Consider the following 115,343-nt stretch of genomic DNA (forward strand, 5'->3'; position numbering starts at 1 on the left):
GATCTCCGGGCTTCGGTGCTGCATCAGGTCGGGACGTTTTCGGCCCGAGAGGTCGGGCACTTCGGTGCGCCTTCGCTGATCACCCGCAACACCAACGACGTCCAGCAAGTGCAGATGATGGTCGTGATGAGTTGCACCATCCTCGTCATGGCGCCGATCATGTGCGTCGGCGGCATCATCATGGCTCTGCGTCAGGACCTGAATCTGTCCTGGATCCTGGGGATCAGCGTCCCGCTTCTCGTAGTCTCGATGGGTTTCCTGATTGCCCGGATGGTCCCCGGATTCAGGGTCATGCAGGGCCGCCTCGACGCCGTCAACCGTGTTCTTCGCGAACAGATCACGGGCATCCGTGTCGTCCGAGCGTTTGTACGGGAACCGTACGAGGTAGAGCGTTTCGGCGATGCCAACCGTGAGCTGACGGAGACTGCACTCGGCGTCGGCCGCCTCATGGCACTGATGTTCCCGCTCGTGATGCTGATCAGCAATGTCACCAGCGTCGCGGTCATCTGGTTCGGTGGCCATCAGATCAACGAGGGCTCGATGCAGATCGGCTCGCTCACCGCGATGCTCAGCTACATCATGCAGATCCTGATGGCCGTCATGATGGCCACTTTCATGGCGGTGATGCTGCCGCGTGCGTCGGTGTGCGCCGAACGTATCTCCGAAGTACTCGACACGGATTCGTCGGTGATCCCGCCCGAGAATCCTGTCCGAGAACTGAAGGACCCGGGAGTCGTCGAACTTCGTGGAGCTCAGTTCCAGTTCCCCGGAGCCGAGGAGCCAGTGTTGCGCGACATCACCTTCCGCGCCGAACCAGGCAAGACGACGGCGATCATCGGCGGCACCGGTTCGGGAAAGACCACTCTGCTCAACCTGATTCCGCGGTTGATCGACTCCACCTCCGGATCGGTATCGGTGGGCGGCGTCGACGTCCGCGACATCGACACGGAGCTGCTCTGTTCGGTGATCGGTCTGGTCCCGCAGAAGCCGTATCTGTTCTCCGGCACTGTCGCCACCAATCTCCGCTACGGAAACCCCGAAGCTACCGACGAATGGCTGTGGGAGTGCCTCGAGATCGCCCAAGCCGCCGACTTCGTCCGCGCCATGCCCGAAGGCCTGGACACACCGGTGGCACAAGGCGGTACGACGGTATCGGGCGGTCAGCGTCAGCGACTCGCCATCGCGAGAGCGTTGGTGCGTAAGCCGCAGATCTATCTGTTCGACGATTCCTTCTCGGCACTCGACCTCACTACTGATGCGAGGCTGCGTGCGGCGCTGCGGCCGGTCACGCAAGACGCCTGCATCGTCGTTGTCGCGCAGCGTATTTCCACCATCGTGGAAGCCGATCAGATCATCGTGCTCGACGACGGCGCCATCGTGGGGATCGGCACGCACGACGAACTCGTGGTCAGTTGTCCCACCTACGGCGAAATCGTCGCCTCTCAGCTAGCCGTACAGGACGCATCATGAGTAATCGGCCGACTTCCTCGCCTCCCATCGGCCCGCCCGGCGGCGGCGATCCCACAAAGAAGGCCATGAACTTCGGCCCTTCGCTCAAACGTCTCCTCGGTCGCTTGAGCCCCGACAAGCCGATCGTCGTCCTGATCTTCGCTTTGGTGACCGCAAGCGTCGTACTTTCCTCGATCGCTCCGAAGATCCTGGGAAACGCCACCAACCTGATCTTCGACGGCATCGTCAGCAAGCAACTCCAGCCGGGCACTACAAAGGAACAGGCTGTCGAGGGATTGCGTGCCTCGGGGCAAGGTCAGCTCGCGGACATGGTGTCCGGCATGGCCGTTGTGCCCGGAACCGGAATCGATTTCGACGCCGTCGGCAAGGTCTTGATGATCGTGCTGCTGCTGTTCGTCTGTGCGTCGCTGTTCAGTTGGTTGCAGGCGTATCTGCTCAACATCGTGGTGCAGCGGACCGTTCGCCGGTTGCGTGAGGATGTCGAGCAGAAGATTCACCGACTTCCCTTGCGGTACTTCGATACCCATGCCCGCGGTGATGTTCTCTCGCGTGTGACCAATGACATCGACAACGTCGCGCAGAGCTTGCAGCAGACGCTCAGCCAGTTGGTCATGTCGGTGATGACCGTCCTGGGCATTCTGGTGATGATGCTGTGGATCTCACCGTTGCTCGCCTTGATCGCGGTGGCAACTGTTCCGCTGTCGATCATGGTCACAGCGTTCATCGCGAAGCGTTCACAGAAGCACTTCGTGGCGCAGTGGAAGAGCACCGGCGGAATCAACGCACAGGTCGAGGAAGCGTTCAGCGGCCACGAGTTGGTCAAGGTGTTCGGCCGCCAGCAGGAGGTCGAGGAGCGCTTCCGCAAGCAGAACGAGGATCTGTACGAGTCCAGCTTCAAGGCGCAGTTCATTTCCGGTCTGGTCATGCCGGCCGTGATGTTCCTGGGCAACCTCAACTACGTCGCCATCGCAGTGGTGGGTGGCATGCGCGTCGCATCCGGAACGATGACGCTCGGCGATGTGCAAGCGTTCATCCAGTACTCGCGGCAGTTCACCCAGCCGCTCACGCAGATAGCGTCGATGACCAATCTGCTGCAGTCCGGCGTCGCTTCGGCCGAGCGGGTCTTCGCGCTGCTCGACCAAGACGAGCAGTCGGAGGACCCGAAGAGCGCGAAGTCGCCCACGGTCGACAAGGGTCGCGTCAAGTTCGAGAACGTCACCTTCAGTTACAAGCCGGAACAGCCGCTGATCGAGGACCTGTCCCTGACTGCCGAGCCGGGCCAGATGGTTGCGATCGTCGGACCCACCGGCGCAGGCAAGACCACCCTCGTCAACCTCATCCTGCGGTTCTACGAACTCAATTCGGGCCGAATCACTTTGGACGGCATCGACATCGCCGACATGACGCGAGACGATCTGCGCTCACGGATCGGCATGGTTCTGCAGGACGCATGGCTGTTCGGTGGAACCATCCGCGAGAACATCGCCTACGGCAAGCCAGGTGCCACCGACGAGGAGATTCGTCGTGCGGCCGAGATGAGCTACGTCGACAAGTTCGTGCACTCTCTGCCTGAGGGTTACGACACGGTCATCGACGAGGAAGGCAGCAACGTCAGTGCGGGCGAGAAGCAGCTCATCACTATCGCCCGCGCCTTCATCTCGCAGCCGTCCATCCTGATCCTCGACGAGGCGACCAGTTCGGTGGACACGCGCACCGAACTGCTGGTCCAGAGCGCCACCGCGGTTCTGCGCAACGACCGAACCAGCTTTGTCATCGCGCACCGTCTTTCGACAATTCGTGATGCGAACCTGATCGTGGTGATGGAGGAAGGCCGGATCGTGGAGCAGGGGAGCCATGAGGCTCTGCTCGAATCCCGCGGCGCGTATTTCCGTCTGTACAACAGCCAATTCGTGGGCGCGGAGATCTGATGCCTCAGTAGACTGGAGCAGACTTGGTCCGCTGGGTGGACCACATTCTGTGTACTGGAGGCGCTCGGCGATGCATTCGTTGCTGGGGAAAGCGCGCCTGATACTCGATTCCTTCGATGCGGATTCGGGTGCGCTGTCGCTGACCGAACTTGCGAATCGGAGTGGTGTTGCGAAGGCGACGGTGCATCGAATAGCCGGTGAACTGGTGTCTCTTGGTCTACTGGAACGGGTCGGAACCAAGTACAGGTTGGGGTTACGGCTCTTCGAACTGGGGCAGTTGGTTCCTCGTCAACGTATTCTGCGCGAGGTGTCCTTGACGTATGTGCAGGATCTTCACGCGGCGACCCGGGAGACGGTTCACCTCGCGATTCGCGACGGCCTCGATGTTCTGTACATCGACAAGATCTCCGGTCATCACGGGGTGGACCTGCCGTCGCGGGTGGCTGGCCGGCTGCCGATGTATGCCACGGCAACCGGCAAAGCGATACTCGCGTACTCACCGGATTCCGTTTTTCGAGCGGTGACAGGCAACGGATTTGTCGAGTTCACCGATCGGACGGTGAACTCGGAAGACGGGTTACGTAGGCAACTCGACGCTGTTCGTTCGCAGCAGTTGGCGGTCGAGACCGAAGAGGTTCGCCTGGGAACATCGAGTATCGCTGCCCCGATCTTCGGTGGACTTGGTGAAGCAGTTGCCGCGATCGGTGTGTCGAGTCCGCGGTATCGAATGGACACCGAGCGTTTTGCCGAACCGTTGCGCGCGGCGGCCGAAGGGATCAGCCGGAAGGTATCGGTTCTCGAACGCTCGGCATAACCGTTTTATCGACGCACGCAGAGCAGCGCGATCACGCCGAGAACCGAAGCCCCGGTCATGGAGATGGCCACGGCAAGACTGGTGTTGCCGAGAAGGCCGACGATGGGCGCAACCACAGCGGCAGCGCCGAACTGCGCAAATCCGATCAGCGCGGCTGCTGAGCCTGCGGCTTCTCCGTGACGGGACAGTGCAACCGCCGGTGCGTTGGGCATGACAAAACCCGTTGCGCAGAGCATCAGCAGGATGGGGACGGCAAACCCGACGAATCCCCACGAGTCGGTGGCGGCAACAACAACAAATGCAGCGCCGACGGCACTACTGCCCCACATTGCCCAGATCGTGATGGAATTCGGCGACCACCGGCCGAGAAGCACGACGTTGAGCTGGGACGAACCGATCAGAACGACGGCGCCGCCGGCAAAGGCAAATCCGTATGCGGTGGCGCTCAGTCCGAACTGTTCCTGCATCACGTAGGACGACGCGGCGATGTACGACCACAAAACGCCGCGGCCGAGACCGCACACGAGCACCAACACCATGAAGTGGGCATCCTTGCCGAGCGCAATGTAGTTTCGCGCGATGGCGCCGATGCCCTTGCCCGACCGATTCTCGGGTGGAAGTGTTTCCGGCAGCGATACTGCCGCGAGTGCGATCATCGCGATGCCCAGGATGAAGAGAGCGAGAAAGACTCCGCGCCACTGTGTTACGGACATCAGTGCCCCGCCGATGGAGGGGGCCAGGATGGGCGCTACGCCCATGACCAACATCAGCCGCGAAAGTACAACTGCCGCATCGTGTCCGGTGAATAGATCACGAACGATTGCCATCGCGATCACGCCTGTCGCGGCGGCGCCGAAACCTTGAAGGGTTCGCAGCGCAGTGAGGACTTCGATGGACGGAGCAAAGAAGCAGGCCAACGACGCGCCGACGTGAATTACTGTGCCCACGAGCAGGGGACGTCGACGTCCGTAGATGTCGGACAGTGGGCCGATGAGCAACTGGCCGAAAGCCAGACCCAGCAGTGTGCCCGTCAGGGTCAGCTGAACCATCGTGTCCGACGTACCGAATTCCTGCGTGATCTGTGGCAGCGCAGGAAGATACATGTCGACGGTGAACGGCCCGAGGGCGGTGAGAATTCCGAGAAGCAGTACCAATCGGATCCGTGCACCGCCCCTCGGGGCGATCACCGTTCGTTCAGTTGTGCTGTTGGTCAAGGAAACCCGAAACTACACTGTAGTAGTCGTATGGTCGTTCTTCCTGAAGATGATGCGACGCCTTGTCCATGATGTAGAGATGGCCATGGGGAATCATCCGCGCAAGCATGAGCGGGTAGTCCGGGGTGAGGAATGCGTCGTGCATGCCCCAGGCGAAGAGCGTCGGCGCCTGGATCTGGCCGAGTTCAGCTGTGAGATCCTGCCAATCGCCACGAGGTGAGTCCGCCGAGGCAGCCAGGGCCATTTCTTCGGGGTCGAGACTTTGCTCGTATCGCATCTGGAGGGTTTCGGCGGGCAACTTCGATCCGTCGAACCATTCGAGACTGGTGATCAAGGTGCGGAGTTTTTCGAGGGTGGGGCCGGTGCCGCCGTAGTAGACGTCGCGGGCGTTGCGGCCACGACGGCCATCCTCGGGGAGCGGCGCGAGTGGACCGTAGAAGACGGGCATGCTGCCCGTGATCACCAGGGAGCGAACGCGTTCCGGGTACTTTGCCGCAAGATTGAGAGCTATGGTGCCGCCCCACGAGTTGCAGACGAAGTCTGCGCGTTCGATTCCGAGTTCGTCGAGCAGGGCAACCACCTTGGCGGCGTGGAAGTCCCACATTGGGCCGGCGATGGTGCACTTGTCGGACCGACCGTATTGCAGCAGATCAACGAGAATCGCTCGTCGATCCGAGGCGAAGAGCGGTGCCACTGGCCCGAAGTCGGACCACGCAGTGCAGCCGGGGCCGCCTCCGTGCAGGAAAATCGTGGGGTCGCCCTCGCCGAGGTCGTAGTAATGGAATGTGACGCCATCTGCTTTGGCGTACAAGCTCTTCGGTTGATCAGCCATGGCTATACCTGACCTCGAGGTGAGCGGTATGGGAAGTATCGCGGTCCGGCAGGCGAACCCGGTTCGTGGCTGTGAGACTTCCGAATGCCTAGCGTGCTGGCATGAGAACAGAACTCGAGCACGCGCGTGATCGCGCGGAGGCGATGATCGGTACGCGGGAAACGCGAGAGTTGGGAACGGTGCGTCCGGCGGAGTCGGTTGCGTTTGCGGTTGCCACCGCCGAGACGGACCCCCGGTTTCTCGACCCGGAGCACCCGGCATTTGCCGTCCATCCGATGTATCTGCCTTCGCTTTTGCGAGGACCGCAAGGTGGCTCCGATCGAGAGTACCGAGCAGACGGCATGTTCCGTGACGAAGTGCCGGGCACAGACGGTATCGACGTGCGCTTGATGGCCGGCGGGCAGAGTGTGACTTTCTTGCGACCGGCCCCGCTGGGTGAGGCTGTCGTCGTAGGGCGAGTACTCGATACCGTGACGACCAAGGGCCGGGCTCCGGACGAGTTTCTGCTGCTCTCGGTCACCAAGACTTACCGGGGTGCGCAGTCCGGCGCATTCGCCGAGGTCGTCGAGAAGTTCATCGTCCGATGACCGAAACAGTAGTCGTGGGCACGCCGATCGAATCGGTGACCTTGGTCTGCGATCCGGTTCGGATCCTTCGATTCGGGGCGTCGACGCACAATTCGCACCGTATTCACTACGACGCCTCCTATGCGCAGACGGAGGGGTTGTCCGCACCGGTGGTGATGGCCCAGTTGCAGGGCACGCTGTTCTTTCGTGCCGCGTCACACTTTGCCGGTGGATACGAAGGAGTTGTGTCCGTCTCCTGGCAGAATCGTGCGCCCGCGCCCGTCGGAACCACACTCGAGGTGTCGGGTGAAGTGTCCCAAATCGACAGTGACCAACTAACTTTGGCATTGCGGGAGCATTCGGACAATGGCGTGCTGTGTGCCGTCGGAACCGCTGTGGTGGTCCGGGTCTGCTGAGCGAACCGAATCCATTGGCGTAGACCGCAATCTCACCCAAGATCTGTTTCATTCAAACGTTCAGTGTCGAGAGGACTTCACATGACTGGTGTCGAGGCGTCGGAAGCCACGTTCGCGCTGCCCGAGCGGCCACGAGCGGCCGGTCGGCAGGATTGGACGGCATGGCCGGGTTACAACGCAGCCGGCAGCGGATACCGCGGTTACTGGTACCCGGTCACGTGGTCGAACCACATCACCAAAGACCCCAAGAGCTTCACCATCTGTGGTGAAAAGCTGGCGATCATCCGCGACGCAGGCAAGGCATATGCCCTGCACGATCGGTGCCCGCACCGCGGCGTTCCGTTGTCCGAGGGCGATCAGCAGTTCCCGGGAACTGTCAGCTGCCCGTACCACGGCTGGACGTACCGGCTCACTGACGGCAAGCTGGCCGCGGTCATCACCGACGGTCCGGATTCCAAGATCTGCGGCAAGCTGAACGTCCAGACCTATGCGATCGAGGAGCGACTCGGTCTGGTGTGGGTGTACATCCCGATCGCCAACGAGCCGGCGCCGTCCATCGACGACCAGTTGCCGCGTGAGCTGGTGGAGAACAAGGGTATCGTCGGTGGTCGGATTCAGCCCCGAGAAGGCAACTGGCGCTTCGCATGTGAGAACGGTTTCGACGAGGGACATGCGAAGTACCTGCACCGCACCGCATTGTGGCGTCTGTTCAAGCCGATGCCGACGTGGAACATCACGAGCATCGTTCCGGAGGGACGCTGGATCTACCGCGTGCAGGAAGAGGTGTACTGGGAGGCGGAATTCCCGGGCGTGGGAACCTGGACGAACAAGCGGTGGTGGAAGAAGAAGCCGGACGAGACCCAGATTTCGCAGATCGGAAACGTCGGCGCCGGTCTGGACGTCAATCCTGTGATCGCAGCTCAGAACTTCCCCGGTTTTGCTTCGCTGTCCATGCCGGGTGTCCTGCGCATCGCGTACCCCAAGTTCATTCACTACGAGTTCTACGTCCCGGTGGACGAAGACAACCACAAGTACGTCGGCCTCATGGTCAACTTCGTCTCCGGCGCAGCAAAATTGGGCTTCTACGCCAAGTACCTCGGCGCGATCCGCTGGCTGTTCCACGGTCAGTTCTCGGGTCAGGATGCGTGGATGGTCGAGGTCACCGACGCACCGCCGGAGAAGCTGTACCGACCGGACGTGTCGCTGACGACGTGGCGAAATCTGGCAGAGGAAGAGTACGCCGAGAAGATCGCCGACGCGGCCAAGCACACCCCCAAGGCGCCGGTCAGGCCCACCCGAGAGCGCCGGACGCCAACGCCCCGCTCGGCCCCTGTCGCCGACGCTCAGATTCCCACCGGCACCAGCGAATAGGAGAGATACATGTTCAAGATTCTGACGGCTGTCGCTATCGGTGCCGCTGTTGCAGTGGCAGTTCCCAAGCTGTGGCAGCTGGCCGGCGAGCGCAGCAATACTCAGGTACATCAGGTCAATCCATGACCACTGCGAGGGCCGATGCTCTCGCAGGCCTAGGCGACGAGCGCCGGGAATGGGTCGAGCGAGCCTACGCCCATGTCGATCGTGCGCGATTGCGGGATCTCGCCACTTCGGTGGTCAACATTCCCAGTCCGACGGGTGACGAAGCACCGCTGGCCCGCCACATCACGGCGGTCCTGGCAGCGTCGGGCATCGAGGCCCACACAATGGATCTCGATGATCGGCAAGCGAACTCGTGGGGAAGGCTCCGCGGTGACGGGTCCGGACCGGACCTGTTGCTGTATGCGCCGATCGACACCGTCACGACCGGCGATCCGGCGGAAGACCTGCCGTGGGTGGGAAATGAGCTGCGAGCGGATCTGACGCCGCACGCCCAGTTCGACGAGAACTACGTGATCGGATTGGGTGCGTCGAACCCCAAAGGCCACGCCGTCTGCATTGTCGCGGCGGCCGAAGCAATTGCCGCAGCCGGTATTCCGCTCCGCGGTGACCTGGTGCTCGGATTCGGCGCCGGTGGTATGCCGACCAATGCCCGCCCCGGTGTCGGAAACCCCCGACGCAACACCGGCCAGGGCGTCGGCTGCTCGTTCCTCCTGGAACAGGGAGTGTGGGCGGACTGCGCGTTGATCGCCAAGCCCGGCTGGACGGTTTCCTGGGAAGAAGTGGGACTGGCCTGGTTCGAGATCACGGTGCACGGTCTGCACACCTACGTCGGCTCGCGCCACCGGTTGCCGTACCGCAACGCGATTACCGCAGCCGGCGAGGTGGTCGCCAAGTTGGAGGAATGGTTCCCGAAGTACTCGGCGGCGCATCAGGACGGTTTGGTTGCGCCTCAGGGGATCGTTGCCAACATCCGCGGCGGGTGGGAGCGAACAGCGTCGTTCACCCCCGAGCAGGTGCGCCTTACCGTTGATCTACGGCTCAGCCCGCGGACGACGCCCACCGCGGCCAAGCGCGAACTCAAAGCCGTCGTTGCGGAGATCGCACAATCGCTGGATCTGCAGATCGACATCGAACAGGTTCTTGCCATCCCCGGTGAGGGTTCCGACCCTCGAATGTGGTTGCGCCGCGCCGCAGTCCACGCGTGGGAAGCTGCCGAAGGAGAGCCGCATCAGGACTTCTTCGACGCGAGTGGAGCCACCGACGCAAACATCCTGCGCAGCCGCGGCATCCCGACGATTCGGGTGGGTATGCCCAAGGTGGTCGACGCACCGTTCGAGGTGGACTTCGCGATGGGGATGAACACTGTGGACCTGGCTGCGGCGGAGAGATTTACGAAGTATCTGATCCGAGTGGCCCTCGACACCGTCACCCGCTCGCTCGAGGAAGTAGGAATCGACTGATGGCGAAGATAGTTCTGGGTATCGGTGCCTCCCACAGCACCTTGATGAACACCCATTGGGAAGAGACGACGCACAAGGCGGAGGCCGAACGCTTCCGGGACGCGCTGTATCTGAGCCGGGAGAAGATCGCGGCGTCGAAACCCGATGTTGTCTTGATTCTCGGCTCCAACCACTTTCGCGGTTTCTGGCTGGATCTGATTCCGGCGTTCACTCTCGGCGTCGGAGAGTGCATTTCCAGTGGCGAGTCAGGAACACCCAAGGGGCCGCAACGGGTCGACGTGGAGTTCGCCAGGCACCTTGCAAACGAGCTGATCGAAGGTGGCCGGTTCGATCTTGCCTACTCGGCGCGATTGCAGATCGATCATGGTCAGTCTCACGCGATTCAGTACCTTCTCGTCGGAATCGATGTTCCGATAGTTCCGTTGGTGGTCAACGTATTCGCGCCGCCCCTCCCGACGTTCAAGCGATGTGAGGAAGTGGCGAAGGCCCTGCGGGATGCCGTTGCGTCGTATCCGGCGGATACCCGGGTCGTGGTGATCGCGTCCGGTGGATTGTCTCATCGTCTGCCCTGGCCGGACTGGCGGGATCCGCACGGTGAGGACGAGGATTTCATGGTTCAAGCCTGGCTGGACGGCCGGGAGAACTGGTCCGACTACGACGTCCGGCGACGCCAGATCATCCGCGCAGCCGATGCCGCGATCACTCCGGAGTTCGATGACCGAATTCTTGATCTGTTTGCCAGCGGCAAGGCAAGTGAGCTTGCCGAGTTCACGACGCAGCAGATCGAAGACGAGGCGGGCAACGGTGCGCAGGAGTTGCGGACCTGGCTCATGATGGCCGCGATGCTCGACTACGTTCCGGGTGAACGCCTTGCCTACGAAGCGATTCCCGAGTGGCTCACCGGTATGGGTGTCACGATTCTCGATCCAGCTGGAACAGACAGCGCAACAACATAATCTGCACCTTCAGTAAAGGAAGTTTCTCTGATGACAATCTGGAACGAACTTGCCGGGCTCGATTTCGAGTTGACGACCGTCGACGCCGGCGGTGTGCCCACGCGCTCTCTGCAGGCAGGATCCGGTGACGAGGCCGTGATCTTCCTGCACGGCACCAGCGGACACCTCGAGGCATTTGCACGCAATATTGCACCGCACGCCGAGTCTTACCGGGTTCACGCGATCGACATGCTCGGCCATGGTTACACCGGCAAGCCTGACTACCCGTACGAGATTCCGCGCTACGTCGAGCATTTGGTGAACTACCTCGACGCGGTCGGACTGGACCGTGTGCACTTGGTGGGTGAAAGCCTCGGTGGTTGGGTCGCTGCCTACCTGGCCAGCGAGCAGCCCGAACGTGTTCTGTCGCTGCAGTTGCTGGCAGCAGGCGGAACAGTCGCGAACCCGGTAGTCATGGAGCGCATCAAGACGTCGACCGCGAAGGCCGTCCAGAGTGACGACATCGAATTGACCCGCGCACGTATGCAGTTGCTCATGCATGATCCCGCCGATGCAACCGAGGAATTGGTTCAGGCTCGTCACCGGATCTACCATCAGCCTGACTTTGTCGCCAACATCCACAACCTCCTTTCCTTGCAGGAGATGGAGGTTCGCCAGCGGAACCTGCTGCGCCCGGATCGAATGGCACTCATCAAGGCGCCGACTCTTGTGGTCTGGGGTCAGGAAAATCCGTTCGGTGATGTTCCGGAAGCGAAGAAGATGGCCGAGGATATTCCGGGCGCTCAGCTCGAACTCTACTCGGAGTGCGGTCACTGGCCGCAGCACGAGCAGGCAGCGAAGTACAACCCGCTGAGCCTCGAGTTCTTGGCAAAGGCATCAGCCAGCGCGAAGGCAGCTATCTGAGAAGTTCCTGCCAAATATGCTGCTGCGTAATGGAGCCGGTCTCTCGATTGGGAGGCCGGCTTCCGCGTTTTCGAAGGTACAGTCATCGTCTTACAGCGAAGGAGTTCTCGTGAAGAAAGTACTTCTGCTGACGGCCGACGCCGACAACGGACTCGGTACCGCAATCCGTGACGCCGTCAGGGGTGAGGCGGAGGTAGTTCGATTACCTGAGCGCACCACGGGGGCGCTCCGTGCGGAGTTGCCGACATGCGACGTCGTGGTGGGGGACTGGAGTGGTGATCTGCCACTGGGCAAGGAGGAAGCAGAGCTCGGCCGGAATGTGCTCCTCGTCCAACAGCCTGGTGCCGGAACCAATTTCATCGATGCCGAAGCCTGGCGCGCCGCCGGAGTTCCGGTGGCGAATACTCCCGGTGCAAACGCGAACTCGGTTGCGGAGTGGGCAGTGCTCGCGGCAGGTGTGTTGTGCCGCTCCATGTTCTGGGCGCACAACGAGGTTACCGATGGTCGATGGCCACAGGAATCCATCCTGACGCGCGATTGCCGCGATCTGGCGCAGCGCCGGGTCGGCGTCGTAGGTGTTGGTTCGATCGGCCGCCGGTGTGCAGAATTGTTTGCCGCCTTCGGTTGCGACGTCTACGTCACCGCGCGTTCGAGACCGCGTGACACTGTGGCTGCGACGTTTGTGTCACTCGACGAGTTACTGCCTCTCGCGGATGTCCTGGTGCTGGCCGTCCCGCTTACGGAATCAACTCGGGGACTGATCAATTCCCATCGAGTTGCGCAGTTGCCCACCGGAGCGATCGTGGTCAATGTGGCGCGCGGCGCTGTCGTCGACGACGCGGCATTGGCGCGTGCCTTGCGTTCCAGGCATGTCGGCGGCGCTGCCCTCGATGTGTTCGACGTTGAACCACTACCGATTTCGAGCCCGCTCCGTGGATTCGATTCGACCCTCCTGAGCCCGCACGTCGCCGGCGGCAGCGCCGGAGCGCGTGCGTCGATCTATTCGATGACGGCGCAGAATGTCGCCAGTGCGCTGCGCTCGCAGACAATTCGGTGGACATTGTGATTCGGTGGACATTGTGATCGAGGGCCGTGTTACCGAAGTATTTCGGTCCGCACGTTCCTCCAGGTGCAGTGTTTCGCCGAGGTAAGTTCCTGTCCCCGGTCCGCACGGTGGACCCGGTTGGTTCTCGGGTGTAGGTACACACAGCTAGGTTTGCTCTCCACGACCCGCAACTGCGGCACAGATCACAAACAAAGGTGTGAGTAGATGGCCTCGCTGTCAAAGTTTGGAAGGACTGCTCTTGTTTCGGCTGCGCTGCTGCTGACCGTTGCAACCGGCGCATGCAGCCGCCCGGCGACGCAAAGCACAGCTGATTCCGCCGGAAGTGGACCACTGCGTATCGCAGTCGGAATCGATGCTTCCTACGCTCCGTTCTTCGTAGCGGATCAGGAAGGCATGTTCGACGCTGCCGGTTTGGACGTCGAACTCGTCCAGTTCGGTCGTGGTGGCGAGGCCGTCGACGCACTCTCGACCGGGCAGGTCCAGATCGCCGGTAGCTCCGATACGACAACGATCGCCCAGCTGCGTCAGAATCCGTCGTTGCGCGCGATGTACTCGTACGAGGCGTCGGGTGACTACATCAAGGTCGTGCTGCGTAACGGTGTCGACTCACCGGCTGCGATCAAGAAGATGGGCATCGTCCCGGGTCTCAGCCAGATTTCGACGGACAAGTACCTCGCTGCCAATTCCATTGCCCCCGGTTCGGTCGAGATGATCTCGGCGACCCCGACGGACATGCCCGCACTGCTCAGTCGCGGCGACATCGACGGGTTTGTCCTGTGGGAGCCGTGGCCGGCCACCGCCCTGGATCAGGGAACCGGCCACGTGGTGGCAGTAACCGGAGACTACGGCTGGTTCTATCATCATTGGGCGATCACGACGGCTCCGTGGTTGTCGGCCAACGAAGAGACAGCGCGAACCGTCGCGAAGGTGCTCGACGAGGCAACGCGCAAGGTCGAGTCGGATCCGGGCGTGGCAGCGTCCGCGACCAAGGCGGCTGTGAACGTCAGCGAGGATCAGACTATTGCCGCGGTGGACGAGATCGACTTCGCCGTGGTGAATCTCGAAGCTGCGGATGTCGAGTCGGCTCAGTCGATCGTAGATTTCTACAAGTCGATCGGTGTTCTCAGCGACCAGCCGGATCTCGAATCGGCAATGCTTCTGGATTGGTACAAGGATGGTGCACAGTGAGTATCGCAACAAGTGGTTCAACGACCAGCTCGACGAATAGCGCGGGGACAGCCGGCCCCGGCAAGAAGAACACCGGTGTTGCCATCGACGTGGTCGACCTCGGAATCAGCTTCGGCGCGGCGGAGATCGTCGCCGGAATCGACATGCACGTGCAGCCAGGTGAATTCGTCTGTCTGCTCGGTCCGAGTGGCTGCGGCAAGTCGACGCTGCTGTCGTCCATGGCCGGCTTCGTGGAACCCAGCGCCGGCGAGATCGTGTGCGACGGAGATGTCGTCGCCGGCAGTAACCGCCACGCCGGCATGGTGTTTCAGAGCTCCGAAGCGTTGTTCGAATGGATGACCGTGAGCCAGAACGTGGCCTACGGCCCCAGGATGCGTGGAGCGAACCGCAGCGAGCAGGCGAGTATCGCGGCCGAGTACCTCGCGATGGTCGGCTTGCCCCACGCGGGTGCGAAGTTCCCCTCGCAGCTGTCCGGCGGTATGCGGCAACGTGTTCAGATCGCACGAGTTCTTGCCAACCAGCCGTCGTTGGTTCTCATGGACGAGCCGTTCGGTGCGTTGGACGCTCAGACTCGTCAGGTTCTGCAGACCGAACTCGACCGTATCTGGCGGCACACCCGCTGCACCGTGGTATTCGTGACTCACGATATCGACGAGGCACTGACGTTGGCTGACCGTGTGATCGTGATGTCGGCCGGCCCGCGGGCCCGGATCAAGAGCGTCTACGAGGTCAATGCGGCTCGTCCGCGAGACCGCAACGATCCCGAGGTGATCGAGCTCTACGAGAAGCTGCGGGACGACATTCGGGCAGAGGTGGTTGCGTCGCTGCGGAACCAAGGCATTGAGGAGGATGAGCTGTGACGGCTGTAGTGACCGGTGGTTCAGCCGGTGTGAGAACAGCGAAGGTGGCGGAGACAAAAAAGCGTTCGTCGGCGCGGCGATCCAAGATTGTCAAAGCGACGCTGATGTATGCAGCCTCAGCGGCAATCGGTTTGGGCATCTGGTCGTTCCTGGCGTGGTGGTACGGGCCGACCACCATTGCATCACCGGCCGAAGTATGGTCGGCGGCACAGGAACTGTGGGAGAGCGGCGTTCTGTGGTCGTCGATCACCGCATCGGGTCAGCGAATTCTCATCGGCTGGTTCCTGGGTGTCGTGATCGGTGCTCCCGTCGGAATTCTGATGGGCCGCATTTCCATCGTGCGACAGCTCCTCGATCCGTACATCGAGTTCTTCCGGTTCATTCCGCCTATTGCGTTTGTCACTCTCGCCGTCGTCTGGTTCGGCATCGGTGAGACGTCGAAGGTTGTTCTGATCTTCTACACCTCGGTATTCATCGTCACGGTCAGCACGATTGCCGCGACTGTAGCGATCAGCGAGAACAAACTGCAGGCAGCGGCAAATCTTGGTGCCAACAAACTTCAGATCATGAAGACGGTGGTCTTGCCGTCGTCGATCCCCGGCATCGTCACGGGCGCTCGCCTGGCGATGGGCAACAGCTTCCTCACCATCGTGTCGGCGGAGATCGTCGCCGCCGACCAGGGTATCGGTTCGATGATCTGGCAGGCTCGAAACTACGGCCGGATCGACTGGACGTTCGTCGGCATCATCGTCCTGGGCATCATGGGCTTCATCTTCGACCGGATTCTCCGCATTCTGTCCTCGCGGTACCTCGCCCGTTACGGCGTCAAATAGTCAGGAGCGCAGCATGAATCACCCGCTGAGCATTGCCGAGCAGGCCGGAATTCCGGGACCGCCCGAGTTCACTGATATCGAGAGTGAGCGGCGTCGTCGCAAGACCGCTGTCATCGGCGGGTATCGGATTTTGTCGAAATTCGGTTTGGACGAGGGAATCTCGGGACATATCACCGCCCGAGACCCAGAAGATCCGGAGACTTTCTGGACTGCGCCGTTCGGGCGGCACTTCTCCCAGGTTCAGCCGGAGGAATTGCTGCATGTGGCGTCGGACGGCGCGGTCATTTCCGGAGACGGACCGCTCAACCGAGCAGCGTTTGTCATCCACAGCAAGGTTCACGAGGCTCGTCCCGACGTCATCGGAGCTGTTCACGCTCACGGTTTGAACGGTAAGGCGTTCTCCTCGCTGCACACCCGCCTCACGCCGATCACTCAGGACGCGTGCGCCTTTCACGAGGATCACTCGATCTACGAGGAGTATCACGGGGTGGCGCTGGACGAAGAGGAGGGGATTCGCATCGCGGATGCCCTCGGATCGAACAAGGCCGTGATCCTCACCAACCACGGTCATCTGACCGTCGGAACTTCCGTGGAGAGCGCAGTGTGGTGGTATGTGTCGATGGAGCGGTCGATGCAGGCGGAGTTGACGGCGCGAGCCGCCGGTGATCCGGTTGTCCTGCACGAGAAGATCGCGGCGCAGGCCTACGAAGCAGTCGGCACCGAGAAGGTGGGGTGGTTTGCGTACTCGACCATCATCCAGAAGATCGCAGCAGACGAACCCGAGGTATTCGCGCACTGAATTCTTCGCGCACTGAATTCCTGCGAGCATTGGGCCCGTCGACCGAGAGGTCGGCGGGCCCTTTTCGTGGTGTCCCGCAACTGTTACCGAGGTCTGTTGAGCGGACCGGTTTCATTTGCGTGAGTCCGTCGGCGCAATACCGTATCGAGTGTGAACAAAACGTCTTCCACGGCGACCGACAACGAGATCGGCGTCGATATTCTGATCATTGGTGCCGGCCCCGCCGGGCTGTACGGCGCGTACTACGCAGGCTTCCGCGGCCTCTCGGTTGCCGTGATCGATGCCCTTGCGGAACCGGGGGGACAGGTCAGTGCGATGTACCCGGAGAAGGCGATCCTCGACATCGCGGGATTCCCTTCGGTCAAGGGACGCAACCTCATCGAGGGTTTGATGGCGCAGGCTGCCCCGTTCGATCCGGTGTACCTTCTGGGCATGCAGGCTCGTGAGCTGTCGCATGACGACGACGGCCGGGTGCGGATCACCACCAGCACGGGCCAGGTCGTGGTGGCCGGCGCGGTTGTCATCACCGGCGGCATCGGAACCTTCACCCCGCGTCCGTTGGCGAAGGGTTCGGAGTTCATGGATCGGGGGCTGAGTTACTTCGTCCCGGATTTGTCGGCGCACACCGGGAAAGACGTTGTCATCGTCGGTGGCGGCGACAGCGCGTTCGACTGGGCCGTTCACCTGGAACCGATTGCCAAGTCCGTCACCCTGGTTCACCGGCGAGATCGTTTCCGCGCACACAAATCCACAGTCGCCAAGGTGCAGGAAAGCAGTGTCCAGGTTCTCGTCAACGCCGATGTCTCGGCGGTACGTGGAAACGGGTGGATCGGCGAGGTCGACATCACCCACAAACAAGACAAGAGCACGTCCACGCTGCCCGCTCAATCCGTCATCGCTGCATTGGGATTCACGGCCGACCTCGGTCCGATGATGGAGTGGGGAATCGAGATCGACAATCGCCACATCGCGGTGAACACACGGATGGAGACGAATGTTCCGCGTGTGTATGCCGCCGGGGACATCACGGACTATCCCGGCAAGGTCCGCTTGATCGCCGTCGGTTTCGGCGAGGCCGCGACTGCGGTGAACAACGCTGCGGCAGTGCTGGATCCGGAAGCAGAAATCTTCCCTGGACACTCCACCGAACAGGAGAGCTAGGCAATGGCATTTGTCATCGGTGAAGCATGCATCGACTACACGGACCGATCGTGCATGGAAGAATGCCCCGTGGATTGCATCTACGAGGGTGATCGCAAGCTCTACATCAACCCGAACGAATGCATCGATTGCGGCGCTTGCGAATTGGCTTGCCCGGTGGAGGCGATCACCGTCGACCGGAAAGCAGACCCGGATTTCAAGGAAGACAACAAGCGCTTCTTCCTCGAGGTCTTGCCTACCCGTAGCGAGCCCGTCGGAAATCCGGGTGGTTCGGCAAAGATCGACATCGTCGGCGTCGATACCCCGATGGTTGCGGCGTTCTGATGGCTGGCGGCCTGCAACTCGGATACGTTGATTCGTCTTTCGGGCAATTGCATTACGCGCAGCAAGGTTCGGGTGAGGCGATTCTCCTGCTTCATCAGGCGCCCCGGTCGTGGGACGAGTTCCGCGAGTTCATTCCACTCCTTGCCGACGACTTCCGCGTTGTCGCGATGGACATGCCGGGGTACGGCAACAGTGCTCCGGTGCCCGGCCCGCAGACCATCGAGACCTATGCGCGAGGCGCGTGGGAATTGCTCGACACCCTGGGCATCGATCGAGTCACGGTCATCGGTCACCACACCGGTGCGGCAGTGGCGCTCGAGATGGCGGCATCACGCCCCGAGAGGGTGCACGCTGCCGTGCTCTCGTCGTGCCCGTGGACCGACCGCAACTACCGCGAGGGGCACTCGGGACCCGGTGGGATCGACTGCGTCGACCGGGCCGCAGACGGTAGCCATCTCACCAGGCTGTGGGAGATGCGTCGCCCCTACTACCCCGAACCAGGCACCGCACTGCTCGACAGGTTCATCCGAGACGCGCTTGCCTACCGGGTCGATCCGGCGGAGGGGCACAAAGCCTGCGCCCGCTACGTCATGGAGGCGAGAGTCGGTTCGGTGACTGCGCCGGTTTTGCTGATCGGCGCGCAGAAGGATCCCTTCTCGATGCCTAACATTGCGCCGTTGCGTGCACACCTGACGGGTGCGGCAGTGGTGGAAACGGAGATCGTCGAATCGGGGACCGTCGCACTCGTCGAGGAGCACGCTCCGCAGATTGCATCCGCCGTCCGCATGTTTCTGGAGAATTACGCAGGTAGGCGCCCCGTGTAAACTCTGCGGGACGGGTTCACTGAGCGGACCGTGTGGCGTGCGTCTCATCGTGTCGTCACCATAGTGTCAGTCTCGAAGCACCTGCACCTAACGAGGACCCCGACCGATCTCGGTCGTTGTGGCACTCGGTCTCGGCAGGCTGTCACAGATCGTTCAGGAGGACACTCATGGCCGCTCCACAACAATCCGTCGGGTTCGGATCCGTACTACCCATCGCGTCGGAAACGACCGCTGCATCGCAGCCTGCAGGTGAACTGTCCTCGGTCCTGGGCAAGGCTCGAATGATCTTGGACGCTTTCGACACCGACCACAGTGACCTGTCTCTGACGGAGCTCACCCGGCGCAGTGGGGTCGCGAAAGCGACGGTTCACCGGTTGGCCGGCGAGCTGGTCGAGTGGGGATTGCTCGAGCGCGCGGGTACCAAGTACCGGCTCGGCCTGCGATTGTTCGAGCTGGGCCAATTGGTGCCGCGTCAGCGGATTCTGCGCGACGCGGCGCTGCCGTACATGGAGGACCTACTGCTGGCGACGCAGGAGACGGTTCACTTTGCGGTTCGTGACGGCATCGACGTCCTCTACATCGAGAAGATCATCGGACACCGCGGGCTCAATCAGCAGTCGCGGGTGGCCGGTCGGCTCCCGCTGTACTGCACCGCCACCGGCAAGATCATCCTTGCCTTCTCCCCGCAATCGGTCTTCGACGAGGTAGTCGAGCAGGGTTTCACCGCCTTGACCAGTCGAACGACGATGTCCGTCAGCGTGCTGCGCCAGCAAACCGAGCGGATGCGTAAGGAACAACTCGCGGTGGAGGTCGAGGAGACACGGCTCGGGTACATGAGCGTTGCAGTGCCGGTGTTCAGCGGCCCGCGCACTCTGGCCGGCGCGTTGTCTGTGACAGCGCCGACGGCTCGCCTCAACGTCAGCCGCATCACCGGGGCCCTGCGCACTGCCGGCGCCGGAATCACCCGAAAACTTCATGCCATGAAGTGCACACATTCGCCGAGCGACCCGCTGGCTCTGCGCACGATCTGCAGTCCGGTGATGTGTTCGTTCAACGGTTGCGGCAAGTAGCGAGGCGCGGTCTATCGCCGGGCGCGGAACACGCTCTTCTCGCAGTCCCAGGTGTGTGGGCCGACGCCTCTCTCACGTAGCACTGCTTTCTGTACCTTGCCGGTTTCGGTGAGTGGCAACGTGTCCACGACGTCGATGTACCGGGGAAGTGCAAAGTACGGCAGCTGTTGCTGGGAGAACTCCAGAATCGAAATGGGGTCGAAAGATACTCCGGGGCGCAGTATTACAGTTGCCATGACGTCGTCCTCGGCCAGATCCGACGGTACCGGGAAGACAGCAACCTGACCGACCGACGGATGCAACGCCAGAACGGTTTCCACTTCGGCCCCGGAAATATTTTCACCGCGGCGCCGAATCACGTCTTTGATGCGATCGACAAATCGGAACCAGCCGTCTGCTTCCCGAATCACCCTGTCACCGGTCTGTATCCAACTCTCCGTCGCCGGAATCTCCTCGCCCAGATAGCCCAGTGAACAGGCGCCGGGGATCGTGCTGCGGACCACCAGTTCGCCGGGCTCCCCGTCTGCGGCCGCAGTACCGTCGTTGACGACTGCGGCGTCGTAGCCACTCATCACCCGCCCCATGTACCCGGCCCGCCGATCTCCCGGAAGTGTGCCTATCGCGAGATTGGTTTCGGTACTTCCGAATCCGTCCACGAGTTCTACACCGAATCTCTGGGCAAACGGTTCGATCAGATGAGCCGGCGTTGCGGGGGCAAGTGCCACGTGGACGCTGTGCTGTCGGTCTTGCGGCGATGGGTCCGCGTTCATCAACATGGCCACCATCGCACCCAGCAGGTAGTCGACAGTTGCGCCGATCTCGCGAACTTCGCGCCAATGATTGCGGACCGAAAAGCGTTGTCCCAGGAAAAAAGTAGACCCGGCCCAAAGGGACTGAACAAAGGCATTGAGAGCATTGGTGTGAAACAGCGGCAGGCAGTTGTACAGCACATCGTCCCCGGTGAGCCCGAGTGAGGCGCCGACGCCTTTGCCCCACTGCAGGAACTGCGCGTGCGGGCATCGGACGCCTCGGGGCAGACCGGTGGTGCCGGAGGTGAAGAGTATCGCGGCCAGGTCGAGCGGATCGAGGGTCTCGGGCTCACAGCCCGGATGCGAACCGGCAGTGGGGACGCACTGTTCACCCATGACCCACACGGTGCCGTCGAATCCGGCTACAGCGCCTGAGTATTCGGGTGAAACCAGGATCCGTTGTACACCAGCCTGTTCGAGTGCGCCGGCAACACTGTCGGCTCGGAGGGCCGTATTGAGTGGGACGACAACCGCACCGATCCACGCGCATCCGAGAACAAGGTCTGCCAGTTCGATCCTGTTGCCGGACAGTGCCGCCACGCGCTCCCCACGGCCGACACCGTGATTACGGAGATCCGCCCCCATCGACGCTGCACGATCCCGCAATTCGCGGTAGGTGACCGTGATCCCGTCGACGACGAGCGCCGGGTGCTCCGGACGCTCCAAAGCTCGCCTCCGGATCAAATCCGGAAGCGAGCGCGGAATGGCATGTGCGTCGTGGGGCATGGGTAATTGTATCCCTCAGGGTACGACGACGGCCCGGCCGGCAACCTTGCCCTCACCCATCAACTGCAGTGCCGTTGCGATGTCATCCAGCGGAAACTCCTGCACTGCAACGGAAATCTTGCCTTCGATGAGCAGCCGGATCATTTCAGGTGCCAGTTCGGCTTGCCGGGCAGTCTTGCGAATCATGTTGACGGGCAGGATCCGGACATCGCTGAGCAACCAGTTCGGCAAGTCCAGGGTGAGGCTCTTACCCAAGGTATATCCGATCAGGGCAGCCCGGCCACCGGGGACAACACTCGCCAGAAGGTGCGGCAAGCCGTCGCCGCCAAGCGTGTCGATCACGGCGTCGACGGAAGGCTCGGATCCCACCACTCCGGCAAGTTCGTCGCCTTGCCCGACGACGGGACGCACACCCTCCGGCAGCAAGGCAGCCTGATCTTCGCGCGGTACAACACCGATTACCTCGGACGCTCCGGCAAGCAGAGCGAACTGTGCTGCCATCGATCCGACAGCGCCGGATGCTCCGGCGACAACAACTCGTTCGCCGGGAGCGACGGCTGCAATGTCGTTGACGGCAACATAGCCGGTTGTGCTGGGCAGGAAGAAGGTTGCGGCGACGGCCGGCGACAGTGCGGGATCAAAGGGTGTGAACGCCTTGTCTGCCGCTACCAGATACTCAGCCCAGCAACCGTTCTTGAACAGGCCGACTCCGCCGCCTCGGACCAGAAGGCGGGTGCCAGGCTCATAGGTGTCGGATTCGATTACCGTCGCCGCTCCGTCTGTTCCACCGATATGTGGCAGGTTCGGCTTGACTCCGAAGTTTCCGCTCGCGACGGTGATGTCGAGATGGCCGAGCGCGGCAGCGTCGATGCGCACGAGCGTCTGACCGGATTCACGTGTGGGAATGTCGATGTCGTCGATGACCGGTGAAGTGCCGAACTGATGGAGTCGGGCCGCGCGCATTGTGTCTCCTAGTAGCGATCTGTGAATGGATGTACTGAATATGAGTGCGGTCAGGACAGGATCGACTGGTCGCGAAGTCCGGCGATCAGTTCGTCGCTGTATCCGAGCACCGACTCGAGGACGTCGTCGGTGTCCGCGCCCAGCACCGGCGCAGCGCGTCGGATCGAGCCGGGTTCGGAGTTCCGGCGAACGGGGATGCCTTCGTGGAGGAATGTTCCGGCGAGGGGATGTTCCTGTGCCGAATAGAAACTGCGTGCCCGAAGATGTGGATCGCTCTCGACCAGGTCGCGTCCGTCCTGGACGGTGCCGGCCGCGATACCCGCCGATTGCAAGCGTTCCATGACGGTTTCGGGTGACAGAGTCCTGGTCCAGTCGGCGATGGCGTCGTCGATACGTTCGTGATCGGCTTGGCGGCTTTCTGCACTCGCGAAGTCAGGATTGCCGATCCATTTCTCTGCTTCGATGATGCGGCACAATGCATTCCATTCCGTGGTATCGCGAACGGCAATCGAGCACCACCGGTCGCTGCCGAGGCACGGGTACACGCCGTGTGGTGCCAGTTCGTGATGGCTGTTGCCGATCGGATCGGGGGACTGTGACCGGGCGGCTCGGAGAACGCTGGTACCCATGTGCGCTGCCATGGCTTCGAGTTGTGACAGGTCTACGTGCTGTCCCCGGCCGGTCCGGTCGCGGTAGTCGAGGGCTGCCAGCATCGCGACGCCGGCTTGCAGTCCGGCGACGATGTCGCCATGGCCGTAGATGACTCCGACAACATCATCGGCGTTCCAGCCGGTCAGTGCGGTCAAACCGGTACTTGCCGAAACGATGTCGGCATACGACACCCAGTCCTTGCGAGGACCGGTGTGACCCATCCCGGACATCGACACGTAGATGATGTCCGGTTTGAGCTCCCGGAGTTGTTCGTAGCCGAGCCCCATCTTGTCCATGACCGACGAGCTGAAATTCTCGACCACGACGTCGGAGTTCCTGATCAGGTCGCGCAGTACCGAAAGGCCCTCTGCGGATCGGGTATCGAGTGTGATGCTGCGCTTGTTGCGGTTGACGTCGTTGAAGTACCCGCTGGTGTTCGGATTGTCGTGCGGTCCTCGCGAGAGATGCATGAACGGTGCAAAGCGAGTCGGGTCCGGGCGTCCGATCGATTCGACCTTGATGACATCGGCACCGTGGTCGGCAAGGATTCTGGTGCCGTACGGGCCCGCCAACACCCACGTGAGATCCAGGACGCGGACACCTTCGAGGCTGGGCGTGCTGCCACCGCTGAACTCGTGGGTTTCGTTCACTGCCACAGGCGAGGTGGCCTTCAAGAGTTCCTGATGCTGGCCCAACCGGGCAGCCTCGAGCGTTCCGATGCGCCGGCCTTCGGGGAAAGCGAAGCCGAACCCGAGATCGCGGTAGGTACCGTGATCTCCGGTCACGTCGGTGAAGAAGTCCCGGTCGTTGAGTTGCGGGTTACGCAGCAGTTCTTCGGGCCGGTCGACCGCTGCCCACGGCAACTTGCGTGACTGCGCGCTGACCGCGAATTCTTCCTTCGGCCACTTCGCGATGAAGGCGGACAGAACGTCGAAAATGTGTTCCTGATGCGTCTTTCGGTAGACCGCGTCGGACCACTCCGGTTGATCGAGATCGTCCTGAGCATCGTTGTCGATCAGCCAGGCCAACATGCCGTCCCACATGCGGGGGCTACCGCCGAGGCCGCCACCGACATAACCGTCGGCGGCCTGGAACAGTCCGTGCGGAACGAGCGGATGTACCCGGCCCGGACGCGGTGGTACGCGGTCCTCGTGAATGTAGGCAAGAGTGCCCGCTTCCAGCGCGGCGGCAACACATTCCTGAGCGCTGATCTCCAGCAACGGGTTGTGGCCCTTGGATCGCGAACGCAGTCCGAGAAGCACGCCGATTGCGGCATTGATTCCGGCGAGCTGCTCAGCCTGGAGTTCGGGGAGCAGCAGTGGAGGGTGCTCGGGATCGCCGACCTGGGCCATCATCCCGCCGAGTGCCGCGACGGTCAGATTTGTTGCCTTCCAGTCACTTCGCGGTCCGGTTGTGCCGAAGGGTGTCACTCGTACGTGAACGAGAGATCCTCGGTTGTCGCGTAGAGCGCCGGTCGCGCTGCCGTCGAGCAGGACGTCGGCACTGCGCAGCAGTGCTTCGAAAGCGAGGCGATCGTTGCTGTCGTCGATATCGAGGACAACGGACTTCTTGCCCGCATGCCAATGCAAGTACGAATCACCCTGGGACTCGGTGCGACTGGGGTCACCGGTGGGTGGTTCTACCAGAATGACCTCGAAACCCAGCCCGACCAGGATGCGCCCGGCGAATCGCGCAAACGGACTGGAAATCTCTACGACCCGTACCGGGGGATGCACCACAACTACTCCGTTTCAATCGAAAGATATCGCCGAACCGACTGGAGTCGAACGTAGTTCTGCGGGCCGGTGGGCGACATGATTTCGGTCTGCCCACCGGACCCGTTCTCACTCTCCGCTCAGGCGGCGTTCTGCTCGAACCATCCCGAGAGGAGGACAGCGGACGGATCGATGTCCGCGGAGATCTTGCCCTGCTCGCGGAAGAATGCAACAAGTTCGTTTGCGCGCTCCACGTCGTCCTCGGTGAATCCGCGTCCACCGAAATCGATTTGGGTCACCCGGTCTGCGGCCTCGGCCGGGTCCATCTGGATAGACGCGGCAATTGCGGTTGCAGCCCGATCCGGATCCGAGTTCACGATTGCCGACGCTTCCGAGATCACCTTGAACACCTTGCCTGCGGTTTCTTCGTTCGCGGACAACCAGTTGTCCGAAGCGATGATCCATTGGGCGTACTTGGCGCCGAAGTCGCCGGTCGTGGCAACAACGCGCCCGCCGGTATTGACACTCTGCGTCACCCAGGGGTCGAAGGACAGGAAGCCGTCGATGTCACCGCGCGCCAGCAATGCAGGCTGTTCGGGCGGGCTTGTGCTCACGAGTGTGACCGTCGTGGGGTCGATGCCGAGACTGGCCAGGTACTGGTTCGTGAAGTAGAGGCCGATGCCGGGGAAGACGCCCATGGTCTTGATCGACTTCGGCTCGACGCCATTCCTCAGTACAACCTGGAAGTATCGGTCGGATTCCTGAAATACGCCCAGCGCCCGCAGGCTCGGATTGGCGGCCATGACGGACAGTGCCGTCGAGTCGGCATTGCCGGAGAGTTCCGAAGTTCCGGCTACGACGTTCTGGGCGCCTGCTGCCCCGCCTTCGGTCTGGATGACCTGGACGTCGAGGCCGGCGGCCTCGAACATGCCCTCGTGGTCGGCCAGGAAAATCGGGGCGTACGACGGGTCTACACCTACCGCGATCCGTACCAGGCCACCACTTTCGGCGGAGTTGTCGGTAGCGGGGCGGGTGCATCCGCTGACGGCGATCGTCAGGGCGGCGAGAGAAGCGACTGCGCCCACCCATTTCTTCTGAAATTTGTTGAGCATGATGGCCTCTCGGTAAATGGGAGCTGTCAGCGTCCCGTGAAGGTGGGGGACCGCTTGTCGAGGAATGACTGAAGTCCCTCAGCAGCGTCGTCCGTCTTGATCAGGTCGAGCACTGCCTCGAATTCGAGATCCAGCGCTTGATCGAGCGGCAACGACATGCCCTCGTCGACAATGCGTTTGATCATTCCGATGGTGGCAGTGGGTTTCGTCGCGAGTTCGCGTGCGAGGTCAGCGCAATGCGCATCGAGGTCGGCGTCCGCAACGACGGTGTCGACCAGGCCGATATCGAGTGCATGCTCGGCGCTGAGGCGCTTGCCTTCGATCATGAGCACTTTGGCTCGGTGAGCCCCGATGAGGCGTGGAAGTCGCTGGCTGCCACCGGCACCCGGAAAAAGCCCAAGTCCGATCTCGGGGAAGCCGATGGTCGCCGACTGCGCCATGATGCGGAAGTCGCAGGCCAACGTCAGTTCTGCTCCGCCGCCGAGTGCGTGCCCGTTGATCTTCGCGACGACAGGTTTGGGAGCCGACTCGAGGATCCGCTGTACGTCGACCCACGGGCGCATCGCGCGCTGAGTTTCTTCCGTCAGCTCGCGCATCACGGTGATGTCCGCACCGGCGACGAAGAACCGTCCAGTGCCCGTCACGACAATGACGCGGACGGTCTGGTCCGACGCGAGTACCGGCAGTATCTCCAGAAGCTCGGCGATCATGCTGGGGTTGAATGCGTTGGCTGGAGGTTTGTCGATAGTCACGGTGGCAATCGAGTCTGTGACGTCGACGGTGACGAAGTTGTAGGTCTGGCCGGTCTGTCTCGTCAAGTGAGCTCCTGTCAGCGGGTTGGCGGGGTAAACCGGTCGAGCCGGGGGATGTGTAGTGGGAAGTATGGTGGGGACCCTCACGCGGCGGTACCGCTCGGGTTCGGTCAGTAGACCAATGCGGATGCTGATCGCGTAGGAACTTTCTTCGCTGTGATCACGGCGATATTTGCTCCTGTGACAGGATTGAGCCCGTGACTTCTGCAGTACCGACACCGCCCGCGCCCTCCGTCGACAAGCGTCCCGAGTCGATTTTCACGATAGGGACCAGGCTCGAGGACCGGCTCGGACGAACCGGAACCATCCACACACCGCACGGCGATATCGCGACGCCGTCGTTCGTGGCTGTCGGAACCAAGGCCACGGTCAAGGCCGTGCTGCCCGAGTCCATGAAGGAACTCGGTGCGCAGTCGTTGCTCGCCAATGCGTACCACCTGTACTTGCAGCCGGGACCCGACATCGTCGACGAGGCCGGCGGGCTGGGCAAGTTCATGAACTGGGACGGGCCCACCTTCACCGACAGCGGTGGCTTCCAAGTCATGTCGCTTGGTGTCGGGTTCAAGAAGGTGCTCGCGATGGAGGCCGTCGGTGTGCAGTCCGACGACGTCATCGCGAAGGGCAAGGAGCGTCTCGCGACAGTCGACGACGAGGGCGTGACGTTCAAATCGCACCTCGACGGCAGTAAGCATCGCTTCACCCCCGAGGTGTCGATGCAGATCCAGCATCAGCTCGGCGCCGACATCATGTTCGCGTTCGACGAGCTCACAACGCTGCTCAACACCCGCGGCTACCAGGAGCGATCGGTCGAGCGCACGCAGGCGTGGGCGATCCGCTGTATCAATGAACACGAGAAGCTCACCGCCGAACGCGCTGACAAGCCCTATCAGGCTCTCTTCGGCGTGATCCAAGGCGCGCAGTACGAAGATCTGCGACGTCAAGCCTGCCGCGGACTCGAGTCGATCGAAGGCGAGAACGGATACGGCTTCGACGGCTACGGCATCGGCGGCGCCCTCGAGAAGCAGAACCTCGGAACGATCGTGCGTTGGTGTAACGAGGAACTACCCGAGAACAAGCCGCGTCATATGCTCGGCATCAGTGAACCGGACGACTTCTTCGTCGCAATCGAGAACGGTGCGGACACCTTCGACTGCGTCAACCCGTCGCGTGTTGCTCGCAATGCTGCGATTTACGTCCGCTCCGGCAGGTTCAACATCAACACCAGCCGATTCCGTCGTGACTTCACGCCTATCGACGACGAGTGCGACTGCTACACGTGCGCCAATTACACCCGCGCGTACATCCATCACCTGTTCAAGGCGAAGGAAATGCTCGCGTCGACGCTCTGCACCATCCACAACGAGCGATTCACCGTGAAGTTGGTCGACGATATCCGAGCCAGCATCGAAGGTGGGTATTTCCACGACTTCAAGGCAGACATGCTCGGAAAGTTCTACGCGGCGAAGACGCCTGCACCTCAGGCGTAGGTCGGTTCGCGCTTCTTCACGTATGCGATGACGCGGTAGGTGATCGGCATGACCAGAACCTCGACAAGCGTCTTCCACAGGAAGCCGACCAGCACGTAGTTGATGAAGTCTTCCCATGTGCTGATGCCGATGACACCGGCCGCGATGGAACAGAAGATGAGGGTATCGGCGAATTCGCCGACGACGGTCGAGCCGATCAGCCGCGCCCACAGATGCTTCTCCTGCATGCGCTTTTTCATCATGACCAGAACCAGTGAGTTCAGTAGCTGTCCGACGAGGTAGGCGGCCAAGCCCGCGACCAATAGCCGGGGAATGACACCGACCACGGTTTCGAGGGCGGCCTGGTTCTCGTAGAACTCTGCCGACGGGAGTTGCACTGCAATCCAGAAGCACGCAGCGGCAAGAATCAGTGCGCCGAAGCCCAGGTAGATCGCGCGTCGGGTCGCTTTGAAGCCGTAGACCTCGCTGAGCACGTCACCGAGGACGTAGGCGAGCGGGAACAAGAAGAATCCACCATCGGTGATGATGGGCAGAATCTGCAAGGGACCGAGCGAGAAGTCGGAATCCGCAAAGAAGGCGACCCCCTTGGTTGCCGCCACGTTCGAGATCAGCAGCGTTGCGGTGAAGAGCGCGACGATCGTCGGGTAATAACCCCGGCTGACGTGCGCAAATTTGGTTTCGTGGGTCGATTCGTCTTGCTGATCCTGAGCTGTCACGTCCGTCATCCAAGCACCACAAGGCGCTCGGATGCGAGTTGGCGACCGTCCAGTTGCGCAGAACACACCGAAGGCCCTGCGGTTTCACGTGGAACCGCAGGGCCTTCGGTGATGCAAACGAACTGATCAGGCAGCTACATGACCGCCGGTCAGCACGCGGTATGCGTAGGTGCTGGCGATCAGTGCGACGGGCGCCGTCACCAGAAGACCGATTCCACACAGCAGCGCGCCGATGATGTTGATACCGATCAGAGCGAGCGCCAGCAGGACCAATGTTCCGACGTTCGACGAGGTCAACGCGTAACTCGATTTGATACCCGAAATCGCATCCTGATTCTTGTCCACGATGAAGGTCAGCGTGTAGTAGAGCAGGAACGCCGCGATGATGCCGGGAATGATGCAGAGAGCCAAACCGACGTAAGTTGCCACTGCTACCAGGAAACCGCCGAGAACAACTGCGCCGATGTTGGTGAATTGGAAGAAGGTGCCGAAAGCCGGCTTGATTCCATCCAATTCGCTCAACGCTCCACGAAGGAATGCGGCTTGGATGATGTAGCCGACGATAGCGGTGACCAATCCACCCACAATGGACAGCGCGCTGAACTCTGTGTTGGTGTAGTCGAAGCCGTTGAAAGCGCCCTGGATCAGTCCGGCGATCAAGAACGCGATGATCGAGATTCCGATCCAAACCAATGCGTTGTCTTTGAACTTGTTCCAGCCGTAGGTAATTGCGGCGCCCACGGAAAGCTGCGGTCCACCGAATCCTGCGCCGTAGTCATTGGCGGGCGGCGGTGGGAAGTTGCCGCCTCCGGGAGGTGGCGGGTATCCACCGGGCGGTGGGTAGTTGCCACCGGGAGGGGGATAGCTTCCCCCCTGCGGCGGTGGCGGATATCCACCTGGCGGCGGGTAATTGCCACCTTGAGGAGGTGGGGGGTATCCACCGGGCGGCGGGTAGCTTCCGCCCTGCGGAGGCCCCGCCGGCGGGGGATAGCTCCCAGGAGGAGGCGTTCCCTGCTGGCCGTAGGGATCCTGGGGCGGGAATTGCTTTCCGTCCTCGGGATTCTGGTTGGGGTCGTGCCCACCGGTTGTCATATGCGCACCTAACCCTTGACTACCTGAGTTCCACCAGCGAGCTCGTCATGCTTGCCCTGCTTGGTGGGGCTGTTGTTGATGGTGACCGCGATGACGATGTACGCAACGAGCGAGAGAAGTCCTCCGATGATCGGAATGATCGACAAGAGGTTGAATGCGTTGCGAATTGCGGACTGCTGCGGAGTGGGAAGGCCCGCGCCTCCCGGGGCCTTCACCGACAGCCCAAGGAGCTTCTTGCCTGGGGTCCAACCTTGTGTGACCTCGAACCCAACGAAATATGCGAATGTCAGAAGGGCAGTCAGCAGGCCTGTTATCCAGTATCCCGAGTCGACGAAGATGATCAGGAGCCCGACCACTAGGCCGAGAATGATGTAGTCGATAAGGCGAGCGCCGAATCGAATACCCAGTCCACCGGCTTCGGCGCCAGAGGGCAGCCGGTTTCCTCCGCCGTACGCACCTTGGTCGTTGAACTGCGGAGGCGGCGGGAAGTTTCCGCCCTGGGGCGGCGGCGGGTATCCACCGGGAGGCGGGTAGTTGCCACCCTGAGGGGGCGGGAAGTTTCCGCCCTGCGGGGGCGGGTAGCTTCCGCCTTGCGGGGGGCCTGCGGGAGGGGGGTAACTTCCGGGAGGAGGTGTTCCCTGCTGGCCATATGGATCCTGGGGTGGGAATTGCTTCCCGCCTTCTGGATTCTGGTTGGGGTCGTACCCACCGGTTGTCATGTGTTCCCCTCAGTCGTAAATATCGCGCTCGAGTGTGACAGTGGATATGACCCTACTGGGATCAAAGAGCGATGTGGATGACATCTGCTCACTTGGATTCGGAGGTCACCTGTGGTTTAGGCTGCGTTGTATGACGAGTTCCGGGGGCAACAACGACGATTCTTCGAGCGATTACCAGGCAAAACCTGGGTACGGAGAATTTCCGAGCCTGCCTCCTGAGGGGTACGGCGTGTCCCCGTCCGAAACGCAGTCTTCACCTGAAGTTCCCGGATATACCACTCCCAACGAGCAGTACCCGGGTTATCCACCGCCGTCGTACAACCCGCCCGGTAATAACCCCCAGCCGGGCGGAATCGGTGAACCGAACCCGTACCTGCCGCCGCAGAATTTCGGACCGCAAAATCAGTATCAGCAGAATCAATATCAGCAATCCGGACAATACGGACAAGCTCAATACGGACAGCCTCAGTACGGCCAACCTCCGAACCCGTACGGTCAACCGAATCAATTCGCGGGTGGGTACGCACCGCCGATGCAGCCAGTCGGCACCAATGGTCTCGCAATTGCATCGCTGGTTGTATCGCTTGCGGGTGGTTGCTTCTACAGTCTCGGCGGAATCGTCGGAATCATTCTGGGAATTGTCGCGCTCAATCAGATCAAGCAGACAGGTCAACAGGGGCGAGGGCTTGCGATAGCCGGAATTGCGGTCGGCGCGGCCTTCTTGGCAATTTTTGCCGTGATTCTCGTGGTCGCACTCATAGCGAGTGCATCGTCGTCGTACTGAAGTGTCGTCGTGCTGAAGTGGCGAGCGCTCACACGGGAGTGACGACGGACGACGCAGGAAGTGGCTTGCCGAAGTAATAGCCCTGGCCCATGTCGCAGCCGGCCCGCAAGACGTTGGCTGCGTGTTCCGCGGTTTCGACGCCCTCTGCGATCGAATCAAGCCCTAGCTTCCGAGCGATGTCGGCGATGGACTCCATGACCATGAAGGCACGGTCTCCAGCACGACCCGCTGCGCTGACGGCCCAGGTCAAGGATTGGTCGATCTTGAGAATATCGAGCGGCAATTCCGACAATGCGGAGAAAGACGCGAAGCCCGCCCCGAAATCATCCAGCGCGATTCGAATTCCCTCGTTGTGCAAGACGTGAAGAGTCTCGGCGGCATGCCGGCCTACGACGCCGAGCTCGGTGACTTCCACGATTATTCTGCTCAGTGGCGTTTGTGAACTGTCGAGGGCTCCGAGGATCTCGTGAGCGGCGTGCGGGGTAGCGAGTTGGCGAGGCGAAAAGTTGACCGCGACCATCATGTGCTCAGGCCACGACGCTGTTTGGGCACAAATCATTTCCAGAGCTTGTAGCCCGATGGGAATGATGAGCCCAGAGGATTCGGCGGAGCGCATGAAATCTTGAGGTTCGATCAACCCTCGCAGCGGATGGCGCCAACGCAAAAGAGCTTCATAGCTGATAATTGCTGACGAGTTCAGATTGACCTGGGGTTGATACAACACCTCGAATTGATGGTCGTCGAGTGCCTCGCGAAGCTCGCGGACCATGCGTATTCCTTTTCGTCCTGAGTCGCCCGTGCCGCACGTGCGTGTCAGCGTGGATGCTGCAAGTGGGTACTGTGGTCGGATTCCAGGTTCAGATCCCCGGGCGTGGTTTTGCAGGAACAACTCGCCCTGAATTTCCTTCGCCAGTCTCGACCGTACTTCACTATTCGAGAATTGCCAACGAATAGCTATTGCGGACGGCTTTGTCATATCGGACAATCGTAGTTTTGTTCCGACGAGGCACCGATTGATACGTCACTTACTTCGCCGGGAAAATCCACGGGGTCCGGGGGATCTTGCGAGAGTCGAATCGATCCGCCAATTGGGGTGGTGTGACAACCTCGCCGGGTTCGGCGAGACCGATGCTCGACGCGATCATCGTCAGAACCTGCTCGGTACTGCGTCCGGCCTCGAGTTGATCTGCCAGAGTCACTGCGCCGTCGCGCTTCGCGAGTCGCTTGCCTTCACTGTTCAAGGCAAGAGGAACGTGGGCGTACGACGGTGGTTCGATGTCGAGCAGCCGGGCAAGGTATGCCTGACGTGGAGCCGAGGTCAGGAGGTCGTCGCCGCGAACCACCTGGTCGATGTTCTGTGCACCGTCGTCGACGACAACGGCAAGGTTGTAAGCGGGCACCCCGTCTCCGCGGAGCAGGACGACGTCGTCGACTGGTCCCGTCACCTCGCCGAACAGTTCGTCATGGACGGTGAACGAGTCGATGCCGGCCCGTAGCCTCAGCGCGGGAGATCGGCCACTTGCCGATTTCTCGGCGCGTTCGGCCTCCGAAAGGTTCCGACACGTGCCGGGGTAGGCGCCGTCTGGAGCATGGGGCGCTGACGGTGCCTGCAGGATCTCCTTGCGTGTGCAGAAGCAGGGATAGGTCAGGTCACGCTCGCGCAATTGGTCGATAGCCTTGTGGTACAAGGGAAGACGGTGTGACTGCAATACGACTGGGCCGTCCCACGTGAGGCCGAGCCTGCGCAGATCGTCGAGTTGTCGTTCCATCGCGCCGGGGCGGACACGGTCGAGATCCTCTACCCGAATGAGGAAGTCGCGCCCGCTGGTGCGGGCGAAAAGCCAAGCCAAGAGGGCGGTTCGGAGGTTTCCCAGATGGAGATCGCCAGACGGGCTCGGCGCGAAGCGTCCAACTCCTTCCACGTCAGCTGGCGAGCCCGACGGAGGCGAGCGGGTTCTCGGCGTCGTGCAGGGTGAGGCGGATCTGGGTTTCCAAAGCGTGATCGAGGTACTGCGGCGGATACATGGCGGGGCTTCCGAGTGCGTCGAGTGCCAATCCATTGACGGTTGAAAGCAGAAGTGCCGCTCTGGTTTCCGCTTCCGGAGTTCCGATGCCGATCAGAACTGTCGAGATGCCGGTGCGGATTGTGAACAGGGTTGTCCGGCGAATTTCGGAGAGTGACTCACTGGTTGCGGCGCGCACGGCAAACGCGGCGAGCACATGCGCCTCACGCGTGCGTTGCTCGTCGAGGGGCAGGAGTTGCGAGAGCGCCTGGAACAGGGCGGTATGCGGGTCTGCGTCGGCGGACGATTCGGCCAGTCGCGTCAACAATCGATCGACGAGTGTTCGCAGTGCGAATGCGAACATCTCGTCCTTGGTCGAGAAATGATGTTGCACTGCGCCGATCGAGACACCCGCCCGTTTTGCGACCTCGCGAACGCTGGCATTTTCCAGTCCGGATTCCGCGGCGACATCGAACAATGCCGCCGCAAGCAGGTCTGGACTCGTGGAGGATTTTCGGCGTTCCGGCATACCGCGACATTACATGCGTATGGAAGTAATGCCCACGTCAGGGGTGCTTTTTCACGCCTTCCGGCCGAGGAAGGCAAGGAGTTTCGTCGCTTTGTCAGCGTTGTCCGGAACCTGTATTTCCGGGCCGCACACACCGCTCATGCGGATCGACTCGCCCAGGCCCGCGGCGATCTCCGACACCCACTCCACGTCCGCGTCTCGCATCGTCGTATCGGTGCCGGTTGCGGCCGCGAGGTCCCAACCGTGGATGACCAGATCGAAACACAAGAACCCCTCGACCGTGGCCCCGAGGTTGGTCCTGCCGAAGTGTCCGTCGTATTCCAGGGTGGACTTTGCCGGATCGTCCAGAATTTCCTGCATCGAATTGCGGACGGCCGCCCAGGCTGCCGACGGGTCGTCGTCGACCGACGGACCGGGTGCCAATTCCAGGCCGACTACCTTGACCATGTCTCGTTCGCTGTCGAGCACGTGTCTCACCACGTCGCGGGCGGTCCAGCCCTCGCAGGGGGAATCGTCGTCCCAGCGGTCGGCGGGTACGGCGTCGATCCGGGCCGTGAATCCGGCAGCCAGATCCCGATAACGCTGGGCGGGGGAGATCTCTGTTGAAGTCATGACAACAATCCTTCACCGCCACAGCGCATCGTGATTGATTATTTCGGACATTCACTCGATCTCCGGGGCTTCCGCCCAGATGTCCATCGGTACGACCCCGGCACTCTTGCCCTCGTCGTCGAGAAGTCGGCCCACCCTCTTCATCGATCGCAGCACCACTGACCTGTTCAGCACCACCAGGCCCGGTGCCTCTTGTGCGAGTTGTACTTCGGTAATGGGAGTTTCGCGAAGGGAGTGTGCGGCGATCGCGAGCAGTGTGTTGGCGCGTCCACCGGATATCCGCATGCACACCCGCGTTCCCGGCACTCGCTCCACCAGGGCACGAATCGTCGACCGGTCCGTGGGATCGACATATCCCCACACCCAGGTCACGAGGGGCCAGCCGGACAGTGGCAGAGACACGTCGCAGCGGAACACGATCTGGTTGCGCGACGTCAATTCGGCAAGTCGCCGCCTGACCGTACTTTCGCTGAGGCCGGTACCGACCGTGAGCTCGGCAATCGAGGATCGACCGTCCTCACCCAGTTTCAATATCAATTGGCGGTCGACAGCGTCGAACGTCTTCCCGTGATGGCGCTGATCCGTCGGCGCGTATTTGTATCGCACAGGCCGGTCTGTCATCGTCGCTCGCTGCGCGGCATCGAGTACCTGCAATTTCCAGTCGTCTCCGATCGCGAAGACCTCGGTGACGAGGTGTGCACGCGAACTGACGATCCCGGGTACCGACGCGAGCGACCGAAGCAGGAAGCGCGACAGGAAAGCCATGTCTCTGACCTCGACGAGAAGTGTCAAGTCGCCTGGGCCGCTTGTGTGTTCGACGCTCAGTACGTGCGGCCAGCGGGCAAGTCGTTCTGCAATCGTCAACGCGTTCGAAGTCGTGCAGTCGACTTCGACGAAAGCCAGACACGACTCCGGACGGCCATGGCCGGTTGCCCTGGCAGAGACCCAGGCGGTGCCGGAATCCTGTAACCGCTGCCAGCGGCGAGCTACGGTAACCGGATCCACTTTGAGCGCGTCGCCAACCGTGCGCCACGACGCTCGCGGGTCGAGTTGCAGGCAATTGATCAGGGCGAGGTCGACGTCGTCCAGTACGGCGGAATCCTGCGTTTCTTCGATCATGGTGCAAGTATCGTGCATCTTCACTGTGTCTGGGATCACTTCACTCATGCTCGAAGGGCAGAACGCGGTGGCGAGTGCCCACCGCGTTCATGCTGTGAAGGGAGAAACCAGATGTCATCGACCACGTTGCCCGCTGTTCCGACAGAGAGAAGCCTCGAGTGGGTGCAACGCCTCATCGGAATCGATACGACGAGTGCCGTGAGCAATCGACCGTTGATCGATCTCATTGCGGCGGAATTACGTCGCCATGGGGTCGAGCCGGTACTTGTTGCCGATGACGAGGGAACGAAGCTCAACTTGTTGGCAACGTTCACTCCTCCTGACGGAAGTACTGCCGGCGGTGTGATGTTCTCCGGCCATACAGACGTAGTGCCGGTTGACGATCAAGACTGGAGTAGCGAGCCTTTCACGCCCGACGTTCGCGACGGAAGCCTGTACGGACGTGGCACGTGCGACATGAAGTCGTTCATCGGGATCGTCGTCGCTGCGATCCCCGAGATCGTTGCTCGGCCGCTGGCGAAGCCGATTCACTTTGCATTCTCCTACGACGAGGAAGTCGGCTGCATCGGTGCGGCCGGGTTGGTCGAGGAGGTTGTTTCCCGGAACCTGCGCCCTGATGTGTGCGTCGTCGGAGAGCCGTCGGAGATGCGGGTCATTCGCGCACACAAGTCGATGAACGTCATACGTGTTGATCTGCATGGTGTTTCGGCGCACTCGTCGCTTACTCCGCAAGGAGTCAACGCGATCGAATACGGCGCGGAGTTGATTCGATTCGTCAGAAGCGCGGCCGACGAGCTCCGTGCGTCCGGCCCGTACGACGACGCATTCGACGTGGCCTGGACGACGTGTTCGGTCAATCTCGTATCCGGCGGGATCGCAGTGAACACTGTCCCCGAGGATTGCTCCATCACTTTCGAATTCAGGAGCATCAGCTCAGCTGGCGCCGCAGATTTGCTCGAACGCTTTGCCGCCGAGGCGAATCGGATCGAAAACCTGATGCAGGAAGAAAACCCGTCAGCCTCCGTGACGATGCACGTGTCGGCCTCGGTTCCTCCCCTGGAGACGGATGCGAATGCTTCGGCGGCCGCACTGGTCGAACAATGGGGTGGTCGGGCCTCGGACGAAAAGGTCGCGTACGCCACCGAGGCCGGGATGTTCGCGACTATCGGTATCCCCACTGTCGTGTGTGGGCCGGGAAGCATCACTCAGGCGCATGCACCTGACGAGTACGTGACACTTGACCAATTGGCACAGTGCGAGCAGTTCGTTCGGAACGTCATCGCTCACGCCCGCGCCTGACCCACCCTGACCCCCTAAGGAAAACCATGTCCACGGCAACTACGCCAACCTCCGGAACAGTCACCCCGGAACGCCTGGCCGCTGCTCGCAAGGCGGTGATCAGCAGTTCGCTCGGCGCCGCGCTCGAATGGTTCGACGTCATCGTCTACGCATCATTCGCAGTGGTGATCGCCCATAATTTCTTTCCCGGCGGCGACAACACGCTCGGTTTGATACTGACGTTCGCGACGTTTGCGATCTCGTACGTCATCCGGCCGCTTGGCGGGATGGTTCTCGGTAGCTACGCCGATCGTCGCGGGCGCAAGAACGCCTTGACGTTGACGATGATGCTGATGATGATCGGCACGCTCATCATGGCCGTGGCGCCGACGACCTCGATGATCGGACCGTGGGCCGGCGTCGTCATCCTTGTCTCGCGTCTCATTCAAGGATTCTCCGCCGGCGGTGAATTCGGTACTGCTACAACCTTCCTCGTGGAGACTGCGCCACACAAGAAGGCGTTCTACTCTTCCTGGCAAGTTGCCAGCCAGGGTGCCTCGGTTTTCCTGGCATCGCTGTTCGGATACGTGCTCAACACCCACCTTTCGCATGAAGCGCTCTACTCGTGGGGCTGGCGCGTTCCGTTCTTCTTCGGCATCATCGTCGGGCCGGTCGGACTCTACATCCGTGCCAAGCTTGACGAAACGGACGATTTCAAGACGAGCGTCCCGGAAAAGGCTCCGCTGAAGACGACGCTGACCAGGCATCTCGGCCGGGTGCTGACCGGGGCCGCCGTAGTGGGCGTCGCGACGATCTCGATCTATCTCATCTTGTACATGCCGACGTTTGCCGTGAAGAACCTCGGAGTATCCGCCTCGGCCGGCTATCTCGGCGGCATCGTCGCCGGACTGGTCACCTTGTTCACCGTGCCGTTGATCGGTCATCTAGCAGACCGGGTCGGACCGGCGAGAGTTATGACCTGGGCCGCCGTTGCGGCAATCGTCTTGGCCTGGCCGCTTTTCAAATTGATGGTCGATCACCCGTCGACTCTGACCCTCGTCCTGGTTGTTTCGGTCCTGGGTGTCATCATGGCGTTTGCCTTCGGTCCCTTGCCCGCCCTGATGAGTTCGCTGTTCCCGGCAGAGATCCGGGCTACCGGAATGTCATTGTCGTACAACCTCGGAGTGACTTTGCTCGGCGGAATCGCGCCGTTGGTCTTGACCTGGTTGATCAGTACAACAGGCTCGCTCGACGCCCCGAGTTACTACTACATGACCGTCGCAGTTCTTTCCCTCGGTGGGCTGTGGTCGGCAAGGACGCTTTTCAGCCAGAAGTGACGGCGGGGGAGCGCGGTCGGGATTACGCGACCGCGTCTCCCTCCGCCAGCGCGACAACGGTATCCGACCCGTGCCAGTCGGGGGCTTGGGTGCGGAGTAGAGCCGCCGGGGTCAGCGACGAGATCCGGCGGCATTCACGGGTCAAGTGGGCCTGATCGCTGAATCCGCAGTGCGCTGCGGATTCAGCGAGTCCCAGCGCGGGTCGACTGCGAGCGAGCGCCATGAAGCGCTGGAGGCGCAGGATCGAGCGCAGCGTTGCCGGGCCGTATCCGAAGGCGTCGTTGCATCGACGTTGGAGTTGGCGCGAAGTCAGTGCCGCCGCGTCGGCGAGAGAGCTGACATTCCACGAATGTTCGGACAGTGCGGTGCGAACGTGGTTGATCACCGGATCGTGACGGAAACTCGAACTTACCCAACTCCGAACAGCGCTTTCGAGGATGGAGACCTGTTCGTGGTCTTCGGAATTTTCCAAGCGGTTCAACAGTATTCGTTCCGTGCGTGCGTCGGTTACATCGCTGAGATCGGCGCGAGAATCCCGAAGCTCGGACGCCGAGGTTCGCAACATCGGCGATGCCGATCCAGGGCGGAATCGAACACCCACGGAGCGTGTTCCGGGCGGAAGAGTGAATGACCATGCAGCGGTTTCGGGGCCACAGACGCGTATGCCGACGCCGCGTATCCACAGCACGTCCATGCAAGCATCGGGCACGAGGAGGTGTTCTCCTTCTGCGCACGCCGTCCAGCCACACACCAGGATGTCGGAGAGATCCGGGGCGACCGATTGTGGTGTGTACCAACCCATGACAAGAGCTTATCGAGCGGCACCGACACGAAGGCGACTTCAGTCGACCGGGCCGAAGCGGTATCCGAATCCCCTGATGGTTTTGATGTACTTCGGTTTCGCGGGATCGGATTCGAGTTTGGACCGCAGGCTGAGAATGGTTGCATCGACTACACGCGTCCTTTCGTGGTCGGAACCCCACACGTTTCGGATCAGGTGATCACGTGAGTACACGCGCCCAGGCTCGGTCGACAGCTCCAGGAGCACCCGCCATTCTGTCCGGCTGAGGACCAGCAGCTTTCCGCCCATCGTCGCCGTCATCGCACGTCGATCGAGGAGCAGGTCACCGTGACGTTGGTGTTTGCCGGGGGCGGGATGTGCGGTTTCACGAAGGATTGCGGTGACCCGAAGATCGAGCGCGTGAGAATCGATCGGGTTCAGCACAAAGTCCGAGACAGCGCGATGTGGTGCTTCGTCGATGTCCTCGTAGGTATCCACCAGCATCATGATCGGCATCGAACTGCGCAAGCGGATCTGCCGTGCGATCTCGTAGCCGTCGATGTCCGGCAACAGGAGATCGATCACGGCGATATCGAAACTGTCGGTGTCCAGGTCATCGAGTAGGCGGCGCCCGGTGCGGACGAGCTGTATCTGGTGCCCGAAATGTATTAATTCGGTACCAAGCGTCTGGACAAGCTCCGAACGATCGGTAGCTGCAAGTATCAAGCTCACGTGAAATCCTCCCCCCGAAGGTGTTACTAGTCGTAACAGCTTGCATTGTGGCAGATCATCGACCGCGGGACCAGACATAGGGCGGCCGATCGGAAGTCGAGGGGACCGGGGGCGTTCGTCGCTAGACTTCTTTCATGGGCACTCTGTTCGCGTTGACGCTGCCAGGCTTGCTCGTGCTGCTGGTCCTGTTCGCTTTCGCCGAGACTCTCTGGAACCGGCTCACCGGCGGCCGGGCACTGCCGTGGACTCGGGGACGTACGACTCGTCCGGTCTCGGCCGCGGGCTTCGAAGAGGTTGCTGCCCTGTTTCAGGGGTCCAAGCATCATGAATTCGAACAGCGTCAGAGCGCATTGATGCATCGTGAGGACGGAACGGACGGTGACCCGCCGTGGGTGTCTGTCGATCCGGAAGCTAACAAGGTCGTTCTCCGTCGACGGAGTTGACAGTCGCGAACAGTCGTCTGGCTCAGGCCCAGTGGCCGGGGCGGGTCAGTGAATCGGGCAGCGTGGTAGCCGAATCGCCGATCGCCGCGTTGATCTGGAACTGAGTGAGAAAGATACTGCCGCGGAGTTTTGTGCCGCGAATGTCGGTGCCGCGTAAGTCTGCACCGATCAGATCGGCTCGATCGAGTTCGCAGTCGCGGAGGTCTGCACCGATCAGGTAACTCCCGCGAAAGTTGGCCCCACGTAGATCGGAACCACGAAATTTGGCGCCGATGAGGTCTGCGCCGCGGTGGTCGAGTTTTCGACCCTTCTTGGTTGAGATCGGTGAGCGCACAAGGTTACTCGTCTGCAAGAGCAGTGTGTTGACTGCCGCTCGGTGTGCTGAGACGTCGACGGTTTGAATCTGCGAAGGTGTGCCGTTGGTCAGGCTTTCCGTCTCTGCGAGTGCAGCGTCGAGTTCCTTTCGTATCGAGTGGGTTTGCTTCAGCGAGCGGGCTTCGGCGAGATACCAGAGCAGTTCGTGCAACTGGCGTATGACAGGGAAGGTTTCGAACATGTCTGACGCGGTCTCCGGGGCATCACGCCAGCTGACGCCGTCGTAGGTCTGCTGTGAAACCTTCTGTCCCGCACCGAAACAGTCGTAGACGGTGCAACCGGTGAAGCCCTTCTTTCGCAATCCGGTGTGAATGCCGCAACGGAAATCCTGCTGCAGGTTCTTGCAGGGGTCGCCGGCATTCTTGTTGGTCGCGAAGTCGGAGGACTTGGAAAAGGGGAGTGCGACGCAGCACAGACCGAAGCAACTGCTGCAATCTGCGAGCAGATTGGTCTGGCCGGCAATCACGCGTACTCCCGATGGTTGGGTTGGACGGAAAGTCTGTCCTCGGGTTTGTGAGTCTGTCAAACGAAATTGCGTGGTTCGGCAGCAAGAAGTCCAGCGGCTCCGAGGTCGTATCCCGCGCAATTGCGGGGTACCAATCCGGCAGACGTGATTCTGGACCACGCTCGTGAAGTAGGTCGAAAATCGGGTGGACGGCCCAGCTCGCTGCAACCAATCGTCGTGCGGTACCCGGCGGCAGAACCAGTGCGCCGACGAAGACCACAAATGTTGCGGCCACTGCACTCCATTCGCGAGTGGGAATGGAAACGTCGATCGTGCGCCCAATCGCCACCTAGCCCATCTGCGACCTGGCGAAAATCACTCCCCATCCAGATCGAGGAGCGATACCCCCCGTGCCGTGAGCCGGAAGCGCAGCGGTCTCTTCGTAACCGTCTCAATGATCCCGGCATCGTCCAGGCGCTGAAGTCGCGGGCGGGCGAACTGGCTGGATCGACCCACCACCTCGACCAGGGTGTTCAACTTGATGGCGCGGTTCGCCTCGAAGCAGTGGGCCTGACCCAGGGTGAACAGGACTGCGCCGATGTGGTTGCTATCAACCGGCGGCGTCGACTCGCGATCGAGTCCCAAGTTCAGCGGAAATTCCTCATCCTCCACCAGAACGCGGATACGCGCCTCGAGTGTGTCGATCTTATGCCGCCTCTCGGAGAGGTCGAGCAGCAGTCGATGTTGCGCCTCGGCGATGATCTCCAGCATATCGATCAGGTAGGGCGTCAGATCTCCGCGGTTCAATGGATTCTCCGCGTCAGAGAATGCTTTGTAGTAACGATCCTTGTTGTCGGCGACGGTCGCCGACAATGCCAGGCTCGCATACGGAGCCAACACCTGTCGAAGGTCCAGCGCGAGAAGGTAGCGTCCGGTTCGGCCGTTGCCGTCGTAGAACGGGTGCGTGTACTCGAAGATGAAGTGCGCGACCACTGCCCTGATCAGTCGTGGAATCGAGTCGTCGCCCCCCTGGCTCAGCATGAGGGTCAGCGCGTCGTCGATCGCTGACTCGGGTACCACACCGGTGTGCACGACCTTGATTCCTGACGTGATCGATACTGGCCCTTGCCGGAACCGCTTCCCATCGGGGGCGTCCTCGTCGCGAATCTCGCCCCGAGTTACCGCGTCGTAGACGTCTCGGATGTCGTCGAGCGTCTGCGGACTCTCGGCCTGGTCGTTGCCGATATTGAGATAGAGCCGCACCATCTCGGCGAACCGCTTGTTCGCGAGGGGTTGCTCCGCCCACACCATCTCGATTGCCTCGCTGATCTCCTTCCGGGTTGAGCGGACCTGTTCGATCTCGTTCGTTGCCTGGATCTCGTCGATCACCATGCGATGCAGGTAGTGGGTGCGCGCGAGGGCCGGCAGCCCGTTCCACTCAGCCCGGATCTTCGGCTCGAAGCTCATGATCCGTTCGATCAGCGCTGCGACTTCGGGTGTCATCAGTGCGAACGTCGAGTGTTCGCCGATCAGTAGGTCCCAGTGGACGGCGGCGGGAGAATCGCGTCGCGCTCGCTCCTCAGCATCGGCACCAGCACGATCTCGTTGGTGAAAGATCGATTTCAACGTCCTGTACGCCATCTGGTCTCTCCCTGTATCCACGCTATATTGCCGCCTTGCTTTCCATGCCTATCTTATCCAGAATGGGATCTGGATAAATAAGACTTGCGGCGCGGGTGTCATTTCATGACCAACGCGGGCTGCAGGAGCAGATGTGGCCATAGCTTCCCGAATCGGGTTCGGGCCATCGGCGGGCCACTCGAAATCACGCAGCAGCATTCCGATTCGGCGCGCTGCGGGATCGAAACCACCACGAGTCGGCAGACCGTCTGAGCTCGCAGAACATCGAGCTGAACCGAGACCCTGTTGCATTACTCGTTGCATGAGGACAGAAAAGAACCCCTGTGAACCGCTTCTCAGCAGTTCACAGGGGTTCCTTTGGCGGAGGATAGGGGATTTGAACCCCTGAGGGCGTTAACCCAACCCGCGTTCCAGGCGAGCGCCATAGGCCACTAGGCGAATCCTCCGTGGAGCAGCATACCCAATTGCGGGCGCGAAGCGTTAAACGGGTACCTGACCTGCGAAGAACCGGTGGAACTCGAGGTTTGCATCTCGGCCCCGGTAGGTGGTGTGCAGCGGCCGGAGAAAGCCGTCTACACTGTTCATTGGATCCCGCGCGGCGCGCATCCTGTGAACTCCCCCAGGGCCGGAAGGCAGCAAGGGTCAACGGGCTCTGCCGGGTGCGCGGGGTCCTCTATTTTTTCACATACCCGACCCCGCCTCGTCGGTGAAAGGCCGCTCCGGATGCCTATCCAAACCCAGATCGGGTTGATGAGCCATGAAGAACTCACCTCCGAGCATGAGAGCCAGAGCGCGAAGTACACGCAGCTCCAGGCGCAGAAGCTCGCACTCGATCTGACCCGCGGTAAGCCTTCCCCGGAACAACTCGACCTTTCCGCAGAGCTGCTGACGCTGCCCGGCGACGGTGATTTCCGTGACGGAAGCGGCACCGACTGCCGTAACTACGGCGGACTCACCGGTCTGCCGGAACTGCGCGCCATCTTCGGTGAGCTGCTGGATATCCCCGTTGCGAACCTTCTCGCCGGAAACAACGCGAGCCTCGAGATCATGCACGACAACGTGGTGTTCTCACTGCTGCACGGCACTCCGGATTCGGCCCGGCCGTGGGCACAGGAAGAGAAGATCAAGTTTCTCTGCCCCGCACCGGGCTACGACCGCCACTTCGCGATCACCGAGTCCCTCGGCATCGAGATGATCGCGGTGCCGATGAACCACGACGGCCCGGATGTCGTCAAGATCGCCGAACTTGTTGCGTCAGATCCGCAGATCAAGGGCATGTGGGCGGTTCCGGTTTACGCGAACCCCACGGGTGCCGTGTACTCCGAAGAAATTGTCCGTACGCTCGCGTCGATGCCGACGGCCGCGCCCGACTTCCGCCTGTACTGGGACAACGCGTACGCCGTACATCCGCTTGTCGGCGAGACTGCGCCTTCCTACGACATTCTCTCGATGGCAGCGGAGGCCGGACACCCCAACCGTCCGCTCGTGTTCGCGTCGACGTCCAAGATCACTTTCGCCGGCGCTGGTGTGAGCTTCTTCGGTAGCTCGGCGGAAAACCTTGCCTGGTACCAGAAGTTCCTGGGCAAGAAGAGCATCGGACCGGACAAGGTCAATCAGCTTCGCCACCTGCGTTTCTTCGGCAATGCCGACGGCGTTCGTGCGCACATGGAGAAGCATCGCGCGTTCCTCGCGCCCAAGTTCGAGCTCGTACTGCGGATCCTCGAGGATCGTCTCGGTGCATCGAAGGTCGCGTCTTGGACCGAGCCGAAGGGCGGATACTTCATCAGCCTCGACGTGGTCGACGGCACGGCCAAGCGGGTCATCGAACTGGCGAAGAACGCGGGTATCGCGCTCACCGCTGCCGGGTCGGCTTTCCCGTACAGCACGGATCCGGATGACCGGAACATCCGGTTGGCCCCGAGCTTCCCGTCCAAGGCTGAACTCGAAGTTGCCATGGACGGCGTGGCTACGTGTGTTCTGCTCGCAGCTACCGAATCGCGTCTCTCCGAGATCTGAGTTCTCGAAGCGGCGTGCCCGGTCGGTACTTTTCGGTCTTGTCTTGTACCGTTCGGAGCATCAATTCCCGACATAGGGTGTGAATCCCGGAGGTTGTAGTGACGGGCGCGATCAACGCTTCGGATGGGCCTTCTTTCGAGGCGCACACCGCGAACTCGGAGTCGGTCGTCGAAGCTGACATACCGCGACGCACCCTCCGTGTCGGTGTTCTCGGATTCTCTGTACTCGGTGTTCTGGCAGTCGCGTCCGTGCTGATGGTACTTTTCGCCGTGCCGATGAATACGCGGTACTGGGGCATCTTCGAAAATTTCCTCGATCTCGACGTCTACCGCCACGGCGGCAGCGTTGTGGTTCAGGGCCTTCCGTTGTACGACGGGCCAGTCCTGGAAGGGATGATGTTCACATACACCCCGTTTGCGGCTTTGCTGTTCACGGTGTGGGCGGTGCTCTCGTTCAAACAGGCGATTGTCGTGTGGACGGGTTTGAACATCGCTGCGCTGTTCGCAGTGATCGTGTTGTGCTGGAAGTACCTCGGTTATCGGCTCGACGTGAAGGCGTACGCCGTCAGTGCGTTGGCCACCACGATCTTTCTGTTCATGGAACCGATACGTACGACGCTCTGGCTCGGGCAGATCAACATCTTCCTGCTGCTCTTGATCGTGTGGGACCTCGGTCGGGACGAGAAGAGTCGGCTCCGAGGAATCGGGGCAGGCATCGCCGCCGGCGTGAAGCTCACTCCGGCCTTCTTCTGGGCGTACCTCTTCATCACTCGTCAATGGCGTGCGTTGGTGACGGCCGTCGTGACGTTCGCTGCGACCGTTGCGATCGGCTTCGTCGTGATCTACAACGATGCGTACAAGTACTGGACCGGCACTCTTGTCGACAGCGAACGCGTCGGACCGACGGACGCTCCGAGCAACCAGTCCGTGTCCGGTCTGATCGCTCAGCTCACTCACACTCCGACGCCGTCGCGGGTCCTGGTCCTAGTCTTCAGTGCGCTGGCGGTATGCCTCGGACTCGGTGCCGCGTGGATTGCTCACCGGCACGGCCAGAAATTGCTCGGCCTCACCATGACGGGGTTGACTGCGACCACTGTCTCGCCGTTCTCGTGGGGCCATCACTGGGTGTGGTTCGTCCCGCTGGTCGTCCTCGCCGCGCACTACGCGATGGTGTCGAAGAAGCGCTGGGCGTGGGTGGCGCCGTTCGTTTTCCTGCTCCCGGTCTTGAACTGGTCTCACACCTGGTGGGACCCGTCGGTCATTCCGGGTACGGATCGCTTCATCGGAATGGGCCTGTTCATGTTCGTGCCGCCCGAGTATCTGCGGATTCCGACCGTCGGCGTCTACCTCTGGGTCTTCACGCTTGCCGCGGTCTCGACGGTGGTTCTGTTCGGCTGGAAGAAGTGGAAGATTCCGGCCCCGGATGCGTCGGCGCCGGTCACAACTGCCGCCTGACGTGGCAGTATCGGACTCATGGCACTTCAACTGAACCTTGTCGGTGACCCCGAAGCTGATGCTCTCCTCGCCGAGGACCCGTTGGCGTTGTTGATCGGAATGCTTCTCGATCAACAGGTTCCGATGGAAACGGCCTTCCTCGGTCCGAAGAAGCTGGCGGATCGGCTCAGCGGTATCGACGTCAGGCGTATCGCCGACATGGACACCGACGAGTTCATCGCCGTCTGTGCCGAGCCTCCGGCTGTGCACCGATTCCCCAAGTCGATGGGCGAGCGTATCCAGCTCATGTGCCAGTTCATCGTCGAGAACTACGACGGCGACACCGGCGCGATCTGGACTTCGGGAAATCCCGACGGCAAGGAAGTGCTGAAGCGGCTCAAAGCCCTACCCGGTTACGGGGATCAGAAAGCCCGGATCTTCCTGGCGTTGCTCGGAAAACAGATCGGCGTCGAGCCGAAAGGTTGGCGCCAAGCGGCCGGCGACTACGGGCTCGAAGGTTCGAGGCGCTCGATTGCAGACGTGGTCGACGAACAGTCTTTGCTCGAGGTCCGCGAGTTCAAGAAGGCCGCAAAGGCAGCAGCGAAGGCCGACAAGAAGTAAGCCGCTTTCAGGATTTCCGGGACCCGCTCGCACGCACTACTTTCATCAGGTCTCCTGCGGGACCCTCGAGCTGACGCGGGGGACGCCACACTGCGCGCAGGGATCGGTCGAGTTCCAAGCCTTCGACGGCTACCACCCGAAGTTCTCCCTGCTTCACCTGGTCCTCGACGGCCAGCGTGCTCAGTACCGCCGGGCCGACGCCACCGAGCACGCTGGTTCGAATCGCGGCCGAACTACCCAGTTCCAACAACGGTGCACCGCGCTCGTATTCGTGTAACGCCAGGTCGAGAGTCGTTCTGGTTCCCGATCCGGGCTCGCGCACCAGCAGCGGCGTCGCTGCCAGTTCGGCGACGGTCAGCGGCTTTCGTCGACGCGCCCATGGATGATCCGGATGAACGACCACGACCAGCGAGTCACGCGCGACGGTGACGCTGGACAGGCTCTTCGGAACGGTCGGTGACTCGACGAATCCGAGGTCGCACATTCCCACCTCGACAGCCTCGAGGACGCGGGTCGAGTTGTAGACCTGAAGGTGGACGGTGACACCAGGATGTAGTGACCGAAAGATACCGAGCCAGGCCGGAATCAGATGTTCGGCGACGGTCATGCTGGCACACACGGTCAATTCCGCGGATCGTTCGGTCCGCATCCCTTCGGCGACGTCGAGAAGCTGCCTCGAGTTGGCGAGGACGCGGCGCGCCCAGTGGACGATGACGGTCCCCTGCGGAGTCAAAGCCGCCCCCGTCGACCTTCGGTGTATGAGTGGCATCCCGAGCTGCCGCTCGAGGGCTTTGACGGCGCGGCTGGCATTCGGCTGCGCAATGTTTGCTGAACGGCTTGCCGCACTGAGACTTCCGTGATCATCGATGCCGATGAGTAGCTCGAGAGTGGTGAGGTCGGGCCACCGTCTGGTCATGCAAACAGGCTATACCGAACTTCACGTTCATATCGATTTGATATGCCGTGATGGTAGAAATGGCCCTACCGGAGCGATGGTGGCTCAAGGACGCTGGATGAGTGAACCGTGATGTGAAGTCCGTGGCCGAGAAACCCGCAGTCGCACCTTCGTCAGAAGTACGACGGTGGTCCAGTGTGGCTGCATTGGTGCCCGGAGTTGCGTTGTGCGCCTTGGGGGCCACGGTCGCGCTGATAGCCGGTCAGTTCACCTCCGCCGTGAGTCCGTTGCTGATTGCGATCGTGGCGGGTGCGGTGTTGGCGAATACCGTCTCTTTGCCGGCGAAATTCCAACCTGGCCTGGCATTCTCGGCGAAACGGCTACTTCGGGTGGGTATCGCTCTGCTCGGGCTGCAATTGATGTTCTCCGACATCGTCGGTTTGGGCTGGGGAGTGATCGCCGTTGTGGTGGCGATTGTGTTCCTCGGTATCGCCGGGACCATGTATGCCGGAAAACTTCTCGGATTGAGTTGGTCGCAGAGAATTCTGATTGCCTGCGGCTTCTCGATCTGTGGCGCTGCCGCCGTGGCTGCTGCGGACGGTGTGGTGAATGCGCGAGAGGAAGAGTTGCTCACCGCTGTTGCGTTGGTGGTGATCTTCGGAACTCTGATGATTCCGACAATCCCACTGTTGGCCAACGCTTTCGGTATGAACGAGGTCGGTGCAGGCATGTGGGCCGGTGGGTCGATCCACGAAGTGGCGCAAGTGGTGGCTGCCGGCAGCGCTCTCGGCGCCACCGCGTTGGGTGTCGCGACCGTGGCGAAACTTGCGCGCGTGTTGATGTTGGCGCCGGTCATGGCGTTTCTGAGTATCCGGCAACGCAGGATGGTCGACAGCACTGCCGCCAAGCGTCCCCCGCTGATTCCGTTGTTCGTCGTGGCATTCATCGGCTGCATGGGCTTGCGCTCCACGGGCATCTTGCCGGATGAGCTTCTGGGGCTGGCGAAGACGGTGCAGACGGCGCTGTTGGCGGCCGCGATGTTCGCACTCGGGCTGGGGGTGCGGTTGAGCGTCATTCGTGGAGTTGGCGCCCGGCCATTCGTGCTGGCCGCGATTTCCACTGTGTGGGTGGCAACGATCGCCTACGTCGGAGTCGTGCTGGTCAGCTGATCGAGCGCTGAGTCCGCCACGCGCTCGGGCTCATCGAGAACTGAGTGCGAAACCAGCGCGAGAAACTACCCTGCGTCGAAAACCCGAGGTGCACAGCCACTTCGGTCAACGAATAGCGAGGGTTGGCGACAAATCGTTCCGCGAGGGAGCTTCGAACCGAATTGAGAACGGCCGTGAACGTATCTCCGGATTCGGCGAGATGACGGTGCAGTGTCCGCCGGTCGAATCCGAGACTGCGTGCCACCTGCTCGACAGAGCAGCGGCCGGTCGGAAGCAGAACTTCGATCAATTCCTTGGTGCGGCTGAGGGTATCGGAGGTTTCCGAGGCGGGAAGCGAGTCGAGGAACTGGCGAGCGTACGGCCGGAGTAACTCGTCGGAAAGTTGGTTAGCCGCATCCAGGTCGGCGGCGAAGAAAACGATACCGGTGAACTCGTGATCGAATTCCACCGTCTCGCCGAGGATTCGCCGATGCGTGCTCGTGTCTTTCGGGGCATTGTGCGTGAATCCCACGCTGACCGGTTGCCATCGAGAACCCAGGAAACTCCGCAGGATCTGCAGTGTCGCGCCGACTGCGAGTTCGACGCTCTGTCTGGTGTCGACCGGTTCGCCGACCTCGAGCGAGATTCGCAGGGTGGCGAGTCCGTTGACCTCGTTCAATCGAATGCGTAATGACTCGTTGTACGTGTGCTCGTATCGCATCAATACGTCGAGCGCGCTCCTGACGTCTGGTTCTTCCCTGATGACCAAGCTGAGGGGACCGAGATTGGACAGTCGACGCAGGCCGGCGAGTAGAAGCCCGAAGTCTTCGTGTCCGGACTCCGCTGCCGATCGCTCCAGGAGCGATGCGATGGAGGCGGCCGGTACCCATTGGTCGGGGTTCGCCAGGCTTGCCGGGCTCAGGCCGACACTTCTCATGAGGGCCACAGCGTCCACGTCCACTGTTCGGCACAGGTCGACGTATCGGTTCAGTGACGCGTAGCGGGCGAGTGGCTTCATGGGGCCCCCTTTACTCGATGTCCCGAAATGTTGTGTTGTGTGTCTCGTCAAGTTAAGCATGTGAGCCGGATCTCACATAGTTTTGTTCACATCAGTTCGGCACGACCACGAAGCCGAGCACCGACTTCTGGAAGTTGTTGCGTACGAATACAGCTCGACCGTAATCGAGTCGAGCCCGCCCACAGAATTGGAGAGCATTGATGGCAAACGCCATTCGGTTCCACGAGATCGGCACACCGTCCGTCATGCGTTGGGAAGAGATCGAGGTAGGACGACCGGGCGCCGGAGAGGTTCGGGTTCGTCATGAAGCGGTGGGGTTGAACTTCGCCGACACCTACTTTCGAAGTGGCCTCTATCCTGCGCAATTGCCTGCCGGGATGGGCGTCGAGGGCGCCGGTGTGGTCGAAGAGATCGGCGAGGGAGTAGTCGATTTTGCAGTGGGGGACCGTGTGACCTACACCGGCAGTCCGCTGGGTGCGTACGCCACCGAGCGGATCATGGCGTCGTCCGACCTGATCGCGCTACCCGACGGCATCGCCTTCGACACCGCGGCCGCCATGACCATGCGAGGACTGACTGCCGCCTACCTTCTGCGTCGCATCTACCCGTTGAAAGCGGGAGACACCGTGTTGCTACATGCTGCGGCGGGCGGGGTTGGACTGATCTTCACCCAGTGGGCAAAACTGTTGGGAATCAAAGTGATCGGAACGGTGTCGAGCGACGAGAAGGCGAGCGTTGCCCGAGCTCACGGTTGCGATGAAGTCGTCATCTACACCCGCGAGGACGTCGTCGCGCGTGTCAAGGAGATCACCGGGGGCGTCGGCGTGCCGGTTGTCTACGACAGTATCGGGCAATCCACGTTCGACATCTCTCTCGATTGCCTTGCCAGGCGGGGGCTGCTGGTGTGCTTCGGAACGGCGTCCGGACCGACTCCGCCGATTCAGGCAATGCAGTTGGCAGTCAAGGGATCACTCTTCCTCACACGTCCGGCTCTCGCCGATTACATCGCGGATCCCGAAGAACGTGCCGAACTGGCGGGCGAACTGTTCTCACACGTCGAGTCCGGGCGAATCAAGATCGAGATCAACCAGCGGTACCCCCTCGAAGATGCGGTGCGTGCGCACCACGACATGGAGTCCGGTCGCAGTATCGGTTCCTCCGTCTTCTCCGTCTGAACCGAAACAGCACTTCCCAGAGGAATTGTCATGACCAACACCGCAACGCTCACAGAAAACCTTCCCTCGTCGAGGAATACGATCCGCGTCGAGAAATTGACCTGTTCGATCGGGGCAGAGTTGTCCGGGGTGGATCTCGGCGAGGTCGCGCGAGATGATGCACTCTTCGCCGAAATCAAGGCATTGTTGCTCGAACACAAGGTTCTGTTCTTTCGCGACCAGACCTTCTCCAAAGCCGAGCACGTAGAACTTGCCCAGCGATTCGGTGAACTCGAGGATCATCCGGCTCTGGGCAGCGACCCCGACCACCCGGGCCTGGTCCGCATCTACAAGGATCTGGACAGCCCGCCGGAGCATTTCGAGAATGCATATCACTGCGACGCCACCTGGCGCGTTAACCCGCCCATGGGATGTGTATTGCGTTGTGTGGAAACACCTCCTGTCGGCGGCGACACGATTTGGGTGAACATGGCACTCGCCTACGAAAATCTGCCGGCGCGGGTCAAGGAGCAGATCAAGGATCTGCGTGCCAGGCACAGTATCGAGTCGACCTTCGGCGCTCGGATGCCGATCGAACAGCGGCACCAGCTGAAGGAACGCTTTCCCGACGCCGAACATCCCGTGGTACGAACACATCCGGAGACCGGCGAGAAGATTCTCTTCGTCAATTCGTTCGCCACACACCTCGTGAACTATCACACGCCCGAGAACGTCCGCTATGGAATCGATTACGCCCCCGGCGCCGGGAATCTGCTCACTTACCTGGCGAGCCAGGCTCAGATTCCCGAGTACCAGGTTCGGTGGCGTTGGACCGAAAACAGCGTCGCGATCTGGGACAACCGATCGACACAGCATTACGCGGTGCAGGACTACTGGCCCGCGGTTCGAAAGATGGAGCGCGCCGGAATCATCGGCGACGCACCGTTCTGATCTCTCTTCCCAGCCCCGAAGATAAATTCATTCACTCGATCGGAGTCACGCTATGCATTTCCACGACGATTCACTGTTCCCCGAAACCCAGGACAAGCTTGTCATCACCGTTGCTCCCTACGGACCGGAGTGGGAGCCGGACGATTTTGCAGAAGACCTCCCTCTGTCGATGGACGAGCACGTCCAGCAAGCCGTCGACTGTTTCAACGCCGGTGCCACAGTTCTCCACATCCACGTGCGTGAACTCGACGGCAAGGGCTCGAAGCGTCTGTCGAAGTTCAACGAGCTTCTCGGTCGCTTGCGTGAGGCCGTTCCCGAGATGATTCTGCAGGTCGGCGGGTCGATTTCGTTTGCCCCGGAGGGGGAAGGTGCCGATGCGAAGTGGTTGTCCGACGACGTGCGTCACATGCTGGCGGAATTGGAGCCGGCTCCCGATCAGGTGACGATCGCGATCAATACCAGCCAGATGAACATCATGGAACTGATGACCGACGACGACATCGCGGGTACGTCGATGCAGCGTCCGGAATTGGCCGATACGTATCGGGAAATGACTGTGCCCGCCGGTCCGGAGTGGGTGGCAGAGCACCTGCGCCGGTTGCAGGCCGCCGGAATCCAGCCGCATTTCCAGTTGTCCAGTATTCCGCAGCTCGAAACGGTGGAGCGGTTGATCCGACGCGGCATCTACACGGGTCCGGTCAACCTCACGTGGGTCGCAATCGGCGGCGGCTTCGACGGACCCAACCCGTACAACATGATGAACTTCGTCCAGCGTGTTCCCGACGGTGCGTGCCTGACGCTGGAAACGCTGATGCGTAGCGTCCTGCCGGTGAACACGATGGCCATCGCGATGGGCTTGCACGCTCGCTGCGGCAACGAGGACACCATCTGGGGCCGCAAGGGCGAGAAGATGACGTCGGTGCAGCAGATCGAGCAGTTGGTGCGCATTGCAGGCGAATTGGGCCGCGAGGTGGCTACCGCGAAGGAAGCTCGGGACATCTACCGGATCGGCGAGACGTATGCCGACACCGACGAGACGTTGGCGAAGCTGGGTTACGCGCCCAACCGCCGGATCGGCCAGCTGGGATTCACGCAGCACGCCTGAGTTCACACCCTCTCGTACAACAGTTCCGGGGGTACGAACCGCGACGGTTCGTACCCCCGAATCCCCCCGTCTACCTCGAGTACTTCCTAGGAGAGTCATGGGACTGCAAGCTCCCGCCACGCCACGTGTGGACACCGCGCTCGGAATCGGCGGACGACGAAAGTTATACCCGTGGATCGTTTTCGCCCTGGCTTTCGGTCTTCTGCTCTCGGACTACATGTCGAGGCAGGTGCTCAGTGCAGTCTTCCCGATCCTGAAAGCGGACTGGGATCTCTCCGATTCGCACCTCGCCTCCCTGAGCAGCGTGGTGGCATTGATGGTCGGGCTGTTGACGTTCCCGTTGTCGCTGCTCGCGGACCGCTGGGGCCGCGTCAAGAGCTTGATCTTGATGGCGGTGTTGTGGAGTGTCGCGACGTTGCTGTGCGCAATCGCTCAGACCTACGAACAGATGTTGGGCGCCCGGTTCCTGGTCGGTGTCGGTGAAGCGGCGTACGGCAGCGTGGGTATCGCCGTGGTCCTCAGTGTGTTTGCGCCCCGCGTGCACGCAGCTCTTGCAGGTGCCTTCATGGCCGGTGGATCGTTCGGTTCGGTCATCGGTGTGGCAATCGGTGGGTTCATCGCAGTCCAGTTCAGTTGGCGGTGGTCTTTTGCCGCCATGGCAATCTTCGGTCTGATTCTGGTCGCGCTCTTCCGTGCCCTCGTCACCGAGAAGAAGCTCACCGCTTACGCCGTCGAGGCCGCGCCGGATGCCGCCGGGGAAGCGGTGAGACACGACGGTTTTCGTGCGCCGGTGTCCTCGCTGTTCACCAATCCAGCCGTGTTGTTCGCCTACATCGGTGGTGGTCTCCAGATGTTCACCGCCGCAGTACTTCTGGCGTGGTTGCCGAGCTTCTTCAATCGTTACTACGATCTGGCCCCGGACAAGGCCGGCGTCACGGCTTCCGTGTTCGTCCTCCTGGTCGGAAGCGGGATGGTGGTCTGCGGTTTCATCACAGATAGATTCAGCCGCGACGATTCGGCGCGAAAATGGACCACCGCCATCGTCTACTGCGCCATCTCGTTGGTGACGCTGAGCATCGGGCTCCGGTTGGGCACGGGGACAGCACAACTCGTGTTGCTCGGTATCGGTGCATTCTTCTCCGCCGGTTCGTCGGGGCCGACGGCAGCGATGGTCGCGAACCTTACCCATCACTCGATTCGAGCGTCGGCCATGGGAACGCTCACCGTCGCCAACAACCTTCTCGGGCTGGCGCTCGGTCCCTTCGTTGTCGGCATCCTCGCCGATCACCTGGGTCTTCTCGGCGCTCTACAGCTTTCGCCCTTCGTCTATGTCGTCGCGGCCCTCGCGTTGGTAGCCGGCAAGCGTGCCTATCCCGCCGGGATGAGGCGGCTGGCGACGTTGCAGAATCGGCCCGAGATCCCCGGCGCCACTGAAGTAACAGACGTTCGGAGCTCATGATGAATGAATCAACTACGGTAGTAATGGTTCCCGGTCTGCGGGATCATGTCGAAGATCATTGGCAGACTCACCTCGCGCGCAGGCTCGACAACGTTCTGACGGTTCCTCCCCTCGAGACCGACAAGCTCAGCCGCGATGCGCGGGTTGCGGCATTGAACGAGGTGCTGACAAGTGTCTGCGGGCCGGTGGTCCTGGTCGGGCACAGCGCCGGAGTCATGACAGTTGCTCACTGGGCGAGAGCGCATCATCGAGAGGTTGCGGGCGCACTTCTGGTCACGCCGGCGGATCTCGAACTTCCGCTGCCCGAGTCCTATCCGTCTCTCGAAGATCTCGACCGTCACGGGTGGCTACCGATACCGCGTCAGCGTCTGCCGTTTCCAAGCACGGTCGCGGCGAGTCGGAACGATCCGCTCGCCGGGTATCGCCGAGTTGTGGGTCTGGCTGAAGGATGGGGGAGTCGGTTGCTGGATCTGGGTGAGGTCGGACATCTCAATCCGGCGTCCGGATACGGGTATTGGCCGCGGGCGGAATCGTTGGTGCGGGAACTGCTCGAGTCGGTGTCGCGCGCTGCCTCGTCTCATGCCACGGATTCCGATGCGCAGGAGGAACACAGTCATGCTTGATCTTGCTGCTCTGCTGGAAGACTCGGCCCGGCGGTACCCGGAACGGGATGCGCTGGTTCTCGGGGAAGCGAGGCTGACGTATGCGCAGTTCGACGCCTACGCGAATCGCATCGCCCATGTGCTCGTCTCGCGGGGTGTCGAGCCAGGTGACAAGGTGGCGTTGTCCTGCCCGAACGTTCTCGAGTTCCCGATCGTCTACTACGGCATTCTCAAGGCCGGCGGCGTCGTCGTTCCTCTGAACATTCTGCTCAAAGGGCGCGAAATCGCCTATCACCTGGCTGATTCGGAAGCAAAGCTGTACTTCTGTTTCGAGGGAAGTCCCGAATTGCCGATCGCTGAGTACGCCATCGCCGGGTTCGAGCAGAGCGAGACCTGTTCGGCCCTGATCGTGATCAGCGCCGAGTCGGGTGCACCGTCGTCGAGCCTCGGAGTCGAGACTCTAGGCGAAGCACTGGCATCCGTGTCCGGCACGGAAACGCCTGCAGCCGCGGTTGTTCGTGAACCGACGGACACCGCGGTCATTCTCTACACCAGCGGCACGACCGGAAAGCCCAAGGGCGCTGAACTCACTCACTGCAACATGGTCTTGAATGCACTGTCGACCAACCGGTTGTTCGAGAGCGTTCCGTCCATGCATGAGCGTTATCTCCTGACTTTGCCGTTGTTCCACTCGTTCGGCCAGACAGTGACCATGAATGCGGGAATCTGCGTCGGTGCCACCTTGGTGTTGATGCCGCGCTTCGATGCGACCGCGGCACTCGAGATCATGGAACGCGAAAAGATCTCGGTCTTCGCGGGCGTCCCGACCATGTATTGGGGACTGCTCGGCGTGCTGGAGGAGGTAGTGAAATCCGGGGTGGATATCGAGACCGTCGCACAGAACATGCGGTGCGCGATCTCCGGTGGTGCAGCGCTTCCCGTCGAAATCTTGACACAGTTCAGGGAACGCTTCGGTGTTCAGATCCTCGAAGGGTACGGGTTGTCCGAGACCTCTCCGCTGGCCTTGTTCAGTGACCCGGAGAGCGACCCCCGGCCCGGTTCGATCGGCGTGCCGATCTGGGGCGTCGAAGCGCGGCTTGTCGACGACTCTTGGCACACGATCGCCGGCCCCGATGAAGTGGGTGAGTTGGCCATTCGCGGGCACAACGTCATGAAGGGCTATTTCAACCGACCAGAGGCGACGGCGGAAGCCATGCGCGACGGTTGGTTTCGCACCGGGGATTTGGCACGGGTCGATACCGACGGAAATTACTACATCGTCGATCGCGCGAAGGACATGATCGTGCGGGGCGGATTCAACGTCTACCCACGCGAAATCGAAGAGGTTCTGCTCACTCACCCAGCCGTCTCACTCGTCGCCGTCGTCGGGGTGCCGGACTCGAGCCTCGGCGAAGAAGTTGTCGCGTTCGTGATCCGAGAGCCGAGTGAAGAGATCTCCGAATCGGATCTCGTGGAATGGTCGCGGGAACAGATGGCCGCCTACAAATATCCGCGTCGCATCGAGTTCGTGCCGTCGCTGCCGATGACGGCAACCGGAAAGATTCTCAAACGTGAACTGAATCAAGCATTTTCGATGGTCTGAGGAGATCGATGACTGACGTTCGAGCAAATGAAGCATTTCCCGTCACCCAGGCCATGAAGGATTCGGGTGGCTGGAATCCGTTGTGGGACGGCCTTTCGGAGCTGGATCCCGAGTGGACCGAGCTGTACATGAAGACAGCAATGCAGCCCTGGAACAGTGGGGTGCTGTCACCTCAGGTGATCCAGTTGCTGTGCATAGCCGTCGATGCGGTGAGCACACACATGTACGCACCCGGCGTACGACGCCATATTCGCGCCGCGCTCGACATGGGAGTGACCCCGAAGGAGATTCTCGAGGTGCTGAAACTGACCACCGTCGTCGGGATTCATTCCTGCAATGTCGGCGTTCCGATCCTGATGGAGGAAATCGCGAACCGGTGAGGGCGGTCAGTCCCGCTCGCGGTTCTCCCGTTCCTCACGCTGACGCTGGAGGAACGGGCTCGGGTTCTGTCCGCCGATCGGACCGTGGCCGAGTACTCCGTGCTCGTAGGCCGACTCCGCGTGCAGGGCAACGTCGATTCCGCGGGCCTCGTCTTCACGCGAAATGCGGAAGCCGAAGGTCTTGTCGATGAGCTTTCCGAGACCGTAGGTCACACCGAAGGCATAGAGCGCGACCACGACGACGCCGACGAACTGCTTGCCCAACTGCGCGAATCCACCGCCGAAGAACAAACCTTCCGGACCGCCCGTCATCACGGCCGTCGCGAGGAGTCCGATCAGCAACGAGCCGACGATTCCGCCGACGAGGTGCACGCCGACGACGTCGAGGGAGTCGTCGTAGCCGAGCTTGTGCTTCCATCCCACGGCGTACGAGCAGACGATGCCGGCGATCAGACCGATGACGAGCGCACCGAACATGTTCACCGTTCCGCACGACGGGGTGATCGCGACCAGACCGGCGACGACGCCCGAAGCTGCGCCGAACGTCGTGGGGTGTCCGTCACGATTCTGCTCGACGAACAGCCAGCCGAGTAGTCCGGTGCAACCGGCGACGAGTGTGTTGAGGAAGATCTGCGAGGCCATACCGTCGGCCGCAAGGGCCGAGCCGGCGTTGAATCCGAACCAACCGAACCAGAGCAGGCCTACGCCGAGCAGGACGAACGGCAGATTGTGCGGACGCATCGACTCGGCCTTGAAACCCATCCGCTGGCCGAGGACCAGTGCCAATGCCAGACCCGACGCTCCGGACACGATTTCGACCACGAGGCCACCGGCGTAGTCGAGTGCGCCCATCTGGGCGAGCCATCCCTGCGGATTCCACACCCAGTGAGCGACGGGGACATAGACGAGCAAGGACCAGATGGGGACGAAGATCATCCAGGCGGAGAACTTCGCGCGGTCGGCGATCGCACCACTGATGAGCGCTGCAGTAAGAATTGCGAACGTCAATTGGAAGGTTGCGAACAACACTTCCGGGACATTCCCGTGCACCGTCGACGGGTCGATGCCCGCCATGCCGATGTGCTCGAGTCCGCCGATGATGCCACCGTGATCGTCGCCGAACACGAGGCTGTAGCCCACGAACAACCACGCAACCGTGACGAGTGCGATCGAGACGAAACTCATCATGATCATGTTGAGTACGCCCGTCGAGCGGACCATGCCGCCGTAGAACAGTGCGAGTCCTGGCGTCATCAGAAGTACGAGTGCAGTACTGACGAGCAACCAGGCAGTTGCTCCGGCATCGATGGTGGCGGGCACAGTTTTCTCCTCACGCACGCGGACCAGCCCGCGTGCACGGAACCCACGATGAGTGCGTGCGGTTTCCTCCGCACTGCGATTGTGTTGCGAACATGTTTCGGGAGAAGTCGGCGTTGCACCCGCACCGGACCACCTGTCGTGGGTCGCCGGTAGTCTTTGCGCGTGGCCCTGTACCGGAAGTATCGACCCGCGTCCTTCGCCGAGGTGGTGGGGCAGGAGCATGTCACCGCACCGCTCAGCACGGCCCTCGACACCGGACGCATCAACCATGCCTACCTGTTTTCCGGCCCGCGCGGCTGCGGAAAGACGTCGTCGGCGCGAATCCTGGCGCGTTCGCTGAACTGTGAGCAGGGACCGACGTCGACGCCGTGCGACGTGTGCGACTCGTGCGTTTCGCTGGGCCCGGGCGGCACAGGCAACCTGGATGTGACGGAACTCGACGCCGCAAGTCACGGTGGCGTCGACGACACCCGAGAACTCCGAGACAAGGCGTTCCACGCACCCGCTGCTTCTCGCTACCGCGTCTTCATCATCGACGAGGCACATATGGTGACGGCGGCGGGTTTCAATGCGTTGCTCAAGATCGTCGAAGAGCCGCCGGAACACCTCATCTTCATCTTTGCGACGACGGAACCGGAAAAGGTTCTCCCGACCATCCGTTCGCGTACACACCATTACCCGTTCCGCCTGTTGGCGCCGTCGACCATGCGCGGACTCCTGGAAAAGATCTGCGCCCAGGAGGGCGTACCGGTCGAGCCTGCGGTGTATCCACTGGTCATCAAGGCCGGCGGCGGTTCCCCTCGTGACTCGTTGAGTGTCCTCGATCAGCTGCTCGCGGGCGCAGGAGAAGAAGGTGTCACGTATCCGCGCGCGCTCTCTCTTCTCGGAGTCACCGACGTCGCGCTCATCGACGAAGCAGTAGACGCCCTGTCTGCCAGTGACGGGGCCGCGTTGTTCGGCACTGTCGATCGCGTGATGGACGCCGGTCACGATCCACGCCGATTCGCGCTCGATCTTCTCGAGCGCCTGCGTGATCTCATCTTGATGCAGGCTGTTTCCGACGCCAGCGAACGAGGATTGGTCGACGCTCCGGAAGCGGAGCTGGTCACGATGCGTGAGCAGATTCAACGAGTCGGCCCGGCCACGCTCACCCGCTTCGCCGAGACTGTCCATGCCGGACTCAGCGAAATGCGTGGGGCGACGGCGCCGCGGCTGCTGCTCGAAGTGATGTGCGCGCGAATGCTGCTGCCGTCGGCATCCGACACCGAGTCAGCTGTATTGCAGCGGCTGGAGCGCCTGGAACAAGGTATTCCGGCTGCCGGAGTCGCGGCTGCCCCTCGCGCGGCAGCAACGCCGGCACCGACCGTGCCGCCGCTCGAACCGGAGATTGCTTCCAAGTTCCAACGGCCCTCTCAACGCAAGGCCGAGCCTGAGGTGCGGCCGGAACCAGCCGCGCCTGCTCCAGCTGCGGCGCCGCCGGTTGTGGAGGCTCCTGTCGTCGAACCTCCGGTAGCGGCAGTTCCCGTCGTCGAGACTCCCACTGTCGAGATCGTGGAACCGCCGGTTGCCGAAGCTCCGGTGGTTGAAGCTCCTGTGGTTGAACCACCGGTTACTGCTCCTGTCGAGGCGGAAGAGCTGATCGGGCTTGCCGAGCCGGAACCCGACTACGAGCCCGAGCCCGAGTTCGACGAGCCGGCGGTTGCCGAAGCTGCGCCGGTCTCGGCAGGCCCCACAGTCGAGACTCTCCGTGAATCGTGGAACACCTTGCGCAACAAGGTCGGTGAACGAAACAAGGTTCTTCCGGCCATGCTGTCCGCTGCGACGGTTCACGACGTGCGTGGACATGTCGTTGTCATCGCTCACGGCTCACCGGTCCTGGGTGCTCGTGTGACGCAACCGCACAACGCGGCGGTCATTTGCGAGGTCCTTGCCGAAATGTTCGGTGGCACTTGGCAAGTCGAGTATCAAGAAGGTGCGCCTACAGCGCCGACAGTATCGAGCGCAACCAAGGCGACAGAAGCTCCGAGCCGCCCTGCCGCTGCGCCCCGCTTCTCGCGGCCCAGTCAGGAGCGCGCAGCGCAGCAGCCCAAGGCCCCACAACCCCAGCGCGGAGATTCGGACGACATTCCGCCGCCCGAGGCCCCCGACTATCCGGAAGACCCTGGACCGGCGCCTGCTCCTGAGGTCGACTACGAGGCAACTCCTCCGCCTGCAACGCCGGAGGACGAGGACGAGATGTTTGCGGAGGCGGCTGAGCCCGCTGATCCGACTGCCAGACGTGATCCCGAGGATGTTGCAAAGGAACTCCTCAAGGACGTCCTCGGAGCTCGCCGCCTCGAAAGCTGAGTTGCCGAGTCGGTCCGTGTGCGTGAAACAGCTGTCGGAATCCAGCTGCACCACTGTGTGATCGAATTGTTATAAGTGCCGTTCCCTTTGTGCGCGCGCGTCTCGAAAGCGCACCGGCTCGGCCTCGCAAAGCTGAATTGTATGTGGCTGGTTTGCTGGCACATTCGTTCGCTCAGTTCCGGTGTAACGAAACGTCGATTCGGACGATGGTCGCCGAAGAATATCTGGAAGTTCTCGTTGTCTGATGGGCATTCGAGTGCTGCTGTTAAATTTCGGTGTGTCACGAATGTTCAGATTGATAGTTGTCGGATGTTTGTTTTGCGGGGATCGACCAATTTGGGACATTCGGCGAATTGGCCACATATTCGGCATTGCGGCATTTCGGTGCAAATTCAACTGAATATTTGCCGATCTCGAGTAAATGGCGGCCGTGAAACCGGGATCCGGTACGGATGTCCAAGCAGGAGCATGACCGGTTGCGAAGCAAATAAGTAACTCCGAGTTACAGCTAACTCTCGATTGCTGTCAAATTGCTGAAACACGTTCATTGCGCCGAACGACCTTTGTTATTTGTTTATGCCTTGAGGTGAATCTGCGTTTTACACACCGATGAGGGCGTGGTTAGTCTTCGGTCGATTGAGTCTCCCGTGGATGCGCGCGAAAATAGGAAGTGTAAGATGACTGAAGATTCAACTAATCCTGCGATTGCGATAGTCGGGATGAGCATGTGGTCCCCCGGTGCACATGATCTGCAAGGATTTTGGGAGAACGTCCTCGCGCGTCGGATGCAATTCCGAAAGTTTCCGGAGTCACGGATGTCCCTCGACGACTACTGGAGCGCGAGCCCTGACGACGTCGACAAGACATACGCCGATCGCGGCGCGTTCATGGATGGTTTCGAATTCGACTGGGTCGGTCGCCGGATACCGGAGCGGACCTTCAAGTCGACAGATCTCACACACTGGTTGGCTCTGGAAACAGCACTCGGGGCTTTGACCGACGCGGGCTACAGCCGAGGATCGGTACCCACTGGACGCAGCGCCGCAATCGTCGGCAACTCCCTCACCGGTGAAGAATCCCGGATGTGGTCGATGCGTTTGCGTTGGCCTTACGTCAAGCGCGCACTCGCTGTGGCAGCCGAAGCGCGCCAGTTGGACAGTTCCGTCGCCGATGCTCTCGCCGAGACGATGGAAGAGGTCTACAAGGGCCCATTGGTGGAGCCGAGTGAAGACACTCTCGCCGGCATGTTGTCGAATACGATTGCCGGCCGGATCTGCAATTATCTCGACTTCAACGGCGGCGGGTACGTCGTGGACGGTGCGTGCGCGTCCGGAATGCTCGCGGTGGCGACTGCAGCCGAAAAGCTGGCGTCCGGCGCGGCCGACTTCGTCTTGGCAGGGGGAGTCGACGTCAGCTTGGATCCTTTGGAACTGGTGGGATTCGCCCGTTTGGGTGCACTGACCCGTGGCGACATGAACGTGTACGACGCAAGCCGAAGCGGATTCATCCCGGGTGAAGGTTGCGGATTCGTGGCCTTGAAACGACTCGAGGACGCCAGGGCGGACGGCGACTACGTGTACGCGACGATTCGCGGCTGGGGCATCTCCACCGATGGCAAGGGTGGAATCACCAAGCCCCGCGCCGAAACTCAGGCCGAGATGATCCGTCGCGCATACTCGCGAGCGGGATTCGCGGCCAGCGAGGTTGCCTTCGTCGAAGGACACGGAACTGGTACTCCCGTCGGAGACCCCGTCGAACTGGCCGGCGTCCAGCAGGCCGCTCAGACGGACGGGCCCGTCGAGGCTCGTAGCATCGGCATGACGTCACTGAAGTCGTTGATCGGGCACACGAAGGCGGCGTCGGGCATCCTTGCGCTGATCAAGGCGACCATGGCCGTCAATCAACGAATCCTTCCGCCGCTCGCCGGTTGCACCGACCCGAACCCGGCGTTCGGAACCGAAGCACCGGCACTCTTTCCGCTCGTCAACGGTGAGATCAGAGATCCGTCCGAGAAGATGCGTGCCGGTGCGCAAGCCATGGGTTTCGGCGGTATCAACTGCCACGTCGCGATCGAATCGGCTGATGCACCATCCAGCAAGCTGACACCCTCGCAAGACGTCCGCACGATGATGGCGTCGTATCAGGACACCGAGGTTTTCGTACTTTCTGCAGATTCCGCGGTGGACTTGGCGACCCGAGCGCGGGATGTTGCAGATCTGGCGGTTCCGTTGAGTGTTGCCGAGCTGCTGGACTTTTCGGCGAAGCTCTCTCGCGTGATCTCGCCGACCGCGCCCTTCCGTGCTGCAGTGGTGGCCGGACGTCCCGCGCAGTTGGCCGAACGCATGCGTCAGCTTGCCGTGATCTGCGAGAACTCCGCTCCTGCATCCGGCCAGGTGAAGGTCGTGAGCAACGAGATCTCGATCTCGAACGCCGTCCACCATGACATCGGATTCCTGTTCCCGGGACAGGGATCCCAACAACTCGAGATGGCGCGCGTGCTGATCGAGCGCTTCGAGTGGGCACGCGAACTGGCGACCCAGGCGGACGGCTGGTTGGAGGGAGTTGGAGCGGAGGCGATCACGCCTCGAATTCTGCGGAACCCGGTCAAGAGCGCTGACGCTGCGGAATTGGCGAAGTGGAAGCGGGATCTCGCCCAGACGCAGTTCACCCAGCCTGCCGTCGCTTTGGCTTCGCTGCTCTGGTTCGAGTACCTCCGCCGATTGGGTGTCACACCCAGTGCTGTCGCCGGCCACAGTCTCGGCGAGTTGACCGCGCTCTACGCGGCAGGAGCTTACGACCAGAAGACGCTGATCACCTTGGCTGCGGCGAAGGGTGCGGCCATGGCTGTCAGTGGTGGTGGAAACGGCGCGATGGCGAGCCTGACCTGCGACCGATCGACGGCTGAGGCGATCATCGCGGAAACAAAGGGTTACGCGACCGTCGCGAATCTGAATACGCCTACACAGACCGTGGTTTCGGGCACCAAAGACGCGGTCGACGATGTGGTTGCCATCGCGAAGACGCGCGGAGTGTCGGCTCAGGCGCTTGCCGTGTCGAATGCTTTCCACTCCGAGATGATGAACGAGGCCGAGCGGGAGCTGAAGTCCACTGTGCCCGTTGACGAGCAAGTCGATTCGCTGACTTGCCCCGTGTATTCCTGCGTCGAAGGGAAACGCGTACAGACGCCACTGGCACTTCGCGAATTGGTCACCAAACAGGTTGTCTCACCGGTCGACTGGGTCAAGACGGTAAGTGGAATCTCGCAGGACGTGGACCTGCTCGTCGAGGTCGGACCCGGCCGTGTGCTGACCGGGCTCACCAAGGCGATCAATGGGACCGACGGCGTGCGCTGCTTCCCCGTTGCGTCCAAGTCCGGACGCGACGAGGACTTCAATGTCGCACTGGCCGCGATGTACGTCCACGGCGCTCAGGTCCGATGGAACGAACTTTTCGACGGCCGGTTCGTGCGCGAATTCGTTCCTGCCGATCAGAAGGTGTTCATCGAGAACCTGGCCGAGGCGAAGCTGACGGTTACCTCTGCTCCCGAACCGCTCGCACTTGGTACGTCCGGCGGGGATCCGGCTGCGGCGCTGGCCGATTACCTGAGCCGACGCGGGACCTTCCTCGTCGACGTGATTCGTGCTGATGTAGGCAGTGGAGCGACTTCTCCGTCTTCTCCATCTGCTCCGACTTCGCGGGCAGTCACCAACGGCCACGAATCCGTGGCAGCGAAAGCTCCTTCGCCGGTTTCGGCTCCGGTAGTCGAAGAGCCGGCTGACGCGGGCGCTGGGTCCGTGGAAAGTGAGCTGATCAGGATCCTCGCCGATACGACGGGATTCCCCGCCGAGTCGATCACGACGGATCTGCGTCTGCTCGATGATATGAATCTCGACTCGATCAGTGCGGCAGAGGCTATTTCGAAGGTTGCGCATCAGTTCGAGGTTGTCGACCTCGACCCTGCCGAGTTGGCCAATGCCACGATCGGAGAAGCAGCATCGCTGATCCTTGCGGCATCACCGAATCCCGGTTCTGCCGTTCCAGCAGCGAGTTCGGTGCAGTCGGACGTGTCGCGAATACTGCTCGAGGTAATCGCGGAGGACACCGGATTTCCGGTGGAGTCTCTCGATGTGGATCTCCACCTGCTCGACGACCTGAACATGGACTCGATCAAGGCTGCCGATGCGATAGCAACTGTGGCAACGCGATTGGGTGTTCAGGGTGATCTGGATCCGGCCGAACTCGTCAACGTCAGCCTGGGTGAACTCATCGAAGTGCTCGATCGATCCGCGAAAGAGAAGTCGGGGCAGCAGCAGCCGGTTGCGCGGGCGCTGCCGGTGAAGGCAAAGGGTCTATCAGCCGACAGCTTCACCTGGGTTCGCGATTACACCCTGGAAAAGGTTCGGAGCGAGACAGCGTTGCACGGAGTCCGAGACCTCACGGACACGACGTTTGTCGTCATCGGTGACGACGCCGGTTTGGTCGGAAGGTTGGAATCCGAACTGCGAGGGCGTGGTGCTCAGGTCGACATTCGCACATTCTCCGACGGCGCTCCTGCGAATGCACAGCACGTGGTTGCCGTAATGCCGCGTGTGACCGATGATTCCGTCACCGAAATCGGCTTGCGCCGTGGGATCGAACACATGCACAAGATGGTTCCGGCGCAGCAAAGTGGAGGCGCACGAACCACATTGGCAGTGATTCAGTTCACCGATGTCGAGTTGGGCAATCCGGCGCCGGTACCGAGTGCGGCGGCTTTTGCCGCTTCGGTGCATCACGAGCGCCCCGAACTGGATGTCCGCGTCATAGGATTCGACGGCTCGACTGCGGACGCGGTGGTGGCAACCACCGTCGTCTCCGAGTTGGATTCGGTTGCACCCTATGTGTTCGCGACTTACGACACCGAGATGGGACGCACGGCACTGCAACCGCGGGTTCTCGCCTCGAGCGACTACACCGTCCGCGAGAGCGGGTTGGGGAGTTCGGATGTAGTGGTCGTGACCGGTGGCGCGAAAGGCATCATGGCGCAATGCGCTCTGGCTCTCGGCCGAAAGACAGGCGCCGAACTAGTGCTGATCGGAAGCTCTCAGCGACAAGCGGGTGACGAAATCGCTTCCACTCTTGCGGACTTCACGTCTGCCGGTTTGAGCGCTCACTACTATCGCTGCAACGTCACGGATGCTGCGGCGGTGGCCGGCGTCGTCGCCCAGATCGAGGTCGAGGTTGGGCCGATCACCGGGTTTGTCCACGGCGCGGGGGCGAATGTTCCGCGGCGGTTCGAGAGAGTCGACAGCGCTGCGGCTTTCAAGGAGGTTGCACCTAAGGTCCTGGGCGCAGCCAACTTCGTCGAAGCGCTCGCTGATCGCGACTTGAAGCTGTTCGTGGGCTTCTCCTCCATCATCGGATTCACAGGTATGCCCGGAAACAGCTGGTATGCATACGGAAACGAGCTTCTCGACGAAATGGTGATGCGGTATGCCGCCGGGCACCCGAAGACTCGGACGTTCTCGCTCGCGTACAGCGTGTGGGGAGAGACCGGAATGGGCGCCCGCATGGGCAGTGTCAACCACCTCGCGAAGATGGGTGTCATGCCGATTTCCACGGCTGCGGGAGTGGATCATTTCCTTCGCCTGGTCGACAGCGGACCCGAGGCGAGTCGTATCGTCGTGACCAGTCGACTCGGCGGTCTCGACACCTGGGCGCCGGCAGCACCGGCTCTGCCGGCGGTGTCGCGCTACATCGACCAAGTGGTGACATTCGAGCCGCAGGTAGAACTGGTGACCCGGACGACGTTGTCCACCTCGGCGGATCCCTTTGTCCTCGATCATGTCTGGAAGGGATCGGCGCTGCTTCCGACGGTGTTCGGGCTCGAGGCGATGTCGCAGGCGGCGGCCTATGTCACCGGACGCGTGACTCTGGGCCGCGTCCGCATCGACGACATCAAGCTGGATCGACCGATCGTCGTCGACACGGTCGAGGGCACCAGAGTCGAGATCAAGGCAAGCGTCGTGGAGCAGGATCGTGATGCTGCAGGAACGCGGGTGCATGTCACGATCGGCACCGAACGGACCGGGTACGGACGGCCCCATTTCTCGGCCGACTTCATCTTCGGGCTGGACGAAACACTGCCGGAGTTCGAGAAGGAGTTGCCGCGACCGGTGCTCGACATCGATCCGTTGGACGATCTCTACTCGTGGTTGCTGTTCCAGGAGGGCGATTTCCGCCGACTCGAAGAGATCTCGAGCCTCGATTCCGAGCACATTCTCTTCAGCGCTATTTCGCGAGCCGACCGTAAGCAGCACCTCCTCGGTGATCCCTACTTCCTCGATTCCCTGCTCCAATCGGGTCAGATCATGGTTCCGCGGGAGATCTGCCTTCCGGTCAACATTGCGCGAATCGACATGTACGACGGACGATTCGAGGCTCGTTCGTTCACCGCGTACGCCTACGACAAGGTGCAGACAGAGACCCACATGCAAGCCGACGTGGCGGTGGTGAAGGACGGACGAGTGGTGATGCAGCTCGAGGGATATCGCTCCCAGATTCTCTCCCACGACGAAAGCCGTCCTACGGCTGAGGAAATCGCGGATCCGACTGCGCGCGACGCACAGATCATTCTCGACAAGCTCGCGCAACACAGCCGGGCGTTGGGAGTGAAGAGCCCGCGGGTTGTGGTCGCGCATACCCCGGGGATTCACGAGTTGACCAAGTCGGAACGCCACGAGCAGGAGAAACCGATCGCCGAGGCGGCCGTGAACATTCATCTCGATGAGGATGTGGTGATCAAATGAGTAATGCCTTTGCCATCGAATGGCAGGAAACCGGAAAGCCCGTCGTCGTCGGTGATATTCCGCCCTCTGTGGATGTCTCGCTCTCGCACGACGGCAGCAAGTCACTCAGTTCGGCCGGCGACTGGCCTCAGGGGTGTGACATCGAACCGATTCGCTCCCGAACCGCCGTGCAGTGGAAGGCGCTTCTGGGTTCGGCGCGGATTCCGCTGCTGGACGAGTTGATCGCAGGCGGCGAATCACTCGATCGTGCGGGAACCAGGCTGTGGGCGGCGGCCGAGGCGATCCGAAAGGCCACGGGGCAGATGTCGGTTTCTCTGGCGATGGGCGCCAGGGAGGACGACGCAGTGACCTTCCGCGGCGGCGCAGAGGGAAGCGTGGTGGTTCTGACTTTTCCAGCTCTGTTGACGGACAACGAGGAGCGGATTCTCGCGTTTGTGACTCATGAGGAGGATGCGGAGGAACCGGCGCAGGACCCGGCACCGCAGTTCGACTCCGGACCGTTGTCGGCGAAGTCTCTCGCGCAGTTCGATCCGATGGCCTACGGCTCCGACGTGCATGTGGTGGCCCGGAGCGGCTATCCGGCGGTGTCGATCCGGTTCCCCGTCGGGTTCCGGGACGCGTGCAACGTCGGTGGATCAGTGGGGTTCGCGAGCTTCGCGCTGTGGTTGGGCGCTTTGCGAGAGAGGGGAACCGGACCGATCTCGAAGCAGATCGTGGAGGACATGGCGACGGGTCGTTGGGGCATGGTGACCAACAACTCCGAGGTGTTCATCGATGCGAACCTGTACACCGACGACATTGTCGAGGGGACGATCTGGATCACCGAGCTCACCGGTCCGGATCGGGCAACCACCAATCTGCATGTCGAATGGTGCCGGGTCGACGGCGAGACGCGCACTCACATCGGGTGGAGTGCGATGCAGACGACGTGGGTGGAAATCCTCTCCCACGGTGTGGTGGCGGCACGGCCGATGCCGCAGTACTTCCACGATTTCATCGAGCCGATGACGATTCCGACGGGGACGAAGAACATCGCTGTTCCCACCGAACCGAAGAACGTCGATCGTGGTTCCGTGATCCGCTCGGCTCCGATGGTGCCGCGCAATCCGTACCTGCTCGAATCCGAGGTGTTCTCGACGACGTTGCAGGACGGAAACGTCGTGGGCAACATCTACTTCGGCAACTATTACATCTGGCAGTCGAGGGTTCGGGACAAGTTCCTGGTCCGTTCTCAGCGTGAGGCCATGGCGGCCAGAGGCGCTCTCGGGGAACTTCGTTGTGTGCACACCAGGGTTGAGCATCTGCGCGAGGTCATGCCGTTCGACGACGTCCTGGTCACGATGTCCTTGTCTGCCCTCTACGAGAGGGGGATCGACCTCGAGTTCGAGTACTTCAAGGTCAATGAGGACGGATCACGGGAGAAGCTCGCGATCGCTCGGCACAGAACTGTCTGGACGATGCCGGGCGCTCCGGGAGAACTGGAAATCTCTCCGCCGTCGAAACTTCCACAGTCGCTGATCGATTCGGTGCTGGAGGCGATCGACGGAAAGTAGGCGGGGGATTTTCCGAGATCGAAGTGGAGAGACGGGTTGCGTTTTCCTTGCGGGAGAACGCAACCCGTTTCGATGGGGAGGGGAATGTATGGGTATCGGGGTTTCCAGAAGATCGGTTCTGAAAGGGTCGGTAGTCGGCACAGCGGCTGTTGCTTTGGGTGCAAAGGCAGGTGCTGCTCCGGCGGGGAGTGTGGATATCGAGTCTCCGTTGATTTTTCATTCGCCGGAGTTCGAGCCGTTCTGTGACGAACTACATTCGTTGTCAACGCTTTCCGGAAACGAGATCACACTGACAGCGCAAGTGGGGCAACATGCCTTTCATCGGGATTTTCCCTCGTCCCCAGCACTGTCGTACCGCAGCGGAGAGATCGGTGGCGGTTATCTGGGCCCTACCGTCGAGGCGCATTCCGGCGAGCCGATCATGTTGACGTTCGAGAACGATCTGACCGGACATCCGTTGGCAGCGGACATGGATATGACGCTGCATGGAATGCAGGCAGACTTTCGCGCTAACCCGCCGACGTCGTTGCACTTGCACGGAGGAGTCACTTCACCTGAGAGCGACGGCCATCCGGAGCTGCTGGTGATGCCGGGACAGGCTGCGATGCATCACTTTTTGCACGGTCAGGAAGCCGCCCACCTCTGGTATCACGATCACGCGATGGGCATCACCCGGCTCAACGTCTACGCCGGTCTGATCGGCAACTATCTGATCAGGGATGAATTCGACACCGGCAAACTGGGAAATTCGTTGGGGTTGCCGGCCGAGGAATTCGAGATCCCGTTGATCCTGCAGGAGAAGATCTTCACGCCGACAGGCGCCCAGAACGGCCGATCCACCATCTTGATCCCGGAAGGATCGTGGGAAGGCGGCGCGGTGGGCGACGTCGGCTTGGTCAACGGCAAGGTGTGGCCGGAACTGGCTGTGGCTCGGGGCCTTTACCGCTTCCGCATCGTCAATGCGTCGTCGGCAAGTGTGTGGAATCTTCACTTCTCGAACATGATGCCGTTCTGGGTCATCGGCAACGACGCCGGAATGCTCGACGCGCCCGTCGCGGTCAATGCCTTCCGCTGCGCACCGGGGGAGCGGTACGACCTCCTCGTCGATTTCACCGGACTGTCGGAGGGTTCGACGGTGGAGCTTCGCAACGACGAGGCGCCCCCGCTACCCGCCGCTGTCATCGGTGAAGTGACGATGCCGCTGTTCTGCCGGTTCCGCGGTGACGCCAGGCGCGGATTCACCGGTGGTGTTCCGTCGCAACTGCGCGGTGGGCGCCGGCAACGTGACGTTCTCGCCCCGTTGGAGCAGCCGACGGTAATTCGCACGGTGACGGTGAGCCAGCAACTGGAACTGCGGAATCCACCGGCTCAGATGACGCTGAACAACCTGACGTTCAGCACCACGGACGTCGAGAGGCCGCGGCAAGGCACCGTCGAGCAGTGGAACATCGTCAACACCACGCCGGACCCGCATCCGATACACCTGCACCTGGTGAATTTCCGGATTCTCGGCAGAACACCGATGCGGACGCTGGAGTACTTGATCCGACATCCGCAGCCGGTGATCGGCAACAAGTGGACTCCGTCGCCCGAAGGGTTCGAGGCGGGGCCGATGATCGCGCCGGCGCCGTGGGAAGCGGGAATGAAGGACACCGTCAGGGTGGACGGCGGCACCGTCACCCGGATCATCGTGCGATTCCCCACCGCGGATGAGCTGGGTTTCGATCCCGACGCGATGTTCGATCGTCTTCCGAGCGGTGGGATGACGGGCAGTGGGATGACGGGCGGTGGGATGACGGGCGGTGGGATGACGGGCGGCGGGCGCCACGATATGGCTGATTCTGGTCGACTCCAGGGATATGTGTGGCATTGCCATCTACTCGATCACGAAGATCACGACATGATGTTGCCGTATCGCATCGTGCCGTGAGTGCTTCCGGGGGCGCACCCGAAATGAACCGAAGCGGGCAGGCGTTCGCGCACCTGATCACCTCGGTCACCTAGCAGGATCGCTTCGGTCCTTCCCATGAATTTGGAACACGTTCTACAGTGAAAGGGCTGAGGTCTGTACCTCGGCCATGCGCCACCACCGAAGGTGGCGCGGACGATCTGCAGACCGGTTCGACGAATTACACGGAAGGAACACCTCACAGTGACCACAGAGGCATTCATTTATGAAGCCATCCGTACCCCGCGAGGCCGCGGCAAGAAGACCGGGTCGTTGCACTCGGTCAAGCCGATCTCGCTGGTCACGGGTCTGATCCAGGAACTGCGCGTGCGCTTTCCCGACCTCGACGAGGACCGGATCTCCGACCTCATCCTGGGCGTCGTCACCCCCGTTGGCGATCAGGGAATGGACATCGCCCGCGTTGCAGTCAACGATGCGGGACTGCCCGACACCGTCGGCGGCGTTCAGCTCAACCGTTTTTGCGCTTCCGGCCTCGAGGCCGTGAACATGGCTGCTCAGAAGGTTCGGTCCGGCTGGGACGAACTGGTGATCGCCGGTGGCGTCGAGTCGATGTCCCGCGTTCCGATGGGATCCGACGGTGGACCGTGGGCACTCGACCCCGCCACCAACTACGACAACTACTTCGTGCCGCAGGGCGTCGGCGCAGACCTCATCGCCACCATCGAGGGCTTCTCGCGTGACGACGTCGACGCATACGCCGTGCGCTCGCAGGACCTCGCCGCCAAGGCGTGGACCGGCGGATACTTCGCCAAGTCGGTAGTGCCGGTCAAGGACATCAACGGCATCACCATCCTCGACAACGACGAGCACATGCGTCCGGGCACCACGGCAGAGAACCTCGCCGGCTTGGCTCCCGCGTTCGGTGTGATCGGTGAAATCGGCGGATTCGACGCCGTGTCGCTGCAGAAGTACCACTGGGTCGAGAAGATCAACCACGTTCACCACGGCGGCAACAGCTCGGGAATCGTCGACGGCGCTGCCCTCGTGCTCGTCGGTAGCGAGCAGGCCGGCAAGGACATGGGTCTGACGCCGCGCGCTCGCGTCGTCGCCACCGCCACCAGCGGCGCCGACTCCACCATCATGCTCACCGGCCCGACGCCGGCGTCGAAGAAGGTTCTGGCAGCTGCCGGCCTGACGGTCGACGACATCGACCTCTTCGAGATCAACGAGGCATTCGCTTCCGTCGTCCTGAAGTTCCAGAAGGACCTGAACATCCCGGACGAGAAGCTCAACGTCAACGGTGGCGCGATCGCCATGGGTCACCCGCTCGGTGCAACCGGCGCGATGATCACCGGAACGATGGTCGACGAGCTCGAGCGTCGTGGCGGCAAGCGCGCCCTCATCACCCTGTGCATCGGCGGCGGTATGGGCGTTGCCACCATCATCGAGCGCGTCTGACGCGGCGTCCGTCCTTCCAACGAGGCTTACCAGGAGTCAAGCAAAGTGACTGATCAGAACATCATCAACTGGGACCAGGACGCCGACGGCATCGTCGTGCTCACCATCAACGATCCCAACCAGGGCGCAAACACCATGAACGACGCGTACATCGCGTCGATGAAGGCCACCGTCGACCGTCTGGTCGCCGAGAAGGACTCCGTCACCGGTGCCGTCATCACTTCCGGCAAGAAGACCTTCTTCGCCGGTGGCGACCTCAAGAACATGATCAAGGTCGGCCCCGAGCAGGCCGAGGAGATCTACAACCACAGCGTCGAGATCAAGGCAGACCTGCGTCGTCTCGAAACTCTCGGCAAGCCGGTCGTCGCCGCCATCAACGGTGCGGCGCTCGGCGGTGGCCTCGAGATCGCTCTCGCGACCCACCACCGCATCGCGGCAGACGTCAAGGGCATCAAGATCGGCCTGCCCGAGGTCACCCTCGGCCTGCTGCCCGGCGGCGGCGGCGTCGTGCGTACCGTGCGGATGCTCGGCCTGCAGAACGCGCTCATGGGCGTCCTGCTCCAGGGGCAGCAGCGTGGACCCGTTCAGGCCAAGGAAGTCGGCCTCATCGACGAGGTCGTCGGCTCGGTAGAGGAGCTGGTTCCGGCTGCGAAGGCATGGATCAAGGCCAACCCCGAAGGCGGCGTTCAGCCGTGGGATGTCAAGGGCTACAAGATCCCTGGCGGAACTCCGTCCACTCCGGCATTCGCTGCCAACCTTCCGGCGTTCCCCGCGAACCTGCGTAAGCAGCTCAAGGGCGCTCCGATGCCGGCTCCGCGCGCCATCATGGCCGCAGCCGTCGAGGGTTCGCAGGTCGACATCGACAACGCGCTGCTCATCGAGGCTCGCTACTTCACCTCGCTGGTGACCGGCCGCGTCGCGAAGAACATGATCCAGGCGTTCTTCTTCGACCTGCAGTCGATCAACGGCGGCGGTTCACGTCCGGCAGGCATCGAGAAGTCCACCATCAAGAAGGTCGGCGTCCTCGGCGCAGGCATGATGGGCGCGGGCATCGCGTACGTCTCCGCGAAGGCCGGCTTCGACGTCGTCCTCAAGGACGTCAGCATCGAGGCTGCCAACAAGGGCAAGGCGTACGCCGAAGGCATTGAGGCCAAGGCGCTCTCGCGCGGCAAGACCACGCAGGAGAAGTCCGACGCACTCCTCGCCAAGATCACCCCGACGGCTGACCCGGCAGATTTCGCCGGCGTCGACTTCGTCATCGAAGCAGTCTTCGAGAGCCAGGAACTCAAGCACAAGGTGTTCCAGGAGATCGAGGACATCGTCGATCCCAAGGCGCTGCTGGGCTCGAACACCTCGACGCTGCCCATCACGGGTCTCGCCACCGGCGTGAAGCGTCAGGAAGACTTCATCGGCATCCACTTCTTCTCGCCCGTCGACAAGATGCCGCTGGTGGAGATCATCCGCGGTGAGAAGACCTCCGACGAGACTCTGGCTCGCGTGTTCGACTACGTCCAGGCGATCCGCAAGACGCCGATCGTGGTCAACGACTCGCGTGGCTTCTTCACCTCGCGTGTCATCGGAACCTTCATCAACGAGGCCATCGGCATGCTCGCCGAGGGTGTCGAGCCCGCCACCATCGAGCAGGCCGGTATGCAGGCCGGTTACCCGGCTGCGCCGCTTCAGCTTTCGGATGAGCTCAACCTCACCCTCATGCAGAAGATCCGCAAGGAATCTGCCGACGCCGCCAAGGCCGAGGGCAAGGAACTGCCGGCAGATCCGGCCGGCGAGGTCATCAACACCCTCGTCGAGAAGTTCGATCGTAAGGGCAAGCTCGGTGGAGCCGGCTTCTACGATTACGCCGAGGGCAAGCGCACCGGCCTGTGGTCCGGACTCCGCGAGAACTTCAACTCCGGAACCTCCGATGCTCCGATCCAGGACCTCATCGACCGCATGCTGTTCATCGAGGCGATCGAGACGCAGAAGTGCTTCGACGAGAACGTCCTGATCACCACGGCGGACGCCAACATCGGCTCCATCATGGGTATCGGATTCCCGGCCTGGACCGGTGGCGTTCACCAGTTCATCGTCGGTTACGAGGGCGGCACGGCCGGCTTCGTCGCTCGCGCAAAGGAACTCGCTGCGCAGTACGGCCCGCGGTTCACCCCGCCGGCTTCGCTAGGGGCATAGCCCCCGTGCGCCTTTTTGGTAGTTACGGCTACCAAAAAGGCGCACAGGGGTTTATCCCCAGCTTGTGAGTTATCCACAGACGAACTCCGACAGCGAATTTCACGTCAGTCCTGTCGGAGTTCGGCCTGACGCTTGGTGCCATGACTACGTCTCATGGTGGAAGCGAGTTTCTCCGGATTCTCGATGCGCAATCCGGTCTGGTACGGCAACAGCAACTCTCGTCATTCGGATACAACCGAGGGATGCTGCGGAACTTTCTGGACCGCGGCGAATGGCAGCGCGTTCTACAAGGCGTGTATGCAGTGACCGCTGGCCCGCTCACCAGAGAAATGATCTTGAACGCCGCTTGGCTTTATGGTGGCCCGCAAGCGATTCTGAGCCACGACACTGCAGCTGAGGAATGGGGAATGCGTCGCATCGACGCAGACAAGCCAGTCCATGTCACCGTGCCCTACGGCAAGTCGGCTCGCTGTCAGTCCGCGACAATCCGCCGAGTTCCAGCGCGAACGTCGGGTGCACTTGTCAGAGTGGGTGGCGTGGTTCACCCCGGGGTAGTCGTCCACCGATCCCGAGCCCACCGATACATCGGCGTGCCGTCAGTCATACCTCGAACGTCGCGGGCGGATACCGCGATTGATCTTGCGACCGCCGAATCCACAGCGCGAAGCGCCTACGTTTCACTCATCACCACAGTGACAAATGCGCGAATTCCGTTGAACGATGTGCGTCGTCGGATTGACGAACGAACACCACATCGATTCAAGGGTGCGCTTTCCGATGCGGTACGCCTCCTGGCAGACGGGGTGCAGTCAACGCTCGAATACCACTATGCGGTCGACGTGGAGCAGGCGCACGGGTTGCCGTCGGCCAGACGCCAGTCTCCGGTCCGCGTCGACGGCCGCACGCTGTACGAGGATTGCGACTACAGCGAATTCGGTGTGCCGCTGATCGTGCGTCTCGACGGTCGGTGGGCGCATTCCATGGCCGAGGTGGCATTTCGTGATCGCCGCCGTGACAATGCGGCAGAGCTGGCAGGTCGTCCGCGGTTGGTCTACGGATTCGACGAGGTGGTGAAGACCCCGTGCCAGGTTGCGCACGAGGTGGAGACGGTCTTGCGGCGGGGAGGTTGGGTGAGGACGCAGTCGGGTGCCTGCGGCACCTGTGCGCCTTTTTGGTAGTGCCGACTACCAAAAAGGCGCACAGGGGCTTTGCCCCTAGGCCTTCCACCACGGGCGAAGCGGCACATGCGCCTCACCCTTGGGGCCTAGCTTGACGGCCAGAACCTGGTGCAGCTGAACGACATTGCGCTCGAACCCGAGTCGTGAGCCGGCCATGTACAGGCCCCAGACGCGGGCGGTTCCTTCGCCGACCTCGGCGACGCACGCGTCCCAGTTGTCGACGAGATTCTGGCACCATCCGGCGAGCGTCAGTGCGTAATGCTCGCGAAGGTTCTCTTCGTGACGCACCTCGAGGCCGACGTTCTGGATTTCGGAGATGATGCGACCCGAACCGGTGAGCTCCCCGTCGGGGAAGACGTACCGGTCGATGAATCCGCCTGCCTTGGCGCTGCTTCGGTTGTCCGGACGGGTGATGCAGTGGTTGAGCAGACGCCCACCCTCACGCAGCTTGCCCTTGAGGAACTCGAAGTACGCCGGGTAGTTTCCGACGCCGATGTGCTCGGTCAGGCCGATGGAGGACACTGCGTCGAATCCGGTCTCGGCCACGTCGCGGTAGTCGGAGAAACGGACCTGGGCGAGATCGGCGAGGCCCTCGTCCTCGATGGCCTTCTGTGCCCAATCCGCTTGCTCGCGTGAGAGAGTCACGCCGATCACCTTGACGCCGCGCCTGGCCGCGTAGCGGACCATCGAGCCCCAGCCACAGCCGATGTCGAGAAGTCGATCACCCTTCTGGAGTCCGAGCTTCTCGAACACCAGGCGGTACTTGTTCTCCTGGGCTTCTTCGAGCGTCTGTTCCGCATTGTCGTAAGCGGCACAGGTGTACGTCATGGACGGGCCGAGGACGTACTCGTAGAAGGTGTTGGAGACGTCGTAGTGGTGATGGATGACTTCGGCGTCACGAGTCTTGGAGTGACGCAGTCCTTCTGCGACGCGACGCCAGCGAGGGAGATGTTCCTGGGGCGGCGGGGCGATGGGCCGCAACAGATCCCAGCCCAGGGAGCGCGTGATGCTGGCGAGCGTCAGTGCGGACGGGCGCTCGAGGTGGAGTTCGTCACCCATGATGCGCAGGATCTCGTACGGATCACCGGGGTGGACGCCCTCGGCTTCGAGATCGCCGGAGACGTACGCGCGGGCCATGCCGAGGTCACCGGGAGCTGTTGCGAGATAAGTGGTTCCGCGAGTCGACTTGAGGTGCAGTCCGTAGTCGGCATCTTCGGGGCCGGCGGTGCTGCCGTCGTACGCGGTGAATCGAAGCGGCAGCATGCCGTCGGAAAGCGTCTCGAGAATCTCGGCAATAGAGAGCTTGTCCTGGCTTTTGGAGTCTTTGAACGTGGTCATTTACGTTGCACCGCCTTAGAGAATAGATCCAATAAACGGGATTTCGGGTCGTAGCGTTCCTTGAGTCCGATGTACCGGTCGCCGCCGTAGTACAGCTCCTCGAAGTCTTCCTTCGAGTAGTAGGAGTCGGAGTAGAGCGATTTGTGTCCGTCGAAATCGCTGACCTTTTCTTCGATCAGTCGATTTGCTGCCCCCTCGCGCTCACCGGGAACGATCGGCACCGAAGACCAGAAGCCGATGTTGACGTAGGTGCGCTTGGGTTCGAGGGGGTAGAGGGGCCACGGCCGTGATGCAGAAGCGGCGGCAGGGCTTGGCTCGCGAAGACGCAACGGGCACAACCACAGTGGTTCGATCGGGATTTCCTCGAGGAACCACGAGACGAAGTCCGCGGTTCGTTCGATGGGTACCTCGACGTCCTGGACGACGCGTTCGCGCGGGGGCTTGCCCTTGCGCTTTTCGAGGCGATCTCCGATGTCGTACTTGTGGTCGAGGGCGATCAGCTTCCAGTAGAAGCTGCTGCGCAGGTACTGCTTGGGCCAGAAGCGCCGGATCTTCGGGTTCTGTGCACCGAAAGCTCGTGAGCACCAGAACCAGTCGGTGTCCCAGCGCCACAGGTAGTCGCGAATGGTCAAGCGATCCGTCTTGGGCTGGGTGAGTGACGAATGCTGGATCGACCGGTAGAAGATGTCTTGGTCGGTGTAATCGCTGACTGGGCCTTCCTCGTCGGTTTGCACGCCGAGTGTGAGGTAGCTCTCGGAATCGGTGAAGACCACCCCGTCGAGATAGTCGACGGCGATCCCGTCGTACTCGCGTTCGGTGACGATGCGATCCATCGTTTCTTCGAGTTTCTTCAACGAATCGAAGCGCACGTGGCGCAAGGCGACGTACTTCTTGACGGGTTCGAGTGCGATCTTCAATCGCGTCGAATAGCCAAGGGTGCCGTAGGAATTGGGGAAACCGAAGAACAGTTCGGCGTGTTCGCCGTCCGGTGTTGCGGTGATGATCTCGCCGCTTCCGGTCAGTACGTCGATTTCGAGTACCGACTCGTGCGGCAGGCCGTTGCGGAACGAGGTGGACTCGATGCCCAGGCCGGTCACCGCACCGCCCAGGGTGATGGTCTTGAGTTGAGGCACGACCAGGGGCGCCAGCCCGTAGGGCAGCGTCGCGTCGACGAGGTCCTCGTACGTGCACATGCCGGCGACGTCGGCTGTGCGCGCCTGCGCATCGACGGCGATGACACCTGCCAGACCGCTGACGTCGAGGCCGGGGGCCGACGTCTTGGCGCGAGCGCGGAACAGATTGGATGTCTTCTTTGCCAGGCGTACAGAAGCATCGGCGGGAATGGCGCGGTATGACGCGAGTAGGCGTTCGACGCCTTCTCTGTGCTGCTCGAACCCCATTTCACGCGCAGCATCGGAACCCGGGCCTTGCTTTGTCCGGATTCGATCTAACTTCTGAACTACCCCATTGAACGAGAGAGTCACACCCTGACGCTATCGGTAGTTGCGTGTGCAAGCTATCCGGAGGGGTATTAATGCCCGAATTTGATCGAGTTGTTGCAATCGAACTCGGTAAATGCTCCGAGTGGTGAACCAGCTCACACGGAATGGGTAGATGGTCGAGATACCCGGGCGCAGCAGGCAGTATGGAAAGGAATATCTGCGCAGTTCGAGGTGCGGATTCGGGTAGTCATTCGCGGTATCGAGCCGCGTTGGTCGAGCAAGGAGACGTAGGGCATATGGGTCAGGTCAATGCAATGAGTTCGACAGTCGTCACAGCAGCACCCGACAAGGTGCTCGCGGCGCTCTCGGACTACGAGACGGTTCGCCCGCGAATCCTGTCCGAGCAGTACCTCGACTACAAGGTCGTCGAAGGTGGCCAGGGTGACGGAACCGTCGCGCAGTGGACGCTCAAGGCGACGGAAAAGCGCTCGCGCAACGTCAAGGCGACAGTGACGGTCGACGGCAACGTCATCACCGAGAAGGACGCGAACTCCAGCCTCGTCACCACCTGGACCGTTGCCCCCAACGGCACCGGAACGACGGTGACGACGCTCACCCAGTGGCAGGGTGCCACCGGTATCGGCGGCTTCTTCGAGCGCACGTTCGCTCCGAAGGGTCTGCAGCGCATCCAGGCCCAGGTCCTGGACAACCTCAAGCGCGAACTCGTCTAACCGATCCTGCATCACCGAGATGGCGTCGTACCTTCACCGGTACGGCGCCTTCTTTCACGGGCCGGTAATGATCCGTCCGAATTCGGTGAGTGCGGGGTTTCCGCTTTCCCAGTAATCGCTGTGAACTCCGAACCCAGGCTCCCCGGGAGATCCGGTGAATACCTGCGCGCCGAATTCCGGATCCGACGGGTCGAACCCGTGGACTCCGAGGATCTTGGGGATCAATTGGACCGGATCCCAGAAGGCCGTCGTCGAATGAACATGGTGAGCCACCTCGTCCGAGTCGACGCCGTCCAGGCTCAGTTCGTTCACGCGCTCGGCATCGACGCCGGGGCTTGCGACAAAAACCAGTTCATCGACGTCGAGAGAAGCGCCACGGGTAGTCGCGGCACCGACGACGGTGCTGCCGTAGGAATGACCGATCACCACGTTGTGCGAAGGCGGGCCGTCATGCGAGGCTCGTAACCCGTCCTGGAAGCTGTCGAGCCTCGGCGCTGCGGAGTTGGCGTACCGATCCGAGGCTGCGTCGGGAATGCCTGGGGGAGCGTCGTATCCGGACCACAGGATCACTGATGTGGCTTCCGTTGGCGCCGCCCTGACCGCCGCGTCGTACATGGCCTTGGTTCGTTGCAGGTCTCCGCCGACGCCCGACAGCCCGGAGCCGGTTCCGGGAACCAGTGTTGCGACGTTGCCGGCGGCATCGGGATTACCGACTGCCACGACGGCATGCCCATCCGTGACCGAGAGAAGGAACGTGTCCGGTCGAAGTTCGCCGCGCACGGCCGTGTATCCGGCAGCTACCGTTCGATCCGGTAACTGCTCGAGCGCAGAGAGGTACCGCCGGTTGTAGTAGTCCCGGTCCAGAGCGGGAAGGCCGTCCCGGCTACCGATGGACGGATCCCACCTCGCCAACGCGTCTTTCTCGTTGGGCGTGAGCGATTCCCAGAGTCGGTGTAGCTCCGTTGGTGTCCCGGGGAGTGTCGACCTCCCGTCGAGGATGTCGAGGACAGTGCGGTCGAGGCGATCAGGCTGATTGCCAAGGAGTGATCCGATCTCTCGGAATGCCGCACCCAGAGCAGTCGCGGCCCGGTTGTCTTCGTCGTCGAGTGCCGTCAATGCAGTGGAGATCTTCTGCTGAAAAACCTGTGCAGCCGTGTCGTTTTCGGAATCTTGCATGGCGTCGGCCAGATTCCACGGCTGCTTCGTCTCAGGTGCCGATACCGCTCCACTGTCTGACACCGTCAAGCCGTGTTCGAGAGTCGCCTCCTCGACCAGGTCCAGAACTGATTTTCGCGCCGCACCGATCGTATTGGACGCTCCGGCATACAGATCCGCAACTACGCGAACTGCAATCGACAGCCGCGACGAGGAAAGCGAGATGCCAGACCACTGCACTGCGGCTGCGCTCGACGCTTGTCCCTGCCAGAATTCGCGGACGGCGTCGATGCTGCGTCCGGCGTCATTGCCGAGGACTTCGATCTGCCGGTCGATGTCGATCAGTTCCGAAGCGCTTGTGCGCAATTTCTCCGGTGACCACGTTCGAAGCTGAGAGACGGTGGGCCGCATCAGTAGGCTCCGCGCAGTTCGGACACCACTTCGCCCTCGGCAGCGTCGTACAGACGTGCTGCGGCAGCGGTTCCCGACGCCATGAGTCCCAACTGCGTAGCCAGGTGCCGGTACGCGTCGGCGATGACGCCTGCATTCCCAGTCGACACAGCCGTGACAGCGGACGAATTCAGGGCCGCCGCGGCTTCGAAAATCGGTCCGGCGGAACCGATCCCCGAGATCTGATCCGCAATTCGAGACAGATCAGCTGAAAGTTGCTGCAGAGCAGCGAAATCTACCTGAAGTATCGGCCCCATGGCAGAACCGTATCCAGGTGAGCGGGCTACCTCGGCGGTGCCGACATACCTGTGGACAAGTGGAATTTCTCCACAGAAGACAGGTCAGGGGGTTGTGAGGAAGGCGGTGACTCCGCTGGTGACGGCGGACGCATATTCCTGCTGACCGTCCGGGCTCGTCATGCGCGCTGCCTCGTCGGCATTTCGCATGTTGCCGAGTTCGACCAGAATCGACGGCCGCTGCGACAGATTGAGTCCCGTCAGATCGGCGCGTGGTGCCAGCCCGTCGTCACCGATGTAGGTCGACGGGGTGAGTCCGGCTGTGACGAGTGAGTCGCGCATGGTTTCGGCAAAGGTGACGGACGGGCCGGCCTGCACCGCGTTCAGCGGGGGCGCGGAGTAGCAGACGTGGAAGCCCTCGGCTCCGGCTGCTGCGCCGTCCGCGTGAATGCTCACCACTACGTCGGCGCCGGAGGAATTGGCAGCTTCGGCGCGTGCGTCGACGCAAGATCCGACGCTGATGTCGTCCGGTCGACTCAGGACCACTGTGGCGCCTTGGCCTTCGAGTTCGCTCTTGACCAGGCTCGCGACTTCCCAGTTGAAGGTGTGCTCGGGGAACCCGGCATCGGTGTTGGTGCCGGTGGTCTGGCAGTTCTTGGTGCCGCCGCGGCCCGTGGGGACCTGGGTGTTGATGCTGTCGTCGTTCGCCCCGCTGTGCCCGGGATCGAGGAAGACGACCTTGCCGGTGAGCGCAGCGGGGACGTCAGCGGCGACAGTGCTCAGCGGAGACACCTCGACCGAAGTCGTGGCCTCGGCAGTCTCGGTCGGAATCGTGCACGCAGCGCTCAGAAGCCCGGCCCCGACCATGGCGATCAGGGCAGTGGAGCGGAACACACGTGATGCCATGTTTGACCCTCTTGACGGTTTTACGGTGTCTGACTGGTTCCGGCGCACCCGCTCACGGTAGCGCGCACCGACTACGCTGGTGGGGATAACTCTGTAGAAAGGACCGCTCGTGCAACCAGGTGGAGCACCCGACATGTCTGCTCTGTTGGCTCAGGCTCAGCAGATGCAGCAGCAATTGATGGCGGCGCAGCAGGAAATGGCTCAGGCCGAAGTGACCGGTCAGGCCGGTGGCGGACTGGTTGTCGCCACGGTCAAGGGCACCGGCGAGGTTGTCGGTCTGCAGATCGATCCCAAGGTCGTCGACCCCGAAGATGTCGAGACGCTGCAGGATCTGGTGATCGGCGCGATCGAGGACGCTTCGCGCAAGGCACAGGAAGTCGCTGCTGAGAAGCTCGGCCCGTTGGCCGGCGGACTCGGCGGAGGCCTTCCCGGTCTCCCCGGCTTCTAGAAACGAGAACGCGTGTACGAAGGTCCGGTTCAGGATCTGATCGACGAACTCGGGAAGCTTCCCGGAGTCGGGCCGAAGAGCGCTCAACGCATCGCTTTTCACCTGCTCTCCGTGGAGCCTCCCGAGATCGACCGTTTGAAAAATGCATTGCAGCGCATCCGTGACGGCGTTCAGTTCTGCACGGTGTGCGGAACTGTCTCCGATCAGGAGAGGTGCCGCATCTGCGCCGACGCACGTCGCGATCGCACGGTGATCTGCGTCGTGGAGGAACCGAAGGACGTTCAGGCCGTCGAGCGCACCCGTGAGTTCAAGGGTCGTTATCACGTGCTCGGCGGTGCGCTCAATCCGCTCTCGGGGATCGGGCCTGACCAGTTGCGTATCCGGGAGTTGTTGGCTCGCATCGCAAATCAGGAGGACGGCGTCGACGTGTCCGAGGTCATCATCGCCACTGACCCCAACACCGAGGGTGAGGCGACAGCTACCTATCTCGTTCGCATGATGCGAGACATTCCGGGGCTGACGGTGTCTCGGTTGGCTTCGGGTCTTCCGATGGGTGGCGATCTCGAATTCGCAGACGAGTTGACGCTGGGTCGGGCATTGTCCGGCCGTCGTGAATTGTCGCGGAACGCTTGATGAGCGGCACGGAGCAAGGTCAGCAGGTGCGTCGTACGTCCGAGCAGACGCGTGCGCAGATCATCGCGTCGGCCGGGAAAGCATTCGCGACTCGGCCGTACCGCGAAATCACGCTCAAGGACATCGCCGAAGACGCAGGCGTCAGCGCGCCTCTGATCATCAAGTACTTCGGTTCCAAAGAGCAGTTGTACGACGAGTTGGTCGACTTCCGGGCAGCGGCGGTCACGGTCTTCGACGCCCCGAACGACTCGCTCGGCGAGCGCATGGTCTCGCTGTTCACCAAGCCGCTGGAGTCGTACAAGCCGCTGTCCATGAGCTTGTTGTTCATGAGCGGCGTCAGTGAAGAGAGCAACCGCAAGCTGCGCGAGAACTATTCGACGCAGATGATCGACACCCTCGCCGCTCGCCTGTCCGGCCCCGACGCGAGATTGCGCGCGGAACTGGCGATGTCGATGGTGGTCGGAGTGGCGATCATGCGCCGACGGATGATGGCCGGCCATGCCACCGGCACCCAGGACGAGGTGGTTGCGCTGTACGCACCGCTGGTGCAAAAGCTGCTCGACGGGTGAGCGGCGTCACAATTCTTGCTAGGTAAATATCCGTTCACCTAATGTAGGTGAACGGATATTTACCTAGTGAGAACAGGCGGTGTGGGGTGACGACGCTCGACCGTCCGCCGGGCACGCCTGCAGTCACCACCTCCGACGCGGGACTCGCGCAGCCGCGCTCCCGCTTCCTGTTCCCCATCGTTGTCGCCGCCGCAGTGTTCCAGGCTGTTCTGCAGACGGTCATCGTTCCACTGCTGCCGGAGTTGCCGCACTTCACCGGCGCTGGACGCACGGCCGTGTCCTGGCTGGTGACCGTCACGCTGCTGGTCGGCGCTGTCGTCACTCCCATCTTCGGTCGACTCGCCGACATGTTCGGCAAGAAGAAGATGCTTCTGGTTGCTTTCTCGATGATGACTCTCGGCTCGATGTTGTGTGCGCTGTCGTCGGACATCGCTGTACTCATCTTCGCGAGAGCGTTGCAGGGGGCCGGGTCGGCAGTCATCCCCATCGGAATCTCCATGCTGCGAGACGAATTGCCACGGAACAAGGTCAACGGCGCAGTGGCCATGATGAGTTCGACGCTCGGTGTCGGAACCGCTTTGGGCATACCGTTTTCTGCGATGATCGCGCAGTACTCGAATTGGCACGTCCTGTTCTGGGTAACCACCGCCATCGGGCTGTCCGTGACTCTTGCTGCGGTGCTGTTCATTCGAGAGTCCGAGCCGAATCCGTCGGGAAGATTCGACGGCGTCGGGGCGGTTGGTCTGAGCGCCGCGATGATTGCTCTGCTTGTGCCGATCACTCAGGGGTCGAGTTGGGGGTGGACCAGTGGAGCGGTGATCTCCATGCTGGCCGCGTCGGCGGTGCTGTTCACGCTCTGGGTAATTCAACAGCGGCGCAACGTCAATCCGCTGGTCGACGTCCGTGCTCTCGTGAAACGTGCAGTGTTGATCCCGCATCTGGCGGCTCTGCTGGTCGGGTTCGCGTTTTTCGGGAACACGCTGATCACGACACAACTGCTGCAGGGGATGAAGGGGCCGGGTGCCGGGTACGGCCTGTCGATCATCGCGGCAGCGCTCTGCCAGATTCCGGCGAGTATCGCGATGGTGCTGTTCTCGCCGGTTGCGGTGCGTATCACCGACCGCTTCGGTTCACGGACCGCGATGTTGACCGGTGCCGTGTTCCTCGCCGGCGGGTACGGGATTCACGCCGTTGCCGGTAAGCCGCTGTGGGGAGTGGTTGCAGCACTGGGTATCACAGCGGTCGGGACTGCCATCGTGTACAGCACGCTCTCGCTGCTGATTCTGGTTGCCGTACCTCGTCAGCGACTGGCGGCTGCCAACGGGGTGAACTCACTTCTGCGGACGTCCGGAAGCACGATCTGCAGTGCGACGGTGGCAACCATTCTCGCTGCATTCGTGATCAGCGGTTCGGAACATTCCACGTCGTGGACCGGATTCTCCGTCGCCTACCTGGTGTGCGCGGGCTGCGCGGTGGTCGTGTTCGCGGTGTCGATCCTGTTGCCGCAGGGACGAACCCCGAAACATCTGGATTTGCCGGATCTGGTCAGGCGACCCTGAATCCCGAGAGGAAGAGCGTGATCATCAGATCCGCGAACTCGTCGGTGGTGTACTTCTGGCGATCCGGCCAATGCGTTGTCGACCACAAGGTGTCTCGTACCGATCGATAGAAAATTTCCGGTGCCACGTCTTTGCGGAAGATTCCCTGATCGACGCCTTCGGCAATCGCTTTCATCCAATGCTCGCGGACTTGGCGGGAAGGCCCGTCGACGGATTGCAGGAGATCGTTGTCGCGAAGATAAGCCCGATCGTTCTGGTAGATCGCCGTCGGGTGCGGGTGTAGTTCGATGACGACCAGCGTCTCGCGGATCAAGCCGCGCAGGACTTCCTCGGGGTCGTTTGCCGTCTTCTCCACCTGATCGAAGCGGAGCTGAATGTCGGTGATGAAGCCGCGCATGAGCTCGGCAACTATCGCATTCTTCGACTTGAAGTAGTGGTAGAGGCTGCCCGAGAACACACCGGCGGCGTCGCCGATCTCGCGAACGGTCGTGGTGGCGACACCCTTCCTGGCAAACAGCTCGGCTGAGCTCTCCAGGATCTTCTCCCGACGATCTGGTGATGCCACTGAAATCTCCACTGGTTGTCGGTCCTGCTCAGGGCAGGGTTTCGGGGGTGCCGGGCTGCCGGCGTCGAACGTAGCGCAATCCTGCCTGATAGCTCCGGCTCGAACCAATTCGTCGGTGAGATCGCGTGTTTCCACTTCCGGATTCCTATGCTAGCTTCAAAATCAAGCGCTTGCTCAACTTTCGTTCACGGAGGATTTCAGTGCAGAGCCTGCAGACGCAGTTTCCGAATTTCATCGGCGCAGAGGCCGAACCACCCCGCGTCGCCCGCTACGCCGTCAACGAGGCGATGATCCGCAACTGGGTCGAGGCGCACGACGACCGCAACCCGATCTACGTCGACGCAGAGGCCGCCCGCAGTACCGGCCGTCGAGACGTCGTCTGTCCGCCCGCCATGATTTCGACCTGGGTGATGGCGGGCTACCGCCGCTATCGGCAGGTCCAACAACTTCGCGCAGACGGAGCCTCCGAGGATTTCGCCTATTCACGACTACTCGGGCTGTTGGACGAGGCCGGCTACACGTCCGTAGTCGCGACCAACGTCGAGCAGGAGTATTTCGCGGAGTTGAGTCCCGGAGACCACGTCGCCGCATATTTCACCATCGAAGCGATCTCACCGTTCAAACAGACGGCTCTCGGTCACGGGTGCTTCATCACCCTGTTCAAGAAGTACGTGGACCAGGACGGAAAGACGTTGGTCGAAGAGCGCTTTCGATTGCTCAGGTTCAAACCAGATGCCCAGACAGATACTCAACTCGAAGTCCAGGAGGTAATCGCATGAGCGAGACTGGCTCCCGCAACACCGCTGTTCCGAGACTGACCGTCACCGACGACAACGATTTCTTCTTCTCTGCGGCCAAAGAGGGTCGCCTCGAGATCCAACGGTGTGCGGATTGCAAGACACTGCGCCACCCACCCGCACCCGCGTGCCCGGAATGCCGCTCGTTCAGTTGGGACACAGTCGAATCCACGCGGCGATGCACGTTGCACAGCTTCACGGTCATCCATCACCCGAAGGATCCTGCTTTCGAGTACCCACTCGCCGTCGGACTCGTCGATCTCGAAGAAGGCACGCGTCTGGTTGCCGACATCGCGGGGATCGATCACGAGGAACTCGACTTCGGCTTGGAACTCGAAGTGACCTTCTCCGAGCACGCTCACGGCGAGATGCTGCCGCAACTGAGGCGACGGGGTTCGGTGCAATGACGAAACTGATTGACTGCGAAGTGGGTTCGGTCCTCCCCAGCCTCGAATTGCCGTTGGATCGAACGCTGATCGTCGCCACTGCGATCTCTTCTCAGGATTTCGAGGACGTGCATCACGATCCGGGCAAGGCCCAGGATCGCGGAACTCCCGACATCTTCATGAGCATCAACACCACCAACGGGCTCATCGACCGCTATATCACCGACTGGTCCGGCCCGGCATCACGGATCGTCAAAACATCACTACGGCTTGGTGTTCCGAACTTTCCCGGAGACACCATGACATTCACCGGCGAGGTCACCGCCACAGACGGCCGGGCGCTCACCGTGACGGTTCTCGGGAAAAACGTGCGTGGAACACACGTGACGGCCGACGTGACTCTCGAACCGGTGGAAAGGGTAATCGCATGACACGAGGATTTTCGAGGCAAGCAGCCATCGCCGGAATCGGCGCAACCGAGTTCTCCAAGAACTCCGGCCGTAGCGAATGGCAGTTGGCGTGCGAATCCGTGATCGCCGCACTCGACGACGCTCACATCGAGGCAGAAGAGGTGAACGGATTTGCGCTGTTCACCATGGAGAACAATCCTGAGATTGCGGTCGCACGCGCCCTCGGGATCCCGGAATTGACGTTCTTCAGTCGAATTCCACACGGCGGCGGCGGTGCCTGCGCACCGGTTCAACAAGCAGCGCTTGCCGTCTCCAGCGGAGTTGCCGACGTTGTGGTCGTCTACCGTGCCTTCAACGAAAGATCAGGTCACCGATTCGGCGCCGGCCCGCCACCTTTTGCGTACAACGCGTCGACGGACCAGGAGTATCGGAACTGGATCAACCCGTACGGGCTTCTGACCCCGGCGCAGCAGGAAGCCTTCCTCGCCAAGCTGTACATGCACAAGTACGGGGCAACAAGCGCCGACTTCGGCCAGATCTCGGTCCTCTCACGCAAGCATGCGGCGAACAACCCCAAGGCCTGGTTCTACGAACGCCCGATCACTATCGAGGACCATCAGAACTCACGCATGATCGCCGATCCCATCCGCCTGCTCGACTGCTGCCAGGAAAGTGACGGCGGACAGGCGCTGGTCATCGTCAGTGCGGAGCGCGCCCGCGACCTGCCGCACAAACCTGCGGTCATCAGTGGCGCTGCGCAAGGTGTAGGTCCGCAACAGATTTCGATGAGCAGCTACTACCGCGACGACATCGACAGCATGCCGGAAGTCGAACTCGTGGCGCGCCAACTGTGGGACCAGGCCGGTATCGGGCCGGACGACATCGATGCCGCAATTCTCTACGACGCTTTCACCCCGATGGTTCTGCTTCAACTCGAGGAGTACGGATTCTGCGGTCGGGGCGAGGCAAAAGACTTCATCGCCGACGGCAATCTCGAGCTGGACGGTCGCCTGCCGATCAACACCCACGGCGGTCAACTCGGTGAGGGATACATCCACGGCGTCAACGGCATTGCCGAAGGTGTTCGCCTGATCCGCGGCACCTCCACCAATCAACCGACCAAAACTCTGGACAACGTGCTCGTGACCGGCGGCTCTCCCGTCCCGCACAGTGCGCTCGTCCTCTCGGCAGATCGCTGAATCTGCCGCCTATTCGAGAAAGCAGGAACAAGATGAGCGAGCGGATCACCTACGCCAGGGCCACCCACGGCGAGGAAGAAATACAGGCTGTTGTCGACGTCTTGCGCAGCGGGCATCAAGGATTGCGCATCGGCAAGAACGTCTTCGAGATGGAAGAACGTATCGCGGCCTTGGCCGGCAAGAAGTTCGGCGTCATGTGCAACTCGGGATCCTCGGGTTTGTACTTGGCAGTCGAGCTGCTCGGACTGCCTGCCGGCAGTGAGATCATCACGTCGCCGTTGACGTTCTCCACCGACATCGCACCGATCGTGCGTGCCGGTCTGGTGCCGGTGTTCGTGGACGTGGAACCCAACACGTTCAACGTCGACGTCACCAAGATCGAAGCCATGGTCACCGCGAAGACCGGTGCCATCCTGATGCCGAACCTGGCCGGCAACTGCCCAGACTGGGACGTCATCCGTGATATCGCTGATCGCCATGGACTCAAGGTGATCGAGGATTCGTGTGACGCGATCGGCGCCACGCTCCGCGGTACTCCCACCGGGTCTCGGGCGGACATCGTCGTCACCAGTTTCTCGATGGCACACATCATCACGTGCGCGGGAACCGGTGGAATGGTGTGCGTCGACGACGAAGCCAGCCGTGACAAGGCTTTGCTGCTTCGCCGCTGGGGCCGTCGTAGCGAGCCGAACCTGTTCGGCAGTACCAAGTCCGGCCGAGTCTTCCGTGAAGAACTCGACGGCGTCGACTACGACAACGACTTCATCTTCGAGCTCATGTCGTGGAACTTCGAGCCCTCCGAACTCGGCGCAGCTTACGGCGTCGTGCAGCTCGACAAGCTGGACCAGAACTACAAGACGCGTAAGGCAACATTTGCGGCCTTCTCGGCGGCATACGGCGCCCATCCTGAATTCTTCACGACGCCGGTAGAACTCGACGGTCTCGACACGGCGTGGCTGTGTTACCCGGTGATGATCAACGAGAACGCCCCCTTCACGCGCAGCGACCTGCAGGAAGCCATCGAGGCCGACGGCATCGACACCCGAACCGTGTGGAGCGGCAACGTCACTCGTCACCCCATGATGAACAACATCGAATTTCGCCAGCCGGCCGAAGGTTTGCCGGAAGCGGACGCAGTTTTTGCCCGCGGCATGACACTCGGCATGAGCCACGGTTTGCGTGACGACGAAGTTGCTCGGATTGCGGAGAGCATCAATCGCTTCGCCGCGAAGTGGAAGTAGCATGACCGATCGCTTCGAAGGACGCCGAGCGCTTGTCACCGGTTCCAGCCGCGGAATCGGTGCAGGCGTCGCAGAGAGGCTGGCAGCGGAAGGCGCTGACGTCGCTCTCGTGGCCCGGACGCTCGGTGCACACGCAACCCTGCCGGGCAGTCTCGAAGAGACTGCGGCTCGAATTGCCAAGTACGGAAACAAAGTCGAGATAGTTGTCGCAGATCTGACGGACGAGCAGCAGCGCGACACCGTTGTGCCGCTGGCGATCGAGAAGCTTGGCGGGACTATAGACATCCTGGTGAACAACGCGGCAGCGGCGATCTATCAGCCGCTCTCGGATTACCCACTGCGGCGGCGACGGTTGATGTTCGAGGCAAATGTCCATGCACCGCTCGATCTGATGCAAGCCGTGGTGCCGGGGATGGTGGCAAACGGATACGGCTGGATCGTGAACGTGTCCAGTGGCACCGTCAAACCGTGGCATGGCCCGCCGTTCACGTGGGTCGAACCGGGAACTGCCATGACCGTGTACGGCGCGTCCAAAGCAGCGCTCAACAGGATGAGCAACGGCATGGGCGTGGAACTCTACGGCCAGGGGGTTCGCGTCAACACGGTTCAACCGCGGGCAGCGGTGCTCAGTGAGGGCGCCAGGGTCCTGGTCGGTGAGACTATCCGGCCGGATCAGGTCGAATCTATGGAAGAAATGGTGGAAGCGGTCGCAGCGCTGTGTGATTGCGACACCGAGTTCACCGCGCGCTCGAGCGTCAGCTTGGACCTGATCGACGAGTGGTCCCTGACCGTGCGTGGTCTGGACGGAACGGCATTACCGGAGAACCCGGCATTACGAACCGAGGAGTTGGCATGAAGCCCGTCATCGTGGACGCAGCACGAACGCCGTTCGGCAAGCGTGAGGGTTGGCTGTCCGGAGTCCACGCGGCGGAACTGTTGGGTTATGCGCAGAGGGGCGTGCTGGATCGGGTGGGCGTGGATCCTGACGCGGTCGACCAGGTCATCGGCGGCTGTGTGACGCCTCTCGGTGAGCAGTTCGGAAACATCGTGCGTACGTCCTGGATGCATGCGGGCCTTCCGTTGGAAGCGGGCTGCACCACGATCGACGCGCAGTGCGGAACCGCGCAGCAATCGGTGCAGTTGATTGCCGGGCAGATTGCCATCGGTGCAGTCGACGTGGGTGTGGCGTGCGGTGTGGAACTGATGTCGCGGGCACCACTCACCTACAAGGTGGGTACCGGCCTCGGAACACCACGTCCGGAGTCGTGGTCACTCGATACCGTCGACCAGTACACCGCGGCCGATCGGATTGCTGTCAAGCGCGGTTTCAGCCGCGAGGATCTCGACTCCTTCGGGCTGCGCTCGCAGCAGCGAGCCGCAGCAGCATGGGAGGCAGGACGCTTCGACTCGCACATCATCGATGTGGTCGCTCCGGGCTCTGACGCTCCGGTTCATCGGGATCAGGGTCTGCGCGAATCGAGTCTCGAAGGACTCGCGAAACTGCGGACCGTTCAAGAGGGCGGATTGCACACCGCTGGAACGTCTTCGCAGGTCTCGGACGGTGCGAGTGCCGCTCTGCTGATGTCCGAGGATCGAGCCAGGATGCTCGGGGTGCGGCCGCGGGCAAAGATATTGGCGCAGTGCGTCATCGGCGGAGACATCGAGTTCATGCTCGACGGTCCCGTGGACGCGGCAAACATCGTGCTCGGCCGCACCGGTCTGACGATCGACGACATCGACCTGTTCGAGGTCAACGAGGCATTTGCTTCGGTACCGATGTCGTTCGCGCAGGTTCACGGCGTCGATCCCGAATTGCTGAACGTCAACGGTGGTGCAATCGCGCTGGGCCACCCGGCCGGTGCAACCGGAATCAGACTGTTGGCCAATGTCATCGACGAACTGGAGCGTCGGGACAAGTCCATCGCACTGATCGCGATCTGCGCGTCCGCCGCAACAACCTGCCTGATTCTCGAACGCATCTGACAAGAACCGAAGATTGAGGAACCTGCCATGGCACTGCCCCTGCTCGAAGATCACCGTGACCTGGCGGAAGCGGTAGCCGCATTCGCGAACCGCTTCGGTGGGATCGCCGACACGCGCAGCAACGTCAAGCGGTACGCCGCCGGTGATCGGCCGGACTCGTGGGATGGATTGGTCCGTCAGGGACTGCACGCAGTGCACCTGCCGGAGCAATACGGCGGTGACGGGGCAGGTCTTGCCGAACTGGCGGTGGTAGTCGAGCAATTGGGTGATGCGCTTTACCCGGGACCGTACGTTCCGACGGTCATCGCCAGTGGGATCCTCGCAAAAGCTGCCGGCCCGGCTGCGGAATCAATGCTGACCGAATTGGCTGCCGGTGCAACCGGAGCAGTCTGCACCGGCGTGGGATTGCGCGCGGCTCGCAGCGATGCAGGGTGGACCGTGAGCGGTTCTGCCGACCCGGCTCTAGGTCTGCCCGGAGCCGATGTCGTTCTCGTGCAAGCGAACAGCGACGACGGCGAGTTGTGGTTCCGGCTCGAGCAGTCGTCTTCCGCTGCGGTGGAGGTCGAAGACGGAGTGGATCTGACACGCTCGATCGGGACACTGACGTTGACCGATCACAAGGTCGACGCTGGGCTGATCGTCGAGGGTCTCCAGGCGCACCGAGTCGAACTGATCGTCAACACGGTGTTGGCTGCGGAGGCGAGCGGTATCGCCGGGTGGGCGCTACGCACCGCGGTCGACTACGTGAAGTCCCGGCAGCAGTTCGGCCGTCCGGTCGGAAGCTTCCAGGCAGTTCAGCACAAGGCGGCCATGATGCTGGTCCGCTCCGAGATTGCCTGTGCCGCAGCGTGGGACGCCGCTCGGTCCGAAGAGCACGACGAGGATCAACAGAGACTTGTCTCGGCTCAAGCTGCGTTGGCCGCTTTGCCCGTCGGCATCGAGAACGCCCTCGAATGTGTCACGTTGCTCGGCGGAATCGGATTCACCTGGGAGCATGACGCGCATCTGTACTGGCGCCGGGCAATCAGTATCGCTGCGGTGGCGGGTTCCGAGGTGAAGTGGGCACACACGTTGGGAGACCGGTCTGCCGATTCGGAACGGGATTTCTCCTTTGTCGACCCGGACATGCTGCCTGAACTACGAGAGCAGGTTCGCAGGGTTCTGGACGAGGTTGCGCTGCTGCCCGACGACGGAACCACCAGCGCCAGTTGGGCGCCGGCCAAGGGGAGCGCTCGACGCGCCCGATTTGCCGACGCCAAACTGGTAGCCCCGCACTATCGGGCGCCGTACGGGCTGGGAGCAGGACCGAGAGAACAGGCCGTCATCGCACACGAATTCGCGATGCGAGGTTGGGCTCAACCGTCCACGGTGATCGGGGAATGGGTGCTGCCCACGATTCTCGAACACGGCAACGCCGAGCAGCAGGACAGGTTCGTCGAGCCTTCGCTGCGTGCCGACATCATCTGGTGCCAGCTGTTCAGTGAGCCTGGCGCGGGATCAGACCTGGCCGGCCTGAGCACGAAAGCGCGCAAGGTCGACGGTGGCTGGGTCCTGTCGGGTCAGAAAGTGTGGAACTCGGGCGCGCACGAGGCCGATTGGGGAGTATGCCTGGCGCGTTCGGACGCCGACGCTCCGAAACATCGTGGGCTGTCGTACTTCCTGGTCGACATGACCTCGAAAGGTATCGACGTACGTCCGCTGAAACAAGCCACCGGTAAGTCGGAGTTCAACGAGGTATTCCTCGACGACGTCTTCGTCCCGGACGACTGCCTGGTGGCGGAGCCGGGGCAAGGGTGGAAGCTTGCTGCGACAACGCTGTCCAACGAACGCCTGAGTATGGGCAGCACGCTGCACCACGGTTCGAGTCGGCTGTTCCGTCAGGTTATCGCCGACGCGAGCCACGACTGCCCTCGCGAAGACGCAGTGGAGGGCCTCGGCCGCAGTATCTCTCGTGAGTTGGCACTGTCCGCGATGAATCTACGCGGGGTGTCGGCGCGACTGGCGGGTCAGGAACCGGGCGCCGAGATCAGCGTGTCGAAGGTGTACAACGCCCTGGCGCAGCGTGAGGGCTCGCGGGATCTGTTGCGACTGCTCGGACCTCGTGCCGCCGTTGTCGACCCGTCGGCGAATTACGCGATAGACCACATCGGACTTCCCTCGATTCTGTTCGGCGGCGGAACCGTCGAAATTCAACTCAACGTCATCGCGCAGCGCGTACTCGGCCTGCCGCGTTCGTAGATCTTAGGAGTTTCACCATGTACTTGGATTTGTCGGAGGAGTCGAAGACTCTGCGCAAGGAATTGCGGGCGTACTTCGCGGAGATCATCAACGACGAAGACCGCCGTGCTCTCGTGGATCAGACCGAAGGCGGCCCAATCTTCGATCGCATTCTGCGCCGAATGGGTAAAGACGGTTGGCTGGGCTTGGGGTGGCCGGAGGAATTCGGCGGTCGGGGCGAGAACCCCGAAGCTCTGTACGTGTTCTACGACGAGGTGATTCGCGCCAATGCGCCGCTGTCGCTGGTCACGCTGAACACCGTCGGACCCGCTCTGATCAAGCACGGGACGCAAGCTCAGAAGGACTTCTTCCTGCGTCCGATCCTGGCGGGCGAGTTGATCTTTGCCATCGGCTACACCGAACCCAATGCGGGCACCGATCTCGCGGCCCTCGAAACACGCGCCCGCATCGAGGGTGACGAGCTTGTCATCAACGGCAACAAGATCTTCACCAGCGCCGGTGTGTTTGCCGACTGGGTCTGGCTTGCCGTTCGCACCGATCCCGACGCGCCTACGCATCAGGGCATTTCCGTGGTCCTGGTGCCGACCAATTCGCCGGGGTTCTCGGTCACCGAAATTCACACCGTGGGCGGAATCAGCACTTCGGCAACCTATTACGAAGATGTTCGGGTGCCGATCACCAATGTCGTCGGTGAGCTCAATCAAGGGTGGAAGCTCATCACCAACCAGCTCAACCACGAACGTGTTGCCCTGGCGGCACGCGGTGGTATAGCCAACGAGCTCTTCGCCGAGGTGGTCGAATGGGCAAAGACCGAACCCGCCGGTGACGGCCACGTCTACGACATCGGCTGGGTACGTGAGAAATTGGCGGAAGTCTACGCGCTGCTCAGTGCTGCCGACCTGATGAACCTACGACTGGTGGCGGACGTCGCCGCCAACACCTTGGGCGGCGGGGATTCGGCCGCGGCCAAGATCTTCGGTACCGAAGCCGTCGTCAGTGCGTACGGCATGCTGCAGGAAGTGCTGGGCGCCAAGGGCTTACTGCGCCCCGGCACTCCCGGAGCGGTACTGGAAGGGCGGGTCGAGAACCTGGGTCGACGCGCACAGAACAACACCTTCGGCGGTGGAACCAACGAAGTGATGCGTGAAATTGTCGCCGCAAAATGTCTGGGCATGGCGCTTGCTGCGCGTCGCCGGCCCGCTGCACAGAACGAAAAGAGCTGACATGGAATTCGAATTCGACGACAACTTGTCCGCCGTGCGGGATCTGAGTGAATCGATCTTCTCGGCGAAGTCCGGAGTGGACCGACTGCGGGAAGTGGAGGGCGCCGGCGGTTTCGACGCCGAACTGTGGAAGCTCCTCGCCGATTCCGACGTTCTGGGAATTCCTCTGCCAGAGGAGGTCGGGGGAGCGGGACTCGGAATGCTCGGTCTGGCAGCGGTGCTCGAACAACAGGGCCGCCGGGTCGCCCAGGTGCCGCTCTGGTCGGTGATTTCGACGGCAGCGCTGCCGATTGCCGAGTTCGGCAGTACGGAGCAGAAAGCGTCGTGGCTTCCGGGACTGCTCGACGGCTCGGTGATCGTCACCGGCGCCTTCGACACCGGTTACAACGCCGAGACGACGGTTCGCGCCGAGCCGGCGCCTGACGGTTGGGTTCTGTCAGGCCGCGTCGACTCCGTGTCTGCCGCGGAGTTCGCGGCCGCGCTGGTGGTTCCGGTGACGATGCCGGACGGCAGTGTCAGCGTCATGATCGTGCCGACGGACCGGGATGCGCTGGTGCGTACACCGCTTGCGGTGACGAACCGCGAGAGCAACAGCGCTGTGCAGTTCGACGGGGTTGCGGTTACTGCAGCTGACGCACTTCCCGCAGACGGCGCGGTGGTTCGAGATTGGACGTTGCGGCGTGCACGGGTGGCTCTTGCGGCCCTGGCTACCGGCGTCTGCGAGGAAGCGCTGGCGATGACGGCGAAATACACCTCCGAGCGAGTGCAATTCGGTCGTCCACTCTCGACCAACCAGGCAGTTGCCGTCCGGGCCGCCGACGCGTATCTCGACACCGAGAGCACAAGATTGACCACCCACCGCGCTGCCTGGCTGATGGACAGTGGAGTCGAGAGTGAAGCGGAAGCGGCTGCGCTGGTCGCCAAATGGTGGGCGTCGCGCGGCGGTTTGCGCGTGGTGCACGCGACCCAGCACATGCACGGCGGAATCGGCGCGGATGTCGACTATCCGATTCACCGCTATTTCCTGTGGGGACGGCAGATCGCCTTCACTTTGGGGAGCGCGGGGGCGATAGGCGCCGAACTCGCCGATCAGTTGGAGATCCGAGCCCAGATCGGGGCGTCGGCGTGAATATCTGAGACGACAGGTTCCAGTCACGGGCAGCGCGCCGGCAATCATCGCGCTACTCTGCCCTTCGTGAATCGCACCAGTTCGTTCATCAGGCCGTTGGTTCCGCGGGACCCGCACGAGCCGCACCGGGTGGCGACGCCGCTCGAACTGCTCACCGACCTCTGCTTCGTCGTGGCGGTCGCTCAAGCGGCCACCGGCCTGCACCACGCGATCAGCGAAGGGCACGCGGCTTCGGGCGTCGGGCACTTCGCGATGGCGTTTTTCGCGATCTGGTGGACGTGGCTGAATTTCACGTGGTTCACCTCGGCGTACGACAACGACGACGGAATCGCCCGGCTGCTGACCATATTCCAGATCCTCGGATCGCTGGTCCTTGCAGCCGGCATCGTCCGCTTCTTCAACGACGACGCCCTGCTGATCATCGTCGGCTACGTCATCATGCGAATAGCCCTGGTCATCCAATGGCTCAGGGTCTCGCGGAACGACCCCGAGCATGCGCTCACGGCGCGTCGATACGCTCTCGGAATCGTGTTGGTCCAGATCGGTTGGATCGGTTTCTACTTCGTGCCGTCCGCCGTTTACGTCCCGACGTTCCTGGTGTTGGTTCTGTGCGAATTCGCGGTACCGATCTGGTCGGAGAAGCCGGGCATGACGCCGTGGCACCCGCATCACATCGCGGAGCGGTACTCGTTGTTCTTCATCATCGTTCTGGGCGAGACGATCCTTTCGACCACCATCGCGATTCAGGACGCCGTGGACGGTGAGCATCCGGCAGCGCAGGTCACCTACGTCGTGATCGGCGGCATTCTGATTGTCTTCAGCCTGTGGTGGTTGTACTTCCAACGCAATGCAGGCGAAGTGATCGGCGGTGACAACGTCTCACCCTTCGTCTGGGGGTTCGGTCACTACTTCATCTTCGCCGCCGCTGCCGCCATCGGTGCGGGGTTGGCCTCGCGCGTCGACTTCTGGACTCATCACGGTGACGGCAGCGCGTTGGTGACGGGTGCTGCCGTCACCGTTCCGGTCGCGGTCATCCTTGCCGCCTTGTGGTTCATCCACATTCGACTACACGACTCCTCGGTACGCACCCTCGTGCCGTTCTCGGTCGCGATAGTCGTCGTGCTCGGTGGTACCTACACCGCGGTGCCCGAACTGGTCGCGGGACTGGCCTGCGCCGCGCTGTTGGCCGTGGAACTGATTCTGACCGAGGGCAAATCCGAAACCGTCTGAACCGGGTCAGCGAATCGCGAGTCGCTCCTTGCGGAGCTTGTCGACCTCGGGCAGATGCAGGGGTTCAAGCTCGTTCACACCCAAGGCGCGCATGAGCAGGAGGTCCGCGAGTTCGGGGTTGCGAGCCAAAGCGGGTCCGTGCATGTACGTCCCGATCACCGAACCCTGCACGACGCCTTCGAATCCGTCGCCGACGCCGTTTCCGACACCATGGGTGACACGTGCGAATCCAGAGGCTGAGCTACCCAGAGTTGTTCCGCCGCGATGGTTCTCGAAACCTGAGAGGGGCGCGGTGAGTCCGTCGATCAACGGCTTCGTGATGACTTCGCCGATGGAACGCTTCTCCTGCGGCGAGGTCGTGACGTCGAGCATCGAGACACCGTCGACGCGTTCGCCGCTGGAGGTTTCGTACCAGTTGCCGAGCACCTGAATGGCAGCGCAGATCGCCAGAACCGGTGCGCCGCGCTCGGCGGCACGTTGCAGGCCAGGGTATTTCGCGAGGTGACGCGTGGCGAGGCGCTGAGCGGAATCCTCGGCGCCACCCAACGTGTACACGTCGAGCGAATCGGGGACCGGATCGCTGAGGGTGATGTCCACGATTTCGGCGTCGTAGCCGCGCATCCGTAGACGCTGACGCAGGATCAGGGCATTGCCGCCGTCGCCGTAGGTGCCCATGACGTCGGGGAGTACCAGACCGATGCGAACTGTCGAGTCAGACATTGCGAGACTCCTTCGCGATGGCAGTGTTGAGGTCACGGAAGGCCGTGTAGTTCGCCAGTACCTCCACACGTCCGGGGGGGCAGGAAGCGATGGCGCGCAACGGGTCCGGGTCGAGAGTGTGCTCGACGCCCGCGTACGTGAGGCGAACTGCCAGATCTGTTCCGCGTTCACCGGCGGCCACTACCTTGACACCTTCGAAGTGCTCGAACTTCACGTCCCACAGCCAGGAGAGGTCCTCGCCGTCCGGCACCTGACCGTTCACCGCGATGACCAGACCGTCCACCGTGGGATCGATCATCGACAGCGCTTCCTGCCAGCCGGCGGGATTCTTCGCGAGCAGCATGTGAACGGAGTGCGGTCCGACCTCGACGGTGCTGTATCGACCTGCGACTTCTTGAACCGTCGATGCGGCGGCAACTGCCCCGACCGGATCTGCACCCAAAGCCGCTGCAGCCGCTACGGCCTGAGCTGCGTTGCCGCGGTTGGCTTTTCCGGGGAGGGTCAACGTCATCGGAATCTTCAGGCCGTCGGGGCCGTGGAGATTGTCGTCGTCGAGCCACCAGGTCGGCTCGGGCCGCGCGAAGTCGGAACCGGTACTGCGCCAGTGCTTTCCCTCCCACACGATGGGTTCGCCGGTGCGCGGGCAGCTGACGGAATCGCCGGCCCAACCGCCGCCGGCAGCAACCCACACGACGTTGGTGGCGTCGTATGCCACGGAGGTGACCAGTACGTCGTCGCAGTTGGCGACGATCACCGCATTCGGATGCGCGTTGACGCACGCGCGCAGTTTCCGTTCGATCATGTTGATCTCGCCGACCCGGTCGAGTTGATCGCGGCTGAGGTTGAGCAGCACGATCACTTCCGGGTTCACGGCGTCGGCTACGTGGGGGACGTGCAGTTCGTCGACCTCGAGTGCCGCCAGCGTCGCATCGGTACGCGCGGCCAGGGCGGCCACGATCCCGGCATCCATGTTGGCGCCGTCGGCCTGCGTGGCGACGTCACCGAGTGTCGCGAGCGCTGCGGCGGTCATACGCGTGGTCGTCGACTTGCCGTTGGTGCCGGTGACCACGACGGTGCGCTTGCCGCGTCCGAGCTGAGTCATGAGCGTCGGGTCGATCTTGAGGGCGATCAGCCCGCCGATCATCGAACCCTTGCCGCGACCGGCCTTCTGCGATGCCCAAGATGCTGCTGCGGCAGCTCGCATGGCGAGCTTTCCGCGCGCTGTGATCGATAGTCCAGTTCCCACGGCCCGAGTTTGGCACAGGGCGTCGTCAGACGCCGAGTCGCGCCGGTGGTGAGGCTGCAGGTGTGTCCGAGAAAACAGTGTTCGCGGGCTTACGTCTCATCTGTGCGGCGCTCGCTCCGGCGATCACGATGACCGCCCCGACCAGTGACAACGGGCTCGGATCCTCGTGCAGGAACAGCCAGGACGCGCCGATTCCCACGACTGGCACCAGCAAGGAGAGCGGCGCCACCATGCCGGCGGGATAGCGGCCCATGAGCATCGTCCAGAGCCCGGATCCGGCGATGGTGCCGAGCAGAATGATGTAGGCCAGCCCGACCAGCGACGGCCAGGCGTCGGCGCTGAATGCGGTGCCGAGTGCGTGCCAGCCGACTGTGGGGCCTTCGACCACGGCTGACAGTGCGAGCATCGGTAACGGCGGGATGACACACATCCACAACATCAAGCGCATCGGTGCAGGCTCGCCGACGGTGTTCGCCGCAGCCAAGCGGCTGCCGAGATTGCCGAACGCCCAGGACAGGCCGCCGAGGAGCGTGAGGATGACGGGCAGCAGTGCCGCGTGGTGCGAGCGGTCCCAGCCGATCAAGGACATCCCGCCAACGGCGACGGCGATACCGGAGACCTGCCAGACGCTGAGCTTCTCGCGGAGCAGGAACGCGCCGAGTAGGACGGTGAACGGTGCTGACGACTGCAGGACCAGTGATGCGAGACCCGTCGGCATCCCCGAATGCATCGCCCAGAAGAGGAAGACGAACTGGCCGAATCCGAAACCGAATCCGTAGAGCAGCAGCCAACGGAGCGGCACCTGTGGACGCGGCACGAAGATGACCACCGGAATCGCGATGATCAGAAACCGCAGCGCTGCGAAGAAGAATGGCGGGAAATGATCCAGGCCGACGCGAATGGCCAGGAAGTTCAGACCCCACAAGACGATCACGGTCAGGCCGAGGAGACGGTCGCGGGGAGTCATGCGTTAATCGTGAGCCTTACGAAGCATCAGAACAAGCGAATATAGATGCACTATCCATGTAGTTTTGCTACATGGATATTCGTCACCGTATGGATGCCACGCGCCTGCGAATCCTCCGCGAGCTCGCCGACCGAGGAACCGTCGGCGCTACTGCTCTCGCCCTCTCGATGACGCCGTCCGCCGTCTCGCAACAACTCAAGATCCTCGGACGAGAAGCGGGGGTCTCGCTCCTCGAACCGGACGGGCGCACGCTGCGCCTCACCGACGCGGGTCGAGCGCTGGTGCTTCGCGCCGACGACGTGGTGGCGGCGCTAGACCGGGCGGCGGACGAGATGGCGTCGTACCGAGGCTCGCCGCGGGGAAAGGTGCGAGTCGCGTTCTTTCCCTCCGGCGCGGCGCTCCTGCTGCCCGGTGTCCTGACGGCGCTGAAGAACTCGGACGTGGACATCGACGCCTACGACGTCGACAAACCGGCGTCCGCCGTCCCTGGGCTGTTGGCCGATCACGATGTGATCCTCACCCACCGTGACGAACGCGGAGCCGAGACGTCGTTTCCCCGGGTCAGCGTGCAACCGCTGATGCGTGAACCGATCGATCTGGTGCTGCGGCCTGATCATCCACTCGCCGGGCAGGATTCGGTCCGGCTGGAACAATTGGCCGACGAGAACTGGATAAGCGTGCGCGGCGGGTTTCCGGTCGACGACGTTCTGCTGTCGGTTGCGTCGGTAACCGGCGTCCAGCCTCGCGTCGCTCATCGGATCAACGATTTCCGCGTCATCGAAGAACTGGTGGCGGCGGGCCACGGCGTGGCTTTGATGCCGCGATACGCGATCACGCATCCCGGAGTGTCGAGGAAACCGGTGGCGGGAGTGCGCGCTGCACGAGTTTATGAATTGGCAACTCGGTTACACGCCAACCGCAGTCCGGCTATCGGAGTCGTGCTCGACGCCTTTCGTGACGTCGCGCGTGCTGTCGGTGAATGAAGGCCGTTGGTGAATGAACGGCTGTCGGTGAATGGGCAGCTGTTGGTGAATGAACACAAAACGGGAGCGACACGATTAGTGTCGCTCCCGTTTCGGTAGTGCAATCCTCACGGATTAGTGAGGGTCGCTTAGTGAGGGCCGGTATCAGGCGAGAGCCTTGGCCTTCAGTGCTGCGAATTCTTCTTCACTGATGGTGCCGGCGTCGAGAAGTGCCTTTGCATCTGCGATGGATTCGGCCGGGGACTTTCCGGCAACCTCACGGATGTAGCTGTCCTGTGCGTTCTTGACCTGCTGTGCAGCCTCGAGGGACCGCTGTGCCATTCCGTCACTGCGAACGATCAGGTAGACGAGCGAGGTGAGCAGCGGAATGAAGAACAGGAAGACGATCCAGATTGCCTTCACCCAGCCGGAGGTCTTGTGATCGCGGAACAGGTCGGTGATGATCGAGAAGAGCAGGATCAAGTACGCGATGAACGCGAAGCTGATGATGATCAGCCAGAGGAAGTCCCAAAAGGAATCCATTGTCGAGCTCCATTTCACAAGTCGGATTTGTCTGAGCTGACTATCTCACGCGCACGTGGCGTCTGCATCATCCTCGATGGGTGAATTCTTTTTGTTAACTTCGCTAACCGACTCTTTCGGGACCAATGTCATGCCGAATCGAAAACATCGACCGAAAATCTTCAGTGCTCTGAAAACGACCCTGGCCCCACCCGAAAATCGGGTGAGACCAGGGATTGTTCACGAGTCAGGAGCTGAGTGTCAGCTGGCGCGGTTTACTGCCGAGACCACAGCGCGCAGCGAGGCCGTCGTGATCGACGTGGCGATACCCACACCCCAGACGACGGTGCTCTGACCCTCCGGGCCCGTCACGGCGCACTCGACGTAGGCCGCGGCCTGGGCGTCGTCACCGGCGGACATCGCGTGCTCGGAGTAGTCGAGGACACGAACGTCGAAGTTGATGCTTCCCAGCGCGTCGACGAAGGCAGCGAGCGGGCCGTTGCCGGTTCCCGAGATCTCCTGCTCCTTGCCGTTCACCTTGACGATCGCGGTGATCGCATCGGTGCCGCCGTCCTCCTCGGACGCGGTGACCTTCTGCTTCATGCGCTCGAGCGGGGTGATGGGAGCGAGGTACTCCTCGTGGAAGACATCCCACATTTCCTTCGGCGAGACCTCGCCGCCCTCGCCGTCGGTGATCTTCTGGACCGACTGCGAGAACTCGACCTGCAGACGACGCGGCAGCACCAGACCGTGATCGGCCTTCATGATGTATGCGACGCCGCCCTTGCCGGACTGCGAGTTCACACGGATGACGGCCTCGTAGCTGCGGCCGACGTCCTTCGGGTCGATCGGCAGGTAGGGGACCTGCCAGAGAATGTCGTCGACGTCGGAGTTCTGGCTGTCGGCGTCGACCTTCATGGCGTCGAGGCCCTTGTTGATCGCGTCCTGGTGGCTGCCGGAGAACGCGGTGTAGACCAGGTCGCCGCCGTACGGATGACGCTCGTGGACGGGCAGCTGGTTGCAGTACTCGACCGTGCGACGGATCTCGTCGATGTTCGAGAAATCGATCTGCGGGTCGACGCCGCGCGTGAACATGTTCAGAGCGAGAGTGACCAGGCAGACGTTGCCGGTGCGCTCACCGTTGCCGAACAGGCAGCCTTCGATGCGGTCCGCGCCGGCCTGGTAGCCCAGCTCGGCTGCAGCGACACCCGTGCCGCGGTCGTTGTGGGGGTGCAGCGACAGGATGACCGAATCGCGGCGGGCCAGGTTGCGGTGCATCCACTCGATGGAGTCGGCATACACGTTGGGTGTCGCCATCTCGACGGTGGCGGGCAGGTTCAGGATGACCGGGTTGGCCGGCGTCGCACCCAGGGTTTCGGTGACGGCGTCACATACTTCCTTGGCGTACTCGAGCTCGGTGCCGGTGTAGGACTCGGGCGAGTATTCCCAGCGCCAGTTCGTGTCCGGGTACTTCTTCGACTCGGCGAGGACCAGTTCGGCGGCGTCGGTGGCGATCTTCTTGATCGTGTCCTTGTCGGCGCGGAACACGACGCGGCGCTGCAGAATCGAGGTGGAGTTGTAGAAGTGCACGATCGCGTTCTCGGCACCTTCACAGGCCTCGAACGTGCGCTTGATCAGCTCGGGACGCGACTGCGTCAGCACCTGGATGGTGACGTCGGACGGGATGGCGCCGTCCTCGATGATCTCGCGAACGAAATCGAAGTCCGTCTGGCTCGCGGACGGGAAGCCGACCTCGATCTCCTTGTAGCCCATACGAACCAGGAGATCGAACATACGACGCTTGCGCGCCGGGCTCATCGGATCGATCAGCGCCTGGTTGCCGTCGCGCAGGTCAACGGCACACCACTGGGGTGCTCGGTCGATGATCTTGTCCGGCCAGGTGCGGTCGGGCAGCGTGACCGTCTCGACCTCTTCGGCGAACGGGCGGTAGCGGAACGTCGGCATCGACGAGTTCTTCTGCGTGTTCCACGCAGGCTGGTCGGACGGTGCCGGCTTCGTGGGCGGGGTGATGGTGCGAGTGCCGGTGGTGAATGCGTCAGCGGGGGACATGGGTGTGATCTCCAGGATTGTGGACCCGGCCTGTTGACCTGTTGGTCAAGACCATGAGTCCGGAAGGCTTGGTCGACCGGCGCACAAAAACCCCGCGGCGGGAGGCCAGTCTGGATCAGACCCCGTCGCGGCAACCAAGAAGGAGTGCGCGCTGCATGCACAGCACTCTACTCCTGGATTTCGCGAGAAATCGGTGGGGTTCGCCCTCATGTCCAATTTGTCGCCGAATTGTGCTGCCGTTTCGGCCCCGAAAATGGTGGACTGTCGTCCATGGATCCCCGAATCGCCGTGGCGAGCACGTACCTCGACGCGCTCCGCAGTCACGATGGCAGTTCCGTACCGCTGGCTCCGGACGCGGTACGCCACGAGGTCGGGCTCAAGACCGGATTTTCGGGGAATCATTTGCGGCGCAGCCTTTCCGGAGGTCCTCAGTATCGCGTGATCCGCGACATTCGTGAGGTGGAGTGGACGGTCGACGGGGACGACCTGACGGCTGACTACCTCCTCGACGCCGGGTTGTTCGGGCGGAACCTGATGACCGTTCGGGTTACCGAGACCTTCCGGATACCCGCTGACGATCACCGCATTCACCACATCACCGCGAAGATTCGACCGGCGCGCGCCAAGCACACGTGATGCGCTCGATCCGCTGGATCGTCTGTTCACTGCTGATCGTTCTCGCTGGTCTCGGTGCTGCCGGCTCGGTGCTCGCGCTGTTCGTCCACACCCAGGTGAACGACACCGACAGTTACGTCGAGACGGTTGCCCCGTTGGCTTCCGAACCTGCTGTCCAAGCGGCTGTCGTTGATCGGCTGACCGAGGAACTGACGCAGCGGTTGGACCGGTTTCCGCAGGTGGTGACGAGACAAGCCGAGAAACTTGTTCGGGAGGCGGCTCAGTCGTTGGTCTCCAGCGACCAGTTCGCGACGCTCTGGACCGCGGCCAACCGTCAGGCGCACGCGCAACTTGCTGCGATGGTGACCGGCAGAGCCACCGATGGCATCGTTCGGTCCGACGACAGCGGAACAGTCACCTTGTCCCTCGAGCCGATCATGACAGAACTGCGGACGAACCTCCGCGATCGCGGATTCACCGTCGTCGATCGTCTTCCGACGTTCGATCCGCAGTTCGAGATCCTGCAGTCCGACGAGCTGGTGCGGGCCCAGGACCTCTCGAACACTCTCGACCGGGCAGCGGCCTGGCTGCCGTGGGTGTCGCTGGCCTGTGCGATCGCGGCCGTCGCAGTTGCGCCGAGGCGAATGCGCGCACTGTCCCTGGTCGGGCTGGCGACGGCGGTGGCGATGATCGCCCTGTTGGTGGCGCTGGCCGTCGTGCGGCGGGTCTATTTACAGAATTCAGACATACCGTCATCCGAGGCGGCAGTCGCGGTGTACGACGCGCTGGCAGTTTCGCTGGTCAGCAGTATCCGCGTGCTTCTCGCCTGCGGAGTTGCCGTCGCGGTGGCCGGTTACGTTGCCGGTGGCTCGCGTTCTGCGACGTTGATGCGAGCGCGGATCTCGCAACTGATCCCGCGCGGATCTGAGGCGAACAGCAGTACGCATCGGGAAGTCCCAGGACCACCTCGGTAAGCTCGACCTCTGGTATCTGTAAACAATTTCGACCTGGAGGTAGAAACGCGTGGCTCTCGTCGTCCAGAAGTACGGCGGATCCTCGGTGGCAACCGCCGAGCGCATCCGACGAGTCGCTGAACGGATCGTCGAGACCAAGAAGGCCGGCAATGATGTCGTCGTCGTGGTGTCAGCGATGGGCGATACCACCGATGAGCTGCTCGATCTGGCTCAGCAGGTGTGCCCTTCCCCGCCGGCCCGTGAAATGGACATGCTGCTGACCTCGGGTGAGCGCATCTCCAACTCCTTGGTAGCGATGGCAATTCACTCCCTCGGCGCCGAAGCTCGTTCGTTCTCGGGCTCACAAGCCGGAGTCATCACGACCGGCAGCCACGGAAACGCCAAGATCATCGACGTCACGCCGGGCCGTGTTCGCACTGCGCTGGACGAAGGCTCGATCGTTCTGGTCGCCGGATTCCAAGGCGTCAGCCAGGACAGCAAGGACATCACGACGCTCGGACGCGGTGGCTCGGACACCACTGCCGTGGCGTTGGCAGCTGCACTCAACGCCGACGTCTGCGAGATCTACACCGACGTCGACGGCGTTTTCTCCGCCGATCCGCGCATCGTCCCCGACGCTCACCGCCTCGAGACGGTTTCCTTCGAGGAAATGCTCGAACTCGCAGCGTGTGGTGCCAAGGTGCTCATGCTCCGGTGCGTCGAGTACGCCCGTCGTTACAACGTGCCTGTGCACGTCCGTTCGTCATACACCACCAAGCCCGGAACAATCGTGTCCGGATCGATGGAGGACATTCCTGTGGAAGAGGCCCTGATCACCGGAGTCGCGCACGATCGCGGCGAAGCCAAGATCACCGTTGTCGGATTGCCGGACACACCGGGACACGCTGCCAAGGTGTTCCGCGCAGTCTCCGATGCCGAGATCAACATCGACATGGTGCTGCAGAACATCTCCAAGGTGGAGACCAACAAGACGGACATCACCTTCACGCTTCCGACGGCCGACGGCCCCCGCGCCGTCGAGATCCTGACCAAGCGTCAGGAAGACATCGGCTTCACGCAGATCTTGTTCGACGACCACATCGGCAAGGTTTCCCTGGTCGGCGCCGGAATGCGGAGCCACCCGGGCGTCACCGCCACGTTCTGCGAGGCGCTGGCCAAGGCAGACATCAACATCGACCTCATCTCGACCTCTGAGATCCGCATCTCAGTGCTGGTCAAGGACACCGAATTGGACGACGCTGTACGTGTCATCCACGACGCTTTCGGGCTCGGTGGCGAAGAAGAAGCAGTAGTACACGCTGGAACGGGACGGTAATTTCTCATGACGACTATCGCTGTTGTCGGTGCGACCGGTCAGGTCGGCATCGTCATGCGCACTTTGCTCGAAGAGCGGAACTTCCCCGCGGACAAGGTGCGGTTCTTCGCATCTGCACGCTCCGCCGGTAAGAAGCTGCCCTTCCGCGGCGAAGAGATCATCGTCGAGGATGCGGCCGCCACATCGGATGAGGACCTGAAGGGCATCGACATCGCCCTGTTCTCAGCCGGTGCGACGCTCTCGCGCGCCCAGGCTCCGCGCTTCGCTGCTGCCGGCGCGACCGTTGTAGACAACTCTTCGGCATGGCGCAAGGATCCCGAGGTTCCCCTCGTGGTCAGCGAGGTCAACCCGCAGGACACGCAGAACCTGGTCAAGGGCATTATCGCGAACCCCAACTGCACCACCATGGCAGCGATGCCGGTGCTGAAGGTTCTGCACGACGAAGCCGGTCTGCAGCGTCTGATCGTCTCCAGCTACCAGGCCGTGTCCGGTAGCGGCATCGCCGGCGTCGAGGAACTCCTCGGCCAGGTGCGCGCCGTAGTCGGAGACGCGGAGAAGCTGGTTCACGACGGCAGTGCCGTCGACTTCCCGGCCCCGAACAACTACGTCGCCCCCATCGCGTTCAACGTCCTGCCTCTCGCAGGTTCGCTGGTCGACGACGGAAGCGGCGAGACCGACGAGGATCAGAAGCTCCGCAACGAGAGCCGCAAGATCCTCGGACTTCCCGATCTGTTGGTTTCGGGTACGTGCGTGCGCGTTCCCGTCGTGACCGGGCACTCGCTCGCGATCAACGCAGAGTTCGCCAACCCGCTCTCGGTTGCTCGCGCCAAGGAGATCCTCGCCGACGCTCCGGGCGTCGAGCTTGTCGAGGTTCCGACGCCGCTGGCCGCTGCCGGTGGCAACGCGTCGCTGGTCGGTCGTATCCGTCAGGATCCGGGTGTCCCGGAGGGACGCGGACTTGCGCTCTTCGTTTCGGGCGACAATCTGCGTAAGGGTGCCGCGCTCAACACGATTCAGATTGCCGAGCTGTTGGTCGGCTAGATCTTTCGTTCGGTACCGGCCCCGCACCTAGGTGCGGGGCCGGTGTCGTTTCGACCGGCGCTCTAGTCGAGTTCGGAAATGGCGACCAGGCCACCGAGGTACTCGGCATCCGAATACGCTTTGGCGAGTAGCACTCCGAGCTCACCGAGAGCTTCGGTGTCGCTGCCGTACGCAACAAACATGCCCGCTTCGGGATCGGTGCCGAAGCGGCCCTCCAGATGCGGTGCATCGCGGCCTACCACTGCGTGGGCGACCGACGCCCAGTCGTAACCGGAGCCTTCGAAACCCTCTACCTGCTCGAATGTCGATGCCACCTTGCCGAAATGCTGGTCGGTGAGCATCAGTGACCAGTTGCCCGAAGACGTTTCGAAAAGCTGCAGCGGTTCGATCGATGGTGATGTCATGTGAGTATTGAAGCAGATCCGACCGACAGGTTTCAGTCGGCTGCTAACGCCCGACCGATTGTGCGAGAGCCACGGCAAAACTGGAAAGTCGTTCTCGGGTATAGGTTTCGGGATCACTGACGGCCAGTCGTCCGAGCATTTCGGCGAACGACATCATGGTGTGTGCGAGGAGAACCGGATCAAGGCCTTCGAGCTTCGGCTCGAGGGCAATCCCGGCGCGGGCCAGTTCTTCGGCGCGGGCGAAGACAGCTCCGCGAGAGAGCTTCAACAAGCCGTGATACTCGCTGGGGGCGTTCTCGACAGACGTCAGAATCAGGCGCCAGCGCGTCGGGTTCTCCAGTACGGCGTCGACGAAGGCGCCAACGGTCCCGGTGTACGACGCCGCTGGGCCGAGTTCGCTCAGATCTGTCGGCATGGTTTCGAGCACCTGAGCGATGGCACGCTCGTGCTCGCGGCGCAGCAGTGCAGCGACGAGATCGGTCCTGGTATCGAAAATCGTGTAGAGGACGGGCTTGCCGACACCGGCTTCGGCAGCGACGGATTCCATGCTGAGGTTGTGCAGGCCAACGCGGCCGGTGACCTCGAATGCTGCGTCGAGGAGCTGCTCGCGACGTTGCTCCGGCGCCATGCGAGGGGCGTACTTGCGCCGCGGTGTATCCGTTGCGTCAGCTTGTGACCTGGTCATCGTGTGCATCACCTCCGGTCTCACCCTAATCTGCCTGCCACTTCTTCGTGAATAATACGCAACCGTTGTATTCATCGTCTGCAATTGTTACGGTGGCGTTGTATTCGAATGGTGCTCAGTGAGGCGCCTCTGCCGAGATCTCGAGGAGAACAACCGCTATGACAGCGTCGACCTCTTTAGTGCCGAATGATCTGCTGCTCCATCCCTCCACGTACGATCGGCCGGAGTTCGACGCGACCACGCGGAGACTGCTGGGCGCGACCGTCGACTGGTTCGAGGCGCGTGGAAAGAACCGACTCCTGGCCGACTATCACAACAAGATCTTCTACTCCGATTTCCTCGATTTCGCGGCGAAGGAAGGTCTGTTCGCCACATTTCTGACGCCCGCCCGCGACAGCGGCGGTGACTCCGACAAGCGCTGGGATACCAGCCGTATCGCCGCGCTGTCCGAGATCCTCGGCTTCTACGGACTCAACTACTGGTACCCGTGGCAGGTGACCATCCTCGGTCTCGGGCCGGTGTGGCAGAGCGACAACGAGACGGCAAGGGCGCGAGCAGCTTCCGCTTTGGCTTCCGGAGGCGTTGCGGCATTCGGACTGTCCGAGAAAGAGCATGGCGCGGACGTCTACTCCACCGACATGGTCTTGACGCCCAACGGCAGCGGCGGGTACCTGGCCAGCGGTTCGAAGTACTACATCGGAAATGGCAACTGCGCCAACACGGTCTCTGTCTTCGGTCGTGTCGACGGAGTGGAGGGCACTGATCAGTACGTCTTCTTCTACGCCGACTCGGACCATCCGGCATTCACCGTGGTGAAGAACATCGTTCCGGCGCAGATGTACGTAGCGGAGTTCTCGCTCGTCGACTATCCCGTTGCGGCAGAGGATATCCTGCATACCGGCGAGGCAGCATTCAGTGCCGCACTCAACACCGTGAACATCGGAAAATTCAACCTGTGTTTCGGCGGAATCGGTATGTCGACTCATGCCTTGTACGAGACGATCACCCACGCGCACAATCGAATTCTATTCGGCAATCCCGTCACTGCCTTCCCCCACGTGCGACGAGAATTCGTCGACGCGTACGCACGCCTGCTGGCGATGAGGCTCTTCTCGGATCGCGCGGTGGACTACTTCCGGACGGCATCTCCCGAAGACCGCCGTTACCTCTTGTTCAACCCCGTCACCAAGATGAAGGTGACAACCGAAGCGCAGAAAGTGATCGGACTGCTCTCCGACATCGCTGCGGCAAAGGGCTTCGAGAAGGACAGCTACCTCGCGGTGGCCAAGATAGATGTCGACGGGTTGCCCAAGCTCGAGGGGACCGTCGCCGTCAATCTCGCCCTGATCGCCAAGTTCATGCCGGCGTACCTCTTTGCCCCCGAGTCATTTCCGGCGATTCCGACGCGCAACGATGCAGCCGACGACGAGTTCCTGTTCCGTCAGGGTCCGGCACGGGGGTTGTCGAAAGTTCGATTCGACGACTGGCGAGCGGTGTACGCGAAGTTTGCGGATGTTCCCAACGTTGCACTGTTCGTGGAGCAGGCAGAAGCGCTCGTGACCCTTCTAGTCGAAGCTGCACCGGATGCGGCGCAGCAGGTCGACTTGGACTTCGGCCTTGCGATCACCGAACTCTTCACCCTCGTCGTCTACGGCCAGTTGATCCTCGAACAAGCCGAGATCTTGGGATTGGACGAGGAGCAGCGGAACGGTGGGGTGCTGGATCAGATCTTCGATGTCCTGGTCCGCGACTTCAGTGCTGCAGCGGTGGAGTTGTACGGAAAACCCAGCGCCAGTGAAGATCAGCAACGGTTGGCACTCGCATCTATCCGGCGCCCCACGTTCGCGGCGGAGCGATTCGAGTACGTCTGGCAGCAAGTAGTCGCCTTGTCTGGTGCCTACGAAATGAACGGTGCAGGCTCAACGAACGGGGAGGAATGAAATGTCTGAACTGACGATGAATCGACCGCGTGAGGATTACGGCTTCTTCGGCCCAGGATCACCCAGTTGGAAGATCTGGGCCGCGCCGACAGCGCTGATCGGGTTCCAGCGGTCGGTGGTGCTCGAGCACTTCGACCCCTTCTTGGCTGCCGCAGTGGCAGACATGAGCGGGATTTACAGCGATCCGGCCGGGCGACTCGACCGAACCTTGGCGTACTTCCTGACCGTCGCCACTGCCGACGGGCGGACGGCATTGGCCTTGTCCGACCACCTCATGACAGTTCATGCTCAGGCCACGGGCATTGAACCGATCACCGGAACTCGTTACAGCGCAAACAATCCGGCGTCACAGCTCTGGATCCACGTGACGGGTTGGCATTCGGTGCTCAAGTGCTACGAGATGTATGGGCCGGGCCCGCTTTCAGCTGTCGAAGAGCAGCGGTACTGGGAAGAATGCGTGATCGCTGCCGAACTACAGACATGCAAGACCTCCGACGTTCCACGCTCCCGAGACGAGGTACGTGAGTACTTCGCTGAAGTCAGGCCCAGATTGTGTACCTCCGAGCGTGCCAACCGGGCGATGCACTACTTGTTGAGAACACCGAGAGCGCAGGGGAAGACGAAGTTCGCGACATTCAGCCGATTGGTCGCGCCGGCCACTATCGCGACTTTGCCCGGCTGGATGCGAACGATGGGTGGGTTCGATCAGCCAGCGTTGTTGGACAGAGCAATTGCGCCCGCGGTGCGAACGGCAGTCCGGTTGGGTAGTTCACCGAAGAACATGACCACTGCTCTGAAAGTCATTGCGCCGATGACGGGCAAGGTGTTGGAGCGCCACCTGCGTGACGAGCAACCCCTGGACCCGAGAGTTGTCACGCCAGCGGAGATTCGGGAGCGATTCCCGCGAGCCGCCAAGGTTGCGCAGGCCGTCTGACGGGTTCGCCACGGTCTGTTGGCACCGCATCGGGGGGATCCCTTCGATGCGGTGCTTGGTCCGTGTTCTGTTGTCGCCAAAGAGGTTTGACCTCTCAGGTTTTGAAGGTGGTGTTCGCGGGCCGCGGTTGCTGTCCGGGGTCGATCGAGGGTGGTGGGATGAACCAGGGTTTGTTGTCGGCGCCTATTCGGATTTCCCATTTGCCGACGAACCCGGATTTGCGGTGCATCAGCCGGTGATGTGAACGGCACAGCAGGACCAGGTTGTTCATCACCGTCGGGCCGCCGTTCGCCCAGTGCCGGATATGGTGCGCATCCGTCCAGGCGGGCACGCATGTGCAGCCCGGGAAGGCACAGCCTCTGTCGCGGGCAATCAACGCAGTCCGTTGTTCGGCGGTGACCAACCTCTTTCCTGGTTTCGCATCCAAGGGTGCGCCGTGATCGTCGAGCAGGACGGTGGAGAGGAAGCAGTCACACCCGAGGAGTCTGGTCTGCGATACGGACAGTGGTCCGAGCCAGGGCATGTGCCCGACATCGAGATCCGATACGGCCATTCCGTCATCAGTCTTGGAGGGTGTTGCGGCGCAGTCCCGATGCTCAGCCAAATCACGCGCGTTGATGTGCACGTTCACGTGCGGACGCTGACCACCATCGGTACCGGTCTTGGCGCAGTCCAGATAGCGGCGGATCAGTTCGGTGAACCCGTCCGCGGTGCGTTTCGCCGCCGACCGGGCATCGGGCGTCCCATCCGGTGCTGGGGTTGGCATCGTCAGATTCGACAGGGCCGAGAGCAACATTTCACCGGTGAGGGCATCGAAATCGCCGCGCACCACCACTCGACCGTTCAATGTCGAGGCGATCCGGAGCTCGTTCTGGTCGATGTCTTCGGCGGGCGGGATCTCATCCGATTCGAACAACCTCTCCAACGTCGCGATCACGTTCCGCACCTTCGTGGTCGTCGCCTCAACTCCGGAAGCAGCCGCAAGCAGTAGGTCGATACAGCGAGGGAGCGCGGCGTCTGGCATGCCTTTAGGTGGTGACTCGCAGAACGCCACGATCAACACGGCATGCTCGAAGGAGCAGTCCCCGCCATCGAACCGAGCCGCCACCGCCGGAAACGGCCGCAAAGCCGCACCCAACGCGGCGATCTTCTTCCCGTCCCGAACCTGCAGCATCGTGTTGCCCGCCAACCACGAACCGGCACCGCGACTGGCAATCACCTGATCATCCGGGCGCAACGACAACTCGTCCACCACCGCCACACGCACAGCTTCGAGACGAAGAATCTCCGCACTCGCCTCGACAGCAGCAGCGCGCAACTCGGCAGCAGTCAACTGCCACAACCGTCCGCGTAACCCCACCGCAGAACCAGACACCACGTCCGACAGACAAACACTCATTGAACCCCCCGATCCCCTCTCCAAATCATACTCGAACATGCGTTCGAGTCAAGAGTGTTTTCGAATCCTCGATTCGATACCGTCAAGGAGGATCTGTAGGCCCTGAGTAAATGACTCTTCGGTTTCTCGTTCGAGATAGAAGTCGCCGCCCGGTACCGGTGGGGCCTCCCGACCCAACTGCATCGTGTGGGGGAAGTCGTCCGCGAAATCCGGTGCAGCATCGGCCAGTGCAGCAGAAGACTTTGCCCACCAATGAGATTCGGAATCTCCGATGGTCGAGGCGCTCCGGATCTCAGCTAAGGTCCGCGCGGACCCCCGGATGAAATGGAAAAGCATGCTCACCGATCTGCGGATGGTCGGAGCATCGAGACTTGTGGAGTAGAGAATGGACAGGAGTGATTCGAGTCCTGCCTGCTCGTGCGGACCTAGGACGGGGCGCGCCAACGAGACATCCAATGTCCACGGATGGCGTGTATGTAGGGCGAAGAGTGCGGCGGCCCAGTCGGAGAGTGCCATGCGCCAGTCGCCGGTGTCTGCGATCGGCGGTAGCTCGGCATGCACCCGGTCGTACATCAGGTCCAGCAGTTCGTCCTTTCCCGGTATGTAGGTGTACAACGACATCGCAGTGCGGCCGAGGTGGTCGCCGATCATGCGCATCGACAACGGTGTCGTGGGGTTGGCGTCGGCGACTTCGATCGCGGCGTCAACGACTGTGTCAATGGACAGCGCGGGCTTCGGTCCTCGGCGGCCGGAAGGCGCCTCGGGTTGACGCCACAGAAGTGAAATCGTGCGTGCGATATCGCGTCGGCCTGCCTGTTTGTTCATCTTGTCGCTTTCGTGGAGTCGCGCTATTCTTAATTACTTTACAGTGTAAAGATTTGGGAGTGGGCATGGTTGAGGCAAGATTTCATGACGGGACAACTATCGATGTCGAGGTTCTCGGGCATGGCCCTGCCGTGCTGATACCTGTGAATCCGATTTCGGCTACCGGCATCAAGGCGGACGAACTGCGCGCCTGGGGCGTTGACCCCTCGCTCGGTCGAACGTTCCTGGAAGGGTTGGCGTCGAACTTCACTGTGGTTGCCTTCGACTACGAAGGGCACCGGATGGCGTCGCCCGCGCCGGACACGCTCACTCCCGACAACATCGCGTCCGACATTCTGGCTGTGGCGAATTCGGCTGGGATCGACCAGTTCGCCTACTACGGATACTCCTGGCTGGCTCTGTGCGGATTGCAGTTGGCGCTGCGCACCGATCGTCTGACCGCACTGGTCATGGGTGGTTTCCCGCCGGTGGATGGGCCGTACAAGGCGATGCTCCAGGTTACCGAAGCTACACACCGCATGGCGAGTGAACCGCCCCAGCGCACATCACAGCCCACGGCATCATCAGACGAATTCGATTGGAACTCCATCGACATTGCGTTGACCGGAGCGCAGACCCGGCAGTTCGTGACGCTGTACCGCGCACTTGGTGAATTCGACGATCGAACGATTCAAGGGCGCATCCTTTGTCCGCGAATGTGTTTCGTCGGTTCGCGAGACGTCATCGAATACGGTGACCGATGGGGTGGGGTACGGGTCGCGCCGGCCGATCTCGACCTCGACGCCGTTCG

The 115,343-nt window shown here is 61.9% G+C and carries 102 protein-coding genes, 1 tRNA gene and 1 other RNA gene (2 of these 104 only partly in view); 66 read left to right on the forward strand and 38 right to left on the reverse strand.

The genetic code is table 11. The annotated features are described in order from the left end of the window. The 3 genes from QM609_RS06160 to QM609_RS06170 form a co-directional block, all read left to right on the forward strand. A protein-coding gene (locus QM609_RS06160) for an ABC transporter ATP-binding protein (RefSeq protein WP_003943950.1) crosses the window boundary here: on the forward strand, positions 1-1,470 show its 3' portion. It extends 264 nt beyond the left edge of the window; only the last 1,470 of its 1,734 coding nucleotides appear in the window; the start codon falls outside the window, past its left edge; the stop codon is at positions 1,468-1,470. Then, complete coding sequence (locus tag QM609_RS06165; protein ID WP_007731644.1) at positions 1,467-3,398, forward strand: ABC transporter ATP-binding protein; 1,932 nt, start codon at positions 1,467-1,469, stop codon at positions 3,396-3,398. Before QM609_RS06160 ends, QM609_RS06165 begins: the two co-directional genes overlap by 4 nt. A gap of 70 nt (positions 3,399-3,468) precedes the next feature. Further along, positions 3,469-4,212: an IclR family transcriptional regulator gene (locus QM609_RS06170; protein ID WP_007731643.1), complete on the forward strand. Its 744-nt coding sequence runs from the start codon at positions 3,469-3,471 to the stop codon at positions 4,210-4,212. A gap of 5 nt (positions 4,213-4,217) precedes the next feature. Here the strand turns inward: QM609_RS06170 and QM609_RS06175 are convergent, their stop codons facing one another. Both QM609_RS06175 and QM609_RS06180 read right to left on the reverse strand, forming a co-directional pair. Beyond that, complete coding sequence (locus QM609_RS06175; RefSeq protein ID WP_019746495.1) at positions 4,218-5,399, reverse strand: multidrug effflux MFS transporter; 1,182 nt, start codon at positions 5,397-5,399, stop codon at positions 4,218-4,220. A 7-nt stretch (positions 5,400-5,406) separates the two neighbouring features. Continuing rightward, entirely contained in the window at positions 5,407-6,258 is an 852-nt protein-coding gene (locus QM609_RS06180) for an alpha/beta fold hydrolase (RefSeq protein WP_007731641.1), read from the reverse strand. Between the two features lie 101 nt (positions 6,259-6,359). Between QM609_RS06180 and QM609_RS06185 the strand changes: the two genes are divergently transcribed. The 15 genes from QM609_RS06185 to QM609_RS06255 all read left to right on the forward strand — a co-directional run bounded on the left by QM609_RS06185 (position 6,360) and on the right by QM609_RS06255 (position 20,061). Beyond that, complete coding sequence (locus QM609_RS06185; RefSeq protein WP_007731639.1) at positions 6,360-6,845, forward strand: FAS1-like dehydratase domain-containing protein; 486 nt, start codon at positions 6,360-6,362, stop codon at positions 6,843-6,845. Continuing rightward, positions 6,842-7,240, forward strand: a complete 399-nt coding sequence (locus tag QM609_RS06190; protein WP_021332874.1) for a hotdog family protein — start codon at positions 6,842-6,844, stop codon at positions 7,238-7,240. The genes QM609_RS06185 and QM609_RS06190 overlap by 4 nt, the downstream gene beginning before the upstream one ends. An 81-nt stretch (positions 7,241-7,321) precedes the next feature. Then, positions 7,322-8,611 (forward strand): aromatic ring-hydroxylating oxygenase subunit alpha, encoded by a 1,290-nt coding sequence (locus QM609_RS06195; protein ID WP_007731634.1) that lies wholly within the window; start codon positions 7,322-7,324, stop codon positions 8,609-8,611. Positions 8,612-8,733: 122 nt separating this feature from the next. Continuing rightward, entirely contained in the window at positions 8,734-10,077 is a 1,344-nt protein-coding gene (locus QM609_RS06200) for a M20 family metallopeptidase (RefSeq protein ID WP_050655585.1), read from the forward strand. Further along, positions 10,077-11,033 carry a DODA-type extradiol aromatic ring-opening family dioxygenase gene (locus QM609_RS06205; protein WP_050655584.1) on the forward strand — a complete coding sequence of 319 codons (957 nt, stop codon included), beginning with the start codon at positions 10,077-10,079 and terminating at the stop codon, positions 11,031-11,033. The genes QM609_RS06200 and QM609_RS06205 overlap by 1 nt, the downstream gene beginning before the upstream one ends. 30 nt (positions 11,034-11,063) lie before the next feature. Further along, positions 11,064-11,936, forward strand: coding sequence for an alpha/beta fold hydrolase (locus QM609_RS06210; RefSeq protein ID WP_019746500.1), 873 nt, complete (start codon positions 11,064-11,066; stop codon positions 11,934-11,936). 109 nt (positions 11,937-12,045) lie between these two features. Next, positions 12,046-13,002: an NAD(P)-dependent oxidoreductase gene (locus QM609_RS06215; protein WP_019746501.1), complete on the forward strand. Its 957-nt coding sequence runs from the start codon at positions 12,046-12,048 to the stop codon at positions 13,000-13,002. 204 nt (positions 13,003-13,206) lie between these two features. Continuing rightward, a complete protein-coding gene (locus QM609_RS06220) occupies positions 13,207-14,190 on the forward strand; it encodes an ABC transporter substrate-binding protein (protein WP_007731624.1) in 984 nt (327 codons plus the stop codon). Then, entirely contained in the window at positions 14,187-15,050 is an 864-nt protein-coding gene (locus QM609_RS06225; protein WP_007731623.1) for an ABC transporter ATP-binding protein, read from the forward strand. The genes QM609_RS06220 and QM609_RS06225 overlap by 4 nt, the downstream gene beginning before the upstream one ends. Continuing rightward, a complete protein-coding gene (locus QM609_RS06230) occupies positions 15,047-15,883 on the forward strand; it encodes an ABC transporter permease (RefSeq protein ID WP_019746502.1) in 837 nt (278 codons plus the stop codon). Before QM609_RS06225 ends, QM609_RS06230 begins: the two co-directional genes overlap by 4 nt. Positions 15,884-15,896: 13 nt before the next feature. Continuing rightward, positions 15,897-16,682, forward strand: a complete 786-nt coding sequence (locus QM609_RS06235) for a class II aldolase/adducin family protein (RefSeq protein WP_050655583.1) — start codon at positions 15,897-15,899, stop codon at positions 16,680-16,682. Positions 16,683-16,832: 150 nt separating this feature from the next. Beyond that, entirely contained in the window at positions 16,833-17,843 is a 1,011-nt protein-coding gene (locus QM609_RS06240) for an NAD(P)/FAD-dependent oxidoreductase (protein ID WP_050655582.1), read from the forward strand. A gap of 3 nt (positions 17,844-17,846) precedes the next feature. Further along, positions 17,847-18,167 carry a DUF362 domain-containing protein gene (locus QM609_RS06245; protein WP_007731605.1) on the forward strand — a complete coding sequence of 107 codons (321 nt, stop codon included), beginning with the start codon at positions 17,847-17,849 and terminating at the stop codon, positions 18,165-18,167. Beyond that, entirely contained in the window at positions 18,167-18,991 is an 825-nt protein-coding gene (locus QM609_RS06250; RefSeq protein ID WP_050655581.1) for an alpha/beta fold hydrolase, read from the forward strand. The genes QM609_RS06245 and QM609_RS06250 overlap by 1 nt, the downstream gene beginning before the upstream one ends. Positions 18,992-19,158: 167 nt before the next feature. Continuing rightward, on the forward strand, positions 19,159-20,061 hold the full coding sequence (locus QM609_RS06255) for an IclR family transcriptional regulator (protein ID WP_007731601.1): 903 nt from the start codon (positions 19,159-19,161) through the stop codon (positions 20,059-20,061). Between the two features lie 11 nt (positions 20,062-20,072). On the opposite strand, the gene QM609_RS06260 is transcribed toward QM609_RS06255, so the two are convergent. The 5 genes from QM609_RS06260 to QM609_RS06280 form a co-directional block, all read right to left on the reverse strand. Continuing rightward, positions 20,073-21,596: an AMP-binding protein gene (locus QM609_RS06260; RefSeq protein WP_050655580.1), complete on the reverse strand. Its 1,524-nt coding sequence runs from the start codon at positions 21,594-21,596 to the stop codon at positions 20,073-20,075. Between the two features lie 15 nt (positions 21,597-21,611). Beyond that, entirely contained in the window at positions 21,612-22,559 is a 948-nt protein-coding gene (locus QM609_RS06265) for a quinone oxidoreductase family protein (RefSeq protein WP_007731598.1), read from the reverse strand. A gap of 50 nt (positions 22,560-22,609) precedes the next feature. Then, positions 22,610-24,946, reverse strand: coding sequence for a CaiB/BaiF CoA-transferase family protein (locus tag QM609_RS06270; RefSeq protein WP_228232382.1), 2,337 nt, complete (start codon positions 24,944-24,946; stop codon positions 22,610-22,612). 119 nt (positions 24,947-25,065) lie between these two features. Beyond that, on the reverse strand, positions 25,066-26,037 hold the full coding sequence (locus QM609_RS06275) for an ABC transporter substrate-binding protein (protein ID WP_007731596.1): 972 nt from the start codon (positions 26,035-26,037) through the stop codon (positions 25,066-25,068). A gap of 26 nt (positions 26,038-26,063) precedes the next feature. Next, on the reverse strand, positions 26,064-26,855 hold the full coding sequence (locus tag QM609_RS06280) for an enoyl-CoA hydratase/isomerase family protein (RefSeq protein WP_020723626.1): 792 nt from the start codon (positions 26,853-26,855) through the stop codon (positions 26,064-26,066). 191 nt (positions 26,856-27,046) lie between these two features. Between QM609_RS06280 and tgt the strand changes: the two genes are divergently transcribed. Continuing rightward, positions 27,047-28,336: a tRNA guanosine(34) transglycosylase Tgt gene (gene tgt, locus QM609_RS06285; RefSeq protein WP_007731594.1), complete on the forward strand. Its 1,290-nt coding sequence runs from the start codon at positions 27,047-27,049 to the stop codon at positions 28,334-28,336. Here the strand turns inward: tgt and QM609_RS06290 are convergent. The 3 genes from QM609_RS06290 to QM609_RS29250 form a co-directional block, all read right to left on the reverse strand. Beyond that, positions 28,327-29,061: a queuosine precursor transporter gene (locus QM609_RS06290; protein ID WP_030535741.1), complete on the reverse strand. Its 735-nt coding sequence runs from the start codon at positions 29,059-29,061 to the stop codon at positions 28,327-28,329. The genes tgt and QM609_RS06290 overlap by 10 nt on opposite strands. A gap of 117 nt (positions 29,062-29,178) precedes the next feature. After that, the gene (locus QM609_RS06295) at positions 29,179-30,144 is read right to left on the reverse strand and encodes a DUF2189 domain-containing protein (protein ID WP_207624207.1); all 966 of its coding nucleotides are present in this window, start codon (positions 30,142-30,144) and stop codon (positions 29,179-29,181) included. Between the two features lie 8 nt (positions 30,145-30,152). After that, entirely contained in the window at positions 30,153-30,863 is a 711-nt protein-coding gene (locus QM609_RS29250; RefSeq protein WP_007731590.1) for an RDD family protein, read from the reverse strand. Positions 30,864-30,993: 130 nt separating this feature from the next. On the opposite strand from QM609_RS29250, the gene QM609_RS06305 reads away from it, so the two are divergent. Next, positions 30,994-31,647 carry a DUF4190 domain-containing protein gene (locus QM609_RS06305; protein WP_047271551.1) on the forward strand — a complete coding sequence of 218 codons (654 nt, stop codon included), beginning with the start codon at positions 30,994-30,996 and terminating at the stop codon, positions 31,645-31,647. A 28-nt stretch (positions 31,648-31,675) separates the two neighbouring features. Here QM609_RS06305 and QM609_RS06310 read toward each other — a convergent pair whose 3' ends face one another. The 5 genes from QM609_RS06310 to QM609_RS06330 all read right to left on the reverse strand — a co-directional run bounded on the left by QM609_RS06310 (position 31,676) and on the right by QM609_RS06330 (position 35,910). Then, positions 31,676-32,416 carry an EAL domain-containing protein gene (locus QM609_RS06310; protein ID WP_003943863.1) on the reverse strand — a complete coding sequence of 247 codons (741 nt, stop codon included), beginning with the start codon at positions 32,414-32,416 and terminating at the stop codon, positions 31,676-31,678. A gap of 256 nt (positions 32,417-32,672) precedes the next feature. After that, positions 32,673-33,569: a tRNA glutamyl-Q(34) synthetase GluQRS gene (gluQRS, locus tag QM609_RS06315; protein ID WP_050656465.1), complete on the reverse strand. Its 897-nt coding sequence runs from the start codon at positions 33,567-33,569 to the stop codon at positions 32,673-32,675. 1 nt (position 33,570) lies between these two features. Next, entirely contained in the window at positions 33,571-34,179 is a 609-nt protein-coding gene (locus QM609_RS06320) for a TetR/AcrR family transcriptional regulator (RefSeq protein WP_019746515.1), read from the reverse strand. Between the two features lie 51 nt (positions 34,180-34,230). After that, positions 34,231-34,791, reverse strand: a complete 561-nt coding sequence (locus QM609_RS06325) for a TIGR03086 family metal-binding protein (RefSeq protein ID WP_050656464.1) — start codon at positions 34,789-34,791, stop codon at positions 34,231-34,233. Positions 34,792-34,842: 51 nt separating this feature from the next. Further along, the gene (locus QM609_RS06330) at positions 34,843-35,910 is read right to left on the reverse strand and encodes an Lrp/AsnC family transcriptional regulator (protein ID WP_064073653.1); all 1,068 of its coding nucleotides are present in this window, start codon (positions 35,908-35,910) and stop codon (positions 34,843-34,845) included. Between the two features lie 111 nt (positions 35,911-36,021). On the opposite strand from QM609_RS06330, the gene argE reads away from it, so the two are divergent. Both argE and QM609_RS06340 read left to right on the forward strand, forming a co-directional pair. Continuing rightward, the gene (gene argE / locus QM609_RS06335) at positions 36,022-37,209 is read left to right on the forward strand and encodes an acetylornithine deacetylase (RefSeq protein ID WP_054188623.1); all 1,188 of its coding nucleotides are present in this window, start codon (positions 36,022-36,024) and stop codon (positions 37,207-37,209) included. A gap of 26 nt (positions 37,210-37,235) precedes the next feature. After that, positions 37,236-38,525, forward strand: a complete 1,290-nt coding sequence (locus QM609_RS06340; RefSeq protein WP_054188622.1) for an MFS transporter — start codon at positions 37,236-37,238, stop codon at positions 38,523-38,525. Between the two features lie 22 nt (positions 38,526-38,547). On the opposite strand, the gene QM609_RS06345 is transcribed toward QM609_RS06340, so the two are convergent. Both QM609_RS06345 and QM609_RS06350 read right to left on the reverse strand, forming a co-directional pair. Continuing rightward, positions 38,548-39,327 (reverse strand): helix-turn-helix domain-containing protein, encoded by a 780-nt coding sequence (locus QM609_RS06345; protein ID WP_003943809.1) that lies wholly within the window; start codon positions 39,325-39,327, stop codon positions 38,548-38,550. A 39-nt stretch (positions 39,328-39,366) separates the two neighbouring features. Next, on the reverse strand, positions 39,367-40,038 hold the full coding sequence (locus tag QM609_RS06350; RefSeq protein ID WP_076948704.1) for a response regulator transcription factor: 672 nt from the start codon (positions 40,036-40,038) through the stop codon (positions 39,367-39,369). A gap of 134 nt (positions 40,039-40,172) precedes the next feature. On the opposite strand from QM609_RS06350, the gene QM609_RS06355 reads away from it, so the two are divergent. Further along, entirely contained in the window at positions 40,173-40,481 is a 309-nt protein-coding gene (locus QM609_RS06355; protein WP_007731580.1) for a DUF6191 domain-containing protein, read from the forward strand. 22 nt (positions 40,482-40,503) lie between these two features. Here the strand turns inward: QM609_RS06355 and QM609_RS06360 are convergent, their stop codons facing one another. The 3 genes from QM609_RS06360 to QM609_RS06370 form a co-directional block, all read right to left on the reverse strand. Next, entirely contained in the window at positions 40,504-41,322 is an 819-nt protein-coding gene (locus tag QM609_RS06360; RefSeq protein ID WP_076948705.1) for a pentapeptide repeat-containing protein, read from the reverse strand. Between the two features lie 354 nt (positions 41,323-41,676). After that, positions 41,677-42,768 carry a Fic family protein gene (locus QM609_RS06365; protein WP_249343164.1) on the reverse strand — a complete coding sequence of 364 codons (1,092 nt, stop codon included), beginning with the start codon at positions 42,766-42,768 and terminating at the stop codon, positions 41,677-41,679. 532 nt (positions 42,769-43,300) lie between these two features. Next, positions 43,301-43,388, reverse strand: a tRNA-Ser gene (locus tag QM609_RS06370). A gap of 136 nt (positions 43,389-43,524) precedes the next feature. Here QM609_RS06370 and ffs point away from each other — a divergent pair. The 4 genes from ffs to QM609_RS06390 all read left to right on the forward strand — a co-directional run bounded on the left by ffs (position 43,525) and on the right by QM609_RS06390 (position 47,012). Next, positions 43,525-43,624: signal recognition particle sRNA small type (gene ffs / locus QM609_RS06375), an RNA gene on the forward strand. A gap of 41 nt (positions 43,625-43,665) precedes the next feature. Further along, positions 43,666-44,958, forward strand: a complete 1,293-nt coding sequence (locus QM609_RS06380; RefSeq protein WP_076948706.1) for an aspartate aminotransferase type Ic — start codon at positions 43,666-43,668, stop codon at positions 44,956-44,958. Positions 44,959-45,056: 98 nt separating this feature from the next. After that, the gene (locus QM609_RS06385) at positions 45,057-46,412 is read left to right on the forward strand and encodes a glycosyltransferase 87 family protein (protein WP_076948707.1); all 1,356 of its coding nucleotides are present in this window, start codon (positions 45,057-45,059) and stop codon (positions 46,410-46,412) included. A gap of 18 nt (positions 46,413-46,430) precedes the next feature. Then, complete coding sequence (locus QM609_RS06390) at positions 46,431-47,012, forward strand: HhH-GPD-type base excision DNA repair protein (protein ID WP_054188618.1); 582 nt, start codon at positions 46,431-46,433, stop codon at positions 47,010-47,012. A 7-nt stretch (positions 47,013-47,019) separates the two neighbouring features. On the opposite strand, the gene QM609_RS06395 is transcribed toward QM609_RS06390, so the two are convergent. Next, positions 47,020-47,928 carry a LysR family transcriptional regulator gene (locus QM609_RS06395; protein WP_007731572.1) on the reverse strand — a complete coding sequence of 303 codons (909 nt, stop codon included), beginning with the start codon at positions 47,926-47,928 and terminating at the stop codon, positions 47,020-47,022. Positions 47,929-48,029: 101 nt separating this feature from the next. On the opposite strand from QM609_RS06395, the gene QM609_RS06400 reads away from it, so the two are divergent. Then, positions 48,030-49,076 carry a YeiH family protein gene (locus QM609_RS06400; protein ID WP_083745018.1) on the forward strand — a complete coding sequence of 349 codons (1,047 nt, stop codon included), beginning with the start codon at positions 48,030-48,032 and terminating at the stop codon, positions 49,074-49,076. Here the strand turns inward: QM609_RS06400 and QM609_RS06405 are convergent. Next, positions 49,069-50,073, reverse strand: a complete 1,005-nt coding sequence (locus QM609_RS06405) for an AraC family transcriptional regulator (RefSeq protein WP_076948708.1) — start codon at positions 50,071-50,073, stop codon at positions 49,069-49,071. The two genes, QM609_RS06400 and QM609_RS06405, sit on opposite strands and share 8 nt — an antisense overlap. A gap of 200 nt (positions 50,074-50,273) precedes the next feature. Here QM609_RS06405 and QM609_RS06410 point away from each other — a divergent pair, with 200 nt between their 5' ends. From QM609_RS06410 to QM609_RS06440, 7 genes are all read left to right on the forward strand, one after another. After that, positions 50,274-51,248, forward strand: coding sequence for a quinone oxidoreductase family protein (locus QM609_RS06410; RefSeq protein ID WP_003943928.1), 975 nt, complete (start codon positions 50,274-50,276; stop codon positions 51,246-51,248). Between the two features lie 30 nt (positions 51,249-51,278). Then, the gene (locus QM609_RS06415; protein ID WP_007731564.1) at positions 51,279-52,178 is read left to right on the forward strand and encodes a TauD/TfdA dioxygenase family protein; all 900 of its coding nucleotides are present in this window, start codon (positions 51,279-51,281) and stop codon (positions 52,176-52,178) included. Positions 52,179-52,230: 52 nt separating this feature from the next. After that, entirely contained in the window at positions 52,231-53,283 is a 1,053-nt protein-coding gene (locus QM609_RS06420; RefSeq protein ID WP_003943988.1) for a beta-keto acid cleavage family enzyme, read from the forward strand. A gap of 97 nt (positions 53,284-53,380) precedes the next feature. Further along, a complete protein-coding gene (locus QM609_RS06425) occupies positions 53,381-54,742 on the forward strand; it encodes an MFS transporter (protein WP_007731563.1) in 1,362 nt (453 codons plus the stop codon). Next, the gene (locus tag QM609_RS06430) at positions 54,742-55,365 is read left to right on the forward strand and encodes an RBBP9/YdeN family alpha/beta hydrolase (protein ID WP_050656466.1); all 624 of its coding nucleotides are present in this window, start codon (positions 54,742-54,744) and stop codon (positions 55,363-55,365) included. The genes QM609_RS06425 and QM609_RS06430 overlap by 1 nt, the downstream gene beginning before the upstream one ends. Further along, entirely contained in the window at positions 55,358-56,947 is a 1,590-nt protein-coding gene (locus tag QM609_RS06435) for a long-chain-fatty-acid--CoA ligase (RefSeq protein ID WP_054188617.1), read from the forward strand. Before QM609_RS06430 ends, QM609_RS06435 begins: the two co-directional genes overlap by 8 nt. An 8-nt stretch (positions 56,948-56,955) precedes the next feature. Then, positions 56,956-57,327: a carboxymuconolactone decarboxylase family protein gene (locus QM609_RS06440; RefSeq protein ID WP_054188616.1), complete on the forward strand. Its 372-nt coding sequence runs from the start codon at positions 56,956-56,958 to the stop codon at positions 57,325-57,327. Positions 57,328-57,333: 6 nt separating this feature from the next. Here the strand turns inward: QM609_RS06440 and QM609_RS06445 are convergent, their stop codons facing one another. After that, positions 57,334-58,647, reverse strand: coding sequence for an ammonium transporter (locus QM609_RS06445; protein WP_003943791.1), 1,314 nt, complete (start codon positions 58,645-58,647; stop codon positions 57,334-57,336). Positions 58,648-58,809: 162 nt separating this feature from the next. On the opposite strand from QM609_RS06445, the gene QM609_RS06450 reads away from it, so the two are divergent. The 7 genes from QM609_RS06450 (at position 58,810) to QM609_RS06480 (ending at position 76,066) form a co-directional block, all read left to right on the forward strand. After that, positions 58,810-60,993 (forward strand): DNA polymerase III subunit gamma and tau, encoded by a 2,184-nt coding sequence (locus tag QM609_RS06450; protein ID WP_076948709.1) that lies wholly within the window; start codon positions 58,810-58,812, stop codon positions 60,991-60,993. Positions 60,994-61,670: 677 nt separating this feature from the next. Next, the gene (locus QM609_RS06455) at positions 61,671-67,781 is read left to right on the forward strand and encodes a type I polyketide synthase (protein WP_076948710.1); all 6,111 of its coding nucleotides are present in this window, start codon (positions 61,671-61,673) and stop codon (positions 67,779-67,781) included. Further along, on the forward strand, positions 67,778-69,334 hold the full coding sequence (locus QM609_RS06460; protein WP_042922793.1) for a hypothetical protein: 1,557 nt from the start codon (positions 67,778-67,780) through the stop codon (positions 69,332-69,334). Before QM609_RS06455 ends, QM609_RS06460 begins: the two co-directional genes overlap by 4 nt. 88 nt (positions 69,335-69,422) lie before the next feature. Continuing rightward, positions 69,423-71,264, forward strand: coding sequence for a multicopper oxidase family protein (locus tag QM609_RS06465; protein WP_076948711.1), 1,842 nt, complete (start codon positions 69,423-69,425; stop codon positions 71,262-71,264). Between the two features lie 222 nt (positions 71,265-71,486). Further along, a complete protein-coding gene (locus QM609_RS06470) occupies positions 71,487-72,701 on the forward strand; it encodes an acetyl-CoA C-acetyltransferase (protein WP_007731553.1) in 1,215 nt (404 codons plus the stop codon). A gap of 45 nt (positions 72,702-72,746) precedes the next feature. Continuing rightward, entirely contained in the window at positions 72,747-74,888 is a 2,142-nt protein-coding gene (locus tag QM609_RS06475) for a 3-hydroxyacyl-CoA dehydrogenase NAD-binding domain-containing protein (protein ID WP_283337159.1), read from the forward strand. A 140-nt stretch (positions 74,889-75,028) separates the two neighbouring features. Continuing rightward, complete coding sequence (locus QM609_RS06480; protein WP_047271575.1) at positions 75,029-76,066, forward strand: type IV toxin-antitoxin system AbiEi family antitoxin domain-containing protein; 1,038 nt, start codon at positions 75,029-75,031, stop codon at positions 76,064-76,066. Between the two features lie 36 nt (positions 76,067-76,102). On the opposite strand, the gene QM609_RS06485 is transcribed toward QM609_RS06480, so the two are convergent. Then, positions 76,103-77,404: a class I SAM-dependent methyltransferase gene (locus QM609_RS06485; RefSeq protein WP_283337160.1), complete on the reverse strand. Its 1,302-nt coding sequence runs from the start codon at positions 77,402-77,404 to the stop codon at positions 76,103-76,105. Then, complete coding sequence (locus tag QM609_RS06490) at positions 77,401-78,804, reverse strand: FAD-binding oxidoreductase (protein WP_007731548.1); 1,404 nt, start codon at positions 78,802-78,804, stop codon at positions 77,401-77,403. Before QM609_RS06490 ends, QM609_RS06485 begins: the two co-directional genes overlap by 4 nt. Before the next feature lie 338 nt (positions 78,805-79,142). Here QM609_RS06490 and QM609_RS06495 point away from each other — a divergent pair, with 338 nt between their 5' ends. Further along, positions 79,143-79,577: an SRPBCC family protein gene (locus QM609_RS06495; RefSeq protein WP_003943959.1), complete on the forward strand. Its 435-nt coding sequence runs from the start codon at positions 79,143-79,145 to the stop codon at positions 79,575-79,577. Between the two features lie 54 nt (positions 79,578-79,631). Here QM609_RS06495 and QM609_RS06500 read toward each other — a convergent pair whose 3' ends face one another. The 3 genes from QM609_RS06500 to QM609_RS06510 form a co-directional block, all read right to left on the reverse strand. Continuing rightward, positions 79,632-81,143, reverse strand: a complete 1,512-nt coding sequence (locus tag QM609_RS06500; protein ID WP_076948714.1) for an alpha/beta hydrolase — start codon at positions 81,141-81,143, stop codon at positions 79,632-79,634. Beyond that, positions 81,143-81,439, reverse strand: coding sequence for a hypothetical protein (locus tag QM609_RS06505; protein WP_076948715.1), 297 nt, complete (start codon positions 81,437-81,439; stop codon positions 81,143-81,145). Before QM609_RS06505 ends, QM609_RS06500 begins: the two co-directional genes overlap by 1 nt. Positions 81,440-81,523: 84 nt before the next feature. Next, positions 81,524-82,324 (reverse strand): Rv3717 family N-acetylmuramoyl-L-alanine amidase, encoded by an 801-nt coding sequence (locus tag QM609_RS06510; RefSeq protein WP_007731541.1) that lies wholly within the window; start codon positions 82,322-82,324, stop codon positions 81,524-81,526. Between the two features lie 109 nt (positions 82,325-82,433). Between QM609_RS06510 and QM609_RS06515 the strand changes: the two genes are divergently transcribed. From QM609_RS06515 to QM609_RS06530, 4 genes are all read left to right on the forward strand, one after another. Continuing rightward, positions 82,434-82,772 carry a YbaB/EbfC family nucleoid-associated protein gene (locus tag QM609_RS06515; RefSeq protein WP_003943929.1) on the forward strand — a complete coding sequence of 113 codons (339 nt, stop codon included), beginning with the start codon at positions 82,434-82,436 and terminating at the stop codon, positions 82,770-82,772. 12 nt (positions 82,773-82,784) lie between these two features. Next, positions 82,785-83,405 (forward strand): recombination mediator RecR, encoded by a 621-nt coding sequence (gene recR, locus QM609_RS06520; RefSeq protein ID WP_007731539.1) that lies wholly within the window; start codon positions 82,785-82,787, stop codon positions 83,403-83,405. Continuing rightward, positions 83,405-83,974 (forward strand): TetR/AcrR family transcriptional regulator, encoded by a 570-nt coding sequence (locus QM609_RS06525; RefSeq protein WP_007731538.1) that lies wholly within the window; start codon positions 83,405-83,407, stop codon positions 83,972-83,974. The genes recR and QM609_RS06525 overlap by 1 nt, the downstream gene beginning before the upstream one ends. An 86-nt stretch (positions 83,975-84,060) precedes the next feature. Next, complete coding sequence (locus tag QM609_RS06530; protein WP_007731537.1) at positions 84,061-85,533, forward strand: MFS transporter; 1,473 nt, start codon at positions 84,061-84,063, stop codon at positions 85,531-85,533. Here QM609_RS06530 and QM609_RS06535 read toward each other — a convergent pair. Further along, on the reverse strand, positions 85,520-86,233 hold the full coding sequence (locus QM609_RS06535; RefSeq protein ID WP_172827063.1) for a TetR/AcrR family transcriptional regulator: 714 nt from the start codon (positions 86,231-86,233) through the stop codon (positions 85,520-85,522). The genes QM609_RS06530 and QM609_RS06535 overlap by 14 nt on opposite strands. A 65-nt stretch (positions 86,234-86,298) precedes the next feature. On the opposite strand from QM609_RS06535, the gene QM609_RS06540 reads away from it, so the two are divergent. The 11 genes from QM609_RS06540 to QM609_RS06590 all read left to right on the forward strand — a co-directional run bounded on the left by QM609_RS06540 (position 86,299) and on the right by QM609_RS06590 (position 97,934). Next, positions 86,299-86,877: an FAS1-like dehydratase domain-containing protein gene (locus QM609_RS06540; protein ID WP_076948716.1), complete on the forward strand. Its 579-nt coding sequence runs from the start codon at positions 86,299-86,301 to the stop codon at positions 86,875-86,877. Further along, positions 86,874-87,302, forward strand: coding sequence for a Zn-ribbon domain-containing OB-fold protein (locus tag QM609_RS06545; RefSeq protein WP_058227088.1), 429 nt, complete (start codon positions 86,874-86,876; stop codon positions 87,300-87,302). Before QM609_RS06540 ends, QM609_RS06545 begins: the two co-directional genes overlap by 4 nt. Next, positions 87,299-87,712, forward strand: coding sequence for a hotdog family protein (locus QM609_RS06550; protein WP_076948717.1), 414 nt, complete (start codon positions 87,299-87,301; stop codon positions 87,710-87,712). Before QM609_RS06545 ends, QM609_RS06550 begins: the two co-directional genes overlap by 4 nt. Further along, complete coding sequence (locus tag QM609_RS06555; RefSeq protein ID WP_030535711.1) at positions 87,709-88,890, forward strand: lipid-transfer protein; 1,182 nt, start codon at positions 87,709-87,711, stop codon at positions 88,888-88,890. The genes QM609_RS06550 and QM609_RS06555 overlap by 4 nt, the downstream gene beginning before the upstream one ends. A 32-nt stretch (positions 88,891-88,922) precedes the next feature. Next, positions 88,923-90,131, forward strand: a complete 1,209-nt coding sequence (locus tag QM609_RS06560) for a DegT/DnrJ/EryC1/StrS family aminotransferase (protein WP_076948718.1) — start codon at positions 88,923-88,925, stop codon at positions 90,129-90,131. Between the two features lies 1 nt (position 90,132). Further along, positions 90,133-90,987 carry an SDR family NAD(P)-dependent oxidoreductase gene (locus tag QM609_RS06565; RefSeq protein WP_076948719.1) on the forward strand — a complete coding sequence of 285 codons (855 nt, stop codon included), beginning with the start codon at positions 90,133-90,135 and terminating at the stop codon, positions 90,985-90,987. Beyond that, on the forward strand, positions 90,984-92,114 hold the full coding sequence (locus tag QM609_RS06570) for a steroid 3-ketoacyl-CoA thiolase (protein WP_076948720.1): 1,131 nt from the start codon (positions 90,984-90,986) through the stop codon (positions 92,112-92,114). Before QM609_RS06565 ends, QM609_RS06570 begins: the two co-directional genes overlap by 4 nt. A gap of 27 nt (positions 92,115-92,141) precedes the next feature. Further along, complete coding sequence (locus tag QM609_RS06575) at positions 92,142-94,352, forward strand: acyl-CoA dehydrogenase family protein (protein ID WP_076948721.1); 2,211 nt, start codon at positions 92,142-92,144, stop codon at positions 94,350-94,352. Positions 94,353-94,369: 17 nt separating this feature from the next. Then, on the forward strand, positions 94,370-95,575 hold the full coding sequence (locus QM609_RS06580; RefSeq protein WP_076948722.1) for an acyl-CoA dehydrogenase family protein: 1,206 nt from the start codon (positions 94,370-94,372) through the stop codon (positions 95,573-95,575). 1 nt (position 95,576) lies between these two features. Next, positions 95,577-96,704 carry an acyl-CoA dehydrogenase family protein gene (locus QM609_RS06585; protein ID WP_076948723.1) on the forward strand — a complete coding sequence of 376 codons (1,128 nt, stop codon included), beginning with the start codon at positions 95,577-95,579 and terminating at the stop codon, positions 96,702-96,704. A gap of 66 nt (positions 96,705-96,770) precedes the next feature. Next, entirely contained in the window at positions 96,771-97,934 is a 1,164-nt protein-coding gene (locus QM609_RS06590; protein ID WP_047271595.1) for a low temperature requirement protein A, read from the forward strand. 6 nt (positions 97,935-97,940) lie between these two features. On the opposite strand, the gene QM609_RS06595 is transcribed toward QM609_RS06590, so the two are convergent. From QM609_RS06595 to QM609_RS06605, 3 genes are read right to left on the reverse strand one after another with little or no spacing between them, the layout of a single operon-like run. Beyond that, complete coding sequence (locus QM609_RS06595) at positions 97,941-98,654, reverse strand: type 1 glutamine amidotransferase (protein ID WP_007731510.1); 714 nt, start codon at positions 98,652-98,654, stop codon at positions 97,941-97,943. Next, positions 98,647-99,900 carry a Mur ligase family protein gene (locus QM609_RS06600; protein ID WP_050656968.1) on the reverse strand — a complete coding sequence of 418 codons (1,254 nt, stop codon included), beginning with the start codon at positions 99,898-99,900 and terminating at the stop codon, positions 98,647-98,649. The genes QM609_RS06595 and QM609_RS06600 overlap by 8 nt, the downstream gene beginning before the upstream one ends. 25 nt (positions 99,901-99,925) lie before the next feature. Beyond that, positions 99,926-100,867 carry an EamA family transporter gene (locus tag QM609_RS06605; protein ID WP_050656967.1) on the reverse strand — a complete coding sequence of 314 codons (942 nt, stop codon included), beginning with the start codon at positions 100,865-100,867 and terminating at the stop codon, positions 99,926-99,928. 89 nt (positions 100,868-100,956) lie between these two features. Here QM609_RS06605 and QM609_RS06610 point away from each other — a divergent pair, with 89 nt between their 5' ends. Continuing rightward, complete coding sequence (locus QM609_RS06610) at positions 100,957-101,850, forward strand: LysR family transcriptional regulator (protein ID WP_050656981.1); 894 nt, start codon at positions 100,957-100,959, stop codon at positions 101,848-101,850. A gap of 144 nt (positions 101,851-101,994) precedes the next feature. Here QM609_RS06610 and QM609_RS06615 read toward each other — a convergent pair whose 3' ends face one another. Both QM609_RS06615 and leuA read right to left on the reverse strand, forming a co-directional pair. Further along, positions 101,995-102,372 carry a PLDc N-terminal domain-containing protein gene (locus QM609_RS06615; protein WP_003943489.1) on the reverse strand — a complete coding sequence of 126 codons (378 nt, stop codon included), beginning with the start codon at positions 102,370-102,372 and terminating at the stop codon, positions 101,995-101,997. 240 nt (positions 102,373-102,612) lie between these two features. Beyond that, positions 102,613-104,421: a 2-isopropylmalate synthase gene (gene leuA / locus QM609_RS06620; protein ID WP_003943488.1), complete on the reverse strand. Its 1,809-nt coding sequence runs from the start codon at positions 104,419-104,421 to the stop codon at positions 102,613-102,615. Between the two features lie 270 nt (positions 104,422-104,691). On the opposite strand from leuA, the gene QM609_RS06625 reads away from it, so the two are divergent. From QM609_RS06625 to QM609_RS06640, 4 genes are read left to right on the forward strand one after another with little or no spacing between them, the layout of a single operon-like run. Further along, positions 104,692-105,057, forward strand: a complete 366-nt coding sequence (locus tag QM609_RS06625; protein WP_003943492.1) for a DUF8021 domain-containing protein — start codon at positions 104,692-104,694, stop codon at positions 105,055-105,057. After that, positions 105,057-106,010, forward strand: coding sequence for a hypothetical protein (locus tag QM609_RS06630; protein WP_050656980.1), 954 nt, complete (start codon positions 105,057-105,059; stop codon positions 106,008-106,010). The genes QM609_RS06625 and QM609_RS06630 overlap by 1 nt, the downstream gene beginning before the upstream one ends. A 49-nt stretch (positions 106,011-106,059) precedes the next feature. Next, a complete protein-coding gene (locus tag QM609_RS06635) occupies positions 106,060-107,325 on the forward strand; it encodes an aspartate kinase (protein ID WP_003943494.1) in 1,266 nt (421 codons plus the stop codon). 6 nt (positions 107,326-107,331) lie between these two features. After that, positions 107,332-108,366 (forward strand): aspartate-semialdehyde dehydrogenase, encoded by a 1,035-nt coding sequence (locus tag QM609_RS06640; RefSeq protein WP_003943474.1) that lies wholly within the window; start codon positions 107,332-107,334, stop codon positions 108,364-108,366. A 62-nt stretch (positions 108,367-108,428) separates the two neighbouring features. On the opposite strand, the gene QM609_RS06645 is transcribed toward QM609_RS06640, so the two are convergent. Both QM609_RS06645 and QM609_RS06650 read right to left on the reverse strand, forming a co-directional pair. Then, a complete protein-coding gene (locus tag QM609_RS06645; RefSeq protein WP_047271601.1) occupies positions 108,429-108,770 on the reverse strand; it encodes an Imm51 family immunity protein in 342 nt (113 codons plus the stop codon). A 43-nt stretch (positions 108,771-108,813) separates the two neighbouring features. Then, positions 108,814-109,464, reverse strand: coding sequence for a TetR/AcrR family transcriptional regulator (locus tag QM609_RS06650; RefSeq protein WP_080961231.1), 651 nt, complete (start codon positions 109,462-109,464; stop codon positions 108,814-108,816). A 149-nt stretch (positions 109,465-109,613) separates the two neighbouring features. On the opposite strand from QM609_RS06650, the gene QM609_RS06655 reads away from it, so the two are divergent. After that, positions 109,614-111,395, forward strand: a complete 1,782-nt coding sequence (locus tag QM609_RS06655) for an acyl-CoA dehydrogenase family protein (RefSeq protein WP_047271602.1) — start codon at positions 109,614-109,616, stop codon at positions 111,393-111,395. A gap of 1 nt (position 111,396) precedes the next feature. Further along, positions 111,397-112,329 carry an oxygenase MpaB family protein gene (locus tag QM609_RS06660; RefSeq protein WP_080961232.1) on the forward strand — a complete coding sequence of 311 codons (933 nt, stop codon included), beginning with the start codon at positions 111,397-111,399 and terminating at the stop codon, positions 112,327-112,329. A 94-nt stretch (positions 112,330-112,423) separates the two neighbouring features. Here QM609_RS06660 and QM609_RS06665 read toward each other — a convergent pair whose 3' ends face one another. Together QM609_RS06665 and QM609_RS06670 are read right to left on the reverse strand one after the other, a co-directional pair. Continuing rightward, the gene (locus QM609_RS06665) at positions 112,424-113,728 is read right to left on the reverse strand and encodes an HNH endonuclease signature motif containing protein (RefSeq protein WP_054827453.1); all 1,305 of its coding nucleotides are present in this window, start codon (positions 113,726-113,728) and stop codon (positions 112,424-112,426) included. 48 nt (positions 113,729-113,776) lie between these two features. After that, the gene (locus tag QM609_RS06670) at positions 113,777-114,553 is read right to left on the reverse strand and encodes a TetR/AcrR family transcriptional regulator (protein ID WP_047270037.1); all 777 of its coding nucleotides are present in this window, start codon (positions 114,551-114,553) and stop codon (positions 113,777-113,779) included. Positions 114,554-114,618: 65 nt separating this feature from the next. Here QM609_RS06670 and QM609_RS06675 point away from each other — a divergent pair, with 65 nt between their 5' ends. Beyond that, on the forward strand, positions 114,619-115,343 hold the 5' portion of the coding sequence (locus tag QM609_RS06675) for an alpha/beta fold hydrolase (RefSeq protein ID WP_047270040.1). 115 nt of this gene lie beyond the right edge of the window; only the first 725 of its 840 coding nucleotides appear in the window; its start codon is at positions 114,619-114,621; its stop codon lies beyond the right edge, outside the window.

Origin of the sequence: Rhodococcus sp. IEGM 1302, from assembly GCF_030056935.1 — a bacterium.
GTDB classification, from domain to species: domain Bacteria; phylum Actinomycetota; class Actinomycetes; order Mycobacteriales; family Mycobacteriaceae; genus Rhodococcus_F; species Rhodococcus_F qingshengii.

Coding starts and splice junctions, on each gene's coding strand:
- QM609_RS06265 (WP_007731598.1), bottom strand. CDS start 22,559: ATGCGCGCGGCCCGACTCCATCAGTTCGGCACTTCACCGGTCATCGAC.
- QM609_RS06630 (WP_050656980.1), top strand. CDS start 105,057: ATGCGCTCGATCCGCTGGATCGTCTGTTCACTGCTGATCGTTCTCGCT.
- leuA (WP_003943488.1), bottom strand. CDS start 104,421: ATGTCCCCCGCTGACGCATTCACCACCGGCACTCGCACCATCACCCCG.
- QM609_RS06205 (WP_050655584.1), top strand. CDS start 10,077: ATGGCGAAGATAGTTCTGGGTATCGGTGCCTCCCACAGCACCTTGATG.
- QM609_RS06165 (WP_007731644.1), top strand. CDS start 1,467: ATGAGTAATCGGCCGACTTCCTCGCCTCCCATCGGCCCGCCCGGCGGC.
- QM609_RS06250 (WP_050655581.1), top strand. CDS start 18,167: ATGGCTGGCGGCCTGCAACTCGGATACGTTGATTCGTCTTTCGGGCAA.
- QM609_RS06510 (WP_007731541.1), bottom strand. CDS start 82,324: ATGGCATCACGTGTGTTCCGCTCCACTGCCCTGATCGCCATGGTCGGG.
- QM609_RS06345 (WP_003943809.1), bottom strand. CDS start 39,327: ATGGGTTGGTACACACCACAATCGGTCGCCCCGGATCTCTCCGACATC.
- QM609_RS29250 (WP_007731590.1), bottom strand. CDS start 30,863: ATGACAACCGGTGGGTACGACCCCAACCAGAATCCAGAAGGCGGGAAG.
- QM609_RS06410 (WP_003943928.1), top strand. CDS start 50,274: ATGGCAAACGCCATTCGGTTCCACGAGATCGGCACACCGTCCGTCATG.
- QM609_RS06290 (WP_030535741.1), bottom strand. CDS start 29,061: ATGACGGACGTGACAGCTCAGGATCAGCAAGACGAATCGACCCACGAA.
- QM609_RS06190 (WP_021332874.1), top strand. CDS start 6,842: ATGACCGAAACAGTAGTCGTGGGCACGCCGATCGAATCGGTGACCTTG.
- QM609_RS06355 (WP_007731580.1), top strand. CDS start 40,173: ATGGGCACTCTGTTCGCGTTGACGCTGCCAGGCTTGCTCGTGCTGCTG.
- QM609_RS06670 (WP_047270037.1), bottom strand. CDS start 114,553: ATGAACAAACAGGCAGGCCGACGCGATATCGCACGCACGATTTCACTT.
- QM609_RS06235 (WP_050655583.1), top strand. CDS start 15,897: ATGAATCACCCGCTGAGCATTGCCGAGCAGGCCGGAATTCCGGGACCG.
- QM609_RS06460 (WP_042922793.1), top strand. CDS start 67,778: ATGAGTAATGCCTTTGCCATCGAATGGCAGGAAACCGGAAAGCCCGTC.
- QM609_RS06180 (WP_007731641.1), bottom strand. CDS start 6,258: ATGGCTGATCAACCGAAGAGCTTGTACGCCAAAGCAGATGGCGTCACA.
- QM609_RS06220 (WP_007731624.1), top strand. CDS start 13,207: ATGGCCTCGCTGTCAAAGTTTGGAAGGACTGCTCTTGTTTCGGCTGCG.
- QM609_RS06185 (WP_007731639.1), top strand. CDS start 6,360: ATGAGAACAGAACTCGAGCACGCGCGTGATCGCGCGGAGGCGATGATC.
- QM609_RS06415 (WP_007731564.1), top strand. CDS start 51,279: ATGACCAACACCGCAACGCTCACAGAAAACCTTCCCTCGTCGAGGAAT.
- QM609_RS06615 (WP_003943489.1), bottom strand. CDS start 102,372: ATGGATTCCTTTTGGGACTTCCTCTGGCTGATCATCATCAGCTTCGCG.
- QM609_RS06570 (WP_076948720.1), top strand. CDS start 90,984: ATGAAGCCCGTCATCGTGGACGCAGCACGAACGCCGTTCGGCAAGCGT.
- QM609_RS06585 (WP_076948723.1), top strand. CDS start 95,577: ATGGAATTCGAATTCGACGACAACTTGTCCGCCGTGCGGGATCTGAGT.
- QM609_RS06490 (WP_007731548.1), bottom strand. CDS start 78,804: ATGGGGTTCGAGCAGCACAGAGAAGGCGTCGAACGCCTACTCGCGTCA.
- QM609_RS06440 (WP_054188616.1), top strand. CDS start 56,956: ATGACTGACGTTCGAGCAAATGAAGCATTTCCCGTCACCCAGGCCATG.
- QM609_RS06555 (WP_030535711.1), top strand. CDS start 87,709: ATGACACGAGGATTTTCGAGGCAAGCAGCCATCGCCGGAATCGGCGCA.
- QM609_RS06500 (WP_076948714.1), bottom strand. CDS start 81,143: ATGCGGCCCACCGTCTCTCAGCTTCGAACGTGGTCACCGGAGAAATTG.
- QM609_RS06465 (WP_076948711.1), top strand. CDS start 69,423: ATGGGTATCGGGGTTTCCAGAAGATCGGTTCTGAAAGGGTCGGTAGTC.
- QM609_RS06545 (WP_058227088.1), top strand. CDS start 86,874: ATGAGCGAGACTGGCTCCCGCAACACCGCTGTTCCGAGACTGACCGTC.
- QM609_RS06330 (WP_064073653.1), bottom strand. CDS start 35,910: ATGATCGAAGAAACGCAGGATTCCGCCGTACTGGACGACGTCGACCTC.
- QM609_RS06645 (WP_047271601.1), bottom strand. CDS start 108,770: ATGACATCACCATCGATCGAACCGCTGCAGCTTTTCGAAACGTCTTCG.
- QM609_RS06455 (WP_076948710.1), top strand. CDS start 61,671: ATGACTGAAGATTCAACTAATCCTGCGATTGCGATAGTCGGGATGAGC.
- QM609_RS06275 (WP_007731596.1), bottom strand. CDS start 26,037: ATGCTCAACAAATTTCAGAAGAAATGGGTGGGCGCAGTCGCTTCTCTC.
- QM609_RS06170 (WP_007731643.1), top strand. CDS start 3,469: ATGCATTCGTTGCTGGGGAAAGCGCGCCTGATACTCGATTCCTTCGAT.
- QM609_RS06365 (WP_249343164.1), bottom strand. CDS start 42,768: ATGAGCTTCGAGCCGAAGATCCGGGCTGAGTGGAACGGGCTGCCGGCC.
- QM609_RS06255 (WP_007731601.1), top strand. CDS start 19,159: ATGGCCGCTCCACAACAATCCGTCGGGTTCGGATCCGTACTACCCATC.
- QM609_RS06610 (WP_050656981.1), top strand. CDS start 100,957: ATGGATGCCACGCGCCTGCGAATCCTCCGCGAGCTCGCCGACCGAGGA.
- QM609_RS06650 (WP_080961231.1), bottom strand. CDS start 109,464: ATGCACACGATGACCAGGTCACAAGCTGACGCAACGGATACACCGCGG.
- QM609_RS06580 (WP_076948722.1), top strand. CDS start 94,370: ATGTACTTGGATTTGTCGGAGGAGTCGAAGACTCTGCGCAAGGAATTG.
- QM609_RS06525 (WP_007731538.1), top strand. CDS start 83,405: ATGAGCGGCACGGAGCAAGGTCAGCAGGTGCGTCGTACGTCCGAGCAG.
- QM609_RS06420 (WP_003943988.1), top strand. CDS start 52,231: ATGCATTTCCACGACGATTCACTGTTCCCCGAAACCCAGGACAAGCTT.
- QM609_RS06305 (WP_047271551.1), top strand. CDS start 30,994: ATGACGAGTTCCGGGGGCAACAACGACGATTCTTCGAGCGATTACCAG.
- QM609_RS06405 (WP_076948708.1), bottom strand. CDS start 50,073: ATGAAGCCACTCGCCCGCTACGCGTCACTGAACCGATACGTCGACCTG.
- QM609_RS06390 (WP_054188618.1), top strand. CDS start 46,431: ATGGCACTTCAACTGAACCTTGTCGGTGACCCCGAAGCTGATGCTCTC.
- QM609_RS06325 (WP_050656464.1), bottom strand. CDS start 34,791: ATGACTTCAACAGAGATCTCCCCCGCCCAGCGTTATCGGGATCTGGCT.
- argE (WP_054188623.1), top strand. CDS start 36,022: ATGTCATCGACCACGTTGCCCGCTGTTCCGACAGAGAGAAGCCTCGAG.
- QM609_RS06665 (WP_054827453.1), bottom strand. CDS start 113,728: ATGAGTGTTTGTCTGTCGGACGTGGTGTCTGGTTCTGCGGTGGGGTTA.
- QM609_RS06195 (WP_007731634.1), top strand. CDS start 7,322: ATGACTGGTGTCGAGGCGTCGGAAGCCACGTTCGCGCTGCCCGAGCGG.
- QM609_RS06595 (WP_007731510.1), bottom strand. CDS start 98,654: ATGTCTGACTCGACAGTTCGCATCGGTCTGGTACTCCCCGACGTCATG.
- QM609_RS06430 (WP_050656466.1), top strand. CDS start 54,742: ATGAATGAATCAACTACGGTAGTAATGGTTCCCGGTCTGCGGGATCAT.
- QM609_RS06505 (WP_076948715.1), bottom strand. CDS start 81,439: ATGGGGCCGATACTTCAGGTAGATTTCGCTGCTCTGCAGCAACTTTCA.
- QM609_RS06565 (WP_076948719.1), top strand. CDS start 90,133: ATGACCGATCGCTTCGAAGGACGCCGAGCGCTTGTCACCGGTTCCAGC.
- QM609_RS06640 (WP_003943474.1), top strand. CDS start 107,332: ATGACGACTATCGCTGTTGTCGGTGCGACCGGTCAGGTCGGCATCGTC.
- QM609_RS06480 (WP_047271575.1), top strand. CDS start 75,029: ATGACTACGTCTCATGGTGGAAGCGAGTTTCTCCGGATTCTCGATGCG.
- QM609_RS06550 (WP_076948717.1), top strand. CDS start 87,299: ATGACGAAACTGATTGACTGCGAAGTGGGTTCGGTCCTCCCCAGCCTC.
- QM609_RS06310 (WP_003943863.1), bottom strand. CDS start 32,416: ATGGTCCGCGAGCTTCGCGAGGCACTCGACGACCATCAATTCGAGGTG.
- QM609_RS06425 (WP_007731563.1), top strand. CDS start 53,381: ATGGGACTGCAAGCTCCCGCCACGCCACGTGTGGACACCGCGCTCGGA.
- QM609_RS06485 (WP_283337160.1), bottom strand. CDS start 77,404: ATGACCACGTTCAAAGACTCCAAAAGCCAGGACAAGCTCTCTATTGCC.
- QM609_RS06260 (WP_050655580.1), bottom strand. CDS start 21,596: ATGCCCCACGACGCACATGCCATTCCGCGCTCGCTTCCGGATTTGATC.
- QM609_RS06395 (WP_007731572.1), bottom strand. CDS start 47,928: ATGACCAGACGGTGGCCCGACCTCACCACTCTCGAGCTACTCATCGGC.
- QM609_RS06200 (WP_050655585.1), top strand. CDS start 8,734: ATGACCACTGCGAGGGCCGATGCTCTCGCAGGCCTAGGCGACGAGCGC.
- QM609_RS06340 (WP_054188622.1), top strand. CDS start 37,236: ATGTCCACGGCAACTACGCCAACCTCCGGAACAGTCACCCCGGAACGC.
- QM609_RS06495 (WP_003943959.1), top strand. CDS start 79,143: ATGGGTCAGGTCAATGCAATGAGTTCGACAGTCGTCACAGCAGCACCC.
- QM609_RS06210 (WP_019746500.1), top strand. CDS start 11,064: ATGACAATCTGGAACGAACTTGCCGGGCTCGATTTCGAGTTGACGACC.
- QM609_RS06560 (WP_076948718.1), top strand. CDS start 88,923: ATGAGCGAGCGGATCACCTACGCCAGGGCCACCCACGGCGAGGAAGAA.
- QM609_RS06245 (WP_007731605.1), top strand. CDS start 17,847: ATGGCATTTGTCATCGGTGAAGCATGCATCGACTACACGGACCGATCG.
- QM609_RS06655 (WP_047271602.1), top strand. CDS start 109,614: ATGACAGCGTCGACCTCTTTAGTGCCGAATGATCTGCTGCTCCATCCC.
- QM609_RS06660 (WP_080961232.1), top strand. CDS start 111,397: ATGTCTGAACTGACGATGAATCGACCGCGTGAGGATTACGGCTTCTTC.
- QM609_RS06575 (WP_076948721.1), top strand. CDS start 92,142: ATGGCACTGCCCCTGCTCGAAGATCACCGTGACCTGGCGGAAGCGGTA.
- QM609_RS06320 (WP_019746515.1), bottom strand. CDS start 34,179: ATGCCGGAACGCCGAAAATCCTCCACGAGTCCAGACCTGCTTGCGGCG.
- QM609_RS06295 (WP_207624207.1), bottom strand. CDS start 30,144: ATGACAACCGGTGGGCACGACCCCAACCAGAATCCCGAGGACGGAAAG.
- QM609_RS06605 (WP_050656967.1), bottom strand. CDS start 100,867: ATGACTCCCCGCGACCGTCTCCTCGGCCTGACCGTGATCGTCTTGTGG.
- QM609_RS06380 (WP_076948706.1), top strand. CDS start 43,666: ATGCCTATCCAAACCCAGATCGGGTTGATGAGCCATGAAGAACTCACC.
- QM609_RS06625 (WP_003943492.1), top strand. CDS start 104,692: ATGGATCCCCGAATCGCCGTGGCGAGCACGTACCTCGACGCGCTCCGC.
- QM609_RS06435 (WP_054188617.1), top strand. CDS start 55,358: ATGCTTGATCTTGCTGCTCTGCTGGAAGACTCGGCCCGGCGGTACCCG.